Annotated in this window: 105 protein-coding genes and 7 tRNA genes (1 of these 112 only partly in view); 70 read left to right on the top strand and 42 right to left on the bottom strand. The window is 63.4% G+C overall.

Annotated features, from left to right (window positions below; genetic code table 11):
* Nucleotides 1–975, bottom strand: the 5' portion of a protein-coding gene (locus tag ACT17R_RS10945) for an NADP-dependent oxidoreductase (RefSeq protein ID WP_082819950.1). 42 nt of this gene lie to the left of the window's left edge; 975 of the gene's 1,017 nt are visible here — the first part of the coding sequence; it begins with the start codon at nucleotides 973–975; the stop codon falls past the left edge of the window.
* 91 nt (nucleotides 976–1,066) lie between these two features.
* Between ACT17R_RS10945 and ACT17R_RS10940 the strand changes: the two genes are divergently transcribed.
* Nucleotides 1,067–1,142: transfer RNA gene (locus ACT17R_RS10940), tRNA-Ala, on the top strand.
* A 23-nt stretch (nucleotides 1,143–1,165) separates the two neighbouring features.
* Here the strand turns inward: ACT17R_RS10940 and ACT17R_RS10935 are convergent.
* The 5 genes from ACT17R_RS10935 to cpdR form a co-directional block, all read right to left on the bottom strand.
* The gene (locus ACT17R_RS10935) at nucleotides 1,166–2,218 is read right to left on the bottom strand and encodes an aspartyl/asparaginyl beta-hydroxylase domain-containing protein (protein ID WP_217373417.1); all 1,053 of its coding nucleotides are present in this window, start codon (nucleotides 2,216–2,218) and stop codon (nucleotides 1,166–1,168) included.
* Nucleotides 2,215–4,524, bottom strand: a complete 2,310-nt coding sequence (locus ACT17R_RS10930; protein WP_217373418.1) for an ATP-dependent helicase — start codon at nucleotides 4,522–4,524, stop codon at nucleotides 2,215–2,217. The genes ACT17R_RS10935 and ACT17R_RS10930 overlap by 4 nt, the downstream gene beginning before the upstream one ends.
* 13 nt (nucleotides 4,525–4,537) lie before the next feature.
* Nucleotides 4,538–5,452 carry a Rossmann-like and DUF2520 domain-containing protein gene (locus ACT17R_RS10925; RefSeq protein WP_082819951.1) on the bottom strand — a complete coding sequence of 305 codons (915 nt, stop codon included), beginning with the start codon at nucleotides 5,450–5,452 and terminating at the stop codon, nucleotides 4,538–4,540.
* Nucleotides 5,453–5,503: 51 nt separating this feature from the next.
* Nucleotides 5,504–5,578 (bottom strand) — tRNA-Val (locus tag ACT17R_RS10920).
* A gap of 73 nt (nucleotides 5,579–5,651) precedes the next feature.
* Nucleotides 5,652–6,029, bottom strand: a complete 378-nt coding sequence (cpdR, locus tag ACT17R_RS10915) for a cell cycle two-component system response regulator CpdR (RefSeq protein WP_062764864.1) — start codon at nucleotides 6,027–6,029, stop codon at nucleotides 5,652–5,654.
* A 151-nt stretch (nucleotides 6,030–6,180) separates the two neighbouring features.
* On the opposite strand from cpdR, the gene ACT17R_RS10910 reads away from it, so the two are divergent.
* Nucleotides 6,181–7,056, top strand: coding sequence for an N-formylglutamate amidohydrolase (locus ACT17R_RS10910; RefSeq protein WP_234179024.1), 876 nt, complete (start codon nucleotides 6,181–6,183; stop codon nucleotides 7,054–7,056).
* Between the two features lie 181 nt (nucleotides 7,057–7,237).
* On the opposite strand, the gene ACT17R_RS10905 is transcribed toward ACT17R_RS10910, so the two are convergent.
* Both ACT17R_RS10905 and ACT17R_RS10900 read right to left on the bottom strand, forming a co-directional pair.
* A tRNA-Pro gene (locus ACT17R_RS10905) sits at nucleotides 7,238–7,314 on the bottom strand.
* 106 nt (nucleotides 7,315–7,420) lie between these two features.
* Nucleotides 7,421–7,849, bottom strand: a complete 429-nt coding sequence (locus tag ACT17R_RS10900) for a JAB domain-containing protein (protein ID WP_062764867.1) — start codon at nucleotides 7,847–7,849, stop codon at nucleotides 7,421–7,423.
* A 131-nt stretch (nucleotides 7,850–7,980) separates the two neighbouring features.
* On the opposite strand from ACT17R_RS10900, the gene thyA reads away from it, so the two are divergent.
* The 4 genes from thyA to ACT17R_RS10880 all read left to right on the top strand — a co-directional run bounded on the left by thyA (nucleotide 7,981) and on the right by ACT17R_RS10880 (nucleotide 12,656).
* Nucleotides 7,981–8,916, top strand: coding sequence for a thymidylate synthase (gene thyA, locus ACT17R_RS10895; protein WP_444809442.1), 936 nt, complete (start codon nucleotides 7,981–7,983; stop codon nucleotides 8,914–8,916).
* Between the two features lie 94 nt (nucleotides 8,917–9,010).
* On the top strand, nucleotides 9,011–10,306 hold the full coding sequence (locus tag ACT17R_RS10890; RefSeq protein WP_444809441.1) for a 3-methyl-2-oxobutanoate dehydrogenase (2-methylpropanoyl-transferring) subunit alpha: 1,296 nt from the start codon (nucleotides 9,011–9,013) through the stop codon (nucleotides 10,304–10,306).
* 29 nt (nucleotides 10,307–10,335) lie between these two features.
* Nucleotides 10,336–11,340: an alpha-ketoacid dehydrogenase subunit beta gene (locus ACT17R_RS10885; RefSeq protein WP_003051495.1), complete on the top strand. Its 1,005-nt coding sequence runs from the start codon at nucleotides 10,336–10,338 to the stop codon at nucleotides 11,338–11,340.
* A 5-nt stretch (nucleotides 11,341–11,345) separates the two neighbouring features.
* Nucleotides 11,346–12,656 (top strand): dihydrolipoamide acetyltransferase family protein, encoded by a 1,311-nt coding sequence (locus ACT17R_RS10880; RefSeq protein WP_003051498.1) that lies wholly within the window; start codon nucleotides 11,346–11,348, stop codon nucleotides 12,654–12,656.
* 60 nt (nucleotides 12,657–12,716) lie between these two features.
* On the opposite strand, the gene ACT17R_RS10875 is transcribed toward ACT17R_RS10880, so the two are convergent.
* From ACT17R_RS10875 to ACT17R_RS10860, 4 genes are all read right to left on the bottom strand, one after another.
* Nucleotides 12,717–17,846 (bottom strand): hypothetical protein, encoded by a 5,130-nt coding sequence (locus ACT17R_RS10875; protein WP_444809440.1) that lies wholly within the window; start codon nucleotides 17,844–17,846, stop codon nucleotides 12,717–12,719.
* Nucleotides 17,847–17,907: 61 nt separating this feature from the next.
* Nucleotides 17,908–18,972, bottom strand: coding sequence for a hypothetical protein (locus ACT17R_RS10870; RefSeq protein ID WP_263588599.1), 1,065 nt, complete (start codon nucleotides 18,970–18,972; stop codon nucleotides 17,908–17,910).
* A gap of 73 nt (nucleotides 18,973–19,045) precedes the next feature.
* Nucleotides 19,046–19,510, bottom strand: a complete 465-nt coding sequence (locus ACT17R_RS10865; protein ID WP_120649328.1) for a hypothetical protein — start codon at nucleotides 19,508–19,510, stop codon at nucleotides 19,046–19,048.
* 11 nt (nucleotides 19,511–19,521) lie between these two features.
* The gene (locus ACT17R_RS10860; protein WP_444809439.1) at nucleotides 19,522–20,523 is read right to left on the bottom strand and encodes a hypothetical protein; all 1,002 of its coding nucleotides are present in this window, start codon (nucleotides 20,521–20,523) and stop codon (nucleotides 19,522–19,524) included.
* A 209-nt stretch (nucleotides 20,524–20,732) separates the two neighbouring features.
* On the opposite strand from ACT17R_RS10860, the gene ACT17R_RS10855 reads away from it, so the two are divergent.
* Together ACT17R_RS10855 and ACT17R_RS10850 are read left to right on the top strand one after the other, a co-directional pair.
* Nucleotides 20,733–21,929, top strand: coding sequence for an AI-2E family transporter (locus ACT17R_RS10855; RefSeq protein WP_058811659.1), 1,197 nt, complete (start codon nucleotides 20,733–20,735; stop codon nucleotides 21,927–21,929).
* Between the two features lie 43 nt (nucleotides 21,930–21,972).
* Nucleotides 21,973–22,049 (top strand) — tRNA-Asp (locus tag ACT17R_RS10850).
* Between the two features lie 32 nt (nucleotides 22,050–22,081).
* Here the strand turns inward: ACT17R_RS10850 and ACT17R_RS10845 are convergent.
* The 5 genes from ACT17R_RS10845 to ACT17R_RS10825 form a co-directional block, all read right to left on the bottom strand.
* Nucleotides 22,082–23,353, bottom strand: a complete 1,272-nt coding sequence (locus ACT17R_RS10845; protein ID WP_444809438.1) for a hypothetical protein — start codon at nucleotides 23,351–23,353, stop codon at nucleotides 22,082–22,084.
* A gap of 58 nt (nucleotides 23,354–23,411) precedes the next feature.
* Nucleotides 23,412–23,654: a DUF2842 domain-containing protein gene (locus tag ACT17R_RS10840; RefSeq protein ID WP_444809437.1), complete on the bottom strand. Its 243-nt coding sequence runs from the start codon at nucleotides 23,652–23,654 to the stop codon at nucleotides 23,412–23,414.
* The gene (locus ACT17R_RS10835) at nucleotides 23,651–24,229 is read right to left on the bottom strand and encodes a 5-formyltetrahydrofolate cyclo-ligase (protein ID WP_444809436.1); all 579 of its coding nucleotides are present in this window, start codon (nucleotides 24,227–24,229) and stop codon (nucleotides 23,651–23,653) included. The genes ACT17R_RS10840 and ACT17R_RS10835 overlap by 4 nt, the downstream gene beginning before the upstream one ends.
* A 224-nt stretch (nucleotides 24,230–24,453) precedes the next feature.
* Nucleotides 24,454–24,882 carry a cell division protein ZapA gene (locus ACT17R_RS10830; protein ID WP_217373426.1) on the bottom strand — a complete coding sequence of 143 codons (429 nt, stop codon included), beginning with the start codon at nucleotides 24,880–24,882 and terminating at the stop codon, nucleotides 24,454–24,456.
* Nucleotides 24,875–25,075, bottom strand: a complete 201-nt coding sequence (locus tag ACT17R_RS10825; RefSeq protein WP_444809435.1) for a hypothetical protein — start codon at nucleotides 25,073–25,075, stop codon at nucleotides 24,875–24,877. Before ACT17R_RS10825 ends, ACT17R_RS10830 begins: the two co-directional genes overlap by 8 nt.
* Before the next feature lie 147 nt (nucleotides 25,076–25,222).
* Between ACT17R_RS10825 and tkt the strand changes: the two genes are divergently transcribed.
* From tkt to ACT17R_RS10800, 5 genes are all read left to right on the top strand, one after another.
* Entirely contained in the window at nucleotides 25,223–27,190 is a 1,968-nt protein-coding gene (gene tkt / locus ACT17R_RS10820; RefSeq protein WP_444809434.1) for a transketolase, read from the top strand.
* 37 nt (nucleotides 27,191–27,227) lie between these two features.
* Nucleotides 27,228–28,235, top strand: a complete 1,008-nt coding sequence (gap, locus tag ACT17R_RS10815; RefSeq protein WP_003051541.1) for a type I glyceraldehyde-3-phosphate dehydrogenase — start codon at nucleotides 27,228–27,230, stop codon at nucleotides 28,233–28,235.
* Nucleotides 28,236–28,372: 137 nt separating this feature from the next.
* Nucleotides 28,373–29,569 carry a phosphoglycerate kinase gene (locus tag ACT17R_RS10810; protein WP_444809433.1) on the top strand — a complete coding sequence of 399 codons (1,197 nt, stop codon included), beginning with the start codon at nucleotides 28,373–28,375 and terminating at the stop codon, nucleotides 29,567–29,569.
* A gap of 77 nt (nucleotides 29,570–29,646) precedes the next feature.
* Entirely contained in the window at nucleotides 29,647–30,537 is an 891-nt protein-coding gene (locus ACT17R_RS10805) for a fructose bisphosphate aldolase (RefSeq protein WP_444809432.1), read from the top strand.
* On the top strand, nucleotides 30,537–31,193 hold the full coding sequence (locus ACT17R_RS10800; RefSeq protein ID WP_444809431.1) for an O-methyltransferase: 657 nt from the start codon (nucleotides 30,537–30,539) through the stop codon (nucleotides 31,191–31,193). The genes ACT17R_RS10805 and ACT17R_RS10800 overlap by 1 nt, the downstream gene beginning before the upstream one ends.
* Here ACT17R_RS10800 and ACT17R_RS10795 read toward each other — a convergent pair.
* Nucleotides 31,190–31,582: a hypothetical protein gene (locus ACT17R_RS10795; RefSeq protein WP_444809430.1), complete on the bottom strand. Its 393-nt coding sequence runs from the start codon at nucleotides 31,580–31,582 to the stop codon at nucleotides 31,190–31,192. The genes ACT17R_RS10800 and ACT17R_RS10795 overlap by 4 nt on opposite strands.
* Nucleotides 31,583–31,626: 44 nt before the next feature.
* Between ACT17R_RS10795 and thiE the strand changes: the two genes are divergently transcribed.
* Nucleotides 31,627–32,256, top strand: a complete 630-nt coding sequence (gene thiE, locus ACT17R_RS10790) for a thiamine phosphate synthase (RefSeq protein WP_444809429.1) — start codon at nucleotides 31,627–31,629, stop codon at nucleotides 32,254–32,256.
* A 10-nt stretch (nucleotides 32,257–32,266) separates the two neighbouring features.
* On the opposite strand, the gene ACT17R_RS10785 is transcribed toward thiE, so the two are convergent.
* A complete protein-coding gene (locus ACT17R_RS10785; RefSeq protein ID WP_444809428.1) occupies nucleotides 32,267–32,413 on the bottom strand; it encodes a hypothetical protein in 147 nt (48 codons plus the stop codon).
* A gap of 137 nt (nucleotides 32,414–32,550) precedes the next feature.
* On the opposite strand from ACT17R_RS10785, the gene ACT17R_RS10780 reads away from it, so the two are divergent.
* The 3 genes from ACT17R_RS10780 (at nucleotide 32,551) to ACT17R_RS10770 (ending at nucleotide 36,098) form a co-directional block, all read left to right on the top strand.
* Entirely contained in the window at nucleotides 32,551–34,512 is a 1,962-nt protein-coding gene (locus ACT17R_RS10780; RefSeq protein WP_444809427.1) for an OPT family oligopeptide transporter, read from the top strand.
* Between the two features lie 104 nt (nucleotides 34,513–34,616).
* The gene (efp, locus tag ACT17R_RS10775) at nucleotides 34,617–35,180 is read left to right on the top strand and encodes an elongation factor P (protein WP_003051563.1); all 564 of its coding nucleotides are present in this window, start codon (nucleotides 34,617–34,619) and stop codon (nucleotides 35,178–35,180) included.
* A 99-nt stretch (nucleotides 35,181–35,279) separates the two neighbouring features.
* Nucleotides 35,280–36,098, top strand: coding sequence for an inositol monophosphatase family protein (locus ACT17R_RS10770; protein ID WP_062902411.1), 819 nt, complete (start codon nucleotides 35,280–35,282; stop codon nucleotides 36,096–36,098).
* A gap of 74 nt (nucleotides 36,099–36,172) precedes the next feature.
* On the opposite strand, the gene ACT17R_RS10765 is transcribed toward ACT17R_RS10770, so the two are convergent.
* The gene (locus ACT17R_RS10765) at nucleotides 36,173–36,658 is read right to left on the bottom strand and encodes a YbjN domain-containing protein (RefSeq protein WP_444809426.1); all 486 of its coding nucleotides are present in this window, start codon (nucleotides 36,656–36,658) and stop codon (nucleotides 36,173–36,175) included.
* 215 nt (nucleotides 36,659–36,873) lie between these two features.
* Between ACT17R_RS10765 and ACT17R_RS10760 the strand changes: the two genes are divergently transcribed.
* The 21 genes from ACT17R_RS10760 to ACT17R_RS10660 all read left to right on the top strand — a co-directional run bounded on the left by ACT17R_RS10760 (nucleotide 36,874) and on the right by ACT17R_RS10660 (nucleotide 55,693).
* On the top strand, nucleotides 36,874–37,248 hold the full coding sequence (locus tag ACT17R_RS10760; protein WP_003051572.1) for an NADH-quinone oxidoreductase subunit A: 375 nt from the start codon (nucleotides 36,874–36,876) through the stop codon (nucleotides 37,246–37,248).
* The gene (locus ACT17R_RS10755; RefSeq protein ID WP_086455609.1) at nucleotides 37,245–37,799 is read left to right on the top strand and encodes a NuoB/complex I 20 kDa subunit family protein; all 555 of its coding nucleotides are present in this window, start codon (nucleotides 37,245–37,247) and stop codon (nucleotides 37,797–37,799) included. The genes ACT17R_RS10760 and ACT17R_RS10755 overlap by 4 nt, the downstream gene beginning before the upstream one ends.
* A complete protein-coding gene (locus ACT17R_RS10750) occupies nucleotides 37,799–38,716 on the top strand; it encodes an NADH-quinone oxidoreductase subunit C (protein WP_444809425.1) in 918 nt (305 codons plus the stop codon). Before ACT17R_RS10755 ends, ACT17R_RS10750 begins: the two co-directional genes overlap by 1 nt.
* Nucleotides 38,717–38,751: 35 nt before the next feature.
* Nucleotides 38,752–39,969, top strand: a complete 1,218-nt coding sequence (locus ACT17R_RS10745) for an NADH-quinone oxidoreductase subunit D (protein ID WP_444809755.1) — start codon at nucleotides 38,752–38,754, stop codon at nucleotides 39,967–39,969.
* 86 nt (nucleotides 39,970–40,055) lie between these two features.
* Nucleotides 40,056–40,229: a hypothetical protein gene (locus ACT17R_RS10740; RefSeq protein WP_444809424.1), complete on the top strand. Its 174-nt coding sequence runs from the start codon at nucleotides 40,056–40,058 to the stop codon at nucleotides 40,227–40,229.
* Complete coding sequence (locus ACT17R_RS10735; RefSeq protein ID WP_234178992.1) at nucleotides 40,222–40,890, top strand: complex I 24 kDa subunit family protein; 669 nt, start codon at nucleotides 40,222–40,224, stop codon at nucleotides 40,888–40,890. The genes ACT17R_RS10740 and ACT17R_RS10735 overlap by 8 nt, the downstream gene beginning before the upstream one ends.
* Nucleotides 40,890–41,051, top strand: coding sequence for a hypothetical protein (locus ACT17R_RS10730; RefSeq protein WP_202988282.1), 162 nt, complete (start codon nucleotides 40,890–40,892; stop codon nucleotides 41,049–41,051). The genes ACT17R_RS10735 and ACT17R_RS10730 overlap by 1 nt, the downstream gene beginning before the upstream one ends.
* Entirely contained in the window at nucleotides 41,051–42,340 is a 1,290-nt protein-coding gene (nuoF, locus tag ACT17R_RS10725) for an NADH-quinone oxidoreductase subunit NuoF (protein WP_234178991.1), read from the top strand. The genes ACT17R_RS10730 and nuoF overlap by 1 nt, the downstream gene beginning before the upstream one ends.
* Nucleotides 42,340–44,352 carry an NADH-quinone oxidoreductase subunit NuoG gene (gene nuoG / locus ACT17R_RS10720; RefSeq protein WP_234178990.1) on the top strand — a complete coding sequence of 671 codons (2,013 nt, stop codon included), beginning with the start codon at nucleotides 42,340–42,342 and terminating at the stop codon, nucleotides 44,350–44,352. The genes nuoF and nuoG overlap by 1 nt, the downstream gene beginning before the upstream one ends.
* The gene (nuoH, locus tag ACT17R_RS10715; RefSeq protein WP_062902417.1) at nucleotides 44,349–45,392 is read left to right on the top strand and encodes an NADH-quinone oxidoreductase subunit NuoH; all 1,044 of its coding nucleotides are present in this window, start codon (nucleotides 44,349–44,351) and stop codon (nucleotides 45,390–45,392) included. Before nuoG ends, nuoH begins: the two co-directional genes overlap by 4 nt.
* Nucleotides 45,389–45,877: an NADH-quinone oxidoreductase subunit NuoI gene (gene nuoI, locus ACT17R_RS10710; protein ID WP_058811641.1), complete on the top strand. Its 489-nt coding sequence runs from the start codon at nucleotides 45,389–45,391 to the stop codon at nucleotides 45,875–45,877. Before nuoH ends, nuoI begins: the two co-directional genes overlap by 4 nt.
* Nucleotides 45,878–45,889: 12 nt before the next feature.
* Nucleotides 45,890–46,501: an NADH-quinone oxidoreductase subunit J gene (locus ACT17R_RS10705; RefSeq protein ID WP_003051606.1), complete on the top strand. Its 612-nt coding sequence runs from the start codon at nucleotides 45,890–45,892 to the stop codon at nucleotides 46,499–46,501.
* Nucleotides 46,498–46,803: an NADH-quinone oxidoreductase subunit NuoK gene (gene nuoK / locus ACT17R_RS10700; protein WP_003051614.1), complete on the top strand. Its 306-nt coding sequence runs from the start codon at nucleotides 46,498–46,500 to the stop codon at nucleotides 46,801–46,803. Before ACT17R_RS10705 ends, nuoK begins: the two co-directional genes overlap by 4 nt.
* Before the next feature lie 4 nt (nucleotides 46,804–46,807).
* Nucleotides 46,808–48,841, top strand: coding sequence for an NADH-quinone oxidoreductase subunit L (nuoL, locus tag ACT17R_RS10695; RefSeq protein WP_234178989.1), 2,034 nt, complete (start codon nucleotides 46,808–46,810; stop codon nucleotides 48,839–48,841).
* Entirely contained in the window at nucleotides 48,838–50,403 is a 1,566-nt protein-coding gene (locus ACT17R_RS10690) for an NADH-quinone oxidoreductase subunit M (protein WP_234178988.1), read from the top strand. The genes nuoL and ACT17R_RS10690 overlap by 4 nt, the downstream gene beginning before the upstream one ends.
* On the top strand, nucleotides 50,400–51,830 hold the full coding sequence (nuoN, locus tag ACT17R_RS10685; RefSeq protein ID WP_234178987.1) for an NADH-quinone oxidoreductase subunit NuoN: 1,431 nt from the start codon (nucleotides 50,400–50,402) through the stop codon (nucleotides 51,828–51,830). Before ACT17R_RS10690 ends, nuoN begins: the two co-directional genes overlap by 4 nt.
* Nucleotides 51,752–52,555 carry a biotin--[acetyl-CoA-carboxylase] ligase gene (locus ACT17R_RS10680; RefSeq protein WP_444809423.1) on the top strand — a complete coding sequence of 268 codons (804 nt, stop codon included), beginning with the start codon at nucleotides 51,752–51,754 and terminating at the stop codon, nucleotides 52,553–52,555. Before nuoN ends, ACT17R_RS10680 begins: the two co-directional genes overlap by 79 nt.
* A 2-nt stretch (nucleotides 52,556–52,557) precedes the next feature.
* Complete coding sequence (locus ACT17R_RS10675; RefSeq protein ID WP_003051630.1) at nucleotides 52,558–53,343, top strand: type III pantothenate kinase; 786 nt, start codon at nucleotides 52,558–52,560, stop codon at nucleotides 53,341–53,343.
* Complete coding sequence (locus ACT17R_RS10670; protein WP_234178985.1) at nucleotides 53,340–54,974, top strand: ribonuclease J; 1,635 nt, start codon at nucleotides 53,340–53,342, stop codon at nucleotides 54,972–54,974. Before ACT17R_RS10675 ends, ACT17R_RS10670 begins: the two co-directional genes overlap by 4 nt.
* Nucleotides 54,975–54,977: 3 nt before the next feature.
* Nucleotides 54,978–55,238 (top strand): DUF1467 family protein, encoded by a 261-nt coding sequence (locus ACT17R_RS10665; protein ID WP_003051636.1) that lies wholly within the window; start codon nucleotides 54,978–54,980, stop codon nucleotides 55,236–55,238.
* Between the two features lie 140 nt (nucleotides 55,239–55,378).
* Complete coding sequence (locus ACT17R_RS10660) at nucleotides 55,379–55,693, top strand: hypothetical protein (RefSeq protein WP_062902423.1); 315 nt, start codon at nucleotides 55,379–55,381, stop codon at nucleotides 55,691–55,693.
* A 90-nt stretch (nucleotides 55,694–55,783) separates the two neighbouring features.
* Here the strand turns inward: ACT17R_RS10660 and ACT17R_RS10655 are convergent, their stop codons facing one another.
* Nucleotides 55,784–58,141 (bottom strand): hypothetical protein, encoded by a 2,358-nt coding sequence (locus ACT17R_RS10655; protein WP_444809422.1) that lies wholly within the window; start codon nucleotides 58,139–58,141, stop codon nucleotides 55,784–55,786.
* Nucleotides 58,142–58,209: 68 nt separating this feature from the next.
* Here ACT17R_RS10655 and ACT17R_RS10650 point away from each other — a divergent pair, with 68 nt between their 5' ends.
* Nucleotides 58,210–58,506 (top strand): hypothetical protein, encoded by a 297-nt coding sequence (locus ACT17R_RS10650; RefSeq protein WP_003051763.1) that lies wholly within the window; start codon nucleotides 58,210–58,212, stop codon nucleotides 58,504–58,506.
* Nucleotides 58,507–58,666: 160 nt separating this feature from the next.
* Nucleotides 58,667–59,959 (top strand): tetratricopeptide repeat protein, encoded by a 1,293-nt coding sequence (locus ACT17R_RS10645; protein ID WP_234178982.1) that lies wholly within the window; start codon nucleotides 58,667–58,669, stop codon nucleotides 59,957–59,959.
* A 61-nt stretch (nucleotides 59,960–60,020) separates the two neighbouring features.
* On the opposite strand, the gene ACT17R_RS10640 is transcribed toward ACT17R_RS10645, so the two are convergent.
* A complete protein-coding gene (locus ACT17R_RS10640; RefSeq protein WP_003051752.1) occupies nucleotides 60,021–60,494 on the bottom strand; it encodes an Lrp/AsnC family transcriptional regulator in 474 nt (157 codons plus the stop codon).
* Between the two features lie 167 nt (nucleotides 60,495–60,661).
* On the opposite strand from ACT17R_RS10640, the gene ACT17R_RS10635 reads away from it, so the two are divergent.
* From ACT17R_RS10635 to ACT17R_RS10610, 6 genes are all read left to right on the top strand, one after another.
* Nucleotides 60,662–62,281, top strand: a complete 1,620-nt coding sequence (locus ACT17R_RS10635; RefSeq protein ID WP_444809421.1) for a histidine kinase dimerization/phospho-acceptor domain-containing protein — start codon at nucleotides 60,662–60,664, stop codon at nucleotides 62,279–62,281.
* Nucleotides 62,282–62,400: 119 nt separating this feature from the next.
* The gene (locus ACT17R_RS10630; RefSeq protein WP_231292951.1) at nucleotides 62,401–63,342 is read left to right on the top strand and encodes a polysaccharide deacetylase family protein; all 942 of its coding nucleotides are present in this window, start codon (nucleotides 62,401–62,403) and stop codon (nucleotides 63,340–63,342) included.
* Nucleotides 63,343–63,352: 10 nt separating this feature from the next.
* Nucleotides 63,353–63,428, top strand: a tRNA-Ile gene (locus ACT17R_RS10625).
* Nucleotides 63,429–63,488: 60 nt separating this feature from the next.
* Nucleotides 63,489–64,964, top strand: a complete 1,476-nt coding sequence (locus tag ACT17R_RS10620) for a M20 family peptidase (RefSeq protein WP_444809420.1) — start codon at nucleotides 63,489–63,491, stop codon at nucleotides 64,962–64,964.
* Nucleotides 64,965–65,002: 38 nt separating this feature from the next.
* Nucleotides 65,003–65,079 (top strand) — tRNA-Pro (locus ACT17R_RS10615).
* 104 nt (nucleotides 65,080–65,183) lie between these two features.
* The gene (locus tag ACT17R_RS10610; RefSeq protein ID WP_234178979.1) at nucleotides 65,184–67,043 is read left to right on the top strand and encodes a CshA/CshB family fibrillar adhesin-related protein; all 1,860 of its coding nucleotides are present in this window, start codon (nucleotides 65,184–65,186) and stop codon (nucleotides 67,041–67,043) included.
* 113 nt (nucleotides 67,044–67,156) lie between these two features.
* Here ACT17R_RS10610 and ACT17R_RS10605 read toward each other — a convergent pair whose 3' ends face one another.
* The gene (locus tag ACT17R_RS10605) at nucleotides 67,157–67,408 is read right to left on the bottom strand and encodes a hypothetical protein (RefSeq protein WP_003051737.1); all 252 of its coding nucleotides are present in this window, start codon (nucleotides 67,406–67,408) and stop codon (nucleotides 67,157–67,159) included.
* Nucleotides 67,409–67,554: 146 nt separating this feature from the next.
* Nucleotides 67,555–68,916, bottom strand: coding sequence for a M28 family peptidase (locus ACT17R_RS10600; RefSeq protein ID WP_234178978.1), 1,362 nt, complete (start codon nucleotides 68,914–68,916; stop codon nucleotides 67,555–67,557).
* Between the two features lie 134 nt (nucleotides 68,917–69,050).
* On the opposite strand from ACT17R_RS10600, the gene ettA reads away from it, so the two are divergent.
* The 3 genes from ettA to ACT17R_RS10585 all read left to right on the top strand — a co-directional run bounded on the left by ettA (nucleotide 69,051) and on the right by ACT17R_RS10585 (nucleotide 71,576).
* On the top strand, nucleotides 69,051–70,730 hold the full coding sequence (gene ettA / locus ACT17R_RS10595) for an energy-dependent translational throttle protein EttA (protein WP_003051732.1): 1,680 nt from the start codon (nucleotides 69,051–69,053) through the stop codon (nucleotides 70,728–70,730).
* Nucleotides 70,731–70,735: 5 nt separating this feature from the next.
* Nucleotides 70,736–71,179: a PaaI family thioesterase gene (locus tag ACT17R_RS10590; protein ID WP_003051729.1), complete on the top strand. Its 444-nt coding sequence runs from the start codon at nucleotides 70,736–70,738 to the stop codon at nucleotides 71,177–71,179.
* 106 nt (nucleotides 71,180–71,285) lie between these two features.
* Nucleotides 71,286–71,576, top strand: coding sequence for a hypothetical protein (locus ACT17R_RS10585; RefSeq protein WP_202988283.1), 291 nt, complete (start codon nucleotides 71,286–71,288; stop codon nucleotides 71,574–71,576).
* Nucleotides 71,577–71,659: 83 nt separating this feature from the next.
* On the opposite strand, the gene ACT17R_RS10580 is transcribed toward ACT17R_RS10585, so the two are convergent.
* Nucleotides 71,660–73,003, bottom strand: coding sequence for a chloride channel protein (locus ACT17R_RS10580; RefSeq protein WP_062902433.1), 1,344 nt, complete (start codon nucleotides 73,001–73,003; stop codon nucleotides 71,660–71,662).
* A gap of 48 nt (nucleotides 73,004–73,051) precedes the next feature.
* On the bottom strand, nucleotides 73,052–73,690 hold the full coding sequence (locus tag ACT17R_RS10575) for a carbonic anhydrase (RefSeq protein ID WP_003051719.1): 639 nt from the start codon (nucleotides 73,688–73,690) through the stop codon (nucleotides 73,052–73,054).
* Nucleotides 73,691–73,726: 36 nt separating this feature from the next.
* Between ACT17R_RS10575 and lipA the strand changes: the two genes are divergently transcribed.
* Nucleotides 73,727–74,680 carry a lipoyl synthase gene (gene lipA / locus ACT17R_RS10570; RefSeq protein ID WP_003051716.1) on the top strand — a complete coding sequence of 318 codons (954 nt, stop codon included), beginning with the start codon at nucleotides 73,727–73,729 and terminating at the stop codon, nucleotides 74,678–74,680.
* Between the two features lie 7 nt (nucleotides 74,681–74,687).
* Nucleotides 74,688–75,167, top strand: a complete 480-nt coding sequence (locus tag ACT17R_RS10565; protein WP_062902435.1) for a type II toxin-antitoxin system RatA family toxin — start codon at nucleotides 74,688–74,690, stop codon at nucleotides 75,165–75,167.
* On the opposite strand, the gene ACT17R_RS10560 is transcribed toward ACT17R_RS10565, so the two are convergent.
* Both ACT17R_RS10560 and ispF read right to left on the bottom strand, forming a co-directional pair.
* Complete coding sequence (locus tag ACT17R_RS10560) at nucleotides 75,110–75,667, bottom strand: CinA family protein (protein ID WP_040590758.1); 558 nt, start codon at nucleotides 75,665–75,667, stop codon at nucleotides 75,110–75,112. The two genes, ACT17R_RS10565 and ACT17R_RS10560, sit on opposite strands and share 58 nt — an antisense overlap.
* A 3-nt stretch (nucleotides 75,668–75,670) precedes the next feature.
* Nucleotides 75,671–76,855, bottom strand: a complete 1,185-nt coding sequence (gene ispF / locus ACT17R_RS10555; RefSeq protein ID WP_444809419.1) for a 2-C-methyl-D-erythritol 2,4-cyclodiphosphate synthase — start codon at nucleotides 76,853–76,855, stop codon at nucleotides 75,671–75,673.
* Between the two features lie 97 nt (nucleotides 76,856–76,952).
* On the opposite strand from ispF, the gene dusB reads away from it, so the two are divergent.
* The 7 genes from dusB (at nucleotide 76,953) to hflX (ending at nucleotide 86,196) form a co-directional block, all read left to right on the top strand.
* Nucleotides 76,953–77,951, top strand: coding sequence for a tRNA dihydrouridine synthase DusB (gene dusB, locus ACT17R_RS10550; RefSeq protein ID WP_444809418.1), 999 nt, complete (start codon nucleotides 76,953–76,955; stop codon nucleotides 77,949–77,951).
* On the top strand, nucleotides 77,948–79,051 hold the full coding sequence (locus ACT17R_RS10545) for a two-component system sensor histidine kinase NtrB (protein WP_062902438.1): 1,104 nt from the start codon (nucleotides 77,948–77,950) through the stop codon (nucleotides 79,049–79,051). The genes dusB and ACT17R_RS10545 overlap by 4 nt, the downstream gene beginning before the upstream one ends.
* A complete protein-coding gene (locus ACT17R_RS10540; protein ID WP_444809417.1) occupies nucleotides 79,048–80,469 on the top strand; it encodes a sigma 54-interacting transcriptional regulator in 1,422 nt (473 codons plus the stop codon). Before ACT17R_RS10545 ends, ACT17R_RS10540 begins: the two co-directional genes overlap by 4 nt.
* A gap of 105 nt (nucleotides 80,470–80,574) precedes the next feature.
* The gene (locus tag ACT17R_RS10535; RefSeq protein ID WP_234178973.1) at nucleotides 80,575–82,866 is read left to right on the top strand and encodes a sensor histidine kinase; all 2,292 of its coding nucleotides are present in this window, start codon (nucleotides 80,575–80,577) and stop codon (nucleotides 82,864–82,866) included.
* Nucleotides 82,856–84,235 (top strand): nitrogen assimilation response regulator NtrX, encoded by a 1,380-nt coding sequence (gene ntrX / locus ACT17R_RS10530; protein ID WP_003051693.1) that lies wholly within the window; start codon nucleotides 82,856–82,858, stop codon nucleotides 84,233–84,235. The genes ACT17R_RS10535 and ntrX overlap by 11 nt, the downstream gene beginning before the upstream one ends.
* A gap of 117 nt (nucleotides 84,236–84,352) precedes the next feature.
* Nucleotides 84,353–84,847: an RNA chaperone Hfq gene (gene hfq / locus ACT17R_RS10525; protein WP_003051691.1), complete on the top strand. Its 495-nt coding sequence runs from the start codon at nucleotides 84,353–84,355 to the stop codon at nucleotides 84,845–84,847.
* 8 nt (nucleotides 84,848–84,855) lie between these two features.
* Nucleotides 84,856–86,196 carry a GTPase HflX gene (hflX, locus tag ACT17R_RS10520; RefSeq protein ID WP_444809416.1) on the top strand — a complete coding sequence of 447 codons (1,341 nt, stop codon included), beginning with the start codon at nucleotides 84,856–84,858 and terminating at the stop codon, nucleotides 86,194–86,196.
* On the opposite strand, the gene mazG is transcribed toward hflX, so the two are convergent.
* The 10 genes from mazG to ACT17R_RS10470 form a co-directional block, all read right to left on the bottom strand.
* Nucleotides 86,174–86,947 (bottom strand): nucleoside triphosphate pyrophosphohydrolase, encoded by a 774-nt coding sequence (gene mazG, locus ACT17R_RS10515; RefSeq protein ID WP_234178971.1) that lies wholly within the window; start codon nucleotides 86,945–86,947, stop codon nucleotides 86,174–86,176. The two genes, hflX and mazG, sit on opposite strands and share 23 nt — an antisense overlap.
* 76 nt (nucleotides 86,948–87,023) lie before the next feature.
* Nucleotides 87,024–87,200: a hypothetical protein gene (locus ACT17R_RS10510; protein WP_217373591.1), complete on the bottom strand. Its 177-nt coding sequence runs from the start codon at nucleotides 87,198–87,200 to the stop codon at nucleotides 87,024–87,026.
* Complete coding sequence (locus tag ACT17R_RS10505; RefSeq protein ID WP_062902442.1) at nucleotides 87,197–87,961, bottom strand: MBL fold metallo-hydrolase; 765 nt, start codon at nucleotides 87,959–87,961, stop codon at nucleotides 87,197–87,199. The genes ACT17R_RS10510 and ACT17R_RS10505 overlap by 4 nt, the downstream gene beginning before the upstream one ends.
* Nucleotides 87,962–87,974: 13 nt before the next feature.
* Nucleotides 87,975–88,751, bottom strand: coding sequence for a TatD family hydrolase (locus ACT17R_RS10500; protein ID WP_062902443.1), 777 nt, complete (start codon nucleotides 88,749–88,751; stop codon nucleotides 87,975–87,977).
* Nucleotides 88,751–90,319: a methionine--tRNA ligase gene (gene metG / locus ACT17R_RS10495; RefSeq protein WP_186403312.1), complete on the bottom strand. Its 1,569-nt coding sequence runs from the start codon at nucleotides 90,317–90,319 to the stop codon at nucleotides 88,751–88,753. The genes ACT17R_RS10500 and metG overlap by 1 nt, the downstream gene beginning before the upstream one ends.
* Nucleotides 90,320–90,357: 38 nt before the next feature.
* A complete protein-coding gene (locus tag ACT17R_RS10490; RefSeq protein ID WP_217373440.1) occupies nucleotides 90,358–91,350 on the bottom strand; it encodes a DNA polymerase III subunit delta' in 993 nt (330 codons plus the stop codon).
* Entirely contained in the window at nucleotides 91,338–91,964 is a 627-nt protein-coding gene (gene tmk / locus ACT17R_RS10485; protein WP_186403314.1) for a dTMP kinase, read from the bottom strand. Before tmk ends, ACT17R_RS10490 begins: the two co-directional genes overlap by 13 nt.
* Nucleotides 91,961–93,073 carry a D-alanyl-D-alanine carboxypeptidase family protein gene (locus ACT17R_RS10480; protein WP_217373441.1) on the bottom strand — a complete coding sequence of 371 codons (1,113 nt, stop codon included), beginning with the start codon at nucleotides 93,071–93,073 and terminating at the stop codon, nucleotides 91,961–91,963. The genes tmk and ACT17R_RS10480 overlap by 4 nt, the downstream gene beginning before the upstream one ends.
* 117 nt (nucleotides 93,074–93,190) lie before the next feature.
* On the bottom strand, nucleotides 93,191–94,201 hold the full coding sequence (locus tag ACT17R_RS10475; protein ID WP_234178969.1) for a septal ring lytic transglycosylase RlpA family protein: 1,011 nt from the start codon (nucleotides 94,199–94,201) through the stop codon (nucleotides 93,191–93,193).
* Nucleotides 94,185–95,177, bottom strand: coding sequence for a lytic murein transglycosylase (locus tag ACT17R_RS10470; RefSeq protein WP_186403316.1), 993 nt, complete (start codon nucleotides 95,175–95,177; stop codon nucleotides 94,185–94,187). Before ACT17R_RS10470 ends, ACT17R_RS10475 begins: the two co-directional genes overlap by 17 nt.
* 226 nt (nucleotides 95,178–95,403) lie before the next feature.
* Between ACT17R_RS10470 and ACT17R_RS10465 the strand changes: the two genes are divergently transcribed.
* From ACT17R_RS10465 to ACT17R_RS10450, 4 genes are all read left to right on the top strand, one after another.
* Nucleotides 95,404–95,493: transfer RNA gene (locus ACT17R_RS10465), tRNA-Ser, on the top strand.
* A gap of 89 nt (nucleotides 95,494–95,582) precedes the next feature.
* On the top strand, nucleotides 95,583–96,788 hold the full coding sequence (locus ACT17R_RS10460; RefSeq protein WP_444809415.1) for a tyrosine-type recombinase/integrase: 1,206 nt from the start codon (nucleotides 95,583–95,585) through the stop codon (nucleotides 96,786–96,788).
* Nucleotides 96,785–97,033, top strand: coding sequence for a sigma factor-like helix-turn-helix DNA-binding protein (locus ACT17R_RS10455; RefSeq protein ID WP_444809414.1), 249 nt, complete (start codon nucleotides 96,785–96,787; stop codon nucleotides 97,031–97,033). The genes ACT17R_RS10460 and ACT17R_RS10455 overlap by 4 nt, the downstream gene beginning before the upstream one ends.
* 52 nt (nucleotides 97,034–97,085) lie before the next feature.
* The gene (locus tag ACT17R_RS10450) at nucleotides 97,086–98,015 is read left to right on the top strand and encodes a HEPN domain-containing protein (protein ID WP_444809413.1); all 930 of its coding nucleotides are present in this window, start codon (nucleotides 97,086–97,088) and stop codon (nucleotides 98,013–98,015) included.
* Nucleotides 98,016–98,336: 321 nt separating this feature from the next.
* On the opposite strand, the gene ACT17R_RS10445 is transcribed toward ACT17R_RS10450, so the two are convergent.
* A complete protein-coding gene (locus ACT17R_RS10445; protein ID WP_444809412.1) occupies nucleotides 98,337–99,068 on the bottom strand; it encodes a hypothetical protein in 732 nt (243 codons plus the stop codon).
* Between the two features lie 677 nt (nucleotides 99,069–99,745).
* Here ACT17R_RS10445 and ACT17R_RS10440 point away from each other — a divergent pair.
* The 6 genes from ACT17R_RS10440 to ACT17R_RS10415 all read left to right on the top strand — a co-directional run bounded on the left by ACT17R_RS10440 (nucleotide 99,746) and on the right by ACT17R_RS10415 (nucleotide 106,342).
* Nucleotides 99,746–100,093, top strand: coding sequence for a helix-turn-helix domain-containing protein (locus tag ACT17R_RS10440; RefSeq protein WP_444809754.1), 348 nt, complete (start codon nucleotides 99,746–99,748; stop codon nucleotides 100,091–100,093).
* A 389-nt stretch (nucleotides 100,094–100,482) separates the two neighbouring features.
* Entirely contained in the window at nucleotides 100,483–101,400 is a 918-nt protein-coding gene (locus ACT17R_RS10435) for an alpha/beta fold hydrolase (RefSeq protein ID WP_444809411.1), read from the top strand.
* Nucleotides 101,397–101,867 (top strand): cupin domain-containing protein, encoded by a 471-nt coding sequence (locus ACT17R_RS10430; RefSeq protein ID WP_242664810.1) that lies wholly within the window; start codon nucleotides 101,397–101,399, stop codon nucleotides 101,865–101,867. The genes ACT17R_RS10435 and ACT17R_RS10430 overlap by 4 nt, the downstream gene beginning before the upstream one ends.
* 11 nt (nucleotides 101,868–101,878) lie before the next feature.
* Nucleotides 101,879–102,490, top strand: coding sequence for an isochorismatase family protein (locus ACT17R_RS10425; protein WP_444809410.1), 612 nt, complete (start codon nucleotides 101,879–101,881; stop codon nucleotides 102,488–102,490).
* A 184-nt stretch (nucleotides 102,491–102,674) separates the two neighbouring features.
* Complete coding sequence (locus ACT17R_RS10420; RefSeq protein ID WP_444809409.1) at nucleotides 102,675–105,713, top strand: sensor histidine kinase; 3,039 nt, start codon at nucleotides 102,675–102,677, stop codon at nucleotides 105,711–105,713.
* Complete coding sequence (locus ACT17R_RS10415) at nucleotides 105,713–106,342, top strand: response regulator (RefSeq protein WP_086456949.1); 630 nt, start codon at nucleotides 105,713–105,715, stop codon at nucleotides 106,340–106,342. The genes ACT17R_RS10420 and ACT17R_RS10415 overlap by 1 nt, the downstream gene beginning before the upstream one ends.
* A gap of 257 nt (nucleotides 106,343–106,599) precedes the next feature.
* Here the strand turns inward: ACT17R_RS10415 and ACT17R_RS10410 are convergent, their stop codons facing one another.
* Both ACT17R_RS10410 and ACT17R_RS10405 read right to left on the bottom strand, forming a co-directional pair.
* Nucleotides 106,600–107,817, bottom strand: coding sequence for a DNA adenine methylase (locus ACT17R_RS10410; RefSeq protein WP_444809408.1), 1,218 nt, complete (start codon nucleotides 107,815–107,817; stop codon nucleotides 106,600–106,602).
* A 316-nt stretch (nucleotides 107,818–108,133) separates the two neighbouring features.
* Nucleotides 108,134–110,431 carry a DGQHR domain-containing protein gene (locus ACT17R_RS10405; protein ID WP_444809407.1) on the bottom strand — a complete coding sequence of 766 codons (2,298 nt, stop codon included), beginning with the start codon at nucleotides 110,429–110,431 and terminating at the stop codon, nucleotides 108,134–108,136.
* A gap of 92 nt (nucleotides 110,432–110,523) precedes the next feature.
* On the opposite strand from ACT17R_RS10405, the gene ACT17R_RS10400 reads away from it, so the two are divergent.
* A complete protein-coding gene (locus ACT17R_RS10400; RefSeq protein ID WP_444809406.1) occupies nucleotides 110,524–111,171 on the top strand; it encodes an HNH endonuclease in 648 nt (215 codons plus the stop codon).
* Nucleotides 111,172–111,337: 166 nt separating this feature from the next.
* Nucleotides 111,338–112,273 carry a hypothetical protein gene (locus ACT17R_RS10395; protein WP_444809405.1) on the top strand — a complete coding sequence of 312 codons (936 nt, stop codon included), beginning with the start codon at nucleotides 111,338–111,340 and terminating at the stop codon, nucleotides 112,271–112,273.
* A 165-nt stretch (nucleotides 112,274–112,438) separates the two neighbouring features.
* Here ACT17R_RS10395 and ACT17R_RS10390 read toward each other — a convergent pair whose 3' ends face one another.
* Nucleotides 112,439–112,666 (bottom strand): hypothetical protein, encoded by a 228-nt coding sequence (locus tag ACT17R_RS10390; protein ID WP_444809404.1) that lies wholly within the window; start codon nucleotides 112,664–112,666, stop codon nucleotides 112,439–112,441.
* Nucleotides 112,667–112,761: the final 95 nt, after the last annotated feature.

Raw genomic sequence — 112,761 nt, 5'->3', positions numbered from 1 at the left:
CAAACCAAGGAACGCGTCGGGCGCCGCTTCGACCCCGTCGCGCACGGTTTCACGCATCGTCACCGCACCGCTCGCGATCAGCCCTGCCATGTCGGCGTAGAATTCTTCCATGCAGTCGAAGAACTGGTCGGTATAGATAAAGCCCTCCATGCGGATACGCGCCGGGATCGTCCGGATCAGGTTGCGCATTTCCTGGGGCTTTCCGTCATTATAGACGTCGATCATGCCGCAGATGGCAAAGCGGGCGAAATCATTGGCGAGTGCGAAGGCCGCGTCGAGATGATCTCCCCCGACATTGTCGAAATAGACGTCGATGCCACTTTTGCCGAGACCGTCCAGCGCTTCGGTGAGCGCGGGGACCAGCGGGCCCGCCTTGTAATCCACAACGGCATCGGCTCCCAGATCCTTGACCCAGCCGCATTTTTCTGCGCCGCCGGCGGAGCCGATAACCGTCATCTCGCGCGCTTTGGCGATCTGGACCACCGCCGAGCCAACGGCGCCTGCGGCGGCGGACACGAAAACCGTGTCGCCGGGCTTTGCCGCTGCAATGCGGAGAAGGCCGATCCACGCGGTGCCCCCGGTCAGCCCCATATTGTGGAGAAAGGTCTGGGGCGGCATGCCAGCGGCGAGCAGATCGGCAGGCAGCTTGGTGGGCGTCATCTCCAGCCCGATGGTTCCGCCGTCGCGCCAGCCGCCCATGTGCAGGATGATGTCGCCCGGCGCAAAGCCGTCCATTGCGCTTTCGACGACTTCGCCGATCGCTCCGCCGGTCATCGGCTGGTCTAGCTGGAAGGAGGCGGCGTAGCTTTTGGCATCGTTCATCCGGCCGCGCATATAGGGGTCGACCGACAGCCAGTGATTGCGCACGCGAAGCTGATCGGTTTCGAGCGGCAGATCGGGAAGCGCGTGCAGCGCAAAATCGTCGATCGTCGGCAATCCTTGCGGACGACGCACCAGATGCCATGCCTTCGCCATCGATCGTTCCCCCCAATTATCCGAAGATATTTCCTATCGTCAGAAAAGCCGTTGCCAGTGTCAACCAGTCCCGTTAAGAGCGCCCCGTCGCGGGGCCGTAGCTCAGATGGGAGAGCGCTGCAATCGCACTGCAGAGGTCAGGGGTTCGATTCCCCTCGGCTCCACCAGCGACATTCCTCGAATTTTTTGATCAGTGACCGTCATCATAGGCGTCGATGGCAGAAAACAGCATCGTGAGCTGCTCGCGTTCGTCGGTGTCGATGTCGGGACGCCATATCTCGAATAACAGCACTGTGCGGTCGCTGGTGCCGCGATTCCACGCTTCATGTTCAAAGCTGTCGTCGAAGATCATCAATTCACCTTCGCGCCATGCGCGCGTTTCGGCGCCGACGCGGATGCCGCAGCCATCGGGCACTACGAGTGGCAGATGGCAAATAAGCCGAGTATTAAGCAGCCCGTGATGTGGCGCAATGTGGGTTCCGGGTTTGAGACGGGAAAACAACGCTATGGGTGCACGTCCCGGGATCACTGGCTGCGGGGCGAGCGCCAGCGTTGCGAGAGTTTGCGGGCACAAGCGATCCATGCCGCTTGCAATCTCGCCACTTTGCCACAGCCAAGCCGCTCCCCAGTCCGGCTTGTCCAGCAATGGATTGTTGGGCGGAGGTCGATCGGGGTTGGCCGCGACATAGGGCGAAAAATGTTCGCCCGGATCGTTCAACAAGGCTTGCAGTTCGTCGCGGATGGCGGCGGTGGCGGTCTCCACTTCGGAAACCCAGTCAAATTCCGACCGATCAAAAAATGCCCGCTGCGCAAGGCCGGGAAAGTAGAACATATTAGGCTGCTGCTGATACAGCGGTTGTTCGCCCGATAATAGCCGCAGAGCCTCAGCTACACGCGGGGTCGCGGTGCGTTGGTCGAGTCCGGCTGCGCGAAGGCGGCTGAACAGGTGGTCGGCCAGAACATTGTCGACATCGGACAAATATTGCTCCGCTCTTTGCAACGAAGGGTGCAGCGCAGGATGCACGTCCCGAGCCTGGGCCGCGGTTGCCAGCGCCAAGCGGTAGAAGCTGCTGGCGGCACGCTCGTCATTGAGCCGACGCTTGAGTTCCGCCATCGCGATCAGCGCCGCGATGTTGGTCCGATCCGCTCGAATGAGCGCGTCGAGCGCCGCTGCTTCGGCGGCTGAATCGCCCCTGCCATGGGCTTCGTGTGCTTTGCGCAGCCATTCATCCTTGGTTGTCATGCCGCCCTCACAAAGCCGTCGAGCACCCGCTTTGCGCCCGCCTGCTCGAATTCGACCTCCAGCTTGTTGCCGTCGATGTCGATGATTTCGCCATAGCCGAATTTTTCGTGGAACACGCGCATACCGATGGCGAGGTCGGCGCGCGGCTTGGCTCCCACCGATGCGGCGGGCGCTCGCTCGGATGGCGCGGGCGCGCGGGTGACGGTCGATGATTGGGCGACCGCGCGCTGCCATGCCGGGCCGCGCGTCATGGTGCGGGCGGGCTGGCGTTCGGCAACATGCGCAAAAGGATCGCCCTGCGCCGCCCAGTTGGCCCGCCAAAGGCTCTGGCCACCACCGAAGCTGTTCTCGCTCGCCACATGCTCGGGCGGGATTTCGCCGATGAAGCGGCTCGGGATGCTGCTCATCCACTGGCCGTAGATGCGCCGGTTCGCGGCATGATAGATGCTGGCGCGCTGACGGGCGCGGGTGATCGCGACATAGGCCAGTCGGCGCTCTTCCTCCAAGCTCGCCGTCCCGCCCTCATCCATCGCGCGTTGCGACGGAAAGACCCCGTCCTCCCATCCGGCGAGGAAGACATGATCGAATTCGAGGCCCTTGGCGGCATGGATCGTCATGATCGTCACCGTTTCGGTCTGGTCGTCATTGTCGCGGTCCATCACCAGGCTGACATGCTCGAGGAAGGCTTCGAGCGAGTCATATTCTTCCATCGCGCGAACGAGTTCGGAGAGGTTTTCAAGCCGTCCCGCCGCCTCGGCGCTGCGATCGGCCTGCAGCATCGCGGTATAGCCCGATTCATCGAGGATGAGCTGCGTCAGCTCGGGATGCGACAGCTCGCCCGCCTTCGATTGCCAGCCGCGCATCATCGCAACGAAATTGGCGAGCTGGCGCCGCGCCTGCGGAGTCAGCTCGTCGGTTTCGGTGATCCGTGACGCCGCATGAAACAGCGGGGTCCGGTCGATCCGCGCGAACTGGTGGATCCGCGCCACCGCCTTGTCGCCCAATCCGCGCTTCGGGACATTGACAATCCGCTCGAACGCCAGATCGTCGGCTGGCGACTGGACGAGGCGCAAATAGGCGAGCGCATCGCGAATTTCGGCGCGCTCATAGAAGCGGAAGCCGCCGACGATGCGATAGGGCATGCCGATCGCGATGAAGCGATCCTCGAATTCGCGGGTCTGGAACTGTGCGCGGACGAGGATGGCGGCGCGGTCAAGTGAAACCCGCCGGCGTTGCAAATCTTCCAGTTCCTCGCCGATCCGCCGCGCTTCCTCGGGGCCGTCCCACACGCCGACGACGCGCACCTTGTCGCCCGCATCGAGTTCGGTCCACAGCGTCTTGCCGAGGCGGTCGCTGTTCTGCGCAATCAGCGCCGACGCGGCCGCCAATATCTGCGGGGTCGATCGGTAATTCTGCTCGAGCCGGATTACCGTCGCGCCGGGAAAGTCCTTTTCGAAGCGCAGGATGTTCGCGACCTCGGCGCCGCGCCACGAATAGATCGACTGGTCGTCGTCGCCGACGCAGCAGATATTCTTGCGCGCCTGCGCCAGCAGCCGCAGCCAGAGATACTGGCTGGCGTTGGTATCCTGATATTCATCGACGAGGATATATTTGAAGCGCTGCTGATAATGTTCGAGCACATCGCGGTGATTTTTCAGGATCACCAGCATGTGCAGCAGCAGGTCGCCGAAATCGCAGGCGTTGAGCGTCTTCAGCCGCGCCTGATACAGCGCATAGAAATGGCCGCCCTTGCCGTCGGCATAGGCTTCCTTGTCACCCGCATCGAGGTCGGGCGGCGTCAGGCCGCGGTTCTTCCACTTGTCGATCAGCGCCGCGAGCTGGCGCGCCGGCCAGCGCTTTTCATCGAGTCCCTCGGTCTGGATGATCTGCTTGAGCACGCGAAGCTGGTCGTCGGTGTCGAGGATGGTGAAATTGCTTTGCAGGCCGACGAGTTCGGCGTGACGGCGCAGCATTTTCGCGCAGATGCTGTGAAAAGTGCCCAGCCAGGGCATGCCCTCGACCGCGTCGCCGATCATCCGCCCGATGCGTTCGCGCATCTCGCGCGCTGCCCTGTTGGTGAAGGTGACGGCCAGGATTTCCGACGGCCAGGCGCGCCGCGTCGCGATGATATGCGCCAGCCGTGCCGTCAGTGCGGCGGTCTTGCCCGTGCCGGCCCCGGCGAGCATCAGCACTGGACCTTCGGTGGTGAGAACGGCCTGCCGCTGCGGGCCGTTCAGGCCCTGCAGATAGGGCGGATCCGACGGCGAGGGCGGCGGCAATTCGGGGAGGGATGAGGGGGTATCCATTATGCGCGAACGATTAGGGAACAGCGCCGCTGCTGTCCAGTGCGCGGCGCAGCGCTGCGTCGGGCCGGGCGCCCTCGTGTTCGAGCCGGTCTATCGTGGCAACCGCCATCGCCCGATATGCGGCGACAAGGTCGGGATCATGCGCGGCAAGCGCCGCAACATGATCACGGATCGTCTGAACGTCGCCACGCAGCAACGGTCCCGAAAGGGCACCGAACCCGCGGTCGAGGCTGTTGTCCAGAGCAGCCTGCACCAGCGGCGCGAGCAGCGCGCGCGGCGCGGCGACTCCCGCGCGTTCAAGAGCCTGCGCGGCATCGGCAATCAGCGTCACGAGATGGTTCGACGCGTGGCAGAGCGCCGCGTGATAAAGCGCGCGGCGCTCTTCGGGAATTTCGACCGCAACACCGCCGAGCAGGCCGACGACCCGCCTGGCTTGCACGGCCGCGTCGACGCTTGAGCCGGTGATCGCAAAGCGCGCGCCCGCCATCCGCGCGACTTCACCCGGCGGGTTGCCCGTGAAGGTCATCGCCGGATGGATAGCGGCCGTCAGCCAGCCCGCATCGCGCAGCGGCGCCAGAGGCGCGGCTCCGCTACGGCCGCTGACGTGGAAAACGAAAGGCGAGGACGGCGTCTTGGATGCTTCGGCCGCCAACGTGGCCACGATGCCGGAAAGGGCGTCATCGGCAACGGCGATCGCAATCGCATCGCATGTTTGGACGAGTGCCCCAAGGTTGGGGGTGGTTTCGATGCCATCGACTTGCCGCTCCGCTTCGGCCAGTTGTTCGGGCGAACGTCCCCATAGCAAGGGCGGTTTGTGCGACGCGGGCTTCAGTCCGAGCGCCAAGGCGCGCGCTACGCGGCCCGATCCTACGATTCCGATCCGCCGAAATATGTCGATGTTCATGATGTCTGCGATACGGCAGATCATGGTCTGCCGCCACCCGGCGACGGGATCAGGGCTAATCGAAAGGGAGGAAAATGGTGGGCGTGGCAAGGATTGAACTTGCGACCCCTGCGATGTCAACACAGTGCTCTACCACTGAGCTACACGCCCACACGTTTTGGGGTGACGCGCCCCTTAAAGGCCTCGGCGCAGGCTGGCAAGCCCTTCGCGCGCAAAGTTGAAATTATTGTTGGTTGCTGCGATCGGCGCGGCCGAAAAGCATATCGACCTCGCGCACCAGATCCTTGAGGTGAAAGGGCTTGGACAGCAGCTTGGCTTGCGGGACATTCTCTTCGGCGCGCAGCGATACCGCCGCGAATCCGGTGATGAACATCACCTGCGTTTGCGGCGCCGCCTTTGCGGTGTGCTGCGCCAGCTCGATACCATCCATTTCGGGCATCACGATGTCGGAGAGGAGCAGGTCGAATGTGCCCGAATCGATATAGGGGACCGCTTCGGTCCCGCGGTCGACCGCGGTCACATGATAACCCGCGCTGGTCAGCGCCCGCGCCAGATATTCGCGCATCACATCATCATCTTCGGCGAGCAAGATGCGGATCATCGTAAAATTCTGCCCCTGTCTTCCGGCTGCGCCCGACCGTGTAATCGCGCGTACCGCACCCCTCGAATGAAACTGTGTCATAGCGGGAGAGATTTAACAAATTCCCGCGCCGCTGGATTCGTCGGCGCTTTTTTGCCACCCTCTCATATCGATGCCCCACCGCACCCTTCCGCCCGCCGCAATCGCGGTCCAACGTCCCGACGCGCCAGGCTCCGTCGTCGTGTCGATCCCGCATGCCGGGCGCCTCTATCCGCCTGAAATACTTGCAGCGGCGCGCGTGCCGATCGCCGATCTCGAGCGGCTGGAGGATCGCTGGTGCGATGTCATCGCGGCGGGTGCGGTCGAGGCCGGCGCGACAGTGGTGCAGGCGCTGTGGGCGCGCGCTGTCGCCGATTGCAATCGCGGCGAGGGGCAGATGGCGCCCGCCGAGGTCGCAGTGCCGCTTCGCGCACAATTTTCGGCGCCGGGCCGCAAGGAGCGCGCCGGGCTGGGCGTCGTGCCGACGCGGCTCGCCGACTGCGGTACATTGTGGAAACGTCCGATCGACCGGGCCGCGCTGCACTGGCGTCTCGAATCGCTGCATCGGCCCTATCATGCAGCAATTGCCGAAGAACTCGCTGCGGCGCGTGATCGCTTCGGCCACGCCATTCTGATCGACCTGCACAGCATGCCTTCGATTCCGTCCGGACAGCCAGGTCATGGGGCGCGCATCGTGATCGGCGATCGCTTCGGCACGTCCGCGGGCGAGTGGCTGTCCGACCTGCTTCTCGACAGTGCCGCACGGCTCGGCGTCGCCGTGACGCGCAACCAGCCCTATGCGGGTGGGCATATCGTGCGGACGCACGGGCGACCGCTGGCGGGCGTCCACGCGGTTCAGATCGAAATCGACCGGAGCCTCTATCTGCACCCCGACAAGAGCGTCGATGCGGCCCGTTCGGGCGCGCTTGCACGCTGGTTCGCCGGCCTGATCGATGCGGCGGGGCAGATGCGTCCCGATGGCGACATGCTGCCGCTGGCCGCCGAATAAAAAACCACCTCGTACCGGAGTACGAGGTGGCCAGGGTCCAGGGAGGACGCACCCACGTCCGCTAGGACGAGGCGCTCGCCGCGATGGAAAGGGGGAAAACCATGGCGGCGTAGGATCAATTTAGGATGGGTCGCGACACGTTACAAGACGCGTCTGTGCAAAATCTGCAGCAATGCGAAACTGGTCGGGGAGAGAGGATTCGAACCTCCGGCCCCTGCCTCCCGAAGACAGTGCTCTACCAGGCTGAGCTACTCCCCGACCGATCTCTGGCGCCGGCGGACCGGCGCGAGGGCAGGGCGGTCCTCTAGACGCGCCTTTTCGGAACTTCAAGCGTCAATCGGCAGCTTTGGCGATATTCGCCGATTTAGAGCAATTGCGCGCGGCGAAAGCTGAAATGACCATGATCGACGAAGATCAGATGATCGGTCAAATCGACGGCGATTCGGCGGAGAAAATCCATCGCCTCGCCGGTCGCCGCCAGATCGGCTTCGCTCGGGTAGGCGCAGCCCGATGGATGATTATGCGCCATCAACACGGTCGCGGCGCCCCGGCCGATCAGCCGGTGCCAGCAGGCAGGGGCGATCGTGCAACGGCCGTCGATACCGCCTTCGCAGCATTCGATCCGCATCAGGCGTCCGAAACCATCGAATCCGGCCAGGATCAGCCGCTCGCGGTCAGCGGGGAACTCGGCGCGCAGCAGATCCCGGGCCACCGCGTCCTCCGCGTCGCGATCGACGAAGCCGCTCAGCGTCGTGCCATCGAAGGGGCGGGCAGGTGGGAAAGCGAGCGCCATAGCCGAAATCTGCGCTCCAGGGCGGTCCGCGCCAAGCCGGGACTGGGCCGAAACGGTGCAAGGTCGGGCGGGGCGCTTGCGAGGCGCGCCGCTGCCGCCTAGCAAAGAGGCCGCAATGCCGGGAGCGAGTCTTGTCCGAATCCATCCATTATGAACTTCAATATCTCGACTTGATGCGTCGGATATGGACCGAAGGCGACGAACGCGTCGACCGCACCGGGGTCGGGACGCGCTCGCTGTTCGGCGAAACGATGGGCTTTTCGCTGCGCGACGATGCCATTCCCTTGCTCACAACCAAGCGCGTGTACTGGAAAACGGCGCTGCGCGAGCTGTTGTGGTTCCTGACCGGCGACACCAATATCCGACCGCTCGTTGCGCAGGGCGTCCGCATATGGACCGACTGGCCGCTCGAGAAATATCGCCGCGCGACGGGCGAGCAGATCGACGCCGAAGCGTTCGAGGCGCGGATCGTCGCCGATCCTGATTTCGCGGCGGCGTGGGGCGATCTGGGGCCGGTCTATGGTCATCAGTGGGTCAATTGGCCGCGCTATGAGCCGGCGGGCGAGGGGCTGTTCCGCCGCGCGGAACAGGGGCACAACCAGATCGCCGCGCTGATCGACTCGCTCCGCAACAACCCCGGATCGCGCCGGCATATCTTCACAGGCTGGAATGTCGCCGATCTCGACCGCATGGCGCTGCCGCCCTGTCACATGACCTATCAGTTTCATGTGCGGAGCGACGGCGGACTGTCGTGCCTTCTGTTCCAGCGGTCGTGCGACCTGGGCCTGGGTTTTGCCTTCAACATATTCGAAGCCGCGCTGCTGACGCGAATGGTTGCGGCGCAATGCGGTCTTCATGCCCATGAACTGGTGTGGACCGGCGGCGACGTCCATCTTTACCTCAATCACGCAGAGCTCGTGGAACAGCAGCTTCGGCGCGTTCCATCGGGCGCACCGCGATTGCGCATCCTTCGGCAGGCTTCGAGCATTTTCGATTATGCGTTCGACGATTTCGCGGTCGAGAATTACGCCCCGCAGGCGCACATTTCCGCGCCCGTCGCGGTCTGAGAGGCCGCCATTGCATTGCTATGCAGGAAGTAATAATATGTCGTCCAATTGAAATATAACGGCGCGGCGATTCGCGCCCTGAAGGGACGAAGATATGCCCGAAACGCATCGGCGCCCGGCGAGCAATCTGCCGCCGCTGTCGCTCCATATTCCCGAACCCCGCTATCGCCCCGGCGACACGCCCGACTTTGGCGATATCGATGTTCCGGCGGTCGAGGCGACCCCGCGTCCGGGCGAAGCGACCAAGCCCGATGCGATGCGCGATATGTGCTACGGCCTTGTCCGCGTGCTCGATTTTGACGGGCAGGCGAAGGGCGCGTGGGATCCGAAGCTCAGCGCCGAACGGTTGCGGGCGATGCTGCGTTACATGATGCTCGTCCGCGCCTTCGATGACCGCATGTTCCGCGCCCAGCGCCAGGGCAAGACCAGCTTTTACATGAAATGCACCGGCGAGGAGGCGACCTCGGTCGCCTCGACGATGGCGATCGACCGCGCCGATATGTGCTTTCCCAGCTACCGCCAGCAAGGCATCTTGATCGCGCGCGATTATCCGCTGATCCAGATGATGAACCAGATCTATTCGAACCGCGGCGACCATCTGCTCGGGCGGCAATTGCCGATCATGTATTCGGCGCCCGAGCACGGGTTTTTCAGCGTTTCGGGCAATCTCGCGACGCAATATCCCCAAGCAGTCGGCTGGGCGATGGCATCGGCCTCGAAGGGCGACAGCCGCATCGCGACCGTGTGGTGCGGCGAAGGGTCGTCGGCCGAAGGCGATTTCCATTCGGCGCTAACCTTTGCGACCGTCTATAACGCGCCGGTCATCTTCAACGTCGTCAACAACCAGTGGGCGATTTCCAGCTTTTCGGGTTTTGCCGGGGGTGAGCGGACGACTTTTGCGGCGCGCGCCGTCGGCTATGGCATCGCCGGCCTGCGCGTCGACGGCAATGACCCGCTTGCCGTCTATGCCGCGACGCAATGGGCGGCTGACCGGGCGCGGACGAATAACGGTCCGACGCTGATCGAACATTTCACCTATCGCGCCGAAGGGCACAGCACCTCGGACGACCCGAGTGCCTATCGCGCAGCGCAGGAAGCGAGCGCCTGGCCGTTCGGCGATCCGATCGCGCGCCTGAAGCAGCATCTGATCGCGCTAGGCGAATGGGACGATGCCCAGCATGATGCGCTGCGCGCCGAGCTCGACGATCTGGTAAAGACGACGCAGAAGCAGTCGGAAAAGCTCGGGATTCTGGGTCACGGCATGCACCAGCCTTTCGAAACGATGTTTGAGGATGTCTTCGAGCAAATGCCTTGGCATCTCAAGGAGCAGTGCGATCAAATGCTGGCCGAACAGGAAAAGAAGTTCGGCCCCAATTGGAAGCCCGAATGATGGCCGGCGAAACCCAGACCAAGACGACGATGAACATGATCGAGGCGATCAACAGCGCCATGGACATCATGCTCGAACGCGATCCTAACACCGTCGTGATGGGTGAGGACGTCGGCTTTTTCGGCGGCGTCTTTCGCGCTACCGCGGGCCTGCAGAAAAAGCACGGCAAGACGCGTGTTTTCGATACCCCCATCAACGAATGCGGCATCATCGGCGTCGCCGTCGGCATGGGCGCTTATGGCCTGCGTCCGGTCCCCGAAATCCAGTTTGCCGACTATATCTACCCCGGGCTCGACCAACTCGTGAGCGAGGCGGCGCGGCTGCGCTATCGTTCAGCGAACGATTTTATCTGCCCGATGACGGTACGCACGCCGTTCGGTGGCGGCATTTTTGGCGGCCAGACGCACAGCCAGTCGCCCGAAAGCATCATGACGCATATCTGCGGCGTGAAGACGGTCATTCCGTCGAACCCCTATGATGCCAAGGGCCTGTTGATCGCAGCGATCGAGGATAACGACCCCGTCGTCTTCCTCGAACCCAAACGTATCTACAATGGCCCGTTCAGCGGCTATTACGACCGCCCGGTCGAACCCTGGTCGAAGCATGATGCGAGCGCGGTCCCCGAAGATTATTATCGCATCGAACTCGGCAAGGCGGCGACGGTACGCGCCGGCGAGGCGGTGACGGTGCTCGCCTATGGCACGATGGTCCACGTCGCCAAGACGGTGATCGAGGAGATGGGCGTCGACGCCGAAATCCTCGACCTGCGGACGCTGCTGCCGCTCGACATCGATGCGATCGAAACCTCGGTAAAGAAGACCGGGCGCTGCCTCATCATCCATGAAGCGACGCGCACCTCAGGCTTTGGCGCCGAACTGGCGGCGCTCGTTCAGGAACGCTGCTTCTATCATCTCGAGGCGCCGGTTGAGCGCGTGACGGGTTTCGACACGCCTTACCCCCACAGCCTCGAATGGGCTTATTTCCCCGGGCCGGTGCGCATCGCGACCGCGCTCGAAAAGATCATGAAGGATTGACCGCCATGGCTCGCTATTCATTTCGCCTGCCCGACATTGGCGAGGGCATCGCCGAGGCCGAGATTGTCGCCTGGCACGTCAAGATCGGCGAGCGCGTCGAGGAGGACGCCCAACTGGCCGACATGATGACCGACAAGGCGACGGTCGAAATGGAATCGCCCGTGTCGGGGGTCGTTGTCGAACTCGCCGGTGACGTCGGCGACATGGTTTCGATCGGCTCGACGCTGGCGGTGATCGAAACCGACGGCGAAGCCGCGGTCGAAGACATGATCGCCGAAGAGGAATTCGAAGAGGACATCGCGGCCGAAACGCCGGGCGTCGAAGAGGCTGCGGTGGCGGAAGCGCCGCCGTCCCTCCAAGCCGCCCGCCCGGAGCCTGTCGAAGCGCCGCCCTTGTCTTCCACCGTTGAAAAGAAGGACGGGGCTTCGACAAGCCCAGCCCGAACGGAACAGGGTAGAGCCATCCTCGCGTCGCCGGCCGTTCGCGCTCGGGCGAAGGATTTGGGCATCGATCTGGGGCAGGTCCATTCCGATGGCGAGCGGATTCGCCATGCCGATCTCGACGCATTCCTCCGCTACAGCGGCGGGCAGGGCTATCACGCCCCGGGCGCCAGCCGCGCCCGCGCCGACGAACCGGTCAAGGTCATCGGCATGCGCCGCAAGATCGCCGAGAATATGGCGGCGTCGAAGCGCGCGATCCCGCACTTCACCTATGTCGAGGAAATGGACGTCACCGCGCTCGAAGCGATGCGCGCCGACCTCAATGCCAATCGCGGCGGTCGGCCTAAGCTGACGATGCTGCCGTTCCTGATCGTCGCGATCTGCCGCACGATTCCCGAATTTCCCATGATCAACGCACGTTACGACGACGAAGCGGGTGTTGTGACGCGGCATGGTGCCGTCCATCTCGGCATGGCGACGCAGACCGACGCCGGACTGATGGTCCCGGTGATCCGCGACGCACAGGACAAGAATGTGTGGCAGCTCGCGAGCGAAATCGGCCGGTTGGCGGAGGCCGCACGCACGGGCAAGGCGAAGGTAGAGGAGCTGACGGGGGGCACGCTGACGGTCACCTCGCTCGGCCCGCTCGGCGGTATCGCAACGACGCCGGTGATCAACCGGCCTGAAGTCGCGATCATCGGCCCGAACAAGATCGTCGAACGCCCGGTTTTTGACGGCGACGACATCCGCCGCGCCAAGCTGATGAACCTGTCGATCAGTTGCGACCACCGCGTAGTCGACGGCTGGGACGCCGCAAGCTATGTGCAGGCGCTCAAGAAGCTGATCGAGACGCCGGTTCTGCTGTTCGCGGACTGAGTCTATGTCGTCATTGCGAGGAGCTTAGCTGCGATCGCAATGACGGCTATCCAAGCTGCGTTACAATCCCAGCCCGGCAAAGCTCGTCTGGTCGAACTTCAGCTTGAAGGTCACATAGGCGCCCGAGCGGGCGAAGCGCGCGTCCTCGAAATCGCGGTCGTGGAAGCCCGCGAAATTATAGCCGAAGGTGACATTCGCATTGGCCATCGGCGCGAGAGCCAGCGTCGGGCCGGCGGCCCAGGTGACGGTATCGCCGCCGGTTCCGACGCGGACGCTGCCCGAGGCGCCGACGTCGACATGCTCACCCAGATTGAAGCGGAAGTCGGCGCCGAACATGTTCGACCAGCCTTTGACGTCATCGGCGCCGAAACGGTCGAAATTATAGCGCGTGCCCCAGAAGAAACTGAGTTCGCCGCGTTCATACCATAGCCGGTCGCCTTCACGACGGTCGCCGCGATCACCGAGCGGCGACCAGTTGACCGACAGACTGTTGATGACGCGGCGGCTGGTTGCGTCGCCGTCGATTGTTAGCGCCGCGCCGCCGATCGGCCCGGCCTGACCCGCGACCGCGTCGCGCACCTTGTCCGAGCGAACTTCGGTCTTGTTGAGCCAGGACAGCCGCGAATCGGCGGGACGATGCGCCCAGCTGAGTTCGAACTGGATCACTTCGGTCGACGGCATGGTGCCGGCGCCGCTGGCCTTCGCATAGGTGAAGAGCGCGCCGAGCGCCCGGCCTTCGCCAAGCTGGCGCAGCCCGCCGAGCGTGAGGCCATAGCGATTGGCAAGCTCGCCATCGCGATATTCGGCGCGACCCGTGATCGTCCAGCGGTCGGCGCGGTAGTTGGCGCCGGTGCTGACCGCCACGAAATCCTCGGTCAGTGTCCCGTTGCCCGCAAGGAAACCACCCGACGCCGCAGGCTGTCCCGCGTTCAGCACATCGCTCGCGCGGATACCGCCCAAGGTGCGGTTGCCATCGACCGACAGATCGACCGACCAGCGCTCGCCGAGCCGCAGCGATTGCGACAGGCCATAGGCCGCAAAGCTGCGCGGGCCATATTCGCTGATGTCCTGCTGGTTGGCGGTCGCGAGCAGGCGTGCCCCGGCCCACGGCGCGAGGTCGAAGCCCAGCCGCGCGGTACGGGCCTTGACACTGCTGCCGTCGGCGATTTCGTAGCTGCCGACCAGATTGACGTCGCGCGTGATCGCAAAGCGCGCGCCGAGCCGCTGGCGGGTCGGGAAATCGACGCTTGCATCCTGTCCGCCCAAGGCAAATTCGCTCTGCGCATCGAGTTCGAGGCGCTTGTCGAACAGCCGCTGCGTCGCACCGAGCTGGACGATGTCCGATTTGTTGGTGCTGCCGTCACTGAGCCGGTCGTCGGCGTGGGTCAGTCCGGCGCGGAGCAGCGTGGTGCCATTGTCATATTCGACCAGCGCGCGCGCCGCCCGGCGGCGGGCATCGGTGTCAAGATAATCTTCCTGCCACGCGCTGCCCGTCACCGAAAGCTGGCGTCCAACGCGCAGCCGTCCGTCGAAGCCGAACTTGCGCGTGCCGTTTTCGCTGCTGCTGATCTGACCGGTGCCGAATCCGCTTTCCTGTTCGCGAACATAGGCCAGGAAGTCGGCGCTGCTGCTGTGATGCTCGGCCTCGATCAGCCACGCCTTCGCGGTTCCGGTGGGGCTGCTGTTGCTGCTGCCCGCCTTGCTGCTTGCGTCGCTGACCGCGATTTCGGCGCGAACCTCGGTATCGGTATCGGGCCGGAAGCGCGCATCGATGCCGCCGAGGTTGGTTTTGCGATCATTATCCTCGTCGTGGATCAGCGTCGCGCCGACGCGCAGCCGGTCGTCGTCGCTGCGATAGCTTACGCGGCCGCCGGCATTGAGCACGCGTTCGCCGACGCCATCGACTTCATATTCGGCGACGATAAACTGCGGATCTAGCGCCGAGGACCGGCTGCGTATCGGCTCGCGAAAGCGCAGCGTGCCAGCGGCGTAATCGATGTCATAGTCGATGTTGCGCGTCAGCGTCTTGCTGTCGACGATGCGTTCGCTGTGCAGCCGGTCGCGCGTTTCGATCGTGATGCGGTCGCTGTTCGGCAGAATGTCCCGCGCAGCGAGCTGATAGGGACCGGTCAGGCCATTGCCCTGAATCTCGTCGCGGCGGAAGCGGTAGGGCGTATCGGCGGCGAAGGCCGTCACGGCGAGGTTGCGCCCGCGATACTCCGCCTTGGCACCGTTGAGCGCGCGCTGATAGCGGGCGAGCTGCGGCTCCGAAATGCCCGTCTCGAAATCGCCGAACATCGCATAGAATTGCGGCCGTTCGAGCCGCAGATAGAGCTTGCGAACCGACGCGGCATCATAGCGCGTCTCGTTGCGGTCGGCGTAAATAGTGTAATAGGCGCGCGGATCGATCACGCCGCCAAAGCGGGCGTCGTCCTGTTCCTTGTCGCTGTCATAGGCCAGCGTCATCAGCCATTTGCCCTGGATGCGGCCCTTGGCATAGAGCGCGAGTCGGGCGTCGGCGTTGAGGTCGTCGAGCTTCTCCGCGACCGCTTCCATACGGTCGTCCAGCGTATTGTAGCCGAGCGTTCCAGCCGCAAAGCCTACCACCGTCCACGGGCGATTGCCCGGATCGAGCCAGGTTTCGATCGTCTGCTGGCGCTCGACCTTGGTATCGCGAAAGCGGAAATCGATCGTCAGCGTCCCCGATGCGGTCGTCGGTTCGAGCTCGATGAAGGCAAGACCGTCGTCGCCTTCGGTCTTCCAGACCGGCTGCGCGCGTTCGAGCCCGGCAAGCTGGCGCGCCTGCTGCGCTTCGGCCTCGACCGCCGGGTAATAGGGTGCGGGGACGCTGAAATCGCCCGTCAGTCCCGCGCGGATCGGCTTGCCGTCTCGATCGGTCAGACGCACCGCGATCACCGGGCGCGTGACACCGTCCGCCACAAGCACCGATTTGTCGCGCACCAGCGTCGCGCGCATCGGCGTGATCGAATAATGGACATTGCGCTCGATCGTCTGCACTGGCGCGCCGTTCGCATCCTCGACCTTTGCTTCGAGGCGATTCTCACCCTCGGCAATCTCGATCCCGCGCCAGACGCTGACGGCGACGCTCCCGTCGGCCGACTTGCTGACGCCCTCGAAATTGAGCGCATTGACCGGCTTGCCATTGATGCAGAGCGTCACGCGCTGCCCCGGCAGATGCTTGACAGCGGCGCGGATCGACTTGGCGCGCGGATTATGATCGGGTTCGGGAAACAACCAGCCGATGCCGGGTGCCTGGCCGGCAAGCCAGTCGCGATTGGCACCTGCGGCTTCGGGATCGCTGAGGGTTTTGCGGGTTTCGGCAGGATTGGTTGCCGGGGCGGCGCGCGGCGCGCTTATCGCGGCGCGGAAATCGGCGCGCTTCAGCGAACCGCCGCGACCTTCGACGAAGCGCGAGATCGCACTTCCGGCATCGACGGTCGAGCGAGCGCAATCGACCGGCGCGCGATCGAGCGGCAGGGTCGAAGGATCGATCTGGACGACGTGCAGGCCGGGGCGAACGCCTTCGAAATGATAGCGCCCATCCTCGTCGGTGACGGTGTAGCTGCCGTCCTGGAGCATCACGCGGACGCCGCCGATTCCGCGCGCCTTGCCCGGGTCGACGGCGCAGCCGCCGTCGGTGATACGGCCGATGATCGTCATACGGTCGCCAAGCTGGTCGCGTTTGATCGCGATCGTCGCTTCGGCGACATTGCTGACGGTCCCGCGGTTGTCCTGCGCCGTCGCGCGATTGAGCGCGCTGCCCGGCTGCGCCGAAACCGTGACTTCAGCGACATAGGTTAGCAGGACCGACGCCGAGGGTGCGATGGAGGGAAGGGCGACGCTGAAGCTGCGTCCGTCGGCTGCCACGGTCGGGTCGACGCGGGTGCCGTCGATGCGAACCGTATCGGCGCGAAGGCGCATCCCAGCGGGCAACTGGTCGCCGACCGTCACTGCACCGGTCGTCCGCCGCGCATCGCGGTTCGAAACCGTAATGCGATATTGGACGACATCGCCGGGCACCGCGACCTGCGTCGAAGTCGTCTTGGCGATCACCAACGGCTGGCCGGGCTGATCGACGGGAATATCGACCCGCACCGGGGCAGGGCTGGAAAGCGTGAAGGCGCGGCTGTAGCTCGCGTCGGTGATGGTGAAGGGCTGACCGTCATCGGGACGGCGCAAGCTCGCAAGATCCGTGGGGCTGGAAGCCGACGGCGCGGTGTAAGGCGCGGGCGGTTCGACGAGCAGTCGATAGGTGCCGGGCGCCACGAACGGAAAGCGATAGTCGCCCGCGGGGAAGGTATAGACCGTGCCACCGCTGTCGGTGACGTTCTGCCCGGTGACGACCGTGGACGGGTAGGAGGAGGTTCCGTCGTCGCCGAACACCTGCGCCGGCTGGCCGGTTGCTGCGTCGATCAGCGTGACGCGGCTGCCCGCGACGGGCGAACCATCGCCGCTGTCGAAGACGATGCCGAAGGGATCGACCAGAAAGTCGATCGTCGCGATGGCGACGAGGCTCGCATTGGCGCGATCGGTGACGCGGACCTGAATTGGCGCGCCCGGCGTGACCGACAGGCGGCAATCGCCGGCAACCACGGCGGGCGGAACGCCGATCGTGTTGATAATACCGACAAATTCGCCGCTGTTTGGTTCGGTTTCGGTCAGCGTGATCTGTTCATGATCGCCATTCTGCAAGTCGATGCTGACGGGCAGCAGATCGCGCTGCGCCGGATCGGTATTTGCGGAGGCGAGGGTGACGCCGACGACAAGCATTTCGCCCGCGCGGAAGCTGGCGGTGCTCTGCAGCGACGCCGGGTTGGTCGGCAGGCCGGCATAGGGTCCGGCAAGCTGGATGAGTTGGCCCGCGCTCGCCGCACTCAGGCTTTGCGCAGCGATGATCGATCCGCCGCAGGGGGTCGGAACGACCGGCGCCGATTTGTTGCCGCCGCTGTCGACTAGGCGGTAGGTGCTGACGACCGGCTGCTCGGGCGGCCTTGCGACCACCGTCACATCGACGCGATTGGAAAGCACTTGCGTCGCGCCGCCGCTGCCCGTCCACTGCGCCGATGCGGTATTCGAAATCACCTGCGCATGCGCCGCGGGTGCCGCAGGCAGCAAGGCTGCCGCGACCAGGGCGGTCACATAGGAGAGGGTTTTCGAGCCGAAGGTCATTGCCGGTCCTGAAGGGGACGGTGCCGCGCCATGCGCGCCGCCGCCCCCTTCACTGGTCCTGTCAGTTGACGGTCGCGCGGAACAACAGGGTGCGCGTGTCGCCCGCGGCCACCGTCGCAACGGTGCCCGACACGACCGGCGCGGCATAGTTGGTCCCTGCCGCGACGCCGTCGGTGTTGCAGGTGCCTGCCGTAACCGTGCCGTTGACCCGCGCCGAACCGGCGACATAGGTCAACTGCGTCGGGACGCTGTCGTTGATTGCGACCGACGTGGCGCTGGCACCGCCCGCGGCGTTGGCGACGAGGATGCAATATTCTACCGTCGCACCCGGGATCAGCTTCGGATTCGTCGTTCCGTTGAACGGATCGTCGACCACGCGGCTGGTCTTGGTTACAGTGAGTGTCGCGGTCTTGACCGTATAATCGTCGGCGGCGCTATGCGACGCGTCGCGATTGGCGTCATTCACCCCGGCGACGTCCGCAAAGACAGTGTCCTTGGCGGCCGTATTGGCCCCGGCAGTCTGCGTAATCGCGGCGCCCTGCGTGCCCGAAGCCCCACCTTCACGTGCCGTCGCGCGCAGCTGGACGCCCGCAACAGCACTGGTGGAAAGACCGGCCGGGACGTCAGCGACGACGAACAGCCGGATCGGCGTATCGGTTGCAAGCTCGTCGACATAGGTGACGAGCGTATCGGCCGCATCGAAGCTGCCGACCGTACCCGACGATATATTGTCGCGGTAGATGCGGACGTTGCTCACATCGAAGCTGTCGGTGCCGCCATGCGCAGCCGTCCCGCCAGCGATCTGGCTGGCCGTCAGTGCGAAATCGAGCACTTCGTTCGACGTATTCGTCAACTGGAACGTCGTGACGGCATTGCTTTGCCCCGGCACGACCTCGGTCGTGACGCTACCCACTTCTTCGACAAGCAGATTGATCTTGCGGTCGACGACGAAGCTGTTCGACGCGGTCTGCTGGCCCTGTGCGACGCCGCCGACCTGATAGTCGACGGTGACGTTATTCGTAATGGTGGTGCCCGCGGTCGTGCCGGCCGCATAGGCCGGGCTGGCAGCGATCAACGCGATCGCTGTCATTCCGATGGCGCCCACATAAGTCAGCTTGCTGGTCATAGCTGAACTCCAGGCTTGTTCGGTCCCCTATTGCCCCACCGCCGGCGACCTTTAAGCGGTTATGATCAGAGGGTTATTTTACGACCCCCCTGAAGATGAGCTTGCCGGTCGCTCCTGCGGGGATCGGCTTCTGGAACGCCCAGCGAACGTGTGTGACATCGGCGGGCTGCGCCGGGCGGCGCGTTCCGTCGGCCATCGGCACGGTCAGATCGGCGAGCTGTCCCCACATCTTGCCGCCATCGACCGAGACGAGCGGCGGCGTATCGCCGGCGCCCGCAAAACGGACCGCTGAGGGCATCGGATTGGTGATGACGAATTTGTCGGCAGGCTGCGCGCCCGCGTTGCGATAGTTGAGCACGAAGACCAGCCGGTCGCCAGGAACGACGACCTTCGGTTCCTCGAGCAGGACGCGCTGCTTGCCGGCCGCGTCGGTCGTCACCCGCTCGACGAAGACATTATTGTCGAGCGCGACCTGGTTGGCGGCGAACGCCTGTGCCGGTGCGAGGGCGGCGATCAGAAGGAAAAGAGCCTTGCGCATGCGAATCTCCATCAGTCGATCTTGGTCTTGAAGGTAACGGTGCGGGTCTGGCCGCCCGCGACGGTGCCGAGTTGCACGCGGATCCGTGTGCCATTGTAGTCGCCGGCATCGGCGTCGCTCGCATCGCTCAGCGGCGCGCCGCCGAGGGTGATCGAACCGGTGACATAGGATGTGTCGGCCGGAATATTGTCGGTGATCGCGAGACCGCTGACCGACCCCGTACCCGCGACCGTCGCGGTGATCGTGTAGGTGATCGTCGCGCCCGGAACGGGCTCGCTGCCGCCGAACGGATCGGCGACGACCGCCGATTTGACGAGCGTGACGGTGGCCGCCGACACCTTGTAGGCGCCATTGTCCTGCCCGTCGGCGCCGGTTGAACCGACGACCGCATCGCCGCCGCCCTGGCCCTCGCCCGCGAAGGTGGTGCCCGGGGCACCGGTGCCGGTCTTGGCCGCCGCGACCAGCGTCACGATGCCGCGATCATTGTCGGCGACCGTCCCCGGCGTCGTCGCAACGACGAAAATGCGCGCGCTCTGGTCGGGGTTGAGCACCGGATCGTTCGACCCGGCGGTATAGAGCGTGTCGGTGGCGGGATCGAAGATGCCGTCGCCATTGTCGATATAGATGCCGGTGATGGTCGGGTCGTAATTGTCGCCGCCGACATTGGCGAGCGTGCTGAGCCCGAACGCTTCCTGCCCGTTGCCGGTGTTGGTCACAGTGAACGTAAGCAGCTGGTTGGTCCCACCGGGCGTCGTTGCGACATCCGACGGGTTGTTCGAGGCAACCGTCACGTCGAGCAGTTCGTCGACGCGCAGGTTGACCGTGTTCGAATCGATCGTCTGCGTCCCCGCTCCGTTGTCGAAGCTGGCGCTGGCGGTGTTGCTGATGGTTGATCCGGCTACCGTACCGGCGGCATGCGCCTGCATCGGCAGGGCGAGCGCGCAAAGCAACAGGGCGGAATAAGAGGGTCGAAGAAGCTGATGCTTCGCGCCCCCCACAGGCGCTTTCATCATCGAATTGGCTCCATAATTGCTGGTCCTTGGGAGCCGTCCTCGCGGAAAAAGGGTAATTTCTGGTTAAAATGGTGAAAATACTCGGCCTTTTGTCCTAAATGGGGACAGGGCAATAATGGCGCACCATTGGGCCAATCCCTTCGGGCGCCACTGGCGCCGACGCCAAAGTGCGCCTAAGAGGATCGGGTTCAACGGGAGCGATCGACGCAATGGAGGACAGCGAGCACCCGAAGGTGCCACCCTTGCTCAAAGACGCAGCGCAACGCGTTGAGATCGATGACTTTCGTCGAGACCGCTTGCTCGCGGCGCTGACGCTCATCATCGGCGCGGCCTTCTGCCTGGGGCTACCCTTCGCGTTGCAGGCCGGTGCCGAATTCTTCCTGCCGCTCACCGCGGCGATCGTCGTTTCCATTGCCCTCGTTCCGCTACTCGAATGGCTCGAGCGGCGCCGCGTTCCGTCGGCGCTGGCGGCCTTTTTGGCGCTCTCGAGCTTTCTGATGCTGGTCAACGCGGCGCTGGCGATCATCGTCGTTCCCGCGACGGGCTGGTTCGCGCGCATCCCCGAATCGATCCCGCGCATCCAGACCAATCTGGCGCCGGTGATCGATTTCTATTCGACCTTGCAGAAATTCGTCGACCGCACGTTGACCTCGGTCGCAAGCGGGTCCGAAGCGACCGCGCAGGCTATGGCCGCCACCGCGCCAACCTCGGTCGTCGACTATTTCATCTCGGCCGCGCCCGCGGCGGCAGTGCAGCTTCTCTTCGCGGTACTCGTGATCTTCTTCTTCCTCGCCGGATGGACGCGGCTGCGGCGCAGCACGATCCGGCGGCGCGGCAGCTTCGATGGCGCGATGCAGACCGCGCGCGTGATCCAGAATGTCGTCGATGCGACTGCCGACTATCTCGCGACGATCACGATGATCAATGCGCTGCTGGGACTGATCGTCTCGTTGTTGCTGTGGGCGCTTGGCATGCCGTCGCCCTTCATGTGGGGCGGCATCGTCTCGCTGTGCAATTTCGTGCCCTATCTCGGGCCGATCGTCGCCGCGATGCTCCTGGGTCTGGGCGGGCTGATGACCTTCGACGCGGTCGGGGTCGCGCTGTTGCCGGCCGTCATCTTCATTGGGGTGCATCTGGTCGAGGCGAATTTGATCACGCCGCTGGTGTTGGGGCGGCGGCTGACCGTCAATCCGCTGCTGATTCTCGTCTCGCTCAGCTTTTGGGGATGGGTGTGGGGGACGCCGGGCGCGCTGCTTGCGGTGCCGCTGCTCCTGATCGTGCAGACCGTCCTTGCCTCGACCGGCACCCCTGATCTTGCCGGTTTCCTTTTCGAACATGGGACGCTCACCGCGACCGAAGAGATGCGCGAGCGATTAAATCGAAAAGAGTTTGATCGGGACGGTTGACAGGTCGGGACGAGGGCAATATTGGCGCGGCTCCCAAGCGCAAGCGGGTGTAGCTCAGTTGGTTAGAGCGCCGGCCTGTCACGCCGGAGGTCGCGGGTTCGAGCCCCGTCACTCGCGCCACTTGCCCTGAATTTCGGCAGGTGGCGCCTCCTTCAATCCTTGGCTTGGGTCGCTTCCGTCTTTCGCGAATATATTGGATATTCGATCGCACCGGCCTTCTGCCGGGCAAGCTCCACCGACGCCATATCGAACCCGTCGGGGATGGCGAACTGCTCCGGCGCATCGCAGACTTGCGCAATGCCGAAACGCCGCTGCATGACGTCCTGAAATTCGGTGAGATTGCCGATCGGGGCATCGCAGCGCAGCCGGCCTCGCTGATAATCAGCCGCTGCGCCTGCGATGGCGAGCAGCGTGATTGCGCCGTCCGTATCGCCGGTCTTGTCGCGTAGCCACGCGAGTTCGGGCATCAGCAGCCAACGCAGCGGATAGGCGGACGTCTCGCTTGCCAACGGCTCGAGCAAGCGCCGCGCCCCGGCATAATCGCGTCCGGCAACGGCAGCATAAGCGCGGGTGATCACCGCATCGGTCGCGGCGTCGCCAGTCCGCTCGGCGCGCCGGAAATATTCGGCGACAAGGACATAGCGGACGCAATCGGCGCACGCTGTCCTGTCCCAGTCAGGCATGGCAACATCGGCCTGCGGATAAAAGAGAATGTCGGCGATCTTCGCGCTCGGCAATTCGCGCCGGCAATCGGTCGAAATCAGCCAGCTTCGCGCATCGCGCATCACCTCGATCGTCGACCCGGCATAGTCGAAGGGGCAGGGCGGAACCTCGCTTTTGCTGCGGTGCGCCGTCAGCCCCATCTGTTCGAGTTGCAGACAGGGATCGGCAAGCAGGCGATCGAGTTCCGCCGCCGCCGCCGGAAGCAGGCGGCCGCGCTGGACGCGGCGGCTCTTGTCGGGGGCGGGCTTGACCTGCTCGATCATGAAACCATAGGCCGCATCGGGCTCTTCGAACAATTCGGGGGGCGGCGGGGGCGGTGGCACGGGCGGCAGCGTCCCATGATCGACGCGCAAGACTTGCCATGCCCCGGCCGCGTCGCGCCACAGGGTGCTGACGGTCGAAAAGCGGATATCCTGCGTGATGCTTGAACCGATCACGCCGCGCAGCATGATCGTTGCGCCGCTGCTACCCGGTTGCGTATCGGGATCGGGCGCCCCGGCCCATTCTTCGAACCTTGCCCGATAGTCCGGCGTGGCCAGGCCGTCGGGCGTCAGGGCGGCAAGATCATAGCCTTTGGCAGCGGCGGGGCACGCCTTGACGAGCGCCTTCACCTGCTTGCGCAGGCCGTCATCACGCGCCGCCGCCGGGGTGCTCGCCAAAATCAGCGACAGGACAGCCGCCGTTCCCATAAATACCCGCATCGCGCCTGCCTCACCAATGGTGCGCGCAGGCTATCGAATAATCGGGCGGTGCCAATCCCTATTGTGGGGCGCGCCAGCGCCCGGTTTCCATCCAGCACAGCAGTGGCCGCAGCGGCAGCACCCATACCCAGGCGATCCCCGCGACCAGATAGAAAATCGCCTGGACCAGCACCGGCCAGCCGCCGACCCACGGCGAGAGGCTGACGACGGCAGCCGCCCACGCCGTGATCAGCGCCAAGATCAGAAGGATGCCGGTCGGCTTGCGCCAGCTCGGCTGCGGATCGGCGGGGAGCTCGCTCACAATCGGTCTCCGGTAATGATATATTCCTGCTCGGTCAGGACCGCATCGAGCAAAATATCGGTTTGTTCAATGGGAACAGTGTCAACTTCCTGCACCGACCAGCCGATCCCGATGCGCGGAACCGCCGGATATTCGGCAAAGAACCGGTCATAATGCCCGCCTCCCTGACCAAGTCGGCCGCCGTGGCGGTCGAAACCGACGAGCGGGCAGAGGATGATGTCGGGATGCACGATTTCGGCACTGTCGGGCGGCTGGGGCGATCCCCACGGCCCTTTTCGAAGCGCATCGCCATCGTCCGATATCCGAAAGGTCATTGCGGCCGTGCGGCCTGCGTGATGCGGCAGCGCGATGCGCCGGCCATCCAGCAGCAGCAGCGGGCGGATATCGGGTTCGTCGCCCCACGGTGCATAGGCGCCGACGACAGGGCTGGCATCGAGCAGCTTGCGGAGCGTGTCGGGAACGGCGCGAAAGGCAGCGAGCCGCCCCACCGGGTCTAGATTGGCGACGAAATGACGGCGGCGAAAGCGCAACCGGTCGCGCAGCGCCTGTTTCTGCGAAGCGAGGTCGGGCGTCATGCGGGCCGGGCCTCCTTCAAAGCCTGTCGGGTTGGCGGGACCACCATGGGTCGGTTTCCGGAAGATCCTCTGACGCCAGTAACGTCAGGTGGGGGCCATGTACGTCGGACCAGGGTCCGGGCAGGGACAGCTCCCTTGGATGATGTATCGCCTCAGGGATTTTCGCAACGGCTCGTGCCGGGCAGTACCCGCCGATACCTATTTAGGGACGCGGAGCCCCATCCTCAAGCGCTTTGCTCAACCTTTGCGGCGAGCGCCTCGATCCGGTCGGCGATCTGGAGCAGCGCGCGGTCGTGCGCCGCGCGCGGCGCGGCGGCTGGAGCGGGTGGTGGTGCAGCCTTCAGCGCCTCGATTTCCTTGCGGGCCGCGGCGAGTTCATCGCGCGCCTGCGTTTCGCGGCTTTCTGCCAGCGCAACCGCGGCGCGCAGCGAATCGGATTGCGGTTCGGACTTGTCGGCCTTGGCCTTTGCTTCCTGCGCTTCGTCGGCGAGCATGAGTGCCGCGAAGAGAAGCTGGCGCACCTCGGTGCTTCCCGGGATGGCACGGACCTTTTCGTCGATCAGCCCGGCCAGCTTCTGAAGCTGCGGTTCTTCGCCGTCGGCGCAGGTCAGGTCATAGGTGCGCCCGGCTATGTTCAGTCGGACATCAGCCACGATTCGCCTCCGCAATCAGTCGGTCCAGTTCGCCGATAACAGCGTTAACTTCGGCCTTCAGGGCCGATTGATCGCTTGTCGGTTGATCGGATGCGCCGCGTTCAGCGCGCTCGGCCAGGCTCTTTTCGATGCGGCTCAGCGCGCGCTCGATGCGGTCGATGGCGAGGCTGGATTCGTCGAGATCGAGTTCCATGCCACAGGGGTAGCAGCGCCGAGGGAGGGGTGCAATCGCCTGTCGGCGCCGAAATGCGCGTGAATTCTTGCCGCGGGCGGTTGACTCTCGGCTGCGCCGCCGCAAAGGGCAGTCGCGCACGCCAGCCCAGACATAAGCGGGGAAAAGATGACACTGCCCGAACGCCAGCTCGCCAACGCGATCCGCGCGCTTGCGATGGACGCCGTACAGGCCGCGAACAGCGGTCACCCCGGGATGCCGATGGGCATGGCCGACGTCGCGACCGTCCTCTATTCGGATTATCTGAAGTTCGATCCGACCGATCCGAAATGGGCCGATCGCGACCGATTCGTCCTGTCGGCTGGCCATGGCTCGATGCTCGCCTATGCGACGCTCCATCTCGCGGGCTATGCGCACCCGACGATGGAGGAAATCCGCAATTTCCGCCAGCTGAACAGTCCCTGCGCCGGGCACCCCGAAAATTTCGAACTCGCTGGCGTTGAAACGACAACTGGGCCGCTGGGGCAGGGGCTTGCGACCGCGGTCGGCATGGCCATTGCCGAGCGCCATCTCAATGCCATTTACGGCGACGACCTCGTCGACCATCGCACCTGGGTCATCGCCGGTGACGGCTGCCTGATGGAAGGCATCAATCACGAAGCCATTGGTCTGGCCGGCCATCTGGGCCTCGGCCGCCTGATCGTGCTGTGGGACGACAACAAGATCACGATCGACGGATCGACCGACCTTTCGACCAGCGAGGATGTGAAAGCGCGTTATGCAGCGACCGGTTGGCATGTCGACAGCTGCGACGGCCATGATGCCGCTGATATTCGCCGTGCGATCGACGCGGCGCTGGCGGACGGCCGCCCGTCGCTGATCGCGTGCAAGACGCTGATCGGCTTCGGCGCGCCGAACAAGCAGGGCACATCGGCGACGCATGGCTCGCCGCTCGGCGCCGACGAGGTGGCGGCGGCGCGCGCCAATATGGGCTGGACCGCCGAACCGTTCGTCATTCCCGCCGACATTGCCGACGCATGGCGCGGCTTTGGCCAGCGCGGCCAGGTGCTTCATGCTGCGTGGAATGCTCGCCTTGCAAGTAGCGATAAGAAAAAGGATTTTGAGGATCGCCTGGGCGGCAAGGTGGCGCCGGGCGATGCGTTCAAGGCCTATCTCGACGGGCTGGTTGCCGAACCGCCGAAGGTCGCGACGCGCAAGGCGTCGGAAAATGCGCTGACCGCGCTCACCGCCGACATCGCCTCGCTTGTCGGTGGCAGCGCCGACCTTACCGGCTCGAACAATACCAAGACACCGTCGACCAAGCCGCTGAACCGGAACGATTATTCGGGTCGCTATATCTATTATGGCATCCGCGAATTCGGTATGTCGGCGGCGATGAACGGGATGGCGCTCCACGGCGGCGTTATCCCCTATGGCGGCACTTTCCTGGTCTTTTCGGACTATTGCCGCGGCGCGATCCGCCTGTCAGCGCTCCAGCGTCAGCGCGTCGTTTACGTGATGACGCACGACAGCATCGGGCTCGGCGAGGATGGACCGACGCACCAGCCGATCGAGCATCTGCAGTCGCTGCGCGCCATGCCCAATCTGCTCGTGATGCGCCCCGCCGACGCGGTCGAGACGGCCGAATGCTGGGCGATCGCGCTGGCGCAGGACAGCCGTCCGACGCTCCTCGCACTTACGCGCCAGAATCTGCCGCCGCTGCGTCATGACGTCACGGAAAATCTCTGTCTGAAAGGCGGTTACCGTCTTCGCAGCGCCGCCGCGGCGCGCAAGGTTGTGCTGGTCGCGACCGGCTCCGAAGTGTCGCTGGCGCTCGATGTCGCCGAAAAGCTCGAAGCGGCGGGGCAGGGTGCCGATGTCGTTTCGATGGTGTCGACCGAATTGTTCGACGAACAGGATGCGGCCTATCAGGCCGATCTGCTGCCCGACGATGCCCTGATCGTCTCGATCGAGGCCGGGACGACCTTCGGCTGGGAACGCTACACCGGCCGCCATGGCCTGCGCTTCGGCATCGACAGCTTCGGCGCGTCGGCGCCGATCGACGATCTCTACCGGCATTTCGGCCTGACGGTCGACGCCATCACCCCCAAGATTCTGGCGCGGCTCGGCGCATAAGACCGGCCGCCACCTTCCGCAGAAAGGACTAACCGACATGGCAGTGAAAGTCGCAATCAACGGTTTCGGACGCATCGGCCGCAATGTGGCGCGCGCCCTTCTCGAGCGCACCGATCACGACCTTGAACTGGTGTCGATCAACGATCTGGGCGATGCCAAGGCCAATGCCCGCCTGCTTCGCCATGACTCCGTTCATGGCGCCTTCAACGGCACCGTCGAAGTCGATGGCAACGACCTGATCATCAACGGCAAGCGCATCCAGGTCACCGCCGAGCGCGATCCCGCCGCCCTGCCGCACGCCGCCAATGGCGTGGACATCGTGATGGAATGCACCGGCTTCTTCACCAACAAGGCCGGCGGCCAGAAGCATCTCGACGCCGGCGCGAAGCGCGTCCTCATTTCGGCGCCCGCCAAGGAAGTCGACCTGACCGTCGTTTACGGCGTCAACGACAGCCAGATCACCGCCGATCACCGGATCATCTCGAACGCGTCCTGCACCACCAATTGCCTCGCGCCCTTCGCCAAGGTGCTGCACGAAGCGATCGGCATCGAACGCGGCCTGATGACGACAATCCATGCCTATACCAACGACCAGAAAATCCTCGATCAGATCCACGACGATCCGCGCCGCGCCCGTGCCGCCGCAATGTCGATGATCCCGACCTCGACCGGTGCGGCGGTCGCCGTCGGCCTCGTCCTGCCCGAACTGAAGGGCAAGCTCGACGGGTCATCGATCCGCGTTCCGACGCCGAATGTGTCGGTGGTCGACCTCACTTTCACCCCGTCGCGCGAAACGACCAAGGAAGAAGTGAACGCGGTGCTCAAGGCCGCGGCCGAAGGCGCGCTGAAGGGCGTCCTTGGTTATACCGAGGAGCCGCTGGTTTCGATCGACTTCAACCATAACGCCGCCAGCTCGACCATCGACAGCCTTGAAACCGCGGTTATCGACGGCAAGCTGGTGCGGGTGCTGAGCTGGTACGACAATGAATGGGGCTTCTCCAACCGCATGATCGACACGGCGGGCGTGATCGCGAAGTTCCTTTAACATTATCCTTGTGCCCCCGCGAAGGCGGGGGCCCATCTCCGACCGCATCGGAATGAAACCGGCGGTGATCAGGGGATAAGAGCGCAGGAGATGGACCCCCGCCTTCGCGGGGGAACACTCCGGGATCGGAGTGAGAGATGGCAGATTTCAAGACGCTCGACGACATCGGTGACGTCACCGGCAAGAAGGTGCTGGTGCGCGTCGATCTCAACGTGCCGATGTCCGATGGCGCCGTCGCCGACGACACGCGAATTCGCGCAGCGATGCCGACGATCCGCGAACTGTCGGACAAGGGTGCCATAGTTCTGCTGCTTGCCCATTTCGGCCGCCCGAAAGGGGCGAAGAACCCGACCCAGTCGCTCAGCCTCGTCATCGATGGCGTCGCCGACGTTCTCGGCCATTCGGTGATGTTCATCCCCGATTGCATCGGCGAAGGCGCCAAGGCGGGCGTTGCGGTCCTCGCGCCCGGCGACGTCGCCGTGCTTGAAAACACGCGCTTTCATGCGGGTGAGGAAAAGAACGACCCCGCGTTCGCCGATGCGCTTGCCGAAATCGGCGACATCTATGTCAACGATGCCTTTTCGGCGGCGCACCGCGCGCATGGCTCGACCGAGGGCATTGCCCATCGGCTGCCCGCCTATGCCGGCCGCGCGATGGAGGCCGAACTCAAGGCGCTCGACGCCGCGCTCGGCAATCCCGCGCATCCGGTTGCGGCGGTTGTCGGCGGCGCGAAAGTGTCGAGCAAGATCGACGTGCTGCGCAACCTTGTCGGCAAGGTCGATCATCTGATCATCGGCGGCGGGATGGCGAACACTTTCCTCGCGGCGCGCGGCGTCGATGTCGGCAAGTCGCTGTGCGAGCACGACCTCGTCGATACCGCCAACGCGATATTCGACGCGGCGGATGCCGCAGGCTGCACCATCCATCTGCCCTATGACGTGGTCGTCGCGAAAGAATTTGCCGCGAACCCGCCGACGCGCACCGTGAACATCCACGAAGTCGCGGCGGACGAGATGATCCTCGATGTCGGGCCTGCGGCGGTCGAGGCGCTCGGTGACGTGCTGAAAAGCTGCCGCACGTTGGTGTGGAACGGTCCGCTCGGCGCTTTCGAGATTTCGCCGTTCGACGCCGCAACCGTCGCACTCGCCCGGACGGCGGCGGCGTTGACGCGCGAAGGGTCGCTGATTTCGGTTGCCGGCGGCGGCGATACCGTCGCCGCGCTCAACCATGCCGGCGTTGCGGACGAGTTCACCTTTGTTTCGACCGCAGGCGGCGCCTTCCTCGAATGGATGGAAGGAAAGCCTTTGCCGGGGGTGGACGCGCTTAAGGCCTGAGTTCCCATCGCATTGCGTCCCGGGCGACGGGCCGCTATGCGCGCCGCACCATACGTATGCAAATCCACGGAGACGTTATGACGACCGCCAATGCCGAGATGCTGGAAAAGATCAAATCGGGCCAGGGCTTCATCGCCGCGCTCGACCAGAGTGGCGGTTCGACGCCCAAGGCGCTCAAGGGCTATGGCATCGAAGAAGGTGAATATTCGGGCGACGAGGAAATGTTCGCGCTGATCCATGCAATGCGCAGCCGGATCGTGACCGCACCCTGCTTCAACGGCGACAAGGTGATCGGTGCGATCCTGTTCGAACGCACCATGGACGGCGAAGCCGATGGCAAGCCGATCCCGGCTCTGCTGTGGGAGCGCGGCGTGGTCCCGTTTCTCAAGGTCGACAAAGGCCTCGAAGCCGAAGCTGACGGCGTTCAGTTGATGAAGCCCAACGCCGATCTCGACGCGCTGTGCGAGCGGGCGGTTGCGAAGGGCGTGTTCGGGACCAAGATGCGCAGCGTCGTCAACCTCGCCAACCCGGTGGGCGTCAAGGCAATCGTCGCGCAGCAATTTGCCGAAGCCGCGCGCATCGCCGCGCGCGGCCTGGTGCCGATCATCGAACCCGAAGTGAATATCAAGAGCCCCGAGCGCGATGCGGCGGACCGACTGTTGCTGGCGGAAACGCTCGCGGCGCTCGACGCATGGACCGGCGCGCCGGTCATGCTCAAGCTGTCGCTGCCCACCGAAGCAGGCCTGTTCCAGCCGCTCGTCGATCATCCCAAGGTGCTGCGCGTCGTCGCGCTCTCGGGCGGCTTCGCGCGCCCCGAAGCGTGTATCGAACTGGCCAAGAATCCCGGTATCATCGCCAGCTTCAGCCGCGCGCTGCTGGAAGATTTGCGTCACCAGATGAGCGACGCGGAATTCAACGGCTCGCTCGGCGGCGCGATCGACGAAATTCACGCCGCATCGGTCGCCTGATGACCGATAGCTGGGACCGCGTCGACACCTATATCGGCGAGAAGCTGATTGGCGACGACCCGGTTCTGGCGGCCACACTCGCGCACAATGCCGAAAACGGCCTGCCGCCGATCGACGTCTCGGCGGCGCAGGGCAAGATGCTCTATCTGCTCGCGCAAATGGCGGGCGCGCGGCGCATCCTCGAAATCGGGACGCTCGGCGGCTATTCGACGATCTGGCTCGCGCGGGCGCTACCGGACGATGGCGCGCTGGTGACGCTGGAAGTCGATCCCAAGCATGCCCGCGTCGCGCAGGCGAACCTCGATCGCGCCGGCCTGTCCAATCGGGCCGAAATCCGCGTCGGCCCGGCGATGGACAGCCTTACCGCAATGACCGACGTCGCGCCTTTCGACTTTGTCTTCATCGACGCCGACAAGCAGAGCAATGTCGATTATGTCGCCGAGGCGATCCGACTCGGCCGCAGCGGCACGACGATCATCGTCGACAATGTCGTGCGTGAAGGCGGCGTGCTCGATGCCGCGAGTGACGATGCCCGCATTCAAGGAACGCGCGCGCTGTTTGACTTTCTGCAATCCGACCCGCGCATCGACGCAACCGCGGTGCAGACGGTCGGCGCGAAGGGATGGGACGGCTTCGTGCTGGCGCGGGTCGCCTAAAGACCGCCCATGAATCGGAAGGCGAAGCGGTAATCGCCGGGCTTGATCTGTCGGTCGGGGCGCTTGTCGGGATGCACCGATTCGAACGTGATCGTGCCGTCGGCGAGCGGCGTCGGTTCGCCCAGCACTGCCTCAAACGGTTGGGCCTCGCCATTGGGACGAAGCCACAGCATCTTCACCCGGACGCGGCCTGCCCATATGCAGGCGACCCCGACGGGACAGCGACTGTCCTCGATCACCGCGACCGGCTGGATCAGCGGCCCGTCGGCATAGGCGCGCTGGCCGATGGCGACGTTGGCGGCGTCGGGCGAAGCGGTGGCTTCGCGCGTCGCGGCGCAGGCGGAAACGGCCGTGACCGCGACAAGGGACAGGGTGGCGGTGCTAAACATCTTCTGCATTTGCGGCATGCTGGCGGCATGGCTATGAACCCGCCATGACCGAACCGACCTGCCAGCTTTACCTCATCTCGCCCGCCGACGTCGGCGGTGACTTTCCGGCGCAACTCGAAGCGGCGCTGGCCGCCGGACCGGTTGCCGCGTTCCAGTTCCGCGTCAAGGGTTTGACCCAGCACGAAGCGGCGCGCCTTGCCGAACCGCTACAGGCGATTTGCGCTGCGCACGATGTCGCCTTCATCGTCAACGACGACATGGCGCTGGCGAAGCGGCTCAAGGCTGATGGCGTCCATCTGGGGCAGGGGGACGACGATCCGCAGGAGGCGCGGCAGCTGCTCGGCCCCGGCGCGCAGATCGGCGTAACCTGTCACAACAGCCGCCACCTTGCGATGGATGCCGGCGAAGCGGGGGCGGATTATGTCGCCTTCGGCGCCTTCTTCCCCACGACGACAAAGGCGGTCGAACATCGCGCCGAGCCCGAAATCCTGAGTTGGTGGCAGGGACTGTTCGAGCTGCCCTGCGTTGCGATCGGCGGGATCACGGTCGAGAATGCGGAGCTGTTGATCGATGCTGGCGCCGATTTCCTTGCCGTATCGGGCGGCGTCTGGAACCATCCGGACGGCCCGGCCGCGGCGGTGCAGGCTTTCGCCGCGCTGATGGCAGCGGATTAGGCCGCGCGCGTCAGGTCCGCGTGCGCGGACGCTCGTCGCGCGGTACGTCGTCGCACTTGCGCCACCCGAAAAGGCCCGCGCAGGGCGCCGGGCGCTTGACCGAAGCGGCCGCTTCGGGGCCGGGATGCGGCTTGGGATCGGGAAGGGCCGTTGTCATGCCCGGCTCTATGCGCCGCGCCGCGGGGCGATGATTGGATCGAAGCGTCAATTCGGTTTCGCTTCGTCGCGTTTCCACGCCTGTTTTGACTTGCCTAATTCCCCGCCGCCCGCGACACAGCGCGCGGGGAGAAATTTATGTCCGATACCGACCAGCGCAGCGTTTCGATGCGCGAACTCACCGTCCGCGGGATCGTCCTCGGCGGACTGATCACGCTGCTGTTCACGGCGGCAAACGTCTATCTGGGGTTGAAGGTCGGGTTGACCTTTGCAACCTCGATACCCGCCGCGGTCATTTCGATGGCGATCCTGCGCTTCCTGTCGGGGGCGACGATTTTGGAGAATAATATCGTCCAGACGATCGCCAGCGCGGCGGGGACGCTTGCGGCCATCATCTTCGTCCTGCCCGGTCTGGTCATCGTCGGCTGGTGGCAGGGTTTCCCCTATTGGACGACCGCCGCCGTCTGTTTCATCGGCGGAACGCTGGGCGTGATGTTCTCGGTCCCGTTGCGCCGCGCGCTCGTCGCCGGGTCGGACCTTCCCTATCCCGAAGGCGTCGCCGCGGCCGAAGTGCTCAAGGTCGGGTCGCGCGCGGGCGAGGGGGCCGAGGAGAATCAGCGCGGCCTGCGTACGATCCTGCTCGGATCGCTGATCAGCGCCGGTTTCTCGCTGCTTGGCGCGATGAAGCTCGCGGCGCTCGAAGTGTCGAAGAATTTCAAGCTCGGCGCCGGAGCCACCGGCGTCAGCGGCAGCCTGTCCTTCGCGCTGATCGGCGTCGGCCATCTTGTCGGCCTGTCGGTCGGCGTTGCGATGTTCATCGGCATGGTCATCGCATGGGCGGGTCTGATGCCCGCGCTGACCGCGGCGCAGGGGCTGACCGGACCGGTCGACGATGTAGTCGGCATGGTGTTTTCGCAGCAGGTGCGCTTCATCGGCGCCGGGACGATCGGGGTCGCGGCATTGTGGACGCTGCTCAAGATCGTCGGCCCGATCGTCAAGGGCATCAAGGGCTCGATCGCGTCGTCGCGGGCGCGCGGCGCGGGCGAGGTGGTCGAACTGGGCGAGCGTGACCTGTCCTTCGGCATCGTCGCGGGGACGATCCTGGGCTCGCTGATTCCGATCGCGGGATTGCTGTGGTTCTTTGCGCAGGGCGGCCCGATCGCGGCCAATCCGGTCGGCGTCATTTTCGCGACGCTGCTGTTCGTGCTGTTCGTCGGCGCGATCATCGCCGCCGTCACCGGCTATATGGCCGGCCTGATCGGTGCGTCGAACAGCCCGGTGTCGGGCGTCGGTATCCTCGCCATCATTGCCGCTTCGCTGATGCTGCTCCTCTTCTTCGGGCGCATTCACAGTGAAGCCGATACCGCTGCGCTTGTCGCCTACGCACTGTTCACTACCGCGATCGTCTTTTCGGTGGCGACGATTTCCAACGACAATCTCCAGGATCTGAAGACCGGCCAGCTCGTGGGTGCGACGCCGTGGAAGCAGCAGCTCGCGCTGGTCATCGGTGTCGGCTTCGGTTCGCTCATCATTCCGCCGGTTCTCGACCTGTTGAACCAGGCATTCGGCTTTGCCGGTGCAGCGGGGGCGGGCGCCAATGCGCTGCCGGCGCCGCAAGCGGCCCTGATCAGCGCGCTGGCCAAGGGCGTGCTCGGCGGCGATCTGCGCTGGGATCTGATCGGCTATGGTGCATTGATCGGCGCCGCGGTCATCGCCGCCGACGAGATATTGGGGCGTATGGGCAAGCTGCGCCTGCCGCCGCTCGGTGTCGGTATGGGCATCTATCTGCCGATGTCGCTGACCTTGCTCATTCCGATCGGCGCGGTGATCGGCCATTTCTGGGAAAAGCGCGCCGAACGCAGCGCTCGCCCTGAATTCTACAGCCGGATGGGCGTCTTGCTGGCGACGGGCTTCATCGTTGGCGAGAGCATTTTCGGGGTATTGTTCGCGGGCGTCGTCGCGGGTTCGGGAAGCGATGCGCCGCTGGCGCTGGTCGGGGAGAACTTCGAGCCGACGGCGATTGTCGTCGGCCTTTCGCTCTTCGTCGCGCTGATCGCATACAGCTATCGGCGCACGCGCCGCGCGACCGAAAGCGTCTAACGCGCTTGCCCTTGGCCGCGCAGGCGGCTAAGGGCGCGCTCCTGTGACCGGCGCACCCGCTGCGCCGGCGGCTCTTTCCATCCTTGAACTAGCGAGTGTGCGCGATGAAAATCACCGGCGTTGAAATCCGTCCCGGCAATATTATCGAATATGAGGGCGGCATCTGGAAGGTCACCAAGATCCAGCACACCCAGCCGGGCAAGGGCGGCGCCTATATGCAGGTCGAAGCCAAGAATCTGATCGACGGGCGCAAGCTCAACAACCGTTTCCGCAGCGCCGATACGGTCGAGAAGGTCCGCCTCGACACCAAGGATTTCCAGTTCCTCTATGCCGAGGGCGACGACCTCGTGTTCATGGACAAGGACAGCTACGAACAGATCACCATCTCGAAGGATGTCGTCGGCGAAGCCCACGAATTCCTGCAGGACGGCATGGAAGTCGTGCTCGAACTGTGGGAAGAGCGCCCGATCTCGGTCGAACTGCCCGAACAGATCGAAGCGACGATCGTCGAGGCCGATGCGGTGGTGAAGGGCCAGACGGCCTCTTCGTCGTACAAGCCCGCGATCCTCGACAATGGCGTGCGGGTCATGGTGCCGCCCCACATCACCAGTGGCACGCGTATCGTGGTCAACGTCTATGACCGCGAATATGTCCGCCGTGCTGACTAAGTAACGTCGCCCCCGCGAAGGCGGGGGCCGCTAGCAATCTGGCGCAACGCAGCCAGCGGCCCCCACCTCCGCGGGGCCGACGCGTTGAAGGAAACAAAAATGGCCGTATCCGGCATCATCACCGTCATGGAACGTGCCGCGCGCAAGGCGGGCACGAAGCTGCGCCGCGACTTTGGCGAGATCGAGCATCTGCAGGTTTCGCAAAAAGGACCAGCGGATTTCGTGTCCAAGGCCGACCAGGCCGCCGAGCGCACGCTGTATGACGAACTCACCCATGCCCGTCCGGGTTGGGGTTTCCTGATGGAGGAAGCTGGCGAGATCGAAGGCGAGCCCGGCAAGCCCCGCTTCATCATCGACCCGCTCGACGGCACCTCGAACTTTCTGCACGCGATCCCGCAATTCGCGATTTCGGTCGCGGTGCAGGAACCGAAGCTCGGCGGCGGCTGGGGCGATGTGACCGCGGGGCTGATCTATCAGCCGGTTACCGACGAAAGCTATTGGGCGGAACGCGGTCGCGGCGCATGGTTGCATGACCGGCGCCTGCGCGTCTCGTCGCGCCGCAATCTCAACGAATGTCTGATCGCGACCGGCATCCCCTATATGGGCCATGGCGATTTCGGCCAGTGGAGCCGCATTTTCGGTGCGGTTGCGCCCGAAGTTGCGGGCATCCGCCGCTTCGGCGCCGCCAGCCTCGACCTCGCATGGGTCGCCGCGGGGCGGTTCGACGGATTCTGGGAAGCCGATCTGTCGATTTGGGACGTTGCGGCGGGCATGTTGCTCGTGCGCGAAGCCGGCGGCTTCGTCAGCGATTTCCGCGGCGGCGATCGGGCGATCGAGCGCAGCGAGTTCATCGCGGGCAGCGGCGCGGTGCATTCCAAGCTGCAAAAACTGGTCGCGGGCGCGCTTCGCAACGCCTGACCCGTTATGCAAGCGCAAAAAGGCCATCCGCGGGATAACCGGGATGGCCTTTTTGCTGTCCGCGTTTCGCCGGATCAATCGTCGTAGATGAACTCGCGATAGGCATCCATCAGCGACGCCCAGGTGTTGAAGCTCTCGCCCAGATTTTCGCGCGGCAATCCGGCAAAATCGACATCGACGTCCATTTCCAGCACCGGATCGCCCTCATTGTCGCGATAGGCGCGCGCGAAGCGTTTTTCCTTGTTCCAGCTGTTGAACTTTTCGAACGGCACATTCTTCGCGTCGTTGAAGCCCATATAATATTGCAGCGTCTTGCACTCCTTGTGCGCGTCGTTGCAGTTCATGAACAGAACGAGGAATTTCAGTCCGTTGCGGCTGCTCTCGATATAGGGATCGGCATCGATGGCGGTCACCAGCTTGGCGGGCCAGCCCTGCGATTCGACGATCGCTACGATTGCTGCGGGATTCTTGGGCGTAACCAGTTCGGCATGGGCCGGCGTCGCGCCGAGCGCGGTGGCGGCAAGTGTGGCAAGAGCAGTGGCAAATGGCAGTTGGCGCATAAAGTCCCCCAGTTGGATGGCGGCAAATCGTGCCGCAACACGCGTCCCGTTCAGCCGCCTAACATAGCTTCGCCCGTCCTTGCCAGTGTTCCCCGCGCTTTTGGTGTTCGCAACGCGATTTTCCTGTCCGCAGCGCTTGCGGGCAGCGCCATGCTGGCCTAAAGCGCCCGCAGAAACGGGGTGGCAAACGCCCGAAATCATGACTGCGAGCTCCCATGGTCGATCTGACTCAATATTTGCCGATCCTGATATTCCTGGGCATCGCCGTTGCGCTGTCGGCGGCGTTCGTGTTCCTGCCGATGGGCGTGGCGCGGTTGACCGGGGCGCATCAGCCCGATCCGGCGAAGCTGACCGAATATGAGTGCGGCTTTCCCGCTTTCGAGGATGCGCGCAGCCAGTTCGACGTGCGCTTCTATCTCGTCGCGATTCTGTTCATCATCTTCGATCTTGAAGCGGCCTTCCTCTTTCCCTGGGCGGTCAGCCTGAAGGAAATCGGCTGGGCCGGCTGGGCGACGATGATGGTTTTCCTGGCCGAGCTCGCGATCGGTCTTGTCTATGCGTGGAAGAAAGGGGCGTTGGATTGGGAATGAGCAATTCGACCATCCTGACCCCCGGCACGATGCCGGTCGCTCCGGGGACCGCCCCGGACCAGAGCTTTTTCGACGATCTCAATGCAGAGGTCGGCGATAAGGGGTTTCTCGTCACCTCGACCGAGGATCTGTTCAACTGGGCGCGCACCGGCTCGCTGTGGTGGATGACCTTCGGCCTCGCTTGCTGCGCGGTCGAGATGATCCACGTCAACATGCCGCGTTATGACATGGAGCGTTTCGGCGTTGCGCCGCGCGCCAGCCCGCGCCAGTCCGACGTGATGATCGTCGCGGGTACGCTGTGCAACAAGATGGCCCCGGCGCTGCGCCGCGTTTACGACCAGATGTCGAACCCCAAATATGTGATTTCGATGGGTAGCTGCGCCAATGGCGGCGGCTATTACCACTACAGCTATTCGGTGGTGCGCGGCTGCGATCGTATCGTGCCCGTGGACATCTATGTCCCCGGCTGCCCCCCGACCGCCGAAGCGCTGCTCTATGGTGTCATGCAGTTGCAGCGGAAAATCCGCCGCACCGGAACGATCGAACGCTGATGGCCAGTCCCGCTCCCCTGATCGCGCCGCGCGACGGCATTGTCGAGGCGCTGAAGAAAGTCGTCGGCGGCGATCTGATCGCGCATGTCTTCGCCGTGGGCGAGGACAGCATCACCGTGCGCCGCGAAGCGGTTGCCGGGGTGATGGTCGGCCTGCGCGACGAACTTGCCTATCAGCAGCTCATGGAGATCGCCGGGGTCGATTATCCCGACCGGCCAGAGCGGTTCGAAGTCGTCTATCATCTGCTCAGCGTGACCCAGAACCACCGTCTGCGCGTCCGGGTGCTGACCGACGAGGCAACCCCGGTGCCGAGCATTGTCTCTGTCTGGCCCAACGCTGGCTGGCTCGAACGCGAAGTGTTCGACATGTACGGGGTGCTGTTCAGCGGCAATCCCGACCTGCGCCGCATCCTGACCGACTATGGTTTCCAGGGGCACCCGCAGCGCAAGGACTTCCCGCTGACCGGCTATACCGAACTGCGCTATTCCGAAGAGGACAAGCGCGTCGTCTATGAACCCGTCAAGCTGGCGCAGGATTTCCGCAGCTTCGACTTCCTCAGCCCGTGGGAAGGCGCCGACTATATCCTTCCCGGCGACGAAAAGGCGGGCGGCACCGGTGAGGCGCCGGGCAAGGGCGCGCCGACGCCGATGACCGCAGAGGCCGTCAAGAAGGCCGACGAGGCCAAGAAGGCGCCGCCTCCGACGCCCAAGACGACCGACAATGCCAAACAGACCGGTGCGGGCGACAAGGCGAACAAGGAAGCCGCGAAGCCCAGCAAGGACAGTGCCAAGGCCAAGCCTGCGGCAAAGGCGAAGACGCCCGCGACCAAGAAGGCCGAAAAGGCTCCGGCAAAGCCCAAGGCGGCTGCCAAGGCTCCGGCCAAGCCGCGCAAGCCCAAAGCAGGAGGTGACGCATGACCGATAATGCGACGGTCCGGCACCACGGAAGCGACATGTTCGAAGGCTATCCGGTCGATACCGCCGATACGGCGGGCGATCAGGTCGTCACCAATTACACCATCAACTTCGGTCCGCAGCACCCCGCGGCACACGGCGTGCTGCGCATGGTGATGGAACTCGACGGTGAGATCATCGAGCGCGTCGACCCGCACGTCGGGCTGCTCCACCGCGGCACCGAAAAGCTGATCGAATTTAAGACCTATCTGCAGGCTTTGCCCTATTTCGACCGGCTCGACTATTGCTCGCCGCTCGGCATGGAGCATAGCTATGTGCTGGCGATCGAGAAATTGCTCGATCTCGAAGTGCCCGAACGCGCGCAATATCTGCGCGTGCTGTTCGCCGAGCTGACGCGCATCTGCAACCATATGCTCAACATCGGGTCGCACGTCATGGACGTCGGCGCGATGACGCCGAACCTGTGGGTGTTCGAACTGCGCGAAGATTGCCTCAACTTCTTCGAACGTGCTTCGGGCGCGCGGATGCACTCGGCCTGGTTCCGCCCCGGCGGCGTCCATCAGGACGTTCCCGAAAAGCTGCTCGTCGACATCGGCGAATGGGTCGACAAGCGCCTGCCCGAACTGTTCGGCGACGCGATGAGCCTCGTCATCGACAACCGCATCTTCAAACAGCGCAACGTCGATATCGCCGTGGTCAGCAAGGAAGACGCGCTGGCCTGGGGCTTCTCGGGCCCGATGATCCGCGGCAGCGGCATCGCGTGGGATTTGCGCAAGTCACAGCCCTATGACGCCTATGCCAAGATGGAATTCGACATTCCCGTCGGCACGCGCGGCGACTGCTACGATCGCTTCATGGTCCGCGTGCAGGAAGTCTATCAGTCGGCGCGCATTATCAAGCAGTGCCTGCGCGATATGCCCTCGGGCCCAGTCGCGAGCCTCGACCGCAAAGTCGTGCCGCCGAAACGCGGCGAGATGAAGCAGACGATGGAATCGCTGATCCATCACTTCAAGCTCTATACCGAGGGCTTCCACGTCCCCGCGGGCGAGGTTTACGTGGCGACCGAAAGCCCCAAGGGCGAATTCGGCGTCTATCTGGTCAGCGACGGCACCAACAAGCCGTACCGCTGCAAAATCCGCCCCACGGCGTTTTCGCACCTTCAGGCGATGGACTTCATGTGCAAGGGCCACATGCTCGCCGACACCACCGCGATCATCGGCGCGATCGACGTCGTGTTCGGGGAGTGCGACCGGTGAGTCTACTGCATTCCTATCGCGTCTGGCTGGCCAGTGACCAAGCGGGACGATTTTATCGATATGTGAAAGGGACATGGGGTCTGGTCATGCTCGTTCTTTGGGCATGGATAGGGCTGGAAATAGCCTTTCCTGACCCCGCTGAACGAGGAACGGGCTTCAGTTTGCTGGCAATGGGGTTTTTGGGCTCTTTATATCTGACTGGCGCCTTCGCTGTGGTGCGCCTGTTTGTTGCGCCGGCTACCGGAGGGAAAAATGGCTGACGCACCTCAAATCCCCGACGAAACCGAAGTCCGCGCGCGCTGGGGCGCTTTTGCGTGGACGAAGGAAAATGCCGAGAAGGCCAAGGCCGTTATCGCGCGCTATCCCGCGGGGCGTCAGCGCTCGGCGGTGATGCCGCTGCTTGATCTCGCGCAGCGCCAGGTCGGTGCCGAGACGCAGACGCAGGGCTGGCTGCCCGTGCCGGTGATCGAATATGTCGCGGCCGAGCTCGATATGCCGTTCATGCGCGCCTACGAAGTCGCGACCTTCTACACCATGTACAATCTCGCGCCGGTCGGCCGCTATCATGTGCAGGTTTGCGGTACGACGCCGTGCCTGCTGCGCGGGTCGGACGATGTCATGGCGGCGTGCAAGAACCGCGGGATGACCAAAGGCAAGACCACGCCCGACGGGCTGTTCACGCTGACCGAGGTCGAGTGCATGGGCACCTGCACCAACGCGCCGATGGTCCAGATCAACGACGATAATTACGAAGATCTCGACTATGACAGCATGACCCGCATCCTCGAGGATCTGGCGGCGGGCAAACAGCCCAAGACCGGCACCCAGAATGCGCAGCGTCATACGAGCGACCCCGAAGGCGGCCCGACGACCCTGAAGGACATGGTCAAGGCCAATCACGACTATCGGAAGGAATGGTGATGACCCAGAAGGACATCATCACGATCCTCGCGATCATCGGCGCGCTTGTCGTACTCGGTTTCGTGCTGCGCGTGACCTTTGTGCTGATCGGTCCGCTGCTGATCCTCGCGCTCGGTTACGTCATTTACACGATGATGAAAAACAAGGGTGGGACCAACTGATGCTCGCCGACAAGGACCGCATCTTTACCAATCTCTATGGCTATCAGCCGTGGAACCTGAAAGCCGCGCAGGCGCGCGGCGATTGGGACAAGACCAAGGATCTGATGACTCGCGGCCAGGACGCGATCATCGAGGAGATCAAGGCGTCTGGCCTGCGCGGCCGTGGCGGCGCGGGCTTCCCGACCGGCCTGAAATGGTCGTTCATGCCGAAGGAACCGCGCGCCGACCGCCCGAGCTTCCTCGTCATCAACGCCGACGAATCCGAACCCGGCTCGTGCAAGGACCGTGAGATCATCCGCCACGATCCGCACAAGCTGATCGAGGGCGCGCTGATCGCGGGCTATGCGATGCGTGCGCGCGCTGCGTACATCTACATTCGCGGCGAGTTCATCCGTGAGGCCGAGACACTCTTCGCGGCGGTGCAGGAGGCCTATGACGCCGGCCTGCTCGGCAAGAATGCGGCGAAGTCGGGCTATGATTTCGACGTCTTCGTCCATCGCGGCGCCGGCGCGTACATCTGCGGCGAAGAAACCGCAATGATCGAAAGCCTGGAAGGCAAGAAGGGCCAGCCGCGCCTGAAGCCTCCGTTTCCGGCGGGGGCGGGCCTCTACGGCTGCCCGACGACGGTCAACAATGTCGAAAGCATCGCGGTCGTCCCGACGATCCTGCGCCGCGGCGCGGCGTGGTTCTCCAGTTTCGGGCGCGAGAATAACAAGGGCACCAAGCTCTTCCAGATCTCGGGCCATGTCGAACGCCCGTGCGTCGTCGAGGAAGAGATGGGCATCCCGTTCCGCGACCTCATCGAAAAGCATTGCGGCGGCATAAGAGGCGGCTGGGACAATCTGCTCGCGGTGATCCCCGGCGGTTCGTCGGTGCCGCTCGTCCCGGCGGCGCAGATCATGGACGCGCCGATGGATTTCGACGGCCTCAAGGAACTCGGCTCGGGCCTTGGCACCGCCGCCGCGATCGTGATGGACAAGTCGACCGACGTTGTTCAGGCGATCAGCCGTATCAGCTATTTCTACAAGCATGAAAGCTGCGGCCAGTGCACGCCGTGCCGCGAAGGCACCGGCTGGATGTGGCGCGTGATGGAGCGGCTGCGCACCGGCGACGCCGACATTAGCGAGATCGATACCTTGTTCGATGTGACCAAGCAGGTCGAAGGGCATACGATCTGCGCGCTCGGCGATGCGGCGGCCTGGCCGATCCAGGGCCTGATCCGCCACTTCCGCCCCGAACTCGAACGCCGCATTCGCGAAAATGGCGGCGCGCTGGAGGCAGCCGAATAATGCCTAAAGTTACCGTAGATGGCGTAGAAATCGACGTGCCGCAGGGCGCCACCGTTCTGCAGGCGTGCGAGATGGCGGGGAAGGAAATCCCGCGCTTCTGCTACCATGAACGCCTGTCGATCGCCGGCAATTGCCGCATGTGCCTCGTCGAAGTGTCGCCCGGCCCGCCGAAGCCGCAGGCGTCGTGCGCGCTGCCGACCGCCGAAGGGCAGGTGATCAAGACCGATAGCCCGATGGTGAAAAAGGCGCGCGAAGGGGTGATGGAGTTTCTGCTCATCAACCACCCGCTCGACTGCCCGATCTGCGATCAGGGCGGCGAATGCGACCTGCAGGACCAGTCGGTCGCCTATGGCCGCGGTGCCTCGCGCTATGACGAGAACAAGCGTGCGGTGACCGAGAAATATATGGGGCCGATCGTCAAGACGGTGATGACGCGCTGCATCCAGTGCACGCGCTGCGTCCGCTTTGCCGAGGAAGTCGCCGGGGTCGAGGATATCGGCGCGATCTATCGCGGCGAGAATATGCAGATCACCAGCTATCTCGAGCGCGCGGTCGCGAGCGAGCTGTCGGGCAATGTCGTCGATCTTTGCCCGGTCGGCGCGCTGACCAGCAAGCCCTACGCGTTCGAGGCGCGGCCGTGGGAGCTGACCAAGACGCTGGGCATCGACATGATGGACGCGGTCGGCACCAATGTCCGTATCGACAGCCGCGGCCGCCAGGTGCTGCGCGTGCTGCCGCGCGTCAACGACGATGTGAACGAGGAATGGGCGAGCGACAAGACGCGCCACCATGTCGACGGCCTGATGCGCCGCCGCCTCGACCGCCCCTATGTGCGCAAGGACGGCAGGCTCGTCGAGGCGAGCTGGGCCGAAGCTTTTGCCGCGATCAAGGCGGCGAACGCCGGCAAGTCGGTCGCGGCGATTGCGGGCGACATGGTCGATTGCGAGACGATGTTCGCGGCGAAGGCGCTGGTGAATGCGCTCGGTTCCGACCTGCTCGAAGGACGCCAGACGGGCCTTGCCTATGACGTCACCAGCCTGTCGGCGGTCAATTTCAATACCACGATTGCGCAGGCCGAAAATGCCGACGTGATCCTGCTCGTCGGCACCAATCTGCGCTGGGAAGCGCCGCTCATCAACACGCGCGTCCGCAAGGCGGTGTGGAAGAAGGGCGCGAAAGTGTTCGGTATCGGGCCCGAAGTCGATCTCACCTACAAGACCGAATGGCTCGGCGACGATGCCTCGCTGGTCGCGAAACTGCCCAAGGCAGCGATGGATGCGCTGAAGGGCGCCGAGAGGCCGATGCTGGTATTCGGCGGCGGCGCGCTGTCGGTGCCGGGCGTCCATGGCGCCGCGCTGGCGCTCGCCAAGAGCGTCGACGCGGTGAAGGACGGCTGGAACGGCTTCAACGTCGTCCATTTCTCGGCCGCGCGCATGGGGGCCTTGATGCTAGGCTACGCACAGCCGGGCGGGATCAAGGACATCATCGCCGCCAAGCCCAAGCTGACCTTCTTCCTGGGCGCCGACGAGGTCGATTTCGCGGCCTTCGACAAGAGCTTCAAAGTCTATGTCGGCCATCATGGCGACAAGGGCGCGCATGCGGCCGACGTCATCCTGCCGGCCGCGGCGTGGACCGAAAAGGACTTCACGACGGTCAACACCGAAGGCCGCGTCCAGCGCAGCGAAAAGGCGGTGTTCGCGCCGGGTGACGCGCGCGAAGACTGGAGCATCTTCCGCGCGCTGGCCGATGCGCTCGGCGTCAGCGTCGGCTTCGACAGCTTCGACGAATGTCGCGCGGCGATGGTCGCGGCGGTGCCGGCGCTCGGCGTCGAGGGGCTGGCCGATTACGGCTGGTCCGTGCCCAAGCTCGACGCGAAGCCCGAGGCGCGCGCGATCCCGTCGCCGATCAAGGATTTCTACCTCACCAACGCCATCTGCCGCGCCTCGCCGACGATGGAGCGCTGCTCGGCCGAACTGCTGCATGGCGCGGATTATGCGGAGGCCGCGGAATGACCGAGTTTTTCCAAAGCCTGGGCATGTCCTATGAATGGGCGTGGGGCATCGCCACGATCTGCGGTATTCTGCTCATCGCGCTGCCGTTGATGCTCGCGGTGGCTATGATCATCTATGCCGACCGCAAGATCTGGGCCGCGATCGCGCTGCGCCGCGGTCCCAACGTCGTCGGTCCCTTCGGACTGTTGCAGAGCTTCGCCGACGGCCTGAAAGTTTTCCTGCAGGAAACGATCATCCCGTCGAGCGCGAACCGCGGCCTGTTCCTGATCGCGCCGATCATCACCTTCACCGTGGCGTTGATGGCGTGGGCGGTTATCCCGTTCAATTCGGGCGCGGTGCTCGCCGACATCAATGTCGGGCTGCTCTACATCCTCGCGATTTCGTCGCTCGGCGTTTACGGCGTCATCCTGTCGGGCTGGTCGTCGAACTCGAAATATCCCTTCTTTTCCGCGCTGCGCGCCTCGGCGCAGATGATCTCCTATGAAGTGTCGATCGGCTTCATCCTGATCGGCGTCGTCCTGTGGGCCGACAGCTTCAACCTCAATGAGATCGTCAAGGCGCAGCAGGGGCACGGGCTGGGCTTCGTCAACGCCTTCGGCTTCAACTTGCTGCTCTTCCCGCTCGCGGTGATGTTCTTGATCTCCGCGCTCGCCGAAACCGCGCGCGCGCCGTTCGACCTGACCGAAGCGGAAAGCGAACTCGTCGCGGGCTATCAGACCGAATATTCGTCGATGAGCTTCGCGCTCTTCTGGCTCGGCGAATATGCGAACGTCCTGCTGATGTGCACGCTCAACGCGGTGCTCTTCTGGGGCGGCTGGCTGCCGCCGGTCGACTGGGCGCCGCTCTATGCCGTCCCCGGCATCATCTGGCTGTTCGCGAAAATCCTGTTCTTCTTCTTCGTCTTCAGCTGGGTGAAGGCGACCGTCCCGCGCTACCGCTATGACCAGCTGATGCGGCTGGGCTGGAAAATCTTCCTGCCGATTTCGCTGATCTGGGTGTTCCTGATCTCCGGCTATCTGATGCTGACGAGGTATTCATGAGTTACGTTGCCCATCTCGTCAAAAGCTTCACCTTGTGGGAATTCGTGAAGGCGCACGCCCTCACGCTGAAATATTTCTTCAAGCCGAAGGCGACGATCAACTATCCGTTTGAGAAGAACCCGCTCAGCCCGCGTTTCCGCGGCGAGCATGCGCTGCGCCGTTATCCGAACGGCGAGGAACGCTGCATCGCGTGCAAGCTGTGCGAGGCGATCTGTCCGGCGCAGGCGATCACGATCGAGGCCGAGCCGCGCGACGACGGTTCGCGCCGCACGACGCGCTACGACATCGACATGACCAAGTGCATCTATTGCGGCTTCTGTCAGGAAGCCTGCCCGGTTGATGCCATCGTCGAGGGGCCGAACTTCGAATTCGCGACCGAAACGCGCGAGGAACTGCTCTATGACAAGGCCAAGCTGCTCGCCAATGGCGACAAATGGGAACGCGCGATTGCGGCCAATCTTGCCGCCGACGCGCCCTATCGGTAAGGGCGCGCGGACATGATTCAACTGATCGCCTTTTACCTGTTCGCGACCATCGTGATCGCGTCGGCCGCGATGGTGATTTTCGCTCGCAATCCCGTGCATAGCGTGATGTGGCTGATCCTCGCCTTCTTCAACGCGGCGGGGCTGATGCTGCTCGCGGGCGCCGAATTCATCGCGATGCTGCTCGTCATCGTCTATGTCGGCGCGGTCGCGGTGCTGTTCCTGTTCGTCGTGATGATGCTCGACATCGATTTCGCCGAATTGCGCGCCGGTTTCGTGCGCTATCTCCCGCTGGGCGCGCTCGTCGCGATCATCCTTGCCGCCGAACTGGTGTTCGCGGTCGGCGCCTGGAGCGCCGGGGGGATCGATCTTGCGGCGCGCGCCGCGCCCGTGGTCAGCGACAAGAGCAATATCCAGCAGATCGGCGAACTGCTCTACACGCGCTACATCTTCCTGTTCGAGGCGGCGGGCATCGTCCTCCTCGTCGCGATGATCGGTGCGATCGTGCTCACCCACCGCCAGCGCGGCGGCGTGCGTGGACAGAATATCAGCCAGCAGGTGCGCCGCCGTCCCGAAGATGCGACGCGCCTCGTCGATCCGGGCGTCGGGCAGGGGATGGAACTGTGATTTCGGTCGGCCATTATCTCGCCGTTTCGGCGGTGCTGTTCACGCTCGGCGTGCTCGGTATCTTTATCAACCGCAAGAATATCATCGTCATCCTGATGGCGATCGAGCTCATTCTGCTTGCCGTGAATATCAACCTCGTGGCGTTCAGCGCCGCGCTGGGTGATCTGGTGGGCCAGGTCTTTTCGATGTTCGTGCTGACCGTTGCCGCGGGCGAAGCCGCGATCGGTCTCGCGATCCTTGTCATTTATTTCCGCGGCCGCGGCACCATCGCCGTCGACGATGCCAACCGGATGAAGGGGTAAGCCGGTGATTCAGGCGATCGTTTTCCTGCCGCTGCTCGCGGCGCTTGTCGCAGGTCTGGGCCAGCGCACCATCGGCACCACCGCAGCAAAGCTCGTGACCACCGGTGCGCTGTTCGCAAGCTGCGCGCTGAGCTGGTCGATTTTCCTGTCCTTCGTCGCGGGAACGGGCGAAGCGGGTGTCACGCCGGTGCTGCACTGGGTTTCGTCGGGCGCGCTCCAGTTCAACTGGGAATTGCGCGTCGACACGCTGACCGCGGTGATGCTGGTCGTCATCACGACCGTTTCGGCGCTCGTCCACCTCTATAGCTGGGGCTATATGAGCGAGGACCCGGATCAGCCGCGTTTCTTCGCCTATCTGTCGCTCTTCACCTTCGCGATGCTGATGCTCGTGACCGCGAACAATCTCGTCCAGATGTTCTTCGGCTGGGAAGGCGTTGGTTTGGCGTCCTATCTGCTGATCGGTTTCTGGTACAAGAAGCCGAGCGCCAATGCTGCAGCGATCAAGGCGTTCGTCGTCAATCGCGTCGGCGACCTCGGCTTCATGCTCGGCATCTTCGGCACCTTCCTGGTGTTCGGCACCGTCTCGATCCCCGAGATTCTGTCCGCCGCGCCGGGCATGGCCGGATCGACGATCGGCTTCCTCGGCCACCGCTTCGACACGATGACCGTGCTCTGCCTGCTGCTGTTCATCGGCGCGATGGGCAAGTCGGCACAGCTTGGCTTGCACACCTGGCTTCCCGACGCGATGGAAGGTCCGACCCCCGTGTCGGCGCTGATCCACGCCGCAACGATGGTCACCGCGGGCGTGTTCATGGTCTGCCGCCTGTCGCCGATGTTCGAAGCCGCGCCGGTCGCGGCGGGCGTCGTCACCTTCGTCGGCGCCGCCACCTGCTTCTTCGCCGCGACCGTCGGCACGACCCAGTGGGACATCAAGCGCGTCATCGCCTATTCGACCTGTTCGCAGCTCGGCTACATGTTCTTTGCGGCGGGCGTCGGCGCTTATGGCGCGGCGATGTTCCACCTGTTCACGCACGCCTTCTTCAAGGCGCTGCTTTTCCTGGGCGCGGGGTCGGTCATCCATGCGATGCACCACGAACAGGACATGCGCTATTATGGCGGCCTTCGGAAGCATATCCCGCTGACCTATTGGGCGATGATGATGGGGACGCTGGCAATCACCGGCGTCGGCATTGCGGGCGTGGCGGGTTTCGCCGGTTTCTATTCGAAGGACGGGATCCTCGAGGCAGCGTTCGCTGCTGGCGGTGGCGGCCAGATCGCCTTCTGGGTCGGTATTTTCGCCGCGTTGCTGACGAGCTTCTACTCATGGCGTCTCGTCTTCCTGACCTTCTATGGCAAGCCGCGGTGGGAGCAGAGCGAGCATATCCAGCATGCGGTGCACGACGATCATGGCCACGGCCATGACGATCACGCCCATGCGCCTCACCAAGACGCGCACGGCGATGGCACGGCGGGCTATCATCCGCACGAAAGCCCGATCAACATGCTGATCCCGCTGGGCGTGCTGTCGCTCGGCGCGGTGTTTGCGGGGATGCTCTTCAACCACCAGTTCATCTACCCGGAAGAGGGCGCGGCTTTCTGGAAGGGCAGCTTGGCGTTCAACGAACATTTGATGCACGCGGCGCACGAAGTGCCGCTGTGGGTCAAGTGGATGCCGTTCACGGTGATGGCGATCGGCCTGTTCCTTGCCTGGAACAGCTATATTCGCAACACGACGCTGCCTGCGCGGTTCGTGGCGCAGTTCTCGCTGCTGCACAAATTCCTGTTCCACAAATGGTATTTCGACGAGCTCTACAACTTCCTCTTCGTCAAGCCGGCGTTCGCGATCGGCCGCTTCTTCTGGAAGCGCGGGGATGAAGGCACCATCGACCGTTTCGGTCCCAATGGTGTGGCGGCACTCATCCAGGGGGGCACCCGGCTCGCGGTCCGGCTGCAATCGGGTTATGTTTATGGATATGCGTTCGTGATGCTGCTCGGTCTTGTCGGCCTCGCCAGCTGGGCCATGGTGAAGTTCCAGTGAGCGGTCTTCCGATCCTTTCGCTGATGCTGGCGGTCCCTGCGGTCGCCGCCATCGCCTGTGTCTTCGCCGGCGATCGCAACGCGCGCCTGATCGCGCTCGCGGCGACGCTGATTGACTTCGCGCTCGGCGTCATGCTGTGGGCGAATTTCGATATCGGCGGCGCGCAGTGGCAGTTTCAGGAGATGCATCGCGGCATCTTCGGCCCGTTCAACTATGCGCTCGGCATTGACGGCATCGCGCTGGTGCTGATCATGCTCAGCGTCTTCCTGATGCCGTTGTGCATCCTGGCGAGCTGGCAATCCGTGACGAAGCGCGTCGGCCTCTACATGGCGATGTTCCTCGTCATGGAAGTGGTGATGATCGGCGTCTTTGCGGCGCAGGATCTGCTGCTCTTCTATATCTTCTTCGAAGCCGGCCTGATCCCGATGTATTTCATCATCGGCATCTGGGGCGGCGCGAACCGCATCTATGCGGCGTTCAAATTCTTCCTCTACACGCTGCTCGGCTCGGTGCTGATGCTGATTGCGATGATCGCGATGATCCGTGAAGCGGGGACCACCGACATCCCGACGCTGCTCGTCTACAATTTCCCGCCGGAAATGCAGACGTGGCTGTGGCTCGCCTTTTTCGCCAGCCTCGCGGTGAAGATGCCGATGTGGCCGGTCCATACCTGGCTTCCCGACGCGCACGTCCAGGCGCCGACGGCGGGTTCGATGATCCTGGCGGGCGTACTGCTCAAGATGGGCAGCTATGGGTTCATCCGGTTCATGATGCCGATGTTCCCCGATGCCTCGGCGCAGCTGATGTGGATCGTCTTTGCGCTGTCAATGATCGCGGTGGTCTACACCAGCCTCGTCGCGCTGGTGCAGAGCGACATGAAGAAGCTGATCGCCTATTCGTCGGTCGCCCACATGGCGATCGTGACCGCGGGCCTCTTCGCCTTCAACCAGCAGGGCATCGAAGGCGCGATGATCATCATGCTCAGCCATGGGATCGTTTCGGCCGCGCTCTTCTTCTGCGTCGGCGTGATCTATGACCGGCTGCACACGCGCGAGATCGACCGCTACGGCGGCCTCGCGGTGAACATGCCGGCCTATGCGCTGTTCTTCATGCTCTTCACCATGGCGTCGATCGGCCTTCCGGGGACCAGCGGCTTCGTCGGCGAATTCCTGAGCCTCGCCGGTATCTACGAAGCGTCGAGCTGGGTCGCGCTGGTTTGCACGACCGGGATCATCCTGGGCGCCGCCTATATGCTTTACCTCTATCGCCGCATCGTGTTCGGCGAACTGACCAAGGACGATGTGAAGGCCATGCCCGACATCAATCCCCGCGAATGGGCGATTTTCGTGCCGCTGGCCGCGGTGGCGCTGTGGATGGGCGTCTATCCCGAAAGCTTCCTCGCCCCGATCCGCGGCGACGTGACCACGGTGGTCGCGCGCCTTGCGCCCGCCAAGCCCGCCGGCGATGCCCACGTCACCGCCGGCAAGCCCAAGGCGGCGCACGACGCGCATGGAGAGGCCGCCGCCGCCGGCGAAGCGCATCATGCGGGAGGCGTCCAATGACCGCCGATCTCGCCCTCATCTGGCCCGAACTGATCCTGACGATCGGCGGGCTCGTTACGCTGCTGCTCGGCACCTTTGGTGGTGACCGTCAGGTTGGCCTTTATCAGCTCGCGGCGCTCATCACGCTCGCTGCCGCGGCGGCGGCGGTCGTCGCGATGTTCGGGACGCAGGCTTCGGTCTTTTCGAATACGCTGGAAGTCGACGCCTTCGGCGGCTTTGCCAAGCTGCTCATCTATGCCGCAAGCTTCATCTGCATCCTGATCGCGCCGCGCTTCTTCAAGGACGCGATGCGCGCCGAATATCCGGTGCTGATCCTGTTCGCGGCGCTCGGCATGGGTATCATGGCGTCGGCGCGCGACCTGATGACGCTCTACGTCGGGCTCGAGCTCAACAGCCTTGCCGCCTATGTGCTTGCCAGCTTCATGCGGTCGGACGACCGGTCGAGCGAGGCGGGGCTCAAATATTTCGTCCTTGGCGCGCTGGCTTCGGGGATGCTGCTTTACGGCATTTCGCTGCTCTACGGCTTTTCGGGAACGACGCAGTTCGCCGGCATCGCGCAGGCGATGGGCGGCGGCATGAACAACGGTCTGCTGTTCGGCCTCGTCTTCGTGATCGCCGGTCTGGCGTTCAAGATCAGCGCGGTGCCCTTCCACATGTGGACGCCCGACGTCTATGAAGGCGCGCCGACCCCGGTGACGACCTTTTTCGCCAGCGCTCCCAAGGTCGCGGCGATGGCGCTCATGACGCGCGTCGTCATCGAAGCCATGGGTCCGGCGACCGCGGCGTGGCAGCAGATCATGATCTTCCTCGCGCTCGCGTCGATCATCCTCGGCGCTGTCGGGGCGATCGGGCAGAAGAATATCAAGCGCCTGCTTGCCTATTCGTCGATCAACAATGTCGGCTTCATGCTCGTCGGCCTGGCCGCCGGCACCCAGCAGGGGGTCGAGTCGGTGCTGACCTATCTGCTCGTCTATGTCGTGACGACGATCGGCAGCTTCCTCGTCGTGCTTCAGCTGCGCGATACCGAGGGCAATCCGATCGAAAGCATCCCGGCGCTCGCGGGCTTTTCGCAGCGGCGCCCGGGGCTTGCCGCGGCGATGGCGGTGTTCCTGTTCAGCCTCGCCGGCATTCCGCCCCTCTTTGGCTTCTGGCCGAAATATCTGGTGTTCCAGGCCGCGGTCGACGCCAATCTGCTGCCGCTGGCGATTGCCGGGATCGTCGCGTCGGTGATCGGTGCTTTCTATTATATCGCGGTGATCAAGACGATGTACTTCGACGACAAGTCGGAGGTCGAATTCGGCACCGGCGGCGTCGTGGTCGAGGATGCGGTCATTACCGCCAGCGCCCTGTGGCTGTCGGTCGTCGGCTATTTCTTCATTCCGGTGCTGGCGGTCGTCTCCGCCACCGCGGCTGCGGTGCTGTTCTGATCCCGCCGATCGAGCGGATCGCGCAGACAGGTTCGACCAACGCCGACCTGCTGGCGCGGCTGGCAGCAGGCGAGCATGTCGGCGAAGGGCATTGGCTTGTCGCCGACCGCCAGACCGCCGGGCGCGGGCGACTGGGCCGCGCATGGGGCGATGGTCTGGGCAATTTCATGGGATCGACGGTGGTGCAGCTGCGCGCCGGCGACCCGCTCGCCGCGACGCTCGCGCTGGTCGCCGGGGTCGCGCTGGCGAAGACGATCCGCGCGCTCGCGCCGGCGATCGACTTCCAGCTCAAATGGCCGAATGATGTCCTGGCCGACGGTGCCAAATGCTCGGGCATCCTGCTCGAACGCAGCGGCGACAGCGTGGTGATCGGGATTGGCGTCAATCTGGTTTCCGCGCCCGATCTGCCCGACCGTGCCACCGCATCGCTCGCCGAAAAGGGCGCGGTCATCGAGCGTGACCGCTTTGCCGATGCGCTGGCGGTCGCCATGGCCGATGCGCTCTGGACCTGGCGCCAGGAAGGCGTCGAAAGCATCGTGCGCGCCTGGTTGCCGCTGGGGCATCCCGTGGGCACGCCGCTACATGTGTCCGAACAGGCACTCGACGGATATTTCGACGGCCTCGCGCCCGACGGAGCGCTGCGCTTGCGCCGCGCCGACGGGGAGGTCATGCTGGTGCATGCGGGTGACGTCGAATTGCGGCGACCCGTAGAGGAGGGGACATAACCGTGCTGCTCGCGATCGATGTCGGCAACACCAACGCGAAATTCGCTGTTTTCCGCGACTCGATGGCGGTCGCGCGCTGGCGCATCGCGACCGACGACCGGCGCACCGCCGACGAATATATGGTGTGGCTCGATCAATTGCTGCGGCTCGAAGGGCTCGACCGCGCTGAAATCGACGCCGTGATTATCTCGACCGTCGTGCCGCGTGCGCTCCACAATCTGCAACTGCTCGCCGACAAATATTTCGGTGTCGAGGCACTCGTCGCCGGGCGCGAACCGGTAAGCTGGGGCATCGCGCTCAAGGTCGACGAGCCGCAGGCGGTGGGCGCCGACCGCGCCTGCAACGCCATTTCGGCGCAAGCGATCGAGCCGGGCAGGGACAAGCTGGTCATCAGCTTCGGCACTGCGACGACCTTCGATCATATCGGGCCCGACGGTGCCTATCTCGGTGGCATCATCGCGCCCGGGGTCAATCTGTCGCTCGAAGCGCTCGTCAATGCCGCCGCCAAGCTGCCACGCATCGCGATCGAAGCACCGGCGTCGAACAGCGTCATCGGCCGCACCACCGAAAGCCAGATGCTGATCGGCGTCTATTGGGGCTATGTCGGGATGATCGAGGGGCTTATGCACCGCATGAAGGCGGAAATCGGCAAGCCTGTCACCGTCATCGCGACGGGCGGGCTCGCGATATTGTTTCAGGAACAGGCGCATCTGTTCGACCGGGTCGAACCCGATCTGACGCTCAACGGGTTGATGCACCTCTATAATCAGAGAGGCATTTCGGCATGACCGTTCCCGGCAAGGAACTGCTTTTCCTCGCGCTCGGCGGCTCGGGAGAGATCGGCATGAACGCCAATCTCTATGGCTGCGACGGCAAGTGGATCATGCTCGATCTCGGCGTCAGCTTCGGGTCGCAGGATTATCCCGGCATCGACATCGTCATGCCCGACCTTGAGTTTATCGAGGATCGCAAGGCCGACCTGCTCGGCATCATCCTGACCCACGGGCATGAGGATCATATCGGCGCGATTCCCTATCTCGCCGCCGACCTTGGCGTGCCGCTCTATGCCAATCGCTTCACCGCCGGCCTGATCGCGCACAAGCTCGCCGAGGAAGGGCTGGAGAAAGAGGTCGAGCTGAAGGTTGTCGATATCGATGCGCAGTTCCGCATCGGCCCGTTCGGCATCCGCCTGATGCCGCTCGCCCACTCGATCCTCGAGATGAGCGCGGCGGTGATCGACACACCCTACGGCCGCGTCTTCCACACCGGCGACTGGAAGCTCGACGACGATCCGGTCATCGGCACCCCGTCGAGCGCGGCAGCGCTGACCGCGGTGGGCGATGAAGGCGTCGATGTGCTCGTCTGCGATTCGACCAATGCCTTCAATGCGCAGGCGTCGGGCACCGAAGGCGGTGTACGCGACGGGCTGCTCGCCGCCGTCGGCGCGGCAAAGGGCAGGGTGGTCGTCACCACATTCGCCTCCAACGCGGCGCGTCTCGACACGCTGGGGCAGGTCGCGAAAGCCACCGGGCGCACCCTGTGCGTCGCGGGGCGGTCGCTCGATCGCATTTTGGGCGTTGCACGCACCGCGGGGTATCTCAAGGATTTCCCGGCGACGGTCGACTTCGACGAAGCGATGCGGCTGCCGCGCGACAAGGTGATGATCGTCGCGACGGGCGGGCAGGGCGAACCACGCGCCGCGCTCGCGCGCATCGCCGAAGGGATTCACCAGATCAAGCTCGAGGCGGGCGATACGGTCGTCTTTTCGTCGAAGCAGATCCCCGGCAACGAGATTGCGATCGGACGGATCATGAACCAGCTCGCCGCGCGCGACATTCTGACCGTGACCGAAAAGCAGGCGCATATTCACGTCAGCGGCCATCCGGGGCAGCCGGAACTTGCGGCGCTTTATGGCTGGCTGCGCCCCAGGCTGATCGTCCCGGTGCATGGCGAGATCCGCCATATGCACGAACAGGCGCGCTTCGCTCTCGAACAACGCGTCCCCGACGCGCTGGTGCAGGAAAATGGCGATCTGGTGCGCTTGGCCCCCGGTTCCGCTCGTATCCTCGAGCGCGTGCGCTCGGGCCGACTGATCCTCGACGGCGACGTGATCCTGCCCGCCGATGGCGAAACGATCAATGAGCGGCGCAAATTGTCCTTCTACGGCCAGATTTCGGTCGCGGTCGTGCTGTCCAAGGGCAAATTCGCGGACAGTGCGATCCAGTATCGCGGCGTACCGGTCGAGGACGAGCGCGAGGTCTTTCTCGACGAAATGAACGCCGCTGCAGAAAAGGCAGCCAAATCCCCGGCGCGCGACCGCGACGCCCTCAAGGAAGCGATCCGTCTTGGCGTCCGGCGCATCGCAACCGACTGGACCGGCAAAAAGCCGATCGTCGATGTGCTGATTCTGGATATCTGACCGATGAAATGGACCTCGGCGCTCGCCATCTACCTGCTTATCTGGGCGTTCAGCACCTTCTTCGTACTGCCCTTCCACGGCCGCCGTGCCGAAGATGATGCCGTGCCCTTGATCGATGGCCAGGAACCGGGCGCACCCGCGCGCTTCCACCCGCTGCGCATTCTGATCCAGATCACGATCGTCGCCACGATCGCCTTCGGCCTCTTCTATGTCGCCTATATCAACGGCTGGACAAACCCTGACGTCCTGAGCGGCCGCGCCTGACGCGACGCGGGCAGCGGCTTCGGGTCGAAGGGCCGGTTTGGGGTGGAGAGCAGAAAGGCGGCTTTCGGCCTTAGATCGGTGCAAAGGGGACGTTAAGACTGATTGCCTATGCCCCTACCGAGCCGCTTCGGAGCCAGACCGTGTTTGACGTTCATCTAGACATATCACTGTTCACCACGAACGCCGCGTTTGGCATGATCTCAGGCAGCATGCGCTTACCCCTGATTCCTCAGGTCGGCGATGTATTGTCATTCCGGATTACAAGGTCGGTCGAAGCCTTCTGCGACACCCACCCATTCACCGGAGTTTTGCGAGTCACTAATCGGATCATCAGCCCAGATGGGGTCAGTGTCGCTCTGGAGGATTTGACCGCCGCGACACCCGGAGATGCTCAGTCGATAATTGAAATTTTCGAAGAAAATCACGGGCTAAAGGGAGATGTTTGGGAAAACTAACGACGGCTATTAGGATCGTTGGTACCTTGGAATGACGACCAAAATCGGTCGTAGCAGGCCCATCCACTGCCGCGCGCCCCGGTTCCGCAATCAGCTCCGCAGGCGGTCGATCGCCTGTGCCAGTGCCACGTAAAGCTTGCCGATGTCCGACGACAGCAGCGTCACGCTGATCGCGGATCCGTCGCGCGCGCCGATCAGCAGGCGCAGCATCGCTTCGAAGTCATGGATGAACTGATTGACTGCTGCGTGGAAACCATCGTCATTCTGGTAGAGGCGCAGAATTTCCTTGGTTTCGCTGTTGTCGAGCAGCTTCACCGCGCGCCGCGCGAAGATGCCGCGGTCTCCCTTCAGATAGGCGTCCCACGCGGCGTCGCTGACCTCGCTCGACATCACCTTGGTAATATCGATCGCGCTAGATTTGAGCGCTTCGGTGAGGATACCGACCTGCTTTGCGAGCGAATCCCGGTCCGATGCGGCGATGGCCTGCTCGGCTTCGGCGACGCGCTGTTCGACGCTGGCGCTGGTGTCCATGATCGTAATGAGCTGGCGCATGAGCCGATCGGCGGCGCCATTCGCCGCTTCCACCGCGCGCTGCGAGGCATCCTCGACCGCCTTGAGCTGCGCCGTCACTTCGGTCTTGAACGCCGCGTCGATGGCCTCGGTCGCGGTCGCCTGCATCGCATCGCGGGCATTCCCGACCAGTCGCTCGAGCGTCTGCCGCGCTTCGTCGGCTGCGGATTCGGCGGTGGACTTAACTTCGGCGAGGGTAGCGATCATGCGCGCGCCGCCCTGATCGGCAAAATCGTCCGCCCCCGCACGCAGCCGGGCCAAGGCCGCATCGGCGTCGGCAAGCGCTGCGTTGACCCGGTCGGTCAGCGCCTGTTGGCTTTCGCCATGCTCGGCCATCTTGGCTTCATTCGCCTGCAACGTCGATTTGACTGCGTTGACGTGTGACAAGGTCGATTGCGCGACAAGTTCGGAGGCTTCGAGCAGCGGCTTGATCTGCCCGAGCGCACCTTGGGTCGCCTTGCCGTGCGAGGCCATGCGGTCGAGCGCATTCGGCAGCGTTTCGTCGAGTTCGCGCGTCACCGCATCGAGCGCGAGCAACAGCGACTCGGCGTGAGTGATAAGCTGATGCGCCGAATTATTGCCGGTCTGCACATCGGCGATGAAGGCGCCCAGTTGGGCCTTGGTATCGTCGATCGCGCGACCGATGACACCGGTGCTGGCCGATACGCTGACATCGAGCACCTCGAGCTGCTGCCGCGTTTCGGTGACATGCGCCGTAATCCGCGCCGCCAGTTCCTCGCTCGCCGTGCCATGCGCCGCGAGCTGGTCGCCAAGCGCCGCGCCGGCTGCTTCTGCCGACGCAAGACGTGCATCCATCTGGTCTGCGGCGGCATCGACCCGGTCGCGATATTGCTGCCAGGTGGTATCGAGGCGCGCGCCCAGATTATCGACCGTCGTCTGTAGCGTATCGCGGATCGAGGCCGAGGATTGGGTGATTTGGGCCAGCGCGACGCCATGCGCGTCGGTGACTTGCGACGCCGCGGCAATCAGCCCCGATTCGGTTTCCTGCGTCTGCTGTTGCAGCGCGCCGAGCGCTTCGTGGAGGCCCGCTGCGGCGGCTTCGCCGGTCCGCGCGGCCTTGGCCGCCTCTTCGCCGAGTTCGGCGAGCTTGGCTTCAAGATTCGCGCCCTGCTGATGTGCGACGAGCCCCGCTTCGCGGAAATTGACCGCGAGCCGCTGCGCCACATCGTCGATGCGCGGCAGCCCGGCGAGCAGGCCGTCCATGCGCTGCATCGCGACGTCGCCCGATCGCGCGAGCTGATCGTGGGCATTGGCGATGACCGACGCATTGGTTGCGAGCTTGTCGCTGCTGTCGTTGAGCCGGAGCACGGCATCGACGCCCAGCTGCTGAACATTGCGCGCCTGTTCGGAAAGCTGACGCTGAGCCTCGCCGAGTTTCTCGCTAAGCACCGCCATCGATTGCGCAAGCGCATCATTTTCATGGCGCAGCGCCGCGGCGAGGCGAGCAAAGCGCGCCTGTTCGGACCGGCTCGACCGCAGCAACGCCATCCAGAGCAGAGTCAGCAAAACGAGCGGCATCGACAGGGTCGCGACAAGCGCCGGCCATTGATCGAGCGCGACCGGACGCGCAAAACCCTTCGTCGCGGTAAACAGGGCGAACAGACACCAGCCGAGGCCGATGATTACCAACAGCGTCGGCATCAGCCGGTCGCGCCACGCGCCGCTCTGCGGATCGGGCATATCGTCGTCATCGGTCGCGAGCGGCGTCATATCGAGCCATTCGCGCTCGACCGGAACCTCGGCTTCGAGGGCGGACGCGGCTTCACTCGCCGGTGCATCGGTCTGCGCCGGCTGCTCATTCTCCCGGTTTGCCGCGGACTCCCGCCACAGACCGACGATTTTCTTTTCCCCCGTCATCAGGCCATCTTAGCATCAAATGCCCGCCATGAAACGGAAACTTAACCATGGGCTGTCAAGGCTGTGGAATGTCGTTCGACAGCGGCCCTCTCGATCGCTTTCTCTCTTCGGCCATCGGCGACGATGCGGCGATGGCGATGGATCTGCGCGCCGTTTTTGCCGACAGCGCCCGCGAGCTTGCCGACCTGATGCGCCGGTCGCGCTGCGATGCCAACTGGCATATGGCGGCGCTGCGGCTCAAGAGCCTCGCCGCGACCTTCGGGGTCATCTCGCTGATCGAGCTAGCGGAAGGCGCGATGGCCGGGGTCCCGGGCGATCCGGCAGTGCTGCGCGATATCAACGCCGCCATCGACGCCATCGGCTGACCCGGTTTCGGGTTCAAACGCCGTTCAGGCGGCAATCTCCATTGGAAATATCGACCGTGCTCGTCTTGCCATGGCAACGCGACGGGGCTAGCCGCGTTGCTGAACGTGGCCGGACCTGTTCGTGCGGGAAACCGGCGGCCGATACAAAGGAGAGATTTCGATGTTCAAGCGTTTCCGCCAGACGTCCGCAACCGCCGTTGCCGCCGTCCTCGGCTGCGCCCTGATTGTCGCCGCGCCCGCCGCCGCGAAGGAAAAGCCGAAAAAGGAAGAAGAGGAGAAGGGCGCGCAGCTCAAGCCCAGCAAGGAATTCAGCCCTGCGCTCAAGAAGCTGACCGAGGCGGCGAAGGCAAAGGACATGGCGGCCCTCGAAGCCGCATTGGCCGAAGGGCAGGCGAGCGCGACAAGCCCCGACGACAAATATCTCGTATCTTTCTACGAACTCCAGCTCGGAATCGGCAAGAGCGACAAGGCGATCCAGGGCAAGGCGCTCGACGGCATGCTCGAATCGGGCCTGACGCCGCCGGAAAGCCTGGCCGCCTATAATTTCTTCTCGGGCAATTTCGCCTATGGCGACAAGGATTATGCGAAGGCCGTCAAGCGTCTGGAAGCCGCAAAGGCCGCCGGTTCGACCGAGCAGGGCCTGCCGGTTCTTCTGATGGACAGCTATCTCAAGCTGAACCAGGTCGATCAGGGGCTTGCTGTTGCGAAGGAAGCGATCGCTGCGGCGCGTGCCGCGGGCCGTGTGCCGTCGGAAGAACTTTATGTTCGTCCGGCAGGCGCCTTGCAGGCGGCGAAGCGCAATGGCGAACTGCTCGATATGCTGGCGATGCGCCTGGAGGACTATCCGCAGCCGGTGATTTGGCGGAACACGCTTTTCATCTTGCTGCAGCAGGAAGCGAGCGACAAGGTCATGAACCTCGACACGTTCCGCCTGATGCGTGCAACCAAGTCGATGACGCAGCGTCCCGAATATCTTGAATATGCCGCGCTGGCGACCGAGGCGGGCTATCCGAGTGAAGCGGTTGCCGTGATCAAGGAAGGTCAGGCTGCGAACGTCATCCAGACGTCCGACGAGCGTTTCAACACGATCCTCGAATCGCAGGAACCGCGGGCCAAGGCCGACGCCGTCGCGCTCAAGGCGGACGCGGCCAAGGCCGCAACCGCGGCGAACCCCAAGCTGGCGCGCCAGACCGCCGACGGCCTTGTCGGCATCGGCGACTATGCGACCGCGATCTCGCTGTATGAAAAGGCGGCTGCCGGCGGCGACCCGCTTGCGCAATATCGCCTCGGCGTGGCGCAGGCTCTCGCGGGACAGAAGGATGCGGCGATCGCCAGCTTCGCGAAGGTGCAGGGTGACCGGGCGCGTCTCGCGAATCTGTGGACCATCCACCTCTCGGCCAAAGCGCCCGCTGCAGCCGCAGCAGCGGCTCCCGCCGCCGCACCGGCGAACTGATCGGACATAAAAAGGGGCGCCCTCCCGCTGGGGAGGGCGCCCCTTTTCGTGCGCGTCGCGATTATGGCTCGACCGGGATGCCGGCGAGTTGTTTGGCGGTGCGAATCGTAAGCGACGTCTTCACGCTCGTGACATTCGGTGCCGAGGTGAGATGCGCCGTCAGGAACGACTGAAAGCTCTGCAAGTCGCGCGCGACGACCTTCAGCAGGAAGTCGATTTCGCCGTTGAGCATGTAACATTCGCGCACTTCGGCCAGTCCGCCGACATAATCCTCGAACGCCTTGAGGTCGGATTCGGCCTGACTGCGCAGGCTGACCATCGCGAAGACGGTGATCCCGTAACCCAGCTTCGCGGCATCGAGATCGGCGTGATAGGATCGTATCACGCCCGACTCCTCCAGCGCGCGGACGCGGCGCAGGCACGGGGGAGCCGTCAGCCCCACCTGCTGTGCCAATTCCACATTGGTTATCCGCCCGTTTTTCTGCAGCTCGTTGAGGATCTGCAAATCAATTTGATCGAACTTCTGGCTTGCCATCATTGAAACATCCGCTTTCCCCGATTGCCCTCACCATAATATTATTTCAGGCGATTGCAATTGTCCCACAATGTGACGTGGTGCCCTTACCCTCTTTCGTGAGCGATTGATTCACGCTAGCCGCTAAGCTTCCGCTAACCAACAAAACGGGAATGGGCTGGCCTCGCGTGACCGCTGACTCGATGATCGCGACCATCTTGCGGCAAGCGCCGGCGGACCGCCGTGCGAGCACCGCCGCGTGGCGCCAGCTCACCGATATTCTGGCGCAGCGCGGCAATCAACTGGATACGACCGATATACGTCGCGCCTTCCACGCGCTCGCGGTGCTGCGCCGCGATGTGCCTGAAAAGGTGCGGCGCGATTGCGCCGTTGCGGTGGCCCGCCACGGGCGCTTTGCGCCGCTGGTCGCTTTTTACGCGAATGACGTTCCGGCCGTCTCCGCGACGATGCTACGCCGCGCGCGGCTGGCGGAGGCGGACTGGTTGGCGATGCTGCCGACGACCGCCGCCACCGCGCGTTCGATCCTCGCCGGGCGCAGCGATCTGCCCGTGAGCGTGCGCCGCGCGCTGGACAGCCTGGGCGCGGGATCGGTCGCACTGCCGCAACCCGCCCTCGCGGCCGCCGACGTCGCAGCATCGGACGTCGTCGACGAGGCACCTGCGAGCCAGATCAGCGAACTGGTACGGCGGATTGACAAATATCAGTCGTCGCGCAGCAAGCCCGCTCCGGCACGGCCGCGCACGAGCTTCCTGTTCGAAACCGGACCCGACGGCGTGATCCGCTGGGTCGACGGAATAACCCGCGGCGCGGCGATCGGTCTGTCGATCGCCGAGAGCGCCTTGGGCGGCGAGCCAGGGACCGATGGCGCCGCAGTGGGCGCGTTTCGCCAGCGTGCCGAAATCGTCAACGCCCGTATGATCCTTGAAGGGTCGGCAGCTGACGCCGGCGAATGGCGCTTTTCGGCATTGCCCTGGTTCGATCCCGCGACCGGCCAGTTTTGCGGCTATCGCGGCACCGCTCGGCGGCCGCAGCACAATGAATTGCCTTATGGCCGCCCGGAATCGAGCGATTCGGGCGACTCTATCCGGCAGTTGATCCATGAACTGCGCAGCCCGCTCAATGCGATCTCGGGCTTTGCCCAGATTATTTCGGGACAGATGTTCGGTCCGGTCAGCGGCGCCTATCGCAAGATGGCCGATTCGATCATCGCCGACGCGGGCGCGGTTCAGGACATCATCGACGATCTTGACGTCGCGGCACGTTCGACAGGCGTCGTTGAGACGAAGGCGAGCGACGAGGTCGCCGACCTTGCGACGGTGATGGCGCAGATCGAAGGCGACCTCGCGCCGCTGCTGGCCGACCAGCGGATCGATCTCAGCATTTCGCGCGTCGGCGGCCCCTTCCTGGCCCATGCCGACGATGCCAATTCGCGGCGGATGGTTGGCCGACTGCTCACCGCACTCGTCGATATTTGCGAAGCCGGTACGACGCTTGTCGGGCAACTGGTTGCGGAGGCCGGTCCCGATGACATGCTGCAACTGCGCATCGTGCGTCCCGCCGCGATCCGCTTCGCATCGGCGGCCGATCTGCTTGATCCGGGCTTCAGCCCCGAAGGCGAGGCGCCCGGCGCCGCGATCCTCAGCCTCGGCTTTTCGTTGCGACTGGTCGACAGCCTGGCGCGCGGCGCCGGGGGACGACTCGATATCGGTCATAATGCCTTGACCTTGTATCTTCCCTCGGCCAACCCAAGGGCCGACACCGAACTAGGTGCCCAACACGGCGAATAGCCGAACCGCATAGGGGCGGGGTAAAGGGGAATAAGGTGGGTTCTGCGGCCAATATTCAGGCCTATCCTCCGGAATCCGGTCAAATTGCACTCAAGGACGGTGAGGCGCCGCGCTTTTGGGTGACGATCGATACCGAGGAAGATTTTGACTGGAACGGACCATTTTCTCGGACCGATTTCCGGCTCGATTCGGTCCCCGCGCTGTCCGCCTGCCAATCCTATTTCGAACGGGCCGGGGTGCGTCCCATCTATCTCGTCGACTGGCCGATCGTGCAGGACGACCGGGCGGTCGCCATTCTAGCACCGGCGCTGGCGTCAGGCCGCTGCGACATCGGCGCCCAACTCCATCCCTGGGTAACGCCGCCGTTCGACGAGGCGGTGAACGATCGCAACAGTTACACCGGCAATCTCCCCGAAACATTGCAGCGCGCCAAGATGCAAACGCTCCGCGATGGCATCCGCGACCGGTTCGGCACCGCGCCGCTCGCCTATCGTGCGGGGCGTTACGGGCTGGGACGCAGCAGCGCCGCGATGCTCGCCGATCTCGGCTTTCGGCTCGACACCTCGGTCCGGTCGGGCTTCGACTATCGTCCCGGCCATGGTCCCGACTATCGCTGCGCGCCGCTGCGGCCCTGGTGGGTGGGGCAGGGGAGCGATGCCATTCTGGAAGTCCCCGTCACAACCGTCTTCGGGGGCGCGCTCGGCCGTCTCGGTCCGCCGGTCTATCACCGGGTGGCGCGCGATGGCCTGCGCGCCGGCGCCGCGCTCGCGCGCCTGGGGCTCGTCGAACGCATCGCGCTGACGCCCGAAGGAATTCCCGCCGACAAGGCGTGCCGCGCAATCGACATCGCGATCGAGCAAAGCCTGCCCATCCTCAACTTTTCGTTTCACTCGCCCTCGCTGCAACCGGGAAACACGCCCTATGTGCGCAGCGACGCGGACTTGGACCTCTTCTACCGCTGGTGGGACGTGGTGCTCGACCATCTGGCGCGGCGCAGCATCGCCGCAATCGATACCGACGGCATATTGGCAATGGCGACGCGCTCGGCTATCGCCCGCTGATCCCTCTCGGGGGCCTGTAGCTCAATGGTTAGAGCTGGCCGCTCATAACGGCTAGGTTGCGGGTTCGAGTCCTGCCGGGCCCACCATTTCCCTTGCAAATTGCAACCGGTCGCTGTCCATTGGGCCGAGTTGAAAGGGAGAGGGACATGGCAAGCAAGAAGACGATCCTGCTCGGCGGGCTGGCGGTCATCGTGGCGGTCGGGGCTGTCGTCGGCGTGCGAACCGCGACCTTTGCGCCCAAGGACATCGCCGACGGCAGCGACGTGACGCTCGCGCCCGCGCCTACGTACGACCTGCAGGCCGCCGTCCGGCACCTCAGCGAAGCGGCACAGATTCCGACCGTCTCGCATCAGGATGCCGCCGACAACGACGGGGCGCAGTGGGACCGGCTGCACGGCTGGCTCGCGGCGAGCTATCCGGCGGCCCATGCGGCGATGACCCGCACCATCCTGCCGAACAAGACGTTGATCTACCAATGGCAGGGCAGCGATCCCGCCGCGGCGCCGATCATCGTCATGGCGCATCAGGATGTCGTGCCGGTGACCCCGGGGACCGAGAAGGACTGGAAATATCCGCCCTTCGCGGGGACGATTGCCGATAACGCGGTATGGGGCCGCGGCACCGTCGACGACAAGGGATCGCTCGTCGGCCTGTTCGAGGCGATCGAGGCGCTGGCAGTGCAGGGTTTCAAGCCGAAGCGCAGCATCTACCTCATCTCCGGCCACGACGAGGAGGCGGGTGGATCGGGTGCCATCACCGCGGCGGCGCAGCTCAAGGCGAAGGGCGTCAAGGCGATCTTCACTATAGACGAAGGCAGCATCGTGCTCACCGACACGCCGGTCATCAACGGCCCGGCCATCCTGATCGGCGTCGGCGAAAAGGGCTATGGCACGCTGAAGGTCACGGCCAATGCCCCCGGTGGGCATAGCTCGATGCCGCCGGCCCAAACCGGGGTCGAAACGCTGGCCAAGGCGATCCTCGACATTACCGGCGATCCCTTTCCGATGGAGGTGCGCGGCCCCGGTGCCTCGATGATCGAAGTGCTCGCCGCGAAGAAAGGCGGCGTTACCAAGATGGCGGTCGCCAACCAGTGGCTGTTCGGGCCGATACTCAAGCGCCAGCTCACCGGCTCGCCGTCGACCGCGGCGGCGTTTCACACCACGATCGCGCCGACGATGCTCGAGGGCAGCCCCAAGGAGAACGTACTGCCGCAATCGGCCAATGCGCTCATCAACTATCGCATCGCGCCGTGGAACCGGTCGTCGGACATCATGGCGCGCGCGAAGGCGGCGGTGGGCGATGCCAAGGTCGATCTCGCCTGGGTCAAGCCGCCGCGCGAACCGTCGCGCATCTCTTCGTCAACGTCGCAGGGCTGGAAGTGGATCGCTGCAGCGGCACGCGCCGACGCGCCCGAGGCGGTGCTCAGCCCGATGCTCGTCGTCGGCGGCACCGACAGCCGCAGCATGGAGGGCGTGTCCGAGGACGTCTATCGCTTCATGCCGATGCATTTCACGCTGAAGGAATCGGCAATGATCCACGGCACCAACGAGCATATGGCGATCGACAGCTTCAAACGCATGATCGATTTCTATGCGCGGTTGATCGCGACGTCAGCGGGATAGACTTGCGCTCCAAGCCTGTCTAAGGCGCCTTCCACGGTCGGGGAGTAGCGCAGCCCGGTAGCGCGCCTGCTTTGGGAGCAGGATGTCGCAGGTTCGAATCCTGTCTCCCCGACCAATGCTTCACCGCAGCGCCCCCTCTGGCTGCGCGCGGCCATGCTTAACCCGCTGCTAAACAATCCTCTCTATGCTCGCGGGTCGAGATAGGGACCAGATATCGAGATGACCGGCGGCCGTCTGAAGAAACTGTTCGCGGCGCTGGCGGCGCTGTTTGCGGCGCTGTGCGCTGCAAGTCCCGCAATGGCGGCCAATTGCTATTACGCGACCGCTCAGGGATCGACCGGGCCTGCCGATTGGCAGACCTATTGCTGGCTCGACTTTACCGGTTACAGCGAAACGACGGCGCGATCGGCGTCCGGACAGAATTTTTCCTTCACCCTGTCCGACGGCACGGTGATGAGCTTCAATCTCAAGGTGTCGGGAGCGGCGATGACCGCCGCTACATCGCCGTCCTGGTCGGGCAGTGCGGTCGGCAATACGGCTTTTCTTGGCATCGCCGGGCGTCCGATCATGTATCAGACCGCGGCCGGGACAACGACCATCGCGATCAGCAGCATCGCGCTGACGCCGCCCGCAGCCGGGACGATCAGCGCCTATATGTTTGTCGCCGCCGACGGCGAGTCGAGCAACGAAGGCGAATCGCTGCGATTCCAGACCAATGGCGGCAATTGGCAGGAGCTCGATCGCGCCGGGCCGATCAGCGGCAGCACCTATCCGACGACGACCGGGACGGGAACGAACAGCTTCACCGAAACGGGCGCTGCGGGAACCGTGGGCGCCTATATCATGGGGTCGACATCGCCGACGTCGGTAACGACGACTTTGGTGGGCGGGGGGCTGCAAGGCGCGATGTTCGCGGTGCGCTTCGCCTCGATCCGGCTGAACACGCAGATTTCGGGCGCACGCGCCAACCCGGCCGACCAGTTCACCTTTTCGGTCAACACGACGGGAACGGGATCGACGCTGGCAACGGGGACGTCGAGCGGCACCGGCCTCGGTCCCTTTACCTCGGCCGCGCTGTCGAGCTCGGCGGCGATCCCGCTGACGCTGAACCAGACGATGGCCGCCGGCAGCGTCAACAGCCTGTCGCATTATCGCTCGGCGCTGACCTGCACCAATACGGCAACCGGTTCGAGCACGCCGCTGCCGACCAATGTCGTCACCACCGCCTATAATTTCGGATCGCTCCAGTTCGGCGATGCGGTGCAATGCACCTTTACCGAGACGCCTTATCCGCATCTGACATTGACCAAGGCTCTGGCAGCGTCCGGCCGTCAGTTCAGCGGCGACCAGTTCACCTTGACGATCGCGCAGGGTGCCACGGTGGTCGGCACCACCACCACGACGGGCAGCGGGGCGACCGTGTCGAATGGTTCGACGCCGCAGGTGCAGCTCAGCGCCGGCACGGCGTACAGCCTGTCGGAAGCGGCCGCAGGGACGACGACGCTGGGCCAGTATACGGCGACGATGAACTGCACCAATGCCGCCGCCTCGTCGACGCCTCTGCCGACAAGTCCGGGCGGCAGCGTGACGCCGCAAATGGGCGATGTGATCGCTTGCGTCATCACCAATACCAAGCGCGGATCGAACGCCACGCTGGCAATCGCCAAAAGCTCGACGCTGGTGTCGGATCCGGTCAACGGCACGACGAACCCGAAAGCGATACCGGGGGCGGTCGTGCGGTACAGCTTCACGGTTCAGAACAGCGGACCGACCGCGACCGACAGCAACAGCGTGTTCATCGTCGACAGCTTGCCGGCGCAGATCAGCGTCGGGACCGCGGCATCGCCGGTCTTCACCCAGGGATCGCCGACGAGCGCGCTCAGCTTCAGCGCCGCGAGCGATATCCGCTATTCCAATGCTGCAACCGCGCCGGCCAGCTTTGCCGCCTGCACCTATTCGCCGGTCGCCACCTACGACCCCGCGGTCCGCTATGTCTGCCTGCGGCCGCAGGGCAGCATGGCGGGATCGACCGGCACGCCCACCAGCTTCACGCTGAGCATCGAGGGCGTGGTCAACTGAGCTGTGCGCGCACCCAGGCTGACAGAGGTGAAAAAGCAGCGCGCAAAGAAAAAGGCGGCCTTCCCGAAGGAAGACCGCCCTTTGTTTCGGTCATTGCCCCGAAGGGCTGTGACTTACTTCTTTTCTTCTGCCGTGGCAGCGGTCGCAGCCGAGTCAGCAGCGGCAGCGGCGGTGTCAGCAGCCATAGCAGCCGTATCGGCAGCAGCAGCAGCCGAGTCAGCAGCCATAGCGGCGGTGTCCGCACCAGCTTCAGCGGCGGTGTCAGCAGCCGGAGCTTCGGTGGTCGCTTCTTCAGCAGCCTTTTCACCGCAAGCGGCGAGGGCGAACATGCTGGCAGCAACAGCGATAGCAGCAAACTTCTTCATGATGTGTGGGCTCCCTAAAATGCCATTCCGCGCTGGGGAAACTTTCCCGTCCCGCGAGCGGCGGGATTTAGACGTTCCGTACCAATCGTCAACAAAAATAATTGAGATGGCAGGCGCGCCCTGTTCTGATTACCCCGCGCTGTCCGTCATGGTAGCTCGGCATCGGCGCTATTTGCAAGCAGCCCGATCGTGACCGTCCAGGCGACCACATTTTGGCGGATTTGCGCGGGATCCACCTTGTCGAACGTGTCATCGGGCGTGTGGTGAATATCGAAATAGCGTGTCCCATCTTGTTGCAGGTCGATGGTCGGCACCCCCGACTCGATCAGGGCGCCGACATCGGCGCCGCCACCCGCAGGCTGCTTTCCGCGGGTGATTCCATAAGGCGCGAGTGCCGCGGCGATGCGGTCGGCAAGCCCGGCTGCGCCCTCGGGCAGCTTGAAATCGACGCGCCAGACGCGGTCTGCACCGAAATCCGACTCCATGGCGACCGCGTGGCGTTCCTTGCCATGGGCATCGAAATAGGCCTTGCCGCCGAACACGCCGACTTCTTCGGCACCGGCCCACAGGATGCGGATCGTCCGCCGCGGCTGCCCCGCGGCCATGATATGCTTCGCCGCGGCCGTTATGATGCCGCAGCCCGCCGCATCGTCGATCGCGCCGGTGCCGAGATCCCAGCTGTCGAGATGGCAGGCGATGATGACCGGGCTCGCCTTGGGATCGCTGCCAGGGACTTCGGCGATGACATTGCCCGACGGCTGGTCGCCCAGCGTTTTCGGGGTCAGCAACAGCTTCAGGCCCAGCGGCTTGCCGTGCTGCCACTGCCGGACCAGCAGGTCGGCGTCGGGATTGGAGATGGCACCCGCGGGGATCGGCGTGACACCGGCTTCGAAATTGGTCACGCCGGTATGCGGATTGCGATGGCTGTCGGTGCCGATCGATCGGATGACGATGGCGATGGCGCCCTTTTTGGCGGCCGCGTTTGGCCCGACGAAGCGCCCGCGTCCGAAATAGCCATAGCCGCTGCCGTCCTGCGCCGCCTTCATCTGGTTGTCGATGAAGACGATCTTGCCTTTGACCGCGGCATCGGGCGCGGCCTTCAGCGCGTCGAAGCTCGGGAAATAGGCGATGTCGCCCTCGATGCCGTCGGCTCCGGTCGAGCCGCTGTTGCCCAGCGCGGCGATCGCGAGCTTCTGGGGGTGGAACGGTCCGGTGAGTTCGGCCGTCTCGGCGCCGCGGACCCAGACCGGCATGGTATAGGCTTCTTCACGAACATTGGCGAAGCCCATTGAACGCAGCCGTTCGACCGCCCATTTACGGGCAGCGGTCTCGGCTTCGGTCCCCGCCATGCGCGGTCCGATCTCGGTCGTAAGGTCTTCGGTGATCTTGAGCGCCGGGTCTTCGCCCGTTTGCGCCATCTCGACGGCGCTCGGCGCGGCAAAGGCGGCGGTGGACAAAAGACAGGCGGCGAGGCCGGTCAGGCGAGCGATTGTGCGGCGATGTGTCATGCCTCTGTCCTAACCAGCCAATACGCCCTGCCGCAAGCGTCGATTGCCAAGCGCGCGCCCATTCGCTAACCGGCCCGCGACCTCATTCTCTTCCGGCCGCGCGCTGCGCGGCTCAGCCAGTTTCGGAGCATTTCATGGCCGCCCAATATAGTTTCGTGATGAAGGGTCTGACCAAGACCTATCCCGGCGCGCAAAAGCCGGTGCTCAACGGCATCAATTTGCAATTCTATTCGGATGCGAAGATCGGCATCGTCGGGCCCAACGGCACCGGCAAGTCGACGCTGATGAAAGTCATGGCGGGCATCGATACCGATTTCACCGGCGAAGCGTGGCCGGGCGAGGGGATTACCCTCGGCTATCTGGCGCAGGAACCCGAACTCGATCCGACGAAGACGGTGAAGGAAAATGTCATGGACGGCGTCCGCCCCGTCGCCGACATGCTCGACCGCTTCAACGAGATCAGCGCGCTGATGGCCGATCCGCCCGAGGATGCCGATTTCGACGCGCTGATGACCGAAATGGGCGAGTTGCAGGAAAAGATCGACGCGGTCGACGGCTGGACGCTCGACAACCAGCTTGAAATCGCGATGGAAGCCCTGCGTTGTCCGCCGGGCGACTGGGGCGTCGAAAGCCTGTCGGGCGGTGAAAAGCGCCGTATTGCGCTGACGCGCCTGCTGCTCGAAAAGCCATCGATCCTGCTGCTCGACGAACCGACCAACCACCTCGACGCCGAAAGCGTTGCCTGGCTCGAAAAGCATCTCGTTGATTATCCGGGCAACGTCATCCTCGTCACCCACGATCGCTACTTCCTCGACAATGTCGTGAACTGGATCCTCGAACTCGATCGCGGTCGCTATTTCCCCTATGAGGGCAATTATTCGACCTATCTGGAAAAGAAGGCGAAGCGCCTCGAACAGGAATCGCGCGAGGAAGCGGGCCGCCAGAAGGCGATCCGGGACGAACTCGAATGGATCCGGCAGTCGCCCAAGGCACGCCAGGCCAAGTCGAAGGCACGTATCAAGAGCTTCGACCAGCTCGTTGAAGCGCAGGAGAACCGCACCCCCGGCAAGGCGCAGATCGTCATTCAGGTGCCCGAACGTCTGGGCGGCAAGGTGATCGAGGTTCACAATGTCTCCAAGGCCTATGGCGACAAGCTATTGTTCGAAGATCTGTCCTTCACCCTGCCGCCGGGCGGCATCGTCGGCGTCATCGGGCCGAACGGCGCGGGTAAGTCGACGCTGTTCAAGCTCATCACGGGTCAGGAAACCCCCGACAGCGGCGAGGTCGTGATCGGTGACACCGTGCGCCTCGGCTATGTCGACCAGAGCCGCGATGCGCTCGACCCCAATAAGAATGTCTGGGAAGAAATCTCGGGCGGGCACGAACTGATGACGATCGGCAAGCATCAGATGCAGACCCGCGCCTATGTCGGCGCCTTCAACTTCAAGGGCGGCGACCAGCAGAAGAAGGTCGGCATGTTGTCGGGCGGCGAACGCAACCGCGTTCATATGGCCAAGATGCTGAAGGAGGGCGGCAACGTCCTTCTGCTCGACGAACCGACCAACGACCTCGACACCGAAACGCTCGCGGCGCTTGAAGAAGCGCTCGAAAATTTCGCCGGCTGCGCCGTGGTCATCAGCCACGACCGCTTCTTCCTCGACCGTCTGGCGACCCACATCCTGGCGTTCGAGGGCAACAGCCACGTCGAATGGTTCGAAGGCAATTTCGAAGCCTATGAGGAGGACAAGATCCGCCGCCTCGGCGACGAAGCGACGCGCCCGCACGCGACGACCTACAAGAAGCTGTCGCGCTAAAAATCGTGGCGGGGGAGGCGCCTATCTCGGCGAGCGCGATCCGCATGGATGCGGACGCGCTCAACGCCTTCATGGCCGAAGCCTTCCCCCACTCCGAACCGGGGTCGCGTGGCCATGTCGTTGCGGCCGCGCCGGGCCATATCCAGGCGCGCATCGATCCCAACGACAAGGCGCTGCGCCCCGGCGGGCTGATTTCCGGCCCGACGCAGATGGGCTTTGCCGATATGGCCGCCTACGCCCTCGTCCTCGCCCATATCGGCCCCGTCGCGATGGCGGTGACGAGCGCGCTCAACTATCAGTTCCTGCGCCCGTGCCGACCGGGCCCGGTCATGGCCGACGCCTATATGCTGCGCCTTGGCAAGCGGCTCGCGGTGATGGATGTCCGCGTGTGGACCGACGATCCCGACAAGCCGGTCGGACAGGCGAACGTGACCTACGCCATTCCCTAGGCGGGCGTGCATCCTGGCAAATGGCCGGTTACGACCAATTGTTGCCGCTTAAGGCGAATTGTTCGGCCGCCATTGCAGACATTGTCGAGGTATGAGATTAGCAGCTATGGGCGCTCTCTATTCCATCACATTCGACCCGAGAAGCGGCAGACCTATTCCCCCTATGTGGTGGAAACTCGTTCCGTTCTTTACAGTTCAGGCTTGGGTTGTGGCCGCCCTGATGGCATTTGCGGTCGGCCTAGCCATTCGTGATGGCCAGACAGATTGGATCGTCGGGCCGTCTGTCGCCGGGGTGGCGGTATTGCTGTTCACTTATTGGCACCGAGCGTGCATTGCCCGAGCAAAGCTTCACTTTGCCGATCTGATTGCGAGATACGAATCTGCGCTGTCACAATAAGGTGATGTCAGCTTTGGCGGTCCGATTATTCCATAGCTGCCGGTCGCCTTCCCACCCCAAAGCCGCCACCTGGCGCCCGGAATTTAGCCCTCCGATGGCGCCGCTGTTGCTTTCTGCTTCGTCGGCATCATCCGCTTCGACAGCCCATGATAGAGGCGGGTGGGGCAGACCTGCGCGCTTGTCCAGTCGGCGATCAGCGCCGTCGCGAACAGCGACAGGATCACGCCGCGCGCGGCGGTCGCCTCGATCAGGATGATGACGGCGGTCAGCGGCGCGCGCACGACCCCGACGAAATAGGCGACCATGCCCATCATCACCACCGCGCCGGTCGGGCTATCGGGGAAGGCGGGCGTCAACAAATTGCCGAACCCGGCGCCGACCGCGAGCGAGGGCGCGAAAATGCCGCCCGGCGCGCCGCTCAACGTCGAGGCGAGCGCGGTCACGAACTTGGCGGGAAAGAACCACAGCTTGCCGTGGTTGCCTTCGACCAGGAATTTGGTGACGTCGTAGCCGGTGCCCCACGTCGCGCCGCCGGTCGCGATGCTCACCCCCGCGACGACGAGGCCGCAAACGGCTGCGAAAAGGATCGGGCGCGCCGCCGCCTTGCGCGCCCAGCCGGCGGACCGGTCGCTCGCCGCCAGCACGATCCGCGCAAAGAGCCCGCCGGCCAGGCCGCCGCCGATCCCCGCGATTGGCGCGATCAACAGCACGTCGGCCACGGGGAGCGTTTCGCGCATCGCGCCGAAATAGACATAGTCGCCCGCCACCGACAGGCTGACGAGACCGGCGATCATCACCGCCCCCATCGTCAGCACCGCGACGCGCTGTTCATAGGCGGATGCGAGTTCCTCGATTGCGAAAGCGATCCCGGCGAGCGGCGTGTTGAAGGCTGCGGCGACCCCCGCGGCACCGCCGGCGATGAACACCCCGGCGGAAATGCGGACCTTGAGCAGCCGATGCATCGCGACCATGATCGCCGCGCTGACCTGAACCGTCGGCCCCTCGCGTCCCACCGATCCGCCCGCGGCGAGCGTCGTCAGCGTCAGCGCAAGCTTGGCAAAGGCGGTCTTGAGCGACACCAGCGGGCCGTCGGCCGCCTGATCGGGATAGCGACCCGCCGCGATGATCTGCGGAATGCCCGACCCGCGCGCGTCGGGGACATAGCGGTTGGTCAACCAAACGATCAGCGCGAATACCGATGGCGTGATGAGCAGCGGCAACCACCAGGCGACCGCCGATATCTGAAAGATCAGCCGCTGAACCTTGTCGCCCGCCGCTGCAAAGACGAGGGCAACGAAGCCGAGCAGCAGCGCCCCGCCCACCATCGCGACGCGCCGCCGGATATCGACGACCTCGCTGCGCGCGCGCCGGCCGGCGCGCAACTGCCACAGACGCATCCAGCGCGGCAGGTTGGGCTTGGAGAGCATGGCGCGCCTGTTGGACCCCCGCGCGGGGGAGCGCAACCCCTGGCGGGGTCAGGCGGGCGAAAATTCTCCAGTTTTTTCATCGAGAATGTGGAGAACGCCGTCGCTGATCGCAAAAAAGGCGCCGCGCAGCCGCAACGTGCCGCGCTTTTCCTTCTCCTCGATGCACGGGAAGGTGCGCAGATTGTCGAGGCTGACCTTCACCCCCGCCATCTCCATCGCACGGCCCGCTACGCGATTGTCATAGTCGGGATGCGCCGCACGCACGTCGGCGCTCGCATCGTCGAGCAGCGCGATCCAGTCGGCGATGAAACCGCCGCGGCCCGGTTCGGCACCCTCCATCGTCCGGTGCAGCGCCGCGTGGCAGCCGCCGCACATCCCGTGGCCCATCACGACAATTTCCTCGACCTTCAGAAACTGCACCGCAAATTCGAGCGCGGCCGATACGCCGTGACGGCCCGGCGTCGTTTCAAAGGGCGGGACGAGCGCGGCGACATTGCGCACGACGAATATCTCGCCCGGATTGGTGTCGAATATCTGCGACGGTTCGACGCGGCTGTCCGAACAGGCGATCACCATCACCTTCGGCGACTGGCCCTCGGCCAATTCATCCCACCGGTCGCGCTGTTGCTGCCAGCCGGTGGCGCGGAAACGGCGATAGCCGTCGATCAGTTCTGCAAAGCGAGTCATGACGCGCGCTTTAGCACAGGATGGACGGTTGAGAAGATGTGCGTGTGCGCCTATGTGGGCGCCATGAACGCTCCGCTGCAAAAACCGTCCGATCGCGCCCGCAAACCCGACTGGATTCGCGTCAAGGCGCCGACCAGCCCCGGCTATGCCGAAACACGCAAGCTGATGCGCGATCTCAATCTGCATACGGTGTGCGAGGAAGCGGCCTGCCCGAACATCGGCGAATGCTGGACCAAAAAGCACGCGACGGTGATGATCCTCGGCGATACCTGCACGCGCGCCTGCGCCTTCTGCAACGTCAAGACCGGCATGCCGCGCCCCGTCGATCTGCTCGAACCCGAACATACGGCGGCCGCGGCGGCGAAGATGGGGCTGACCCATATCGTGATCACCTCGGTCGACCGCGACGACTTGCCCGATGGCGGCGCCAGCCAGTTCGTCAAGGTGATCGAGGCGCTGCGCCGCGAAACGCCGCAGACGACGATCGAGATTCTGACCCCCGATTTCCGCAACAAGCCCGACGATGCCGTCGCCGCGATCGTCGATGCGCGGCCGGACGTCTACAATCACAATCTGGAGACGGTTCCGCGGCTCTATCCGACGATCCGTCCCGGCGCGCGCTATTATGCGTCGCTCCGCTTGCTCGAAAGCGTCAAGCGCCGCGATCCGTCGATCTTCACCAAATCGGGCATCATGCTCGGGCTCGGCGAAGAGCGGATGGAAGTGCATCAGGTGATGGACGACATGCGCAGCGCCGACATCGACTTCATGACGATGGGGCAATATCTCCAGCCGACCCCCAAGCATACGAAGGTGATCGACTTCGTGACGCCGCAGGCGTTCGATGCCTATGCCCAGATCGCCCGCGCCAAGGGCTTCCTGCAGGTCGCTTCTTCGCCGCTGACGCGGTCGAGCTATCATGCGGGCGACGATTTCGCGAAGATGCGCGCCGCGCGCGAAGCCCAGCTCGCGCGCGCCAAGGCGGACTGACGCCGCATTGCCGAGGCATCACGAAACGCGCGAGCTGCCCTATAGCGCCGAACAGATGTTCGCGCTCGTGACCGATGTCGCGCGCTATCCCGAATTTCTGCCGTGGGTGGTCGCGCTGCGTGTCCGCGCCGACAGCGATCGCGAGGCGGTGGCCGACATGATCGTCGGCTTCAAGGGATTGCGCGAAAGCTTTTCATGCCGCGTCCACAAGCGCGCGCCCGACAAGGTGGTCGTCGATTATATCGACGGCCCGATGCGCCACCTCAACAATGAATGGCATTTCACGCCGCTCGACGGCGGCGGGTGCAAGGTCGACTTCATGGTCGATTTCTCGTTCCGCAGCCGCGTCTTCGAGGCGCTGGCCGGGCAGATGTTCGACAAGGCGCTCCGTAAGATGATCGCGGCGTTCGAAATGCGCGCCGATGCGCTTTACGGTGCGGGAAGCGTGACATCCTCCGACGGACGCAGCGCGTCCTTGTCGGGCTGAAGCAGGTCGAGCGCGAACATCGTCGCGTGATGGCGGATCGTCGCGCGATCGGTCGAATCGAACTGCACCCGCTGGGTGAAATAATCATCGGGATCCTGGCCGCGCAGCGCGCGCGCAAACACGACGATGCCCACCGGTTTCTTATCCGATCCGCCGCCGGGACCCGCGATGCCGGTGATCGATACCGCAACGTCGGCATCGCTGTTCGCCAGCACGCCCGCGGCCATCGCCCAGGCGGTCGCCAGCGACACCTCACCGAAGGTTTCCAGAATTTCGCTACTGACGTCGAGCTGGCGCTTCTTGGCGTCGGCCGAATAGGTAATGAATCCGGCGCTGAAGACATCGGAACTACCGGGAATGTCAGTGAGCGCCACCGACACCATGCCGCCGGTGCAGCTTTCGGCGATGGCAACGCGGCGCCCCGCCGCGCGATTGGCGGCAAGAACGGACGTGGCGGCTTCTTCGCGCGCGGTCTGGCGCGTTTCGACGGCGGACGGCAAGGTTCAATTCTCCGGAAGTTCTAAAGTCGCGATGGCCTGTGCGGCGATCCCTTCGCGGCGGCCCGTAAAGCCCAGCCGCTCGGTGGTTGTTGCCTTCACACTAATGGTTTCAATCGAAATCGCAAGAATTTCGGACAGGCGCGCGCGGATCGCGGCGCGATGCGGGCCGATTTTCGGCGCTTCGGCGATGATCGTCAGATCGACATGGGCGATCCGTCCGCCCCGGGCCGCGACCCGTTCGGCGGCAAAGGCCAGGAAGCGCCATGACGCCGCCCCGCGCCATTGCGGATCGCTCGGCGGGAAATGGTCCCCGATATCGCCATCGGCCAGCGCGCCGAGGATCGCGTCGGTCAGCGCGTGGAGCGCGACATCGGCATCGCTATGCCCTTCAAGCCCATGGCTATGCGCGATTTCAATCCCGCCGATCCACAGCGGCTTGTCGGGAACAAGGCGGTGAACGTCATAACCCATGCCGACGGCTGTACGCATCGCGGCTTTGCCTCCTCCGAGCAGGGCGGACAGAATGATGAGATCGTCGGCATAGGTCAATTTGTGCAGCCGCGCGTCGCCCGGAACCGTTGCCACAGCATGACCAAGCCGGCGGACGAGTTGCGCATCGTCGGTCGCCGCCTCGTCGCCGGCACCCGCGTGAGCACGGCGCAGCGCACCGAGCCGGAAGGCCTGCGGCGTCTGGACGCGCGCGAGTCGGCTGCGGTCGGTGACGTCACCCGCCACCCCGTCAACCCCGGTTATCAGCGTATCGGGAACGGGCAGCGTCGGCGTCGCCGCGACAGCCCCCTCCGCAACGGCGGCGAGCAGCCGGTCGATTACCGCCGCCGAAACGCCGGGGCGCGCCGCATCATGGACGAGGAGGATCGCATCGTCGCTCCAGTCGGCCAGTGCGCCCAGCGCATTCGCGACCGACTGCTGGCGTTCGATGCCCGGCGCAGCGGTCGTCCAGCTGGCGGGCAGGGGGCCTGCCGCCGCCACGACGTCATCATCGCCGACGAGCACGCCCGCACCGATGGCCGGGTGCGCGGCGAACGCATCGAGGCTCCAGCGCAGCACGGATTTGCCGCCGATCGGGACAAGCTGCTTGGGACGCCCAAAGCCCGCGCGCGCGCCGACGCCGCCGGCGAGCAGCACGACAGCGACGGAGCCGGACGGCAGGGGCGCGGAGTCGGTCATGACGCGCGCCGGTTAGCGCAGCCGCGGCTTGCGGAAAAGCGCCTTAGCGTGTAGTGGCTGCACAAAATTTAGGCAATTCCAACGAAAGCTCCCCGTTATGGCGCCGCTCCGGCCCATCCAGATCGGCAATATCACCATCGCGGATCCCGTGATCCTCGCGCCGATGACAGGCGTCACTGATCTGCCGTTCCGCAAGATCGTCCGCTATTACGGATCAGGGCTCAACGTCACGGAGATGATCGCGAGCCAGGCCGCGATCCGTGAGACGCGGCAATCGATCCAGAAAGCTGCCTGGGATCCGGTCGAGGAACCCGTTTCGATGCAGCTTGTCGGCTGCACGCCTTATGAAATGGGCGAGGCCGCGAAGCTCAATGAAGAGCGCGGCGCGGCGATCATCGACATCAACATGGGCTGTCCGGTGCGCAAGGTCACCAACGGCGATGCCGGATCGGCGCTGATGCGCGATCTCAAGCTGGCTGCGGCGCTGATCGAAGCCTGCGTCAAGGCGGTCAGCGTGCCGGTGACGGTCAAGATGCGCATGGGCTGGGACCATGACAGCCTCAACGCCCCCGAACTCGCGCATATCGCAGAGGATCTCGGCGCGAAACTGGTGACCGTCCACGGCCGCACACGCAACCAGATGTATAGCGGCAGCGCCGACTGGGCCTTCGTGCGCCGGGTCAAGGATGCAGTATCGATCCCGGTGATCGTCAATGGCGACATCTGTTCGGTCGACGATGCGCGCTCCGCGCTCGATCAGAGCGGCGCCGATGGCGTGATGATCGGCCGCGGCGCCTATGGCCGGCCGTGGTTGCTGGGGCAGGTGATGGCGGCGCTGCGCGGCGAGGGCGAGCGCCCCGACCCTGGCATCGATGAACAATATGACGTCATTACATCGCATTATCGGGCGATGATCGACCATTACGGCGAAATGACCGGCGTCAATATGGCGCGCAAGCATCTCGGCTGGTATGTAAAGGGGCTCCACGGTTCGGCGGAATTCCGCAACCGCGTCAACCAGATCCCCGACAGCAAGGGCGTACTCGATGCGCTCGAGGAATTTTACGCGCCCTATCTGAGCAAGGCGGCTGCGTGAGCGCGTTGACGTCGAGCATCCCGACGTTCGACCATGACGAAATCATCCAGTCGCATCCGGTCGCGACGCTGCTGATCGACCGCGGGGCCGTCGTCCTGTTTGTCAACGCGGCCGCCGAACAGCTTTGCAATATCAGCCGCTCGGCGATGGTCGGGCGCGTCGTCTATGACGTCATCGGCATGGACCGCGGCTATCGTCAGCGCATGAACGATCCCGACACCTCGGCATTGTTCGCCCATCGCGCCGAAATCCGCATCGGCGGCGGCAAGTCGATCTTCGTCGATATGCAGATGGTGCCCTATGGCAGCAACGGGCACCGCATCCTCGCGCTCGTTCCGTCGCAAAGCGAAGCCGAACTGATGGGCGGCGCGATCGGACGGTCGGGCCGTGCGGCGGGGGCCGCCGCTTCGATGCTGGCACACGAAATCAAGAATCCGCTCGCCGGGATCAAGGGCGCCGCGCAGCTTCTCGCGCGCAAGACCGATGCAAGCGGCGAACGCTTCACGACGCTGATCTGCGCCGAGGTCGACCGGATCACGACGCTGATCGACCAGATGGAGCATTTTTCGCGCGGGCAGCCGATCGCCTGCACGCCGATCAACCTCTATCAGCCGATCCATCAAGCGCTGGAGGCGGTGCGCGCGCGGCAATTGCCCGGGGTCCGCTTTTCAGAGGATTTCGACCCTTCGCTGCCGATGGTGCAGGGCAACCATGACGCCATGGTCCAAATATTGCTGAACCTCGTCACCAATGCCGGCGAGGCGCTCGGCGGGCGTGACGATGGCGTCATCCGCATCGCCACCGCCTATCGCCACGGCCTGTCGATCGACAATGGCGACGGTCGCGGCCGCATTGCGCTGCCGATCGAGGTCAGCGTCAGCGATAATGGCCCCGGCGTGCCCGCCGACATCCGCGACGACCTGTTCGACCCGTTCGTGACGACGAAGCGCGAGGGCAGGGGACTCGGTCTCGCGCTCGTCGCGAAGCTCGCGCGCGACATGGGCGGCACCGTCCAGCATGTCCGCGATGGCGAGTGGACGCGCTTTCGCGTTAATCTGCCCGCCGCACAGTCATCGGCGCGCAAGGAGCCGCGGCCATGACCACCGACAAGACGATCCTGCTGGTCGAGGACGATCCCGCGATCTCGCTCATCATCCGCGAGACGCTGGATGACGAATGCGCCCTGCTCGCCGCGGTCGGCAGCATCGCCGAGCGTAATGCCTGGCTCGCCGATCATCGCCCCGACCTCATCATCACCGACGTCGTCCTGCCCGACGGCGACGGCATCGATTCGCTGCCCGGCGCGGGCGTGGCGCCCGAAACACCGGTGATCGTTCTCTCGGCGCAGAACACGCTCGACACCGCGGTCCGCGCGCAGGGGATCGGCAGCTACGACTATCTGCCCAAGCCCTTCGATCTCGAGGAGTTGACCGCCAGCGTCCGCGCCGCCCTGGCACGGGGCCGGCAACCGCTCGGCAAGGTCGACGCGGCCGAAACCGACAGCCACGGGCTGATCGGCCGCGCCCCGGCGATGCAGGCGGTATATCGCACCATCGCGCGGCTCGCCTCGAACGACCTTGCTGTCCTGATCCTCGGCGAATCGGGGACGGGCAAGGAGGTCGTCGCGCGCGCGATCCATGCGACGGGCCTGCGCCGCAATGGCCCCTTCGTCGCGATCAACATGGCCGCGATCCCGCGCGAACTGATCGAGGCCGAATTGTTCGGTCACGAAAAGGGCGCCTTCACCGGCGCACACAGCCGCAGCGCCGGGCGGTTCGAACAGGCGTCGGGCGGCACCCTGTTCCTCGACGAAATCGGCGACATGCCGCTCGAGGCACAGACGCGGCTGCTGCGCGTCCTGCAAACCAACGAATATTCGACCGTCGGCGGCAGTCAGGCGCTGAAAGCCGATGTCCGCGTCGTCGCCGCGACCCACCGCGAGATGCGCAGCCTCGTCGCCGAGGGGCGCTTCCGCGAAGATCTTTTCTATCGCCTCAACGTCATTCCGGTCAGCCTGCCGCCACTCCGCGACCGGCGCAGCGACATCGCCGCGCTCGTCCGCCATTTTGTCGAGACAGGGCGCCAGTCGGGGCTGCCCGACCGCGAATTCGCGCCCGAGGCGATGCAGTTGCTCGAACGCCACGACTGGCCAGGCAATGTTCGCGAACTCGGCAATGTGGTCCAGCGTCTCGCCATTCTGGCGCGCGACACCGTCGTCACCGCCCGCGATGTCGAGACAGTGCTGCGCGAAAGCGGCGGCATGGCGCCCGCCTTCACCGCGCCGGCGGACCTGATCGCGCACGCGGTCGACGATTGGGTGCGCGAACGGCTGGCGGGCACCGACGGCGACGGCGCCATCCACAGCGACCTAGAAGCCATCGTCGAGGCGGCGTTGTTCCGCCGCGTGCTGCGCGAAGTACGCGGCAACCAGCTCGAGGCAGCCCGACGGCTCGGGATCAACCGCAACACGCTGCGCAAGCGATTGGGGCAACTCGACATCGATCCGGCGCATCCCTAGGCGCCGCATCGCACGTGCTCCCGTTGACCGGAAAAGCACACTTATCGGCGCGCCGGCGCATATTGTGTGTTTTCTATGCAACAGGATTGTCGTATCGCAGCCACAATGACGCAGCCTTTCCCCTCGGCTCTTGACGGCGAACCCGGTGATACGGACGCGCGGAGCGGCTGGTGGCGGTTCGGCGCGCCCGAATATTATACGCTCGCCCTGATCGCGAGTGTTGCGATCGGCACCTATATCTTCGTCACCGGCGACGCGCAGAGCGAGCGGTTGCTGACCCCGGCGCTCGTCGCGGCAATCATGGTCGCCAACCTCGTTCCCGCGATGGCGCTCATCGTCCTGATCGGCAGCCGCGTGGCCCGTGCGCGCGCCGAACGGACGATGAGCGGCGGCAATGGGCGGCTGCACGTACGCCTCGTCGCGCTCTTTTCGCTGATCGCGGCAACGCCGACATTGCTGGTGGTGATATTCGCTTCGCTGCTGTTCCAGTTCGGGGTCGATTTCTGGTTCTCGGACCGCTCGCGCGGCATGTTCGAAAACGCGGCCAATCTTGCCGAAGGCTATTATCAGGAGAACCAACGACAGGTCGGGGCCAACACATATGCCATGGCGACCGACCTCGGTAAGCAACTGACCCAGTTTCCCGTCGATAGTCCCGGCTTCTATAATTACTATCTGCAACAGGTCGTGGTGCGCAGCCTCAATGAGTCGGCGATTATCGAAGTCGGAAAGGACGGGGTCGTCCGGACCGCCGCAGCCATCGATCCCGACAAGCGCGCGGCCGAGAGTCGCCTGACGCCGACCATGGTGAACCGCCTCAAGGCGGGTGAGGATGTCGTCGTTGTCCGTCAGGCCGACCGCGTCGAGGCAGCCGCCCGCTTGCCGGGAACGGAGAGTGCCTACGTCTATGCGTCTCGCGACGCCAATGTGCCGGGCTTTCAGCAATCCGCGCGGGCGGGGGCCGTGCTTGCCGACTATAACGACCTGTTCCAGCGATCGCAGCAGCTCCAGTTGCAGTTCAACGGCGCGCTCTATCTCGGTTCGCTTCTGTTGCTGGCGCTGGCGGTGGTGGCCGCGATCGTCGTCGCGGACCGCATCACGCGGCCGCTCGGCACCCTGATCGGCGCGACGCGCACCGCGGCGGGCGGGGATCTGTCGGTGCGCGTCACGCCGCCGGCCCGCGACGACGAGATTGCCGTGCTGACGCGCGCCTTCAACCGCATGACCGAGCAGCTCGAGGGGCAGACGAGCGCGCTCGTCAACGTCAATGAGCAGCTCGAAACGCGGCGCAGCTTCATCGAAGCAGTGCTGAGCGGCGTCTCATCGGCGGTCGTCTCGGTCGATGCGCAGCATCGCATTCTTCTCGCCAACGCCGCCGCCGAAAGCCTGATCGGGCAAAGCGCCGAAACCTTGACCGGGCAACCGCTCGGCGATGTCGCGCCCGAACTGGCCGCGCTCCTGAGCGGCGGGGAGCAGGAAGGGATCGTTCAGCTGGCCCGCCGCGATGCCGAACCCGCGACGCTCGCGGCGAAGGCGGTCGCGCAAGGCGACGGCTTCGTGCTGAGCTTCGAGGATATAACCCAGCAATTGCTCGATCAGCGCCGCGCCGCCTGGTCTGACGTCGCGCGCCGCATTGCGCATGAAATCAAGAATCCACTGACCCCGATTCAGCTCGCCGCCGAACGATTGCAGCGCCGCTTCGGCGAAAAGATCGAGGGCGATGCCGCCACTTTCCGCAAATTGACCGACACGATCGTACGGCAGGTTCACGATATGCGCCGCATGGTCGACGAATTTTCCAGCTTTGCACGGATGCCGAAGCCGACCTTCGGGGTCGAGGATATCCGCGACATCCTGCGCCAGGCGGTGTTCCTGTTCGAGGTAGCGAAGCCCGACATCATATTCAGCGTCAAGACGCCGAACGAGATCGAGCCGCTCGTCTGCGACCGCCGCCTGCTATCGCAAGCGCTGACGAACATCGTCAAAAATGCTGTTGAAGCCATCGAGGAAAATACGAAAAAATCGGATGGCCCGGTTTCGGGCCATATCCGCGCCGAACTCGACATCGGCCCGCAGGATGCGGTGGTCATCCGCGTCACCGATGATGGCATCGGGCTGCCCGAGGCGCGCGACGCGATCGCCGAACCCTATATGACCACGCGGCAGGGCGGGACGGGGCTCGGCCTTGCGATCGTCAAGAAGATCGTCGAGCAACATTATGGCGAGCTTGAATTTTCGGACAATCCGGAAGGGCGGGGGACGCAGGTCACGTTGACGCTGCACGCCGATCGCCTGCGGCCATTGGCTGGCAAGGGCGGGGGAGTTCCAACAGGGCAGATCGAATCGGTGCCGGGGCGCATCAGAAACCGGCAGGACAGAGAAGAACATGGCGCTTGATATTTTGATCGTCGACGACGAACGCGACATTTGCGAACTGGTCGCCGGCGTCATGGAAGACGAAGGCTATGAAGCGCGGACCGCCTCCGACAGCGATGCCGCACTCGAAGCGATCCGCCAGCGGCGCCCGTCGCTCGCGCTGGTCGACGTGTGGCTGCAGGGGTCGCGGCTCGACGGATTGGGGCTGGTCGAGGCGATCAAGGAATTCGACCCGACGCTGCCGATCATCGTCATTTCGGGCCATGGCGGTCTCGACACCGCCGTCGCGGCGATCCGCCGCGGCGCCTACGACTTCATCGAAAAGCCGTTCGAGGCCGAGCGTCTGTTGCACCTCGTCGCGCGCGCGACCGAAAGCGAGCGGCTGAAGTTCGAATATGAACAGCTTCGCGAAAAGGCCGGTCCCGCCGACGAACTCACGGGCAGCAGCACCGCGATCAACAATGTCCGCGCGACACTGAAACGCGTGGCGGGAACCGGCAGCCGGGTGCTCGTCACCGGCGCTCCCGGCGTCGGCAAGGAGGTTGCGGCGCGCGTCCTCCATGGCTGGAGCGGGCGACAGAATGCGCCGTTCCGCGTCATCTCGTCGGCCCGGATGGACCCCGAAACGGTCGAGATCGAATTGTTCGGGTCGGAAAGCGACGACGGGGCGATCCGCGTCGGTCTGCTCGAACAGGCGCATGGCGGGACGCTCTTCCTCGACGAAGTCGCCGACATGCCGCTGACGACGCAGGGCAAGATCTTGCGCGTCCTGACCGACCAGAGCTTCACGCGTGTCGGTGGGCGAACGATGATCCGCGTCGATGTGCGCATCATTTCGGGCACCGCGCGCGACTTGATGAGCGAAATCGCCGAAGGGCGCTTTCGCGAAGATCTCTATTACCGGCTCAATGTCGTGCCCGTGCATATTCCGCCGCTGCGCGAGCGGCGCGACGATATTGCAAGCCTCTGCGACCATTTCGTCGGCCGTTATGCCGCCGAACGGCGCGTGCCGCCGCCCGAGATCAGCTCGGAGGCGATGGCGGCGCTCCAGGCGCATGAATGGCCCGGCAATGTGCGCGAATTGCGCAACGTGATCGAGCGGGTGATGATCCTCGCGCCGAGCGATCGGCTCGGCCGGATCGATGCCGATATGCTGCCTTCGGAGCTGGTCCGCGGCGGCACCGACATCCTGCCCAACAGCGAATCGATCACCGCGATTCCGCTCAAGGAGGCGCGCGAGAATTTCGAACGCGAATATCTGCGCATCCAGATCAACCGTTTCTCGGGAAATATCTCGCGCACCGCAGCCTTTATCGGGATGGAGCGTTCGGCTCTCCATAGAAAGCTGAAGCTGTTGGGATTGACCGAGAATCAGGACGGCGAAGGGTAGTGGCTTTACCCTAGACCTGATCCGCTCTTTGCCGCATATTGCGGCTGCGAAGACGACAAGGGGCTCATCGTCGGCGCATCGAACCCGCGGCTCGGCCGCCAAAAACAGGAGGCAAATGTGTCCGATAAAAACCAGAATCTTCAGGATCTTTTTCTCAACGCTCTGCGTCGCAGCAAGACCCCGGTGACGATGTTTCTCGTCAAGGGCGTGAAGCTGCAGGGAATAATCACCTGGTTCGACAATTTCTCGCTCTTGCTCCGCCGCGACGGCCAGTCGCAGCTCGTGTACAAGCACGCGATCTCGACGATCATGCCGTCGCATGATTTCGACCTGGCCTCGCTCGGCGCCGATGTGCGCGAAGTTCCCACCGCCAAGGGCAAGGCGCTTCAGGACGTTTTCCTGAATGCGGTGCGCCGTTCCGAAGAGTCGGTGACGATGTTCCTTGTCAACGGCGTCATGCTGCAGGGCGATATCGTCGCCTTCGATCTGTTCTGCATGCTGCTCGAACGCGAACGCCAGGTGCAGCTTGTCTACAAGCACGCCATTTCGACGGTTCAGCCCAACGGCCCGATCAATCTGACCGACAATGGCGAAGCCGACGGCGACGCCTGATCGACCCGATGTCCGATAGCGCCGAAGAGGTAACGCGCGGTGCGCCCGCGCTGCTTGTCGTGCCCGAATGGCACGGCCAGCGCCTGTCGCGCGATCTCGACGCGCGCGTTGAGGAAGCAAAGGGGCTCGCGGTCGCGATCGGGCTCAAGGTGATGGCAGCGCATCCGCTGCGCCTCCGCCAGACGCGCGCGGCAACGCTGATCGGCGTCGGTCAGATCGAGGCTATCAAGCCCGCGATTGCGGCGCACGACGTGCAACTTGTCATCGTCGACGCCGCGCTGACCGCGATCCAGCAGCGCAATCTGGAAACCGCCTTCGGAACGAAGGTGATCGATCGCACCGGCCTGATCCTCGAGATATTCGGCGAGCGCGCCGCGACCGCCGAGGGGCGGTTGCAGGTCGAACTAGCGCATCTCGACTATCAGGCGGGACGGCTGGTGCGAAGCTGGACCCACCTCGAGCGCCAGCGCGGCGGCTTCGGCTTCCTCGGCGGCCCCGGCGAGACGCAGATCGAGGCCGACCGCCGGATGATCCGCAATCGTATGGCGCGCATCCGCCGCCAGCTCGACGATGCGCGGCGCACGCGCCAACTCCAACGCGCCAAGCGGCAGCGGGCACCTTGGCCCGTCGTCGCGCTCGTCGGCTATACCAACGCCGGAAAATCGACGCTTTTCAATCGCCTGACGGGAAGCGACGTCATGGCGGAAGATATGCTGTTCGCGACGCTCGATCCGACGATGCGCGAAATCCGCCTGCCGGGGATTGACAAGGCAATCCTCTCCGACACGGTCGGCTTCGTCTCCGACCTTCCGACCGAACTCGTCGCCGCCTTCCGCGCAACGCTAGAGGAAGTGACGACGGCCGATCTGATCGTCCATGTCCGCGACATCGTCCATCCCGACAGCGACGCGCAATATGACGACGTCAAGGCGATCCTCGACTCGCTCGGGGTCAATGGGCCGCAGGACGGGGAAGGGGAGGACGCCGCCGACCCGATTCCGCAGATCGAAATCTGGAACAAGATCGACACTGCGGGGCCCGAGCGGCGCGCCGAGATCGTCGAGATTGCCGCACGGCGCAGCGACGTCGCGGTCATTTCGGCCTTCACGGGTGAGGGCGTCGAGGCGGCGCGGACGCTGATGGCGGCGCGGCTAACCGAAGGCCACGAAATACAGCAGATTTTTCTTGGCTTTGACGAAGGGGAGGCGCTTGCCTGGCTCCACGCCCGTGGCGAAGTCCTTGATAACAGGGCAGAGGGTGAGGGGCATGTGCTCACCGTTCGGCTCGATCCCGCCGATCAGGCCCGCTTCCGCCGCGTCTGGCCGGCTAAGGGGCTTCCGAAGCCTTGACCGCCTGCCAATGCGCTTCGAGCGCATCGAGCGGCATATGCGCCATGTCGGCGCCAGCGCGTGCTTCGACGGCCATGAAGCGGCGCGCGAACTTGGCGTTGGCGTCACGGAGTGCGCTTTCGGCATCGACGCCGAGGTGCCGCGCATAGTTCACCACCGCGAAGAGCAGGTCGCCGACTTCCTCCGCCCGCGCTGCGTCGTCAGGGGCCGTTTCGACTTCTTCCAGTTCTTCGGCGATCTTGGCGCGCGGTCCGTCGGCATCGGGCCAGTCAAATCCCGCCCGCGCAGCGCGGCCTTGCAGCTTTTGCGCGCGCAGGAGCGCCGGCAGTGACAACGCCACGCCGTCGAGCACGCTTTTGGCGCCGTCGGCGCTGCGCTCGGCCGCCTTGATCTGTTCCCATTGCTGGCGAACGTCATGCGTCGTTGCATCGCCGAAGATATGCGGGTGGCGCCGTTCCATCTTGTCGCTGATCGCATTGGCGACGTCGTCGAACCCGAACAGGCCTTTGTCGGTAGCGATCTGGGCATGAAAAACGACCTGGAGCAGCAAATCTCCAAGCTCGTCGCAAATCGCATCGGGCGATCCGGAGGCTATGGCGTCGGCAACCTCATAGGCTTCCTCGATCGTGTAAGGTGAGATCGTTGTGAAGTCCTGCGCCAAATCCCACTCACACCCACCATCGGGATTGCGCAACTGACGCATGATCGCGAGCAGTCGATCGATGGGGGACAGCGAAGGCGTATTCGACATAAGATTATCCGATAATATATATTATGTTAAATTCAATATAACGGGGAGGCCCGTTTGCCCCCCTCTCGTTGAATTGTCAGGCAAAAAGCCCCCACGTCCGGACGACGAGAAATACGAGCGCAAAGATCGCCACCCACGCGAGCGCCATCTTCAGCCCGTCGGCCAGATTGAGCCGTCTGGCCGCGAGCGAGCTCAAGACCAGCGCAAAGGCCCCGACGAACCAGATCATCTGCACCGTGGTATCGCCGTTCACAATTCCACCTCCAGCCCGTCGTACCCAGGCTCGACGCCGTCAGGCAGCTCGCCGGCCAGATCGTCATAATCCATCGTATTGTCCATATGCGTGATAATGGCCCGCGGCTGGCCGACCTTGGCGAGCCCTTCGAGCGTCATCGCGAGATGCGGATGCGTGGGGTGCGGATAGCGGCGGAGCGCGTCGATCACGAACAAGTCGACCCCCTGGAAGAAATCGACCATTTCCTCCGTAAATCGTGAAAAATCCGTCGCGTATCCGATCTTGTGCGCACCGTCGCTGAAGATCAGGCCGCTGGCCTTTATCGGGCCGTGCGGCATTTCGAGTGCCGATACTTCGATCGGTCCGATCCACTGATGATCGGCCAGTTCGATCGGATCGACCGATGCCGGATAGCCTGCGTTGCCGGCAAAGGCATAGGTGAAGCGCCATTTCAGAATATCCAGAACATGCGCGCGGGCGTAGGCCGGCACGGCCGAACCGCGCAGATGCATGATCTGACGCAAATCGTCGAGGCCGTGCGTATGATCGGCATGTTCGTGGGTCCATATCACCCCATCGACCTCGCCGATCCCGGCGTCGAGCAGCTGCAGGCGCATGTCGGGGCTGGTATCGACGATCAGCCGGTATCCGCCGAGCGAAATCATGATCGAGGCCCGGCTGCGCAGGTTCCGCGGATTGTCGGGGTCGCATTGCCCCCAGTCGTTACCGATCCGCGGTACCCCGGAAGAGGTACCGCACCCTAGAATGCGAACCTTCATGGCGCGTGTGACGTCATGGCGCCGCCTTGTTGAAAAGCGCGTAGAAATTCGCGCTTGTCGCCGCTGCCAGCGCTTCGCGATCATCGCCGCGCAGGTCGGCCAGAAAAGCCAGCGTATCGGCCACAAAGGCCGGCTCGCCGGTCTTGCCGCGATGCGGGACGGGGGCAAGGAAGGGGGAATCGGTTTCGATCAGCAGCCTGTCCTGCGGCAGCCATTTTGCCGTGGCCTGAAGATCGGCGGCATTTTTGAACGTCACGATCCCCGAGATCGAGATGAACAGCCCAAGGTCGAGCGCCGCTTTGGCGAAGTCGTCGCTCGCGGTGAAGCAATGAATCACACCGGTGTAAGACGCCCTTTCCATCTCTTCGCCGAGCAGCGCCAGCGTGTCGGCTTCGGCATCGCGGGTGTGGACTATGATCGGCAGGCCGGTCTGCTGCGATGCGTGGATATGGCGGCGAAAACTTTCCTGTTGCCGCACGCGATCGCTCTTGTCGTAATAATAGTCGAGCCCCGTCTCGCCGATCCCGATCACGCGCGGATGCGCGGCGCGCTCGACCAGCTTGGCGGTGTCGACATCGGGATGATGATCGGCATCGTGCGGATGGATGCCGACGCTAGCCCATACATCGGTATTGGCTTCGGCAGCAGCCAGGACGTCGTCCCACTCGCTCTCGCGCGTTGCGATGTTGAGCATCGCGGTGACGCCGCGCGCCCGCGCGCGCTCCAGCACTTCACCCTGCTGCTCGGCAAGCCCCTTGTAATTGAGGTGGCAGTGCGAATCGACGAGCATCAGGCCTCCCCTTCCCCTTCGGGCAGTTCAAGGCGTGGAAAGATAGGAACCGGCTGGCCGACCGCAAAACCGCTGGCAGCAAGCTTCGCAAACCATTCGGTGTCGGCAAGCGCGGCGAAGTCGCGCGCATCGTCGGCGATTCCCATCTGGTTGAGCAGCGCGTCAGCCGCGGACGGCACCACCGGACGGATCGCAATCGCGAGTGTGCGAATAGCCCGAAAGAGAGTCATCAGCACAGCACGCATCCGTTCTGGATTGGTCTTGCGCAGCGCCCACGGGGCCTGCGTATCAACATACTGGTTGCAAGCAAAAACTGCGCGGAGCCATTCCTCAATGCCGACGGAAAATGACAGCTCTTCAAACTCACGAGGAAGCAAATTTACTGCGGCGTCGCGAACGGCGCTCCTAAGAGCCAAATCCTCCTCACTCGGAGAGTAATCGTTCGAAATCTCGCCGTCCAAATTCTTGAAAATCATCGACAAGCTGCGCTGCGCAAGATTGCCGAAGCTGTTGGCGAGGTCGGCATTCGCGGTGCGCACGATCGCTTCGGCCGAATAGCTGCCGTCCTGCCCAAAGCTGACTTCGCGGAGCAGATAATAGCGCAGCGCATCGACGCCGAACTGTTCGGCGAGCGTCATCGGATCGACAACGTTGCCGAGCGATTTCGACATCTTCTCGCCGCGGTTGAGCAGAAAGCCGTGACCGAACACCTGGCGCGGAAGCGGCAGACCGGCACTCATCAGGAAGGCCGGCCAGTAAACAGTATGAAAACGAACGATATCCTTGCCGATCATATGAATGTTCGCCGGCCAGAATCGTGCAAAATCGCCGTCCATGTCAGGATAGCCAATGCCCGACAAATAGGTCGTGAGCGCGTCGACCCAGACATACATCACATGCCCGGGGCTGCCCGGCACCGGGACGCCCCAATCGAAACTCGTGCGCGATACCGACAGATCCTTTAATCCGCCCTCGACGAAGCGCAGCACCTCGTTGCGGCGGCTTTCGGGGCGGATGAAGTCGGGATTGTCGTTATAGAGCGCGAGCAAACGGTCCTGATAGGCCGACAGGCGGAAGAACCAGCTTTCCTCGACGGTCCATTCGACCGGCGTCCCCTGCGGCGACAGGCGAACGCCCCCCTCCCCGTCGGTCAGTTCGCTTTCATCATAGAAAGCTTCGTCGCGAACCGAATACCAGCCTTCATAGCGGTCGAGGTAGAGGTCGCCATTGGCTTCCATCGCCCGCCAGATCGCCTGCGATGCGCGATGGTGCGCCGGGTCCGACGTGCGCATGAAATTGTCATAGCTGATATTCAGTTTTCTATACATCTCACGGAAATATCCCGACATTTCGTCGGCAAGATCGATCGTCGCACGGCCTTGGTCGCGCGCGGTCTGATACATTTTCAGCCCATGTTCGTCGGTACCGGTGATCAGGCGCACGTCGCGGCCGCGCATCCGCTGGAAGCGCGCCATCACGTCGGTCGCGATGGCCTCGTAGGCGTGACCGATATGCGGACGGCCGTTGGGATAGCTGATGGCGGTGGTGATATAAAATGGTTCGGACATGCGCGCGCCTTAGCCGCTGGCGCGGCCAAGGGAAAGCGTCAGCGTGCCGCCTGCCCGCCGCGCGGCGCGAGTTCGGCGAGGCAGTTGCCGATCTCGAACCCCACCATCGCCCCGTCATATGACCCGCGCACCGCATCGCGCACCGTCCGCTGGATGCGGTCCCATTGACCGAGCACCGGTGCGATCTCTCCCAGCGGGCGTTCGCGCGCCAGCCGTGCCAGCAGGCCCGGCACGATGTCGATCACCAATTCGAGCCGCGCCCGGTTGCTGGTGCCGCCGACTTCGCGCGCCAACGCTTCGCGTAGCCGGTTGTCGCGATCACCGCCGGTCGCGATCGCCAGCAGTTTCTTTTCCATGACCGCGACGTCGCTGTCGATGAGCGCCAGCGCCTTGCCGGGAACCCCGCCCGACGCCACGACGATCGCGCGCACCTCGGCCATGTCGAGCATCGGGCGCAGGTCGTGCAGCCACGCCGTCATGACGTCACGCTCAACTGGTTGAAAACGCAGGATTCGGCAGCGTGACCGGATCGTGGGCAGCAGGCGTCCCGGCGAATGACTGACGAGCAGGAACAAGGTTTGCGCCGGCGGCTCTTCGAGCGTCTTGAGCAGCGCATTGGCGCCGTCGGTTTCCAGATCGTCCACCGCATCGATGACGACGACGCGCCACGCGCCGAGCGACAGCGACAGATGCAGGCGGCGGATCATGCCGCGCACTTGATCGATCGTGATGTTGCGCGCGAGATCCTTGCTCTTGTCCTTCACCTGCCGCGTCAGATGGATGATCTCGGGGTGATTCCCCGCCGAAACGAGCCTGCCCGCCTGCTCATCACCGGGATCGTCGAGCGACAGCGGCGCCCCTCCCTCGCCCGCCCGGTCGTGCGTGACCAGAAAGCGGGCGACCCGTGCGGCAAAGGCGCCCTTCCCCATTCCCTGCGGGCCGGCGAGCAGCCAGGCGTGGTGGAGACGGCCGCTTGTCCAAGGTTCAAGAAAGGCCTTCTCGGCGTCGTGATGGCCGATCATGGCAGCCATTCGGCAAGCTCCGACAACAGGGCCGCGGTAACGGCGGTTGCCGGCGCATCGGCTTCGACCAGACGCCAGCGTAGCGGCTCCGCCGCTGCGATCTCCGCAAAGCGCGCGGCGAGCCGGGCCTGATAATCGGCGGGCTTGCTGCCCATGCGATCGGCGCCGGCGGCATCGCGCGCCGCCAGTCGCCGGCGCGCCTCTGCCGCGGAAACGGTCAGGAGGAAGGTCCGGTCGGGCAACAGTCCAAGCGAGCCGAAGCCGTGCAGCATCATGATATCGGCGTCGGTGATCCCGCCTCCGGCCCCCTGATAGGCGCGGGTTGAATCGACAAAGCGATCGCAAAGCACCCAGGCGCCACGTTCGAGCGCGGGCCGGATCGTGCGCGCGACATGATCGGCGCGCGCGGCGGCGAAGAGCAGCGCTTCGCTACGCGCGTCCCACCGATCGTCGTCTCCCTCCATCAGCAGCGCGCGGATCGCCTCGGCGCCGGCGCTGCCGCCTGGTTCGCGTGTCGCGACGACGTCGATCCCGCGTTCGGCAAGCGCCGCGGCCAGCGCGCGGATCTGCGTCGATTTGCCAACCCCTTCGCCGCCCTCGAGCGTGATGAAACGCCCCCTCATCGCCCGGCGAGCCGATAAAAACCGCTGCGCAGCCGTGTCCAGAGGCCATCGACCGGCGCCACGTCTTTCGCCGCCAGCAATGGCGTGGTTTGCGGCGGCAGGCCGTCGGGCGTCACGATCAGACGCGCGATCGGAGTGCCGCGTTCGATCGGGGCGTTTTGCGGGCTGCGGCTCTGCATCGCGGCGCGATAGCCGCCGGCATAGCCCTTGGGAACCGTCATTCGGACCGCAATACCAGCTTCGGCCATCACGCTCGGCCGTGCGCCGCGTTGCACCTCGACCGCCCCGACCTTGGTGCCCGCGGGCACCAGTTCGCGGCCTTCCCAAGCGTCGAAGCCCCAGCGCATCAGCCGTTCGGCCTCGTCGCGCCGCGCCTTTTCACTCTTCATGCCCGCGACCACCATAATCAGGCGCCGGCCATCGCGCTTTGCCGAACCGAGAAAGCAATAGCCCGCTTCAGCGGTGTGGCCGGTCTTGAGGCCGTCGGCCCCGGCAAAGCGCCCCAGAATGGGGTTGCGGTTCGGCTGGACGATCGGCTTGCCTTCTGGCGACACGCCATGCTGCAAGCGTGGGATCGAAAAATAGCGTGCATAACCATCGGGATGGTCGCGGATCAGCCGGTCCGCCAGCGTGATAAGATCGGCAGCGCTTACCTTGGTCACGCCGCCATCGGGCCAGCCGTTCGGCGTTCCGAACTTGCTCGACGTCATGCCGATTTTGGCCGCCATCGCATTCATTCGCTTGACGAAATCGGCTTCGCTGCCATCGATCCCGACCGCCAGCGCCGCGGCTGCGTCGTTCCCCGACACGGTGATCAGGCCCTTGAGCAATTCATCGACCGAAATCTTCTCGCCGGCGCGCAGGAACATCGTCGACCCGCCGTTGCTGCCGTTCCATTTGCGCCAGGTCGCTTCGCTGATCGTGAAGACCTTGTCGCGCGACAACTCGCCGCGCTTGATCAGGTCGAGCACGACATAGGCGGTCATCACCTTGGCCATCGAGGCCGGCGCGAAGCGTTTGCCCGCGCCGCGGGAAAAAAGGATCGCGCCCGAATCGAGATCCTTCAACATCACGATCGGCGCTTCGGTTACGTAGAGCGGCCTGCTCACTGCGCCCGGCTTCGGCTTGTCATTCCCCGCCGAAGCCGCCGGAAAGGTGCTTGCAAGCGCCGTTACCGCCAGTCCGGCGCCTATAGCACGCGCGATTCCGTTGCGACGCTGCACGGCTTAGCGGTCGCGCAGGACGGTCGCGTCGCGGAAGCCTTTGGCTTTCGCCTTGTCCTGTGCGGCTTTTGCTTCGCCGTCACTGGCAAAGGGCCCCATGCGGACGCGCCACAATTTGCCGGCTTTGTCGACATGGCCGCCGACCGATTTCGCTGCGACATTGGCCCGCGCTTCGCTGCTAAACGCGCCGACCTGAACGACGAAGCTTCCCGCAACCGCTTTGGGTGCCGGTTCCGCCTTCTTTTCGGGTGTAGCCGGCTTGGCCGCCGGGGCCGGCTTGGAAGGTTCGGGCTTTTTGCTGCTGGTTACCGCCATCCGGTCGTCGCCGGGTTTGGCCTGAGCCGATGCCGTCGGCGGCGCCGGTTGATCGGGAACCGTGGCGGCCGCCGCTTTGGGCACGGGCACCTGCTTGATCTTGGTCCGCAGGATCGACAGCAGCGATTCGGGCGTTGCCAGCCGCTCGGGTACCGGCCTGCCAGCGCGAAGCTGCGCGCGCTCGGCGGCGGGCGGATTGGTCCGGCGCACGCGAACCGCGCTCACCGCATCGGTCAGCCCGAGCTGTGCGGCGGCGCCGCGCGAAAGGTCGATCAGCCGGTCGTTGCTCGTGGGTCCGCGATCGTTGACACGAACCAATATCGTGCGCCCGGTATCGAGCGCCGTTACCTCGACATAGCTGGGCAACGGCAGCGTCTTGTGCGCCGCGCTGATACCGTCGGGGTTGTATATCTCGCCATTGGCGGTCGGCTTGCCCGCCGCTTCATCACCATACCAGCTTGCATAGCCGACATCGTCATAATCGGCGACATCCGCGGGCGTGTAGGTCGTGCCCGCGATGGTATAGGGATCGCCGAGTTTCACCGGCACGTCCGATACGCCATTGTCGGCAGGTGCCGTCGCGGGCGCAGCGGCGACCGCCGTATTGCTCTTGCCGTCAAAGCTGCCGCATGCCGCCAGCGCCAATGCCGTTCCTGCGACCAGCGTGGCCGCGCCCCCGCCCCTAACGATCGATTTCATCCGCCAGCAACCCCACAGAAAGTGCGTAAAAGTTCGAACAATTATAGTCGAGTATCGCACGATAATTACCGGTCAGCAAATAGGCGGTCTTTCCCGGGCCGTCGGGTTCGAGCAAGGTCGCCTGAATATGGTCCGCCGGCCAGCGTCCGCTCACTGGCTGGAACCCGGCGGCGCGCCATTCAGCCATCGACCGCCAGCGGCTGTAGCGGGCGAAAACGCGCGGGCAGCGTGTCGGCTCGAGCCGGGTTTCCATTGCCGAACGGTCGAAGCCGTCGGGAACGCGTACGGCAACGCCCCATGGTTCGCCCGCATGCCAGCCTGCCCGGCGCAGGTAGGAACCGATCGACTCGACCGCGTCGGCCTCGCTCGACCAGATGCGGGCAACGCCGTCGCCGTCGCCGTCCTCGGCAATCTTGAGATAGACCGAGGGGAGGAATTGGGGATAGCCGAACGCGCCCGCCCAACTGCCCCTCAGGACGTCGCGCGGAACGCCCTTTTCGACCATTTCGAGCGTCGCAATGAATTCGGGTTCGAACAGGCTGCGGCGGCGTCCCTCATAGGCAAGCGTCGCCAGCGCTTCGGGCAGGTCGAAATTGCCGGTTACCGCCCCATAAGCGGTTTCATGTCCGAAGATCGCGATCATGATGCTCGTCGGGACGCCCGTTCGCTCCTCGATCCGCGACAGCAGCGGCAACAGGCGATCATGCACGCGGCGTCCGCCATTGATGCGCGCGGCATCGACATGCTTCGCCTTGTACGGCGCAAAAGCCGGGATCGGCGTATCGGGACGCGGCGGCGCCCCCAGATTGTCGCGATCGAGCGCCACGACGCGCGCATTGAAGCGCAGCCCGCCCGTCACCCGATCGAAGGTCGCACGCGAAACACCGCGCGCCTGTGCCTTGGGCCATAGCGACTGGACATAGGTATCGAAGCCGGGATCGGCCGCCTGTGCGTGCAGCGGTGCCGACGCGGCCATGGTCCAGGCGGAGAGGAGGACACCGATCCGGGCGAGGAGGCGTCCGATTCTGAATGGTTTAGCGTGCATATGTCCCACCCTATAGGGCGTGTCTGCCACGGATACAGCCCCCTTGGCCAGCCGCCGGCGGGACAGGACGAGTCATTCGCGCGCCGGACCGTTCGCACCGCGCGCGCCAAAGGTTTCGCTTGCCGCGCGCCGCCGCCGCGCTATGTCGGCGCCGCAAGGACAGGTGGCCGAGTGGTTTAAGGCAGCGGTCTTGAAAACCGCCGTGGGTGCAAGCTCACCGTGGGTTCGAATCCCACCCTGTCCGCCAGGTTTCAATCCCACTCTTTCCCGAACCGTCTCCTAAACCCCAGCTTAGCTGCGGGTTTGAGATGCGATTCGTATCCCTGTGCGTCCCACATGGTCCAGGCCGACATTTTTGCCAATGTGGGAACAAATTTTATGATCAGAGGGATGAAAAGCACTTCGAATGGGCTCTCGAAGTCCAAGGAAAAACAGCGGCGCGTGAGTCTCGGCGACGGCCTCATGCGCCTCGAACGGCCGGGAGGCACCAGTAGCTGGGTGTGCCGGGTCCAGAGCGACGGCGTGCGCCGCGACTTCGGCCTTGGCAGCTGCCAGAAAGTCAGTCTGGCGCAGGCGCGCGAAATGACGCTGGAAATTCGCAGCCAGATCGAGGCGGGCGTTGACCCGCAAATTGAGCGGCGCAAGCGGCAAGCGGTGCCGACCTTCAAGGACGCCGCCGTCACAACCTACGAGATACATTCGAAGACATGGCGCAACGGCAAGCATCACGCGCAATGGATGCGAACGATGGAGCTTTACGCCTTCCCGCACATCGGAAAATTTAAGGTCGATCAGATCACCGGCCCAATGATCCGCGACCTGCTCGCGGAAATCTGGCTAGCAAAGCCCGAGACGGCGCGCCGCGTTCGGCAGCGCGTCGGCGCCGTCCTCGATTGGGCCTATGCGTCAGGCTACCGCGAAACCGACGCCCCGATGCGCGCGATTACCAAAGGCCTGCCCCGCCAGCCCCGCCGCGACAATCATTTCGCCGCCATGCCCTACGAGGACGTGCCAGCCTTCTTGCAGCGACTGCGCGAGCGGGAATCGTTCAGCCGCCTTGCACTCGAATTTGCGATCTTCACCGCCGCACGGTCGGGCGAAGTACGCGGGGCCACATGGAGCGAGTTCGACCTCGAAAAGGGCCTGTGGAAGCTCTCCAAGGATCGCATGAAGGCATATCGGGAGCATGTGGTTCCCCTCACCCGCCGCCCGCTGCGCATCGTCGAGCGGTGCGCGCGGTTGCGAATCAAGGGATGCGACCTTGTCTTTCCCGGCATGCGGCGCAATCGCCCGCTGTCGGATCAAACGCTGACGAAGCTGCTCAAGGAAATGGGCGAGCCATACACGGCGCACGGGTTCCGCTCGTCGTTCCGCGATTGGGTGAGCGAAGAAACGAGCCATCCTAGCGACGTTGCCGAAGCCGCCCTCGCCCATACCGTCGCCAACAAGGTCGAGGCCGCCTATCGGCGGGGCAACCTCCTCGAAAAGCGCCGCCTGATGATGGAGGATTGGGCGAACTATTGCGACGGGAGGAAGCGATGAGCCGCTATACCCGCGCGAAGCGCCACCTGCTCCGGCAGTATGAGCGCGCGGTTGACCGGATCGACGAGGAGGATCGCGCGATTTTTCTCGGCCACCGGGTCGAGGAGCTAAGCTTCCGCCAGCTGGCCGAGCGCCATGGCGTCAGCATTACCGAGGTCGAGGAAGCAATGGTCCGCAGTTTGCGGGTCATCGCCCAGTCGGTCGACAGAAAGAACCGCAGGTGGTGGCAATTCTGGCAGCGTTAGAGCCGCTTCCGCCTTGCCAATCAGCCGCCGCGCCGACAGGGTGCCGCCAGCGATGAAAACCGACCTCGATCATCTTCCGGCCAACAAGCAGCGCGAGCTCGAACGCGTCAAAGCAATCGTCTTTGAAGAGTTTGAGGATGCCATCGCGCTTGGCACGATGGGCTGGAAGAAGAAGGGCCGGATCGACAAGATCATCCTCTACGGCAGCTATGCGCGCGGCGGCTGGGTCGACGAGCCGCACACCGCGAAGGGCTATCGCTCGGATTTCGACCTTCTCATCATCGTCAACGACAAGCGCCTGACGGAGAAGGTCGATTTCTGGGGCAAGCTCGAAGACCGGCTCATCCGCGAACTGGCGATCGACAAGACGCTCAAGACGCCGGTCAACTTTATCGTCCACACGTTGCAGGAGGTGAACGACGGGCTCGCCCACGGCCGCTATTTCTTCATGGACGTCGCGCGTGATGGGATCGCGCTCTACGAATATGACGACAAGCTCCTTCACACACCGAAGCCCAAGACTCCGAAACAGGCGCTGGCGATGGCGCGAGAATATTACGAAGAATGGTATCCTACCGCCGGACAATTCCACGGCTCGGCACTGCATTCAATATCGCAAGGATGGCTCAAAAAGGCCGCCTTCGACATGCATCAGGCGACTGAGCGCCTTTATCACTGTGTTCTCTTGGTCTGCACCTTCTATACCCCGCATGTCCACAATCTCGCGTTCCTGCGCACGCAGGCCGAGCGCATCGACATGCGGCTGGTCGATGCCTGGCCGCGCGAACGCCGCGAGGATCGGGCGCGGTTTGAGAAGTTAAAAGAGGCCTATGTGAAGGCCCGCTATTCGAAGCATTACCGCATCACCGAAGAGGAGCTGACGTGGCTCGGCGGCTGCGTCGAGGAGCTGGGTCGCGCCGTCCACGCAATCTGCTCGGAGCAGATCGCGCAGCTCGAAGCAAACGCTTCAACTCGCCCCTGAATATCCAATGCCATACGAAAAGCGCGCGGCTGCGCGTCGTTTCGCGCGCTGGGTATGGCATTTTTGCGCCGTGCCATACGCTCAACGCCGCTTAAAACCGACCATCTCGGGCCCGCAGCTGGCACGACTTTTATCTTGCCCTCTTATTTGGCTCCCTGATTTTCGAGGTTTTCGCAACCTTCGTCCCCCCTGTATGGCAGGCAGACGCTCGGTTTCGGGTTAACAGCGGATGGCGGAAACGATCAGTCGCGAACTACGTAAGGCCAGATCTAAGATGGCCTTCGACAGGTTCGCGAGGTTTTGTTGGCGTTGAGGCACATATTATCTCAGCGGCATCCATGTGCTACCCTCATACCCGGGACCGCCGATCAACATTCGTTCAGTTGCTGCCATCGATCCGAACCACTTGGTGGGATCGACTTCATGCTCACGAAAATCCTCGCGCCTAAGATCTGACTCAAGAAAAGCCTTTTGGACGTCCTCCAACCGCTCCTGGCATTTGGCCATCATCAGTTTGATCGCCACGGGGATTTGTCTCCGGAGCGCCTCGATGGTTGCATCGTGCGCTGCAATACTCAAGGAGCCGGCCGCGGGCTGCCATTTACCATCACCGACTTGCTTTGCGAAAACGAAATTGCGATGCCAAATATCGTCGCCGAGATTTTCTCCCCTTCTGACGTGGGCAATGGCGCCGTTTCGTATATCGACCAGAAGCTCGTGGTCGATTTTTTCTTGTGCGTTCAGATTTGATAATTTCACCGACCCCCTCTCGCCGTTCCCACTCCCGGTGGCGGTCGCTCGCGCATAAAGGATGGTTGCAGTCGTCATCAGGGCCGTTCGAGACAAAGATTTTACGGCAAACTCAGCCTCGTTTGTGCTTATTCCAATCTCTCCGAGCTGACTGACAAGTGCCTCTGCTAAACGAAGATCTGACAGGCACGCTTGAGTAAGCAACGCCTTCTGCACAGTGCCGTAAACCTTTTTATTTCCTGATCGCTTATGTAACTTCGAAGCCAATGCTTCCAAATCCACTATTGCTGGGATCATCTTCATTGGAGCCACCCCTTTTTTCGGCACACAATGATTTCGCCTCTAGCGACGTTCGAAGGTCACGGCCAGCCTCGCGCGCTGCTCTCGCATATGATCTACTTGCCGATCCAAAGCGGTCAATCGCCCCTAGGCTCGTTCAGTTCGGCTGACCGAATTTCTGGGGCCTCGATGCTTCGCATCGGACCCACATATTGGAGAGACACACCTTACGCACGGGTGCATAGCGCTTTTCTGCCACTTTTCGAGGGTGCGATCCGGCAGCGCGCGCTGCCTCGCTCTCGCAAACTGACGTTATTCTGCGACTTTTCGAGGCTGCGCATCGCACTCTCGCTGGACAAGAATATGGCGGATGAAAATGATGCGAGGGGCGGATCAGCCGCGCGCGAATTGGCAGTGCTGAACTGGCCTGAGGTTGACCTGTCGCCCCGCCCTCTGGGCTATTACCGCTGTCACCGGCACTCCGTCCGCGTCCGAGATGCGTCGCGATACTTCCGTATGCCGAGCCGTCCAGCGACAATCAAAGGTGTCCACTCGGTTAAGTGTGGCAGCCGGGCGCAGGAAAACAGGCGTTGGCGTACAAACGTCGTGTCGAATGGCGCAGCACAAATCTGGATAATCGAGCCGACGGGGCGGCGCCCCTTCCGGCCGTCCCGTCACCGTTGTCCAGCGAGGGTGCCTTCATGCCTTTCCAATCCCCTGCCCCATCACCGTCGTCACCGCTTGCCATCGAGCCTATCAGCATGCGGGTACCCGATGCGTGTCGGTTTACCGGCATAAGTCGAAGTTCCCTCTATCTTCTCATTGCACGAGGCGAAGTCGAGATCGTCAAGATGGGCGCCGCGACCTTGGTGCTGACGGAAAGCCTTCGCGACTTGATTGAGCGGCAGCGCGGCACTTCTACCAGCCGGACCGCGGCGCCGATCCGACGCCGCAGCCATCAGGGCGAGGCCGGGAAGTCTGGTGGGCGCTCTCGCAGCGGGCGCCAGGCCGGAGGTTTTGCGTCCACCCCCCTTTTCGATCGAGAATAGGCAGCTTCGCGCCTCATCGAAGTCGTAGCCAGCTTCGAGACAACTGCCGAAAACCAGTCGTTCGTCTAAGTAGCGGAACGCCTTCACCAGAGCGCCTCAGCTCTGCTATTTGTGCTCCCGGCAGCCGAGCGCATCAGCGGCCATGCGATCACGATCGTTATTCTGTAGGTCGACCGCTTGGGTGCAACAGTTGAGCTCATCCTCGACCTGAGTTGTTAAAGATCACTCTCCCGCCGCGAACTGCCCGCCGCAACGGTTCGAAGACCAATCCCCCTTTTTTTACCCATTCGGGTATCGAAGGCGACCCGTCCTGGGATTGTGTGTGAGCCGATGAGGCGAGACTGTTGACATCGCAGCTATTGGGACCCTCGCGGTCCGGAGGAGAAGCGATGTTCAGATCCATTCTGTTGGCAACCACCTTATGTCTTGCCGCGCCTGCGGCAGCGGAGGTTCCGCCGTTCCCGGCCGCATTCCAGTCGCGCGACGTGACGGCGAACGGCGTCACCCTTCATGTCCGCATCGGAGGAAAGGGCCCGGCCGTCCTGCTCCTCCACGGCTACGGGGAGTCAGGTGATATGTGGTCGCCACTCGCAGCGGCGCTGCAACAACGCCACACCGTCGTCGTCCCAGACCTGCGAGGAATGGGTCTCTCATCGCAGCCGCCAGGCGGCTTCGACAAGATGACCCAAGGTCGCGACATGCAGGCGCTCCTCGGCTCTCTAGGAATCGAGCGCTACGATATTGTTGCGCACGATATCGGCAATATGGTCGCCTTTGCACTCGCCACGCAGCAGCCCGACAAAATCGGTCGGCTCGTGCTGATCGATGCACCCGTTCCGGGAGTTGGACCGTGGGATGAGATCCTGAAAACGCCGATGTTGTGGCATTTCCGCTTCGGCGGTCCGGATATGGAGCGGCTGGTCGCGGGGCGTGAGCGTATTTACCTCGACCGCTTCTGGAACGAGTTTTCGGCGAACCCCGGGCGTTTTGATGAGGCTTCCCGCCAACATTATGCGGCGCTTTACGCCCGTCCCGGCGCCATGCGCTCAGGGTTTGCGCAGTTCGCCGCGTTCGATCAGGATGCTGCCGACAACCGAGCATGGCTCGCCGCCGGTAACAAGCTGAAGATGCCAGTCCTGGCATTGGGCGGCGAGAAGTCGTTCGGGCCGATGATGGCGACGGTCATGCGAGCCGCAGCATTGAATGTGACCGAAGGTGTCATCCCGGATTCAGGGCATTGGATCATGGAGGAGAATCCCACCGCCACGGTCACCAGCGTGGTGACCTTCCTGGAGAGCGGGCGGTGAGCGGTCGCGCCAAAGGTCTCATGCCGCTCGCTGCGGTTCTTGTTTCGCTCGGTGCACCGGCGTTCGCCGAGACGCAGCAAATGCGCTTATCTCCGGCCGACATCGCCGCGCTCGCAACAGGAGGTGCCGGGCCCGGTACCTCGGGTGTCGAGGGAATCCGCACGACGGTCCTCTATGGTGATCCCACGGGTGCAGGCCCCTACACGATAGAAATACGCGTGCCGCCGCACACTAAGATCGCGGCGCATACCCACCGCGACGATCGAAGCGCGGTCGTCGTCAGCGGCATGTGGTTCTTCGGTTATGGCGATATGGCGGACGAAAAGTCGGCGAAGCAGCTGGCTCCAGGCAGCTTCTACACCGAGCCCGCCGATGCGCCGCATTTTGCAATGACCGCAGATGAGCCGGCAGTGGTCTACATTACGGGCCAGGGTCCCACCGATACGCATTTCTCGACCTCTCGATGAAAGGCTGCGCAATGACGTCTGCAAGCTTTGTCCGGGATCCGATAGCTGACGAGCTGCTCACACCGCAGAATGCGGCGCTCGTGATCATTGATTTTCAGCCGGTCCAGGTCGCCTCGATCGTATCGATGGAGCGCCGCGAACTGATCGCCAATGTTGTCGCCGTCGCCAAGGCGGCGAAGCTCTACGAAATTCCAGTGGTTCTTTCGACGGTGAACGTTGCGACTGGTCTCAATAGCCCGACGATCCATCAGTTAGGCGACGTGCTTGGCAATGTAACGGCGATCGACCGGACATCGATCAATGCTTGGGAGGACGAGGACTTCGTCACTGCAGTCAAGGCCACAGGTCGCCGAAAACTTGTGATGGTCGCGCTCTGGACCGAGGTGTGCCTGGCGTTTCCTGCCCTTGATGCAATGCGTGAGGGGTTCGAAGTCTATCCCGTCGTCGATGCCGTTGCCGGTACCTCGGCGATCGCGCACCGCACGGGACTCGAGCGGATCCTTCAGGCGGGCGCCAGGCCCATCACCTGGATTCAATTCGCCTGCGAACTGCAGCGCGACTGGAACCGCGAAGCTACAAAGGCGGGCTTTGCCGAGATCGTCTTCTCCTCGATTCATCCGTGAGATGGTCGGCTCGGCAGACTTCGAGCGCCTTCACCACTCCCCTCGCTGCTTCGCCGGCTGGTATCGCCCCGGGATTTGGCGCGGAGTTCGTACACGAATGACGATTGTCGGCGCGCGATTTTCGCTCCTATAGTCCTCTGAAAGGGCGCCCGTCGCCGCCGGCAATTTCATAAAGGCCAGTCGGATGATCCGATATTTCCTTAATCTGGCTGGCCGACTTTCGCTTCTGTTATCCGTCTCGCTGCTCGCCAGCTCCGACGTTCTGGCGCAGGCTACCCCTCCTGGCTTTGCATCGTACAAGCATGTCCGCGCCGCCGCCGACGATGGCGCGCCCGATGGGCTCCTGAGGATTGCCCAGACGCCCGACGGTTACCTCTGGCTCGCCGGCGACGCCCTCTATCGCTTCGATGGCGCCACATTCGAGCGGATTGATTGGCCGGCGGGGTCGGGCAAGCGGCACGCCTCGCCTTCGGCGCTCATGGTGAGCCGCCGAGGTGAGCTTTGGGTCGGACTGCGTGATACCGGCGGTGTCGCAATCTATCGCAAGGGTGCGCTCCGGGCCATACCGATGCCCGATCCCCCGCGCGGCCTGGCCGCTTTTGCTGAGACGCCCGACGGAACGATCTGGGCCTCGTCGATGGGACTCGACAAGCGGCTGCAACGCCTTCGTGGTTCGCGTTGGGATCAGGTCGACGACACCCTCAAATTGCCGCCCGGCTACGTCATGGACTTGGTCGTCGCACAGAGCGGCAGGCTGTGGGTCGCGCTCAGTGCGGAAGACGGAGACAGCGGCGCGTTAGCGTTTCTCGATCCGAGCGCGGCACGGTTTCAGAAAGTTGACGTGCAGCTTTCCGGGCGTCCGAAGATCGCACTCGATCGAAGCGGCGCGCTCTGGGTCTCTGATTCGATCGGTACGCGCATGCTATTCGATTCAATCGGCACGCGTGTAAAATCCCGTGCCGTTATTCCGCCCGTGCCCGGTATCATGAGAGCCTCGATTGTCTTCGATCGTAACGGAGGCATCTGGGGCACGACCGGCGCGACTGGCATATTTCACATCGCCGATCCCTTGGCGGGGCGCGGTTCGAGCGGTTCCTTGGTTCATCGGTTCGGGGCTGCAAACGGCCTGACATCCGACACGACTTACGCACCCTTCGTCGACCGCGAGGGCAACGTCTGGATCACGACCGAAGGCGGTATCGATCAATTCCGTCGTGCGGCCGCCGAACAAAGCGCTGCCATTCCTGCTGATCCCGCTAATGGGCTCGCGATGGCTCGGTCCAGCGAGGGAAGCATCTACATCGCGGCGCGCGGCGCGGTGTTTCAAATTCCTCCCAATGGTATCCCCACGCCCATCCTCAAGCTTCGCACCAACCAGGTTTCGATGTGCTCAGCGCGCAACGGCGGGGTGTGGGTTATCGAGCCGGGGAAGACGGTGCGCCTCGACAAAGAGCGAATCCGGATATTATCTGGCTACCCAGGCGGCGGTGCGAAAATCGCCTGTGCCGAGGACGGTGCCGGCATTCTCTGGCTGGGGCTCGCCACGGGTGCGCTACTATGGCGCGACCAAGCGGGCTGGCACCGTGCCGAGGGTTCGCTCGCCGATCTGAAACTCTGGGACATGACGACGGGACCGTCGGGCGACCTGGTCCTGATCACCCCACCTGATATTGCCATCGTACGCGGCAGACACCTCTCGACGATCAAGCTTGCCCCAATGGCGATCGGGACGCCGTGGGCGGCCATGTCCGGCAACGGTCCTGCGGCGAAAGACTTGTTTATCAGCGGCAGTTCCGGCCTTGTCCGGATGCGCGACAATCAGTTACATCGCCTCGACGAGAAGCGTTTTCCCTGGATCACTTGGATAAGAACACTTCAACAAACCTCAGACGGCAAAACCTGGCTCTTTAGCAGGACCGGGGTCTACAGGGTTGCCACAACCGACCTCGATCGCGCGTTTGACGATCCGCGCGCTCCGCTGCCCTATACCAAGTTTGACGCACTGGACGGATTGGCCAGCACGGTCCAGCAGGGCGGCTTCGCCGGACCGCAGAGCGCCGTCGCGGGCGATGGCAAAATCTGGTTTTTAAACAGACAGGGCACAGCGTTCTTTGATCCGGCAAAACTTCAGCCGAATAGCCTCCCGCCTCCGGTGACGATCCGCTCGCTCGCAAGCAGCGATCGGACATGGCGCGATCCGGTCGACGTCGTGCTTGCAGCGGGCACGCGCACAGTCGACATCGTCTACGCCGGTCTCAGCTTTACGGTGCCACAGCGCGTGCAGTTCCTTTACAGGCTGGATGGCGTCGATGATGCATGGGTCGACGCAGGCTCGCGGCGCACGGCGTCCTATTCGAATCTTGGACCTGGACGATACAAGTTCCGCGTAATCGCCCGGAACAGCGACGGCGTCTGGAACCGTACCGGTGCAACGCTGACATTCGAGATCAAGCCCACATTCCTGCAGAGCTGGTTGTTCAAGCTGTTGTGCGCCGCGGCGCTGCTGGCCCTGATGTGGCTCGCTTATTCGCTGCGGCTCCGCACGGTTGCCGACCGCATTCACCTGCGCATGGACGAACGGACCGAGGAGCGCGAGCGGATCGCGCGCGAGTTACATGACACACTGCTTCAGTCAGTCCAGTCGCTGACGCTCCGCTTTCAACTCGCAGCCGATGATCTGCCAGGCGACATGCCCGCACGCGCCTCGCTCATCAATGCGATCGACACGGCAGACAAGGTGATTGCCGAGGGCCGGGACAGGGTGCGCGAACTGCGCTCGCAGCAGAAAGGCGATCTGGAGCAGATTATCTGCGACGTCGTCGCACGCCTTGACTTCGATCCGGCAGTCGTGGTCTCGATCGCCTCCACGGGCGCGGCTCGAACTCTCGACCCGGCGACGCTGGAGGAGGTCACCCGGATTGCAAGTGAGGCGCTTTTCAACATTCGGCGCCATGCCTACGCAAGTGAGGTGACGGTGGAAATCGGATACGGAGCGGACCTGGAAATGCGCTTCGCGGACAACGGGAGGGGAATAGACGCGGACGTTGTAAAGGCGGGGCGCAAGGCGGGTCACTATGGGTTGCTGGGAATGACCGAACGAGCTCGGCGCCTTCGCGGCAAGCTTGCCATTCAACGGCGATCGGATCGAGGAACCGAAGTGCTTCTCACTGTCCCGGGGAAGATTGCCTATCGCACCCGGACCACACGACGGGGGCCCTTTTGATGGCGCCACTCATTCGTGTTCTGATCGTCGACGATCATCCCATGGTGCGCGATGGGATCTCCGATCTGCTGAGGCGGCAAGCGGATATGGAACCCGTCGGGGAAGCCTCCAACGGCGCGGAGGCGGTCGAGAAGTTCCGCGAACTGTCTCCTGACCTCACCCTGATGGATGTGCAGATGCCGGGCATGAGTGGCGTCGAGGCCATATCACAGATCCGTATCCTGTCGCCCAACGCGCGTATCCTGGTGCTGACGACCTACCCTGGCGACGCCAATGCCGCGCGCGCCATACGGGCCGGCGCGGCCGGCTATCTTCTCAAGAACGGAATTCGCGGCGAGCTCGTCGATTCTATCCGCTCTATCCATGCGGGCCGCCGTGCCATCTCGGCGGACATTGCGCATGAACTTGCAACGCATGCCTTCGACGAAGTGCTAACCGAACGCGAAATCGCAATACTGCGGCTGGTCGCCGATGGCTTTGCCAATAAGGAGATCGCGCGGGAGCTGAACCTGTCGAACGATACGGTGAAGGCTGAGCTAAAGGATGTTTTCGGCAAGCTTGGCGTTCACGATCGGACGCATGCCGTCACTGTTGCGGCACGGCGCGGTTATATCAATCCGTTCTTGTAGGATTTCGTCAGGAAAGCCGGGCGGCGCCTTACTTTCCACTGATTCGTTCAAATTCCAAGCTCAGGTGCTGGCGAGACGACGACTGAAATGCGCCCGATGTCGGTCAACCGGCTCCCTGTTTGGCCGCACCCAAAGCGGCCGCTCGGGTATCGGGACCACATTGTTCGAAAACTCAGCAGAATGCGCTGCAGGCCATTGGAAAGCATACAGGCAAGCTAAAACGTATTCGCCCAATCTCAGCGGTTTGCGGCGTATTGTTATGCTGCGAGCGGCGCTTGAGCCGCAACGAAGATGCATTCCTCCACATCTTCTTTTTCCCGACCCTTTGACGCGCCGAGGGTCGAATGTTTGTGGGGAATTACTAGTGGATCCTGCACGTGGCTGAAGTGCTCAGCCATAAGCTCAGGAATCCGCTGGAGGCTGTCGGGAAGGAGGCCGTTGCTTGGATAGCTGATCATCAGACTCGCACCCGTCTGACCAGCCTCGCTTATCATGCGCTCAAAGGAGGCATCGACGCTGCGGGCAAGCGAGAAGTTCGAACGAAAGCGGTCTTCGCGGTAGAGTCCCTTGCCATCGGCAGCCGGATAATCATAGAGAAGGGCCGTCTCGAGAAGGTGATAATATCTTGAGTATTGGTCATTCGTGTAGGGCGGGTCGGCATAGATAATTGCCGGCCTCGCATCGTGCGCACCAATTTCCTGGAGGACATCGACCGCGTCACCGTGGAAAACACGGTTGCTTGCCCGCCATTCCGCATCGCCAATGGCACACATGTCCTCCAGCGCCTCAATCCAATAAGCCCAAGCACAGCGCCGTCGTTTGTTGAGCACCCGGCGGAGGTTCGTGGAGCTTGGCGTCAAATACTGAGCAAAATGCCCGGTCGAGTTGCTGATTGAGGCGATCGATCGACAAAGGGCAAGGAGCGACCAGCGATGCTCCTCGCTCGAGATCGAGCCGATTTTAAGCGCTTGATCTGCCCCATAGCGGATCGCATCGAGCTGAATCGCCTGCACAAGGCCGAAATAACTCCCGGCATAGCGCGTCGTGAAGAGGCAATGGGTGAAGCGCCCTTCGAGATCGGCTCGGCGCATCGTGCAGTCTTCGCGTTGACGGCTCTGGATCGCAATCTGCTCCTCCGGCGCGACAACCCAGAGAAGGCCAAGCTCCTCTTCAAGGGGATGTCTCAAAGTTCTTGCGAGGGCATTTAGATTATCGTCGCCAAGGCGCCTGACGATCGTTGCAACATGGTCGCTCCGCGGACGATCGACTGTTGACCGAAACAGGGCTTCGGTGAGAGTGCGCGAGAATATCTGCGCGTCATTGCACCAGATTTGCCTCAAAGGCGCGACTGAAGATCCCGCCGCGGAAATGCCTGAGAAGAGATCAAGAAAGGGGCCCGGCGCATGGAGCCCGCAAAGCGCGCTAATTGTGTCCGCAAGGCTCTTCTTGGTGCCCATATAGGTGAAAGCTGCCATGTCAGACGACCCTCGTCCCTAACGCGATAACAGAATCGCACTGGCTGACGCCAGCTGCCGCCGCAAAACATGGCAGGCGACGGACAACTGGGCGTGCGCCGCAGTTGTCGCGGCATAGAGGCAACTCGAAAGTCATGATCGCTCACCATAAATGATCGGCTTGGCTCGGCAATGGCCGCTTACCCATGTCTCGCTCTCACGCCAAGCAGGTCTCATGCGGCTTCCGCCCCGAGCACCCATTCGGACCGGCGGCGACCAATGTTTGCCGGCGACCGATCGTTTTTTTCCACCTCGGTCAAAAGATGCGTAAACGCCTTCATGACATCGGCGGAGCATAGTCGCCCGTGATATAGGGCGACGGAAGCGCATTTGTGAGAAATTCGATCACGTGCGACACGGTTTGCAGGTCGTCGTCGCTATAAGAGCGGCCCGCTGGGTGGGCCGGAATGCGACGGATGCGATTGATCGCGTCGAACCAGCCGTCGTAGAAATGCTTGCCCCCCGCTTCATCGCGAAGGCGAATGCTCAGCACCTCCTTGAAACCGTCCCTGACCTCCTTTTGCTTGACGATCTTCTGGAGATGGATCCAGTCGAGGTAAGTTTCGACCGGAAGCTTCACATCACCATCATCGTCGATCCGTCGCTCCTGGCAAGCCTTCTGAACGTCCTTAGGGACAACCTTGTCGAAATAGTCATCACCGAAATCAAGCTGGAGCCGCTGGAGTATATAGGCGGGCACGACCTTTTGAATCCACTTAACTTGGCGGTCGGCAAGGTCGGTCACTTCGTCGGAAGTGAGCCGCTTGAAATCGGCATAGCCTTCCGGCGAAAACTGCGGGAGCGCCTCGACGACAAGATCGACGAGCGCATAGAAATAGTGATGGAAACCACTGCTTCCGAAGATGACCTTGAACCGATCCTCGAACTGGGCATCTGAGGCCTCCTTGATGAAGGTCAGGACAGGCGCGATGAAGGGCTTGATCAACGCATGAAGGTCGTGAGGCTCCTGCTTGTGCAGGATAAGGTCGTCCTTTGCTGCCAAGAAGGCAAGGAGTTCGGCAACCATGCGAATGTGGCTGCCCACGCCAAAATTCATGCAAAGAAATCCTGCCTTTCCCATCTCCCAGCGCTCGGGATTGGCGGCTTGCACTTCCTCAAAATGAATTTCTAGAAGCTTGACCAGCCGGCGAAGGGCGCCCTCGGAGGTTTCGCTCCAGCATGGACCCGGCGCGATCACTCCGGTGCGCGGGTTGAGGACGCCTACTAATCCTGACTGGTTGATTCGGTCTTGAATGCTGCGAACATTCAGTGGCTGGCTCGTTCCTGCGGTAATGCCAGGTGAAACAACTTTGCCTTCAAGGGCTCCGCCGCCCCGCGTATTTAACAAATCAACAGCGCGCGAGGCTATGGCCGACAGGCGTTCCTTGGGATCGTCGGAATCCCATTTCACCTCTCCTTCGAGAGCAGAAAGCAATGTTGGAGGCACAGTCGCCTGCTTCGAATTGATCTCGACAAATATGTTGGCTTCCTCAGCAGTCGAGACTGAGTCAAAGCCGATGAAGAACAGCGGCGTATCATAATCGTCCTGCGTATATGTCGTGCCGTAAAGCCGGTGCTGGCCATCGATGATCCAACAGCTCTTGTAACGATCGGGGAGCACCAGATTGCCAAAGTGCACGGACGAAATCTGGTCTTTAGCGAGCGGTTCAAATAGCGGCTTGCGATGAAAATTAAGGAGGATCGTGTTTGGGAAGAATTTCCCCTCATCAAGAAAGTGGCCGATTTCCTTGAGGCGGTTCGGCTTGACGATCCGCTGGTAGGATGGCGCGCCAGATGGGTCTCGCAAATCTCGGTGATTGACGAACGCGATCCGCAATATGTCTTTCGCGAGGGCGGAGAAGAGATAAGCAGTCTTTCCACCCAATTTGGTCTTAACGGCGGGCACCTTGCGCCCGGAAAAGGCTGGGACCTTCTGGTCCTCGAGATATTCGGCGTGGAACTGATATCGCGCCGCCGGGCCTAATTTTTTGGAAAACTCCTCAAAATAGATGAGCTCAAGGCCTTGGATAACCTTGATGTTATATTCCTTGGCACGCCGTAGATCGCTCTCTGACCAACGGATGTTTTCTGTGATGACGCACCAAATTATCTTAGGCTTATAGTCTCGTCCATAGTGCGAGCGAATAGCATCAGCCATCGGCTTCATCAGTTCAGCAAAGTCATTCAGATCATCGAGAAGGGACAGTTTCGACGGTAAGCGTTGTGACCGACACTGGGCGATAACGATGGTTTCGTCATCCTTGGCGAAGATATCGACGTGCTTCTCGATTGCATCCTCACCTTTCCCTACCCTGATTGGGAAGGTGCGGCCCTTATTCAGTTCTGCGTATCCAAAGCGGTAGAGAATATTCCAGAAGCGGTTTTCGGTAATTTCCTCCAGCGGCCGCGGTCGCCGCACACGAAGGCTATTTTTATTTTCTCGTTGAACCGACCATCCCTCGGTCTCTTTTGACAAGCGCTGGTCTTGAGGAATTGATTCTTCTTCATAAGCCCTGCTTCGACGTGCATATTCAGCGCGTTTCGCGCCAAAGTCCTTAACTAATTCGCCAAGCATAGTTTCCCTTCCCCCTTACATAGCAATTCATGCCAAGAAGGAGCCCTGTGTCAAATGGATCTTACCTCGAGCGAGACTGGGGCAATGCGGCAATGAAACTGGCGGGACAGGCTTCGCGAATTGAGACGATAATTGCTGCACTGCGCAGTTTGGGCGGCCAAGCGCGTCCCGTGGAGATCGCCGCCGAGATCAGACGCATCTTTCCGGGTCCCCATCCCGAGACACTGCTGCAAAGCGTACGCGGGCGTATCCAAGAATGTTCGTCGGACTCCGGCTTCTGGCAGAAGAAGAGAGATATCTTCTATAGCGTCCACGGCATTGGGGGCGGGGTATGGGGATTGCGCGAAATGGACCCCCTCGATCCAGCGACCCGCGATGGATTTGTTGATGCAGCTGAGCCCTTCATAGCAAGCGAAGGCATGGGTGTGCTTCGAACCCATTTACGGCGCGAGCGCTCAAAATCGCTTGTCGACCGCTTCAAAGCTGCCCTCACATCGTTCTCCTGCGAGGTTTGCGATTTTGATTTCCTCGAAACCTATGGCGAGCTTGGTCGTGGATTTATTGAAGCACATCACAAAATCCCAGTCGCTCGACTTGAACTGGGCGCGAAGACGAGAATCGAAGATCTCGCCGCTGTCTGCTCGAACTGCCATCGCATGCTGCACCGCTCAGGTGGTTTGACGATTGATGACCTCAAACGCCATTTTGTTCGAGAGCGGGAGGCTAGCGGATCAGGTTGAACGGGTTCGGTGGGGGGAGGCCCTGCGATTTATCGTAGTGATCACCGTCGCAAACAATGCGGGTGACGGCATGCTCGGCGATGGTGGATTGGGCGGCATTCCGGAGCTTATACATGTTGCGCCGGGCTTTCATTCGGGAGATGCAGAGAAATGATTCAGATGGGGGATGATGGAGATGGCGAATGAGGTGGCACAGAAGAACTATTGGGTGCGTGTGCAGGTGCTTCTGCTATCCTTGCTGCTCACTGCATGTATCGTCTATCGTTTTGTCTGGCTGGAGCCGCACGGCAAAATAGATGGAGGTTTTCTTGTCGTTGCCGCGCTGATCGTTATTCTAATTCTCTCCGAATCCTTCGACAGTTTCTCGGTTGGGAAGCTTATTAGCTTCTCTCGTGAGGTAAAGAAAAAGGAGCAAGAAGTCGAGAAACTGGAAACGCAAAATGCGAATCTCGTTTCGCAGCTCATCACGCTTTCTAATCATCAGGCCCAGAGCCAAAGTCATACGAACGTGTACGGCGATTACCATGCGGCTGGCCGGGTGGAAAAGGCAACCGAAGAGGAGATTGCTGAGAGTCAGCAGCGTGAGGCAGCGCCTGAGTCACCGGCCGGGGATGCGGCTCCCGCTGCAGCCCCTCCTGCGACCGCGCGGCCGATTGTGGACTGGCGCGCGGCAGAACACTTCGCCTTTGCGCGTTACGCCCAGCTGAAAGCCCTCGACGCAAGCGCGATTGTTCGTGAGGCCAAACTGGTGATCGATTTTCGCGGCGTTGATCGGATCAGCAACACGAACCCGATATTCGATGGCTATATTCGCGCTCCTGGGCGGGAGGTGTTTATCGAGGTCCGCCCCAATTTCGGATCACCGACATTTCGTGACCGGCTCTACATGATGCTTTCCAAGATTGAGCATTATCGCGGGCGCTCGAACATCGAAGCCCGCCTCGATCTGGTCGTGTTACGGCTTCCGAGCCGCCCGGCGCCATCTTATGAAACTCGCCTAATGGAGGAATTTCAGCCAGCGATTGCAAGCGGTTTGCTTACTATAACCGAGATAACAGTGAGCGAAGCGGAGGAGGCGGACTTCTTAAAGGAGGCTGGATGATGGGATGCTCCCGACCTCTAGCAGATCAGGCCACGGAGGCCTTCCAAGAGGCAGGTATGCGCCAGTCTGCACGCAGAAGCGGACTGGCAGCAGCCGGCATCGACCTCTCGGCGGCGCCGTTCTCCTTCAACGGTGCAGCGCAGTTAATGCGGCGAAACTGAAGACCTAAAAATGGGCTAAGAGGTCGCTTGCCTCTATTGAACTCCGTTTAAAATCCATCCGTGCGGGAAACCCTTCTGCGCCCACGACAAACACTGGCTCTGGGCGGCGCGCTGTCATTCTAACCAATGTCGCCGTCACCTGCTTTTCGGGAACGACAACTTCATGAAATTCATGGCGTTTTACGCCATAAGCCATGCCGGCGTCGACCATTATCGACTTGTAGATTTGCATGTCCACTCGCCTATCCAGTGACGTGCTCCCCTGATTGTTACCAGTCAGAGGTAGAGTCCGGCTCCTTCATGATGGTTGATTGATGGGATGGCAAT

Source organism: Sphingopyxis sp. Q841, assembly GCF_052384365.1.
GTDB classification, from domain to species: domain Bacteria; phylum Pseudomonadota; class Alphaproteobacteria; order Sphingomonadales; family Sphingomonadaceae; genus Sphingopyxis; species Sphingopyxis terrae_A.
The sequence above is the reverse complement of the archived record's forward strand: the minus strand, read 5'-3'. Positions and strand labels throughout refer to the sequence as shown.

Excerpts from the sequence above, each read along its gene's own strand:
- ACT17R_RS10935 (WP_217373417.1), bottom strand. The coding sequence starts at position 2,218 with ATGACAACCAAGGATGAATGGCTGCGCAAAGCACACGAAGCCCATGGC.
- ACT17R_RS10930 (WP_217373418.1), bottom strand. The coding sequence starts at position 4,524 with ATGGATACCCCCTCATCCCTCCCCGAATTGCCGCCGCCCTCGCCGTCG.
- ACT17R_RS10925 (WP_082819951.1), bottom strand. The coding sequence starts at position 5,452 with ATGATCTGCCGTATCGCAGACATCATGAACATCGACATATTTCGGCGG.
- cpdR (WP_062764864.1), bottom strand. The coding sequence starts at position 6,029 with ATGATCCGCATCTTGCTCGCCGAAGATGATGATGTGATGCGCGAATAT.
- ACT17R_RS10910 (WP_234179024.1), top strand. The coding sequence starts at position 6,181 with ATGCCCCACCGCACCCTTCCGCCCGCCGCAATCGCGGTCCAACGTCCC.
- ACT17R_RS10900 (WP_062764867.1), bottom strand. The coding sequence starts at position 7,849 with ATGGCGCTCGCTTTCCCACCTGCCCGCCCCTTCGATGGCACGACGCTG.
- ACT17R_RS10890 (WP_444809441.1), top strand. The coding sequence starts at position 9,011 with ATGCCCGAAACGCATCGGCGCCCGGCGAGCAATCTGCCGCCGCTGTCG.
- ACT17R_RS10885 (WP_003051495.1), top strand. The coding sequence starts at position 10,336 with ATGAACATGATCGAGGCGATCAACAGCGCCATGGACATCATGCTCGAA.
- ACT17R_RS10880 (WP_003051498.1), top strand. The coding sequence starts at position 11,346 with ATGGCTCGCTATTCATTTCGCCTGCCCGACATTGGCGAGGGCATCGCC.
- ACT17R_RS10875 (WP_444809440.1), bottom strand. The coding sequence starts at position 17,846 with ATGACCTTCGGCTCGAAAACCCTCTCCTATGTGACCGCCCTGGTCGCG.
- ACT17R_RS10870 (WP_263588599.1), bottom strand. The coding sequence starts at position 18,972 with ATGACCAGCAAGCTGACTTATGTGGGCGCCATCGGAATGACAGCGATC.
- ACT17R_RS10865 (WP_120649328.1), bottom strand. The coding sequence starts at position 19,510 with ATGCGCAAGGCTCTTTTCCTTCTGATCGCCGCCCTCGCACCGGCACAG.
- ACT17R_RS10860 (WP_444809439.1), bottom strand. The coding sequence starts at position 20,523 with ATGATGAAAGCGCCTGTGGGGGGCGCGAAGCATCAGCTTCTTCGACCC.
- ACT17R_RS10855 (WP_058811659.1), top strand. The coding sequence starts at position 20,733 with ATGGAGGACAGCGAGCACCCGAAGGTGCCACCCTTGCTCAAAGACGCA.
- ACT17R_RS10845 (WP_444809438.1), bottom strand. The coding sequence starts at position 23,353 with ATGCGGGTATTTATGGGAACGGCGGCTGTCCTGTCGCTGATTTTGGCG.
- ACT17R_RS10835 (WP_444809436.1), bottom strand. The coding sequence starts at position 24,229 with ATGACGCCCGACCTCGCTTCGCAGAAACAGGCGCTGCGCGACCGGTTG.
- ACT17R_RS10825 (WP_444809435.1), bottom strand. The coding sequence starts at position 25,075 with ATGGAACTCGATCTCGACGAATCCAGCCTCGCCATCGACCGCATCGAG.
- tkt (WP_444809434.1), top strand. The coding sequence starts at position 25,223 with ATGACACTGCCCGAACGCCAGCTCGCCAACGCGATCCGCGCGCTTGCG.
- gap (WP_003051541.1), top strand. The coding sequence starts at position 27,228 with ATGGCAGTGAAAGTCGCAATCAACGGTTTCGGACGCATCGGCCGCAAT.
- ACT17R_RS10810 (WP_444809433.1), top strand. The coding sequence starts at position 28,373 with ATGGCAGATTTCAAGACGCTCGACGACATCGGTGACGTCACCGGCAAG.
- ACT17R_RS10805 (WP_444809432.1), top strand. The coding sequence starts at position 29,647 with ATGACGACCGCCAATGCCGAGATGCTGGAAAAGATCAAATCGGGCCAG.
- ACT17R_RS10800 (WP_444809431.1), top strand. The coding sequence starts at position 30,537 with ATGACCGATAGCTGGGACCGCGTCGACACCTATATCGGCGAGAAGCTG.
- ACT17R_RS10795 (WP_444809430.1), bottom strand. The coding sequence starts at position 31,582 with ATGTTTAGCACCGCCACCCTGTCCCTTGTCGCGGTCACGGCCGTTTCC.
- thiE (WP_444809429.1), top strand. The coding sequence starts at position 31,627 with ATGACCGAACCGACCTGCCAGCTTTACCTCATCTCGCCCGCCGACGTC.
- ACT17R_RS10785 (WP_444809428.1), bottom strand. The coding sequence starts at position 32,413 with ATGACAACGGCCCTTCCCGATCCCAAGCCGCATCCCGGCCCCGAAGCG.
- ACT17R_RS10780 (WP_444809427.1), top strand. The coding sequence starts at position 32,551 with ATGTCCGATACCGACCAGCGCAGCGTTTCGATGCGCGAACTCACCGTC.
- efp (WP_003051563.1), top strand. The coding sequence starts at position 34,617 with ATGAAAATCACCGGCGTTGAAATCCGTCCCGGCAATATTATCGAATAT.
- ACT17R_RS10770 (WP_062902411.1), top strand. The coding sequence starts at position 35,280 with ATGGCCGTATCCGGCATCATCACCGTCATGGAACGTGCCGCGCGCAAG.
- ACT17R_RS10765 (WP_444809426.1), bottom strand. The coding sequence starts at position 36,658 with ATGCGCCAACTGCCATTTGCCACTGCTCTTGCCACACTTGCCGCCACC.
- ACT17R_RS10760 (WP_003051572.1), top strand. The coding sequence starts at position 36,874 with ATGGTCGATCTGACTCAATATTTGCCGATCCTGATATTCCTGGGCATC.
- ACT17R_RS10755 (WP_086455609.1), top strand. The coding sequence starts at position 37,245 with ATGAGCAATTCGACCATCCTGACCCCCGGCACGATGCCGGTCGCTCCG.
- ACT17R_RS10750 (WP_444809425.1), top strand. The coding sequence starts at position 37,799 with ATGGCCAGTCCCGCTCCCCTGATCGCGCCGCGCGACGGCATTGTCGAG.
- ACT17R_RS10745 (WP_444809755.1), top strand. The coding sequence starts at position 38,752 with ATGTTCGAAGGCTATCCGGTCGATACCGCCGATACGGCGGGCGATCAG.
- ACT17R_RS10740 (WP_444809424.1), top strand. The coding sequence starts at position 40,056 with ATGCTCGTTCTTTGGGCATGGATAGGGCTGGAAATAGCCTTTCCTGAC.
- ACT17R_RS10735 (WP_234178992.1), top strand. The coding sequence starts at position 40,222 with ATGGCTGACGCACCTCAAATCCCCGACGAAACCGAAGTCCGCGCGCGC.
- ACT17R_RS10730 (WP_202988282.1), top strand. The coding sequence starts at position 40,890 with ATGACCCAGAAGGACATCATCACGATCCTCGCGATCATCGGCGCGCTT.
- nuoF (WP_234178991.1), top strand. The coding sequence starts at position 41,051 with ATGCTCGCCGACAAGGACCGCATCTTTACCAATCTCTATGGCTATCAG.
- nuoG (WP_234178990.1), top strand. The coding sequence starts at position 42,340 with ATGCCTAAAGTTACCGTAGATGGCGTAGAAATCGACGTGCCGCAGGGC.
- nuoH (WP_062902417.1), top strand. The coding sequence starts at position 44,349 with ATGACCGAGTTTTTCCAAAGCCTGGGCATGTCCTATGAATGGGCGTGG.
- nuoI (WP_058811641.1), top strand. The coding sequence starts at position 45,389 with ATGAGTTACGTTGCCCATCTCGTCAAAAGCTTCACCTTGTGGGAATTC.
- ACT17R_RS10705 (WP_003051606.1), top strand. The coding sequence starts at position 45,890 with ATGATTCAACTGATCGCCTTTTACCTGTTCGCGACCATCGTGATCGCG.
- nuoN (WP_234178987.1), top strand. The coding sequence starts at position 50,400 with ATGACCGCCGATCTCGCCCTCATCTGGCCCGAACTGATCCTGACGATC.
- ACT17R_RS10670 (WP_234178985.1), top strand. The coding sequence starts at position 53,340 with ATGACCGTTCCCGGCAAGGAACTGCTTTTCCTCGCGCTCGGCGGCTCG.
- ACT17R_RS10665 (WP_003051636.1), top strand. The coding sequence starts at position 54,978 with ATGAAATGGACCTCGGCGCTCGCCATCTACCTGCTTATCTGGGCGTTC.
- ACT17R_RS10655 (WP_444809422.1), bottom strand. The coding sequence starts at position 58,141 with ATGACGGGGGAAAAGAAAATCGTCGGTCTGTGGCGGGAGTCCGCGGCA.
- ACT17R_RS10650 (WP_003051763.1), top strand. The coding sequence starts at position 58,210 with ATGTCGTTCGACAGCGGCCCTCTCGATCGCTTTCTCTCTTCGGCCATC.
- ACT17R_RS10645 (WP_234178982.1), top strand. The coding sequence starts at position 58,667 with ATGTTCAAGCGTTTCCGCCAGACGTCCGCAACCGCCGTTGCCGCCGTC.
- ACT17R_RS10640 (WP_003051752.1), bottom strand. The coding sequence starts at position 60,494 with ATGGCAAGCCAGAAGTTCGATCAAATTGATTTGCAGATCCTCAACGAG.
- ACT17R_RS10620 (WP_444809420.1), top strand. The coding sequence starts at position 63,489 with ATGGCAAGCAAGAAGACGATCCTGCTCGGCGGGCTGGCGGTCATCGTG.
- ACT17R_RS10610 (WP_234178979.1), top strand. The coding sequence starts at position 65,184 with ATGACCGGCGGCCGTCTGAAGAAACTGTTCGCGGCGCTGGCGGCGCTG.
- ACT17R_RS10605 (WP_003051737.1), bottom strand. The coding sequence starts at position 67,408 with ATGAAGAAGTTTGCTGCTATCGCTGTTGCTGCCAGCATGTTCGCCCTC.
- ACT17R_RS10600 (WP_234178978.1), bottom strand. The coding sequence starts at position 68,916 with ATGACACATCGCCGCACAATCGCTCGCCTGACCGGCCTCGCCGCCTGT.
- ettA (WP_003051732.1), top strand. The coding sequence starts at position 69,051 with ATGGCCGCCCAATATAGTTTCGTGATGAAGGGTCTGACCAAGACCTAT.
- ACT17R_RS10585 (WP_202988283.1), top strand. The coding sequence starts at position 71,286 with ATGGGCGCTCTCTATTCCATCACATTCGACCCGAGAAGCGGCAGACCT.
- ACT17R_RS10580 (WP_062902433.1), bottom strand. The coding sequence starts at position 73,003 with ATGCTCTCCAAGCCCAACCTGCCGCGCTGGATGCGTCTGTGGCAGTTG.
- ACT17R_RS10575 (WP_003051719.1), bottom strand. The coding sequence starts at position 73,690 with ATGACTCGCTTTGCAGAACTGATCGACGGCTATCGCCGTTTCCGCGCC.
- lipA (WP_003051716.1), top strand. The coding sequence starts at position 73,727 with ATGTGCGTGTGCGCCTATGTGGGCGCCATGAACGCTCCGCTGCAAAAA.
- ispF (WP_444809419.1), bottom strand. The coding sequence starts at position 76,855 with ATGACCGACTCCGCGCCCCTGCCGTCCGGCTCCGTCGCTGTCGTGCTG.
- dusB (WP_444809418.1), top strand. The coding sequence starts at position 76,953 with ATGGCGCCGCTCCGGCCCATCCAGATCGGCAATATCACCATCGCGGAT.
- ACT17R_RS10540 (WP_444809417.1), top strand. The coding sequence starts at position 79,048 with ATGACCACCGACAAGACGATCCTGCTGGTCGAGGACGATCCCGCGATC.
- ACT17R_RS10535 (WP_234178973.1), top strand. The coding sequence starts at position 80,575 with ATGACGCAGCCTTTCCCCTCGGCTCTTGACGGCGAACCCGGTGATACG.
- ntrX (WP_003051693.1), top strand. The coding sequence starts at position 82,856 with ATGGCGCTTGATATTTTGATCGTCGACGACGAACGCGACATTTGCGAA.
- hflX (WP_444809416.1), top strand. The coding sequence starts at position 84,856 with ATGTCCGATAGCGCCGAAGAGGTAACGCGCGGTGCGCCCGCGCTGCTT.
- mazG (WP_234178971.1), bottom strand. The coding sequence starts at position 86,947 with ATGTCGAATACGCCTTCGCTGTCCCCCATCGATCGACTGCTCGCGATC.
- ACT17R_RS10505 (WP_062902442.1), bottom strand. The coding sequence starts at position 87,961 with ATGAAGGTTCGCATTCTAGGGTGCGGTACCTCTTCCGGGGTACCGCGG.
- ACT17R_RS10500 (WP_062902443.1), bottom strand. The coding sequence starts at position 88,751 with ATGCTCGTCGATTCGCACTGCCACCTCAATTACAAGGGGCTTGCCGAG.
- metG (WP_186403312.1), bottom strand. The coding sequence starts at position 90,319 with ATGTCCGAACCATTTTATATCACCACCGCCATCAGCTATCCCAACGGC.
- ACT17R_RS10490 (WP_217373440.1), bottom strand. The coding sequence starts at position 91,350 with ATGGCTGCCATGATCGGCCATCACGACGCCGAGAAGGCCTTTCTTGAA.
- tmk (WP_186403314.1), bottom strand. The coding sequence starts at position 91,964 with ATGAGGGGGCGTTTCATCACGCTCGAGGGCGGCGAAGGGGTTGGCAAA.
- ACT17R_RS10475 (WP_234178969.1), bottom strand. The coding sequence starts at position 94,201 with ATGAAATCGATCGTTAGGGGCGGGGGCGCGGCCACGCTGGTCGCAGGA.
- ACT17R_RS10470 (WP_186403316.1), bottom strand. The coding sequence starts at position 95,177 with ATGGCCGCGTCGGCACCGCTGCACGCACAGGCGGCCGATCCCGGCTTC.
- ACT17R_RS10460 (WP_444809415.1), top strand. The coding sequence starts at position 95,583 with ATGGTCCAGGCCGACATTTTTGCCAATGTGGGAACAAATTTTATGATC.
- ACT17R_RS10455 (WP_444809414.1), top strand. The coding sequence starts at position 96,785 with ATGAGCCGCTATACCCGCGCGAAGCGCCACCTGCTCCGGCAGTATGAG.
- ACT17R_RS10450 (WP_444809413.1), top strand. The coding sequence starts at position 97,086 with ATGAAAACCGACCTCGATCATCTTCCGGCCAACAAGCAGCGCGAGCTC.
- ACT17R_RS10445 (WP_444809412.1), bottom strand. The coding sequence starts at position 99,068 with ATGAAGATGATCCCAGCAATAGTGGATTTGGAAGCATTGGCTTCGAAG.
- ACT17R_RS10440 (WP_444809754.1), top strand. The coding sequence starts at position 99,746 with ATGCCTTTCCAATCCCCTGCCCCATCACCGTCGTCACCGCTTGCCATC.
- ACT17R_RS10435 (WP_444809411.1), top strand. The coding sequence starts at position 100,483 with ATGTTCAGATCCATTCTGTTGGCAACCACCTTATGTCTTGCCGCGCCT.
- ACT17R_RS10425 (WP_444809410.1), top strand. The coding sequence starts at position 101,879 with ATGACGTCTGCAAGCTTTGTCCGGGATCCGATAGCTGACGAGCTGCTC.
- ACT17R_RS10420 (WP_444809409.1), top strand. The coding sequence starts at position 102,675 with ATGATCCGATATTTCCTTAATCTGGCTGGCCGACTTTCGCTTCTGTTA.
- ACT17R_RS10415 (WP_086456949.1), top strand. The coding sequence starts at position 105,713 with ATGGCGCCACTCATTCGTGTTCTGATCGTCGACGATCATCCCATGGTG.
- ACT17R_RS10410 (WP_444809408.1), bottom strand. The coding sequence starts at position 107,817 with ATGGCAGCTTTCACCTATATGGGCACCAAGAAGAGCCTTGCGGACACA.
- ACT17R_RS10405 (WP_444809407.1), bottom strand. The coding sequence starts at position 110,431 with ATGCTTGGCGAATTAGTTAAGGACTTTGGCGCGAAACGCGCTGAATAT.
- ACT17R_RS10400 (WP_444809406.1), top strand. The coding sequence starts at position 110,524 with ATGAAACTGGCGGGACAGGCTTCGCGAATTGAGACGATAATTGCTGCA.
- ACT17R_RS10395 (WP_444809405.1), top strand. The coding sequence starts at position 111,338 with ATGATGGAGATGGCGAATGAGGTGGCACAGAAGAACTATTGGGTGCGT.
- ACT17R_RS10390 (WP_444809404.1), bottom strand. The coding sequence starts at position 112,666 with ATGCAAATCTACAAGTCGATAATGGTCGACGCCGGCATGGCTTATGGC.